This window comes from Pseudomonas sp. p21 (assembly GCF_001642705.1).
Classification (GTDB): Bacteria; Pseudomonadota; Gammaproteobacteria; order Pseudomonadales; family Pseudomonadaceae; genus Aquipseudomonas.
Genome location: NZ_LWBV01000002.1, coordinates 849,749 through 935,000, shown reverse-complemented (window position 1 = coordinate 935,000; position 85,252 = coordinate 849,749). Strand labels below are relative to the sequence as shown.

Here is an 85,252-nt window from a genome sequence, read left to right as displayed (position 1 = left end):
TAACTAATTGATTTACAAGAAGTTTTACGCTTCGACTACGTCAGAAGTGGGGCGCATTATAAGGGGATTCCAAACCGCGTCAACCCTTAATTTCAAGAAACCCTGATATCGCCAAAAAGCAAAGCGGGGAGGCCTGACGGCCTCCCCGCTTTTCACCAAGGCCGGACGCCCTTAAAGCACGCCGGCACTGCGCAGCCGTTGCACCTCACCGGCATCCAGCCCCAATACATCCTCCAGCACCACCTCGGTATGCTCACCCAGCAGCGGCGGCGCCCGACGGTACTCCACCGGCGTCTCCGACAGCCGTATCGGGCTCGCCACCTGCGGCACACTTCCCGCCAACGGATGCGGAATGTTCACCGCCAACCCACGCGCCAGCACCTGCGGGTCCTGGAACATCTGCGCCAGGTCGTTGATAGGCCCGCACGGCACCCCTGCAGCCTCCAGCTGGCTCACCCACTGCGCCGTGGTCTTGAACACCGTGGCCTGGCGGATCAGTGGAATCAGCTCGGCCCGGTTGGCCACCCGCAGCTTGTTGGTAACGAAACGTGGATCGTCCGCCCATTGCGGCTGCCCGGCTACTTCGGCGAACTTGCGGAACTGGCTGTCGTTGCCCACGGTAAGGATGAAGTCGCCATCTGCCGTCGGGAAATCCTGATAAGGCACGATATTGGGGTGCGCATTACCCAGGCGACGAGGCGGGCTGCCCGTGGTCAGGTAGTTCATGGCCTGGTTCGCCAGGCAAGCCACCTGCACATCGAGCAACGCCATGTCGACATGCTGGCCCACCCCGGCCTGCTCCCGATGGGCGAGGGCAGCGAGGATCGCCACCGTGGAATACAGTCCAGTAAGGATATCGGTCAGCGCCACCCCCACCTTGACCGGCCCCGCACCTTCTTCACCCTCCGGACGGCCGGTCAGGCTCATCAGCCCGCCCAGCCCCTGGATCATGAAGTCATAACCCGCGCGCTTGGCATAAGGCCCGGTCTGGCCAAACCCAGTGATGGAACAATAGATAAGCCGCGGGTTGATCGCCTTCAGGCTCTGATAGTCCAGGCCATAAGCAGCTAACCCACCTACCTTGAAGTTCTCGATGACGATATCGGACTTCGCCGCCAACTCACGCACCAGGCGCTGCCCCTCGGCCTGGGTGAAGTCGATGGTCACCGAGCGCTTGTTGCGGTTGGCCGACAGGTAATAGGCCGCCTCACTGGTGTTCTCACCCTCGGCATCCTTGAGGAAGGGCGGCCCCCACGAGCGGGTATCGTCACCACTGCCAGGGCGCTCGACCTTGATCACATCGGCACCAAGGTCAGCGAGAATCTGGCCAGACCATGGGCCGGCCAGCACGCGAGAGAGGTCCAGCACCCGCAGATGTGATAGCGCGCCCATGGGCTGGCTCCTTATCAATAGAAGGCCTGGATACCGGTCTGCGCACGCCCCAGGATCAGTGCATGCACATCGTGAGTACCTTCATAGGTGTTGACCACCTCCAGGTTGACCAGGTGACGGGCCACGCCGAACTCATCGGAAATGCCATTGCCACCCAGCATGTCACGCGCCATGCGAGCAATATCCAGCGCCTTGCCGCAGGAGTTGCGCTTCATGATCGAAGTGATCTCCACTGCAGCCGTGCCTTCGTCCTTCATCCGCCCCAGACGCAGGCAGCCCTGCAGCGCCAAGGTGATTTCGGTCTGCATGTCGGCAAGCTTCTTCTGGATCAACTGGTTGGCAGCCAACGGACGGCCGAACTGCTGACGGTCCAGTGTGTACTGACGCGCGGTGTGCCAGCAGGCTTCGGCGGCACCCAGCGCACCCCAGGAGATGCCATAGCGGGCAGAGTTCAGGCAGGTAAACGGGCCTTTGAGGCCGCGCACATCCGGGAAGATGTTTTCCTCTGGCACGAACACGTTGTCCATGACGATTTCGCCAGTGATCGAGGCGCGCAGGCCAACCTTGCCGTGGATCGCCGGGGCACTGAGGCCCTCCCAACCCTTTTCCAGGACAAAGCCGCGGATATCACCCGCATCATCCTTGGCCCAGACCACGAATACATCGGCGATCGGGCTGTTGGTGATCCACATCTTGCTACCGGTCAGGCGGTAGCCGCCATCAACCTTCCGCGCGCGGGTGATCATCGAGCCCGGGTCGGAGCCGTGGTTAGGCTCGGTCAGGCCAAAGCAACCGATCCACTCGCCGCTGGCCAGCTTGGGCAGGTACTTCTGCTTTTGTGCCTCTGTACCGAACTCGTTGATTGGCACCATCACCAGCGACGACTGCACGCTCATCATCGAGCGGTAACCCGAGTCGATACGCTCTACCTCGCGAGCAATCAGGCCATAGCACACGTAATTCAGGCCACTGCCACCGTATTGCTCGGGAATGGTGGCGCCCAGCAACCCCACCTCACCCATTTCACGGAAGATCGCCGGGTCGGTCTGCTCATGACGGAAGGCCTCGAGCACACGCGGGGCCAGCTTGTCCTGGGCGAACTGATAAGCGCTGTCACGCACCATGCGCTCTTCTTCAGTGAGCTGCTGATCGAGCAGCAGCGGGTCGATCCAGTTGAAGCTTGCTTTACCGGCCATGAGCGAAATCCTCGAAATAGGGGGCAGTTTTCTTGTGCCTTTGAGCCTAGGCCTGATCGGCCGTCGGGACAAACGAGGATTGCGCACCAATTAGTGATAATTTGTCACTTCGTAAATCGGCAAAACGCCATATTGACAGCCTTACGAGTGAGGTTGACGTACATGCGCCGCAAGATCCCCAGTACCGCCGCCCTGGTTTGCTTCGAGGCGGCGGCGCGCAACGAGAGCTTTACCAAGGCCGCCCAGGAACTCGCCCTGACCCAAGGTGCCGTCTGTCGGCAGATAGGTGGCCTGGAAGCCTTCCTTAATGTGGAACTGTTCCGCCGCTCGCGCCGCGGCGTGAAGCTGACCGAAGCCGGCCTTTCCTACAGCCGCCAGGTGGCTGCCCAACTGGACGCGGTAGAGCGCGACACCTTGTCGGTAATGCGCCAGCAGGGCGCCAACGTGATCGAACTGGCCGTGGTGCCCACCTTCGGTACCCAGTGGCTGCTACCGCGGCTCAAGGACTTCCAGCAGCGCCACCCGGAGGTCACGGTCAACCTCACCAACCGCACCCGGCCATTCCTGTTTGCCGACACCACCTTCGATGCTGCCATCTACTTCGGCGATGCCGACTGGTCCGGCACACAGTCGCACCGGCTGATGGGGGAAAACCCGGTTCCGGTGTGCAGCCCGGCGCTGCTGGGCGGGCAGGGTGCGCTCGACGCGCAGCGCATTGCACAATTGCCACTGCTGCAGCAGAGCACGCGCCCCTATGCCTGGCGGCAGTGGTTCGGCAGCGTCGGCATGAATGTGGAGCGCGACATGACAGGCCCGCGCTATGAACTATTCTCGATGCTCGCCCAGGCGGCCATGCATGAGATGGGCATCGCACTGATTCCGCCGTTCCTGATCCAGCGCGAGTTGGAGGAGGGTAGGCTGGTGGTCGCTAACAGGCATGCCCTCAGTAGTGACAAGGCCTACTATCTGATGATTCCGGAGCGCAAGGTGGAGTCGGCTTCGCTGCGCGCCTTCCGCGACTGGCTGCTGAGCCAGGCTCAGACGTACACGGCGAAGACTTAGGGAAGCGCGACAAATTGACCCCGTAGTCAATTATTTTAAACACCTACAGATATATGTATTTGTCGCATCTACATAAACTGTTATGCAGGTGCAAAAATCCTCTTTAACCCTGCTTACGGCGCGGCTTTGCGGGTTATTTTGCGACATTCACCAAGCCGTAAGCGAATTGACCGCAAAATTTTTGATTTTTTCTCCTACTCTGCCAATAGCCTATGTTTGACGCGCTGCAGCCTGACCGTTGCGACATACGGTCACAGGGTGACTTGTAGTTTTGACTTCGTTTCGCTCCAGAATCGGTTGAAGGCCCCCGGCTTCGTCTGCAAAATGCTTCGCCCGCCCGGGATTCGGCGGGTCGGCGCTCCACAGCCGCCCCAGCGCACCATCCGAAGTGCGCTGGCTTTTACAAAGACAAAAGGTCACCGCAGGAGAAATAGTCGTGCACATTGGTGTTCCTCTCGAGACGCAGACCGGTGAGACAAGGGTCGCTGCGACCCCAGAAACCATCAAGAAACTGATTGGCCAGGGCCATCAGGTCACCGTCCAACGGGGGGCAGGGCTCAACGCCAGCATTCCGGACAGTGCCTATGAGGCCGTGGGCGCTTCCCTGGGGAGTACAGCCGATGCCTACGGCGCCCAATTGGTGCTCAAAGTGGTCGCCCCCAACGACCAGGAACTGGCCCTGATCAACAGTGGCAGCCTCCTGGTGGGCATGCTCAACCCCTTCAACAGCGAGCTGATTGGCAAGATGGCCAAGCGCGGCATTACCGCGTTCGCCCTGGAAGCCGCGCCACGCACCTCGCGGGCGCAGAGCCTGGACGTGCTGTCATCGCAGGCCAACATCGCCGGTTACAAGGCGGTGTTGCTGGCTGCCCATCACTACCCACGCTTCATGCCCATGCTGATGACCGCCGCCGGTACCGTAAAGGCCGCGCGCGTGCTGATCCTGGGCGCGGGCGTTGCCGGCCTGCAGGCCATTGCCACGGCCAAGCGCCTGGGTGCGGTGATCGAGGCGTCCGACGTACGCCCGGCCGTGAAGGAGCAGATCGAGTCGCTGGGCGCCAAGTTCATCGACGTGCCCTACGAAACCGATGAGGAGCGCGAGTGCGCCGAAGGTGTTGGCGGTTACGCTCGGCCAATGCCGGCCAGCTGGATGCAACGCCAAGCCCAGGCCGTGCACGAGCGCGCCAAGCAGGCGGATATCGTCATCACCACTGCCCTGATCCCGGGGCGCAAGGCACCGACCCTGCTCAGCGCCGAAACCGTCGCGCAGATGAAGCCCGGCTCGGTGGTCATCGACCTCGCAGCGGCCCAGGGTGGCAACTGCCCGCTGACCGTCGCCGACCAGGTGGTACAGGAGAACGGCGTGATCATCGTCGGCCCGACCAACCTGCCGGCCCAGGTGGGCGCCGATGCCTCGGCGTTGTATGCCCGCAACCTGCTGGACTTCATGAAGCTGCTGTTCGACAAAGACGGCGCGCTGGTCATCAACCTCGAAGACGACATCGTCGCGGCCTGCCTGATGTGCCGTGATGGCCAGGTCGTCCGCAAGAACGGCTAAGGAGCACGACAATGGAAGACATGCTGATTTCCCATGGCATCTACAACCTGATCATCTTCGTGCTGGCCATCTATGTGGGCTACCACGTGGTGTGGAACGTTACCCCGGCGCTGCACACGCCGCTGATGGCCGTGACCAACGCCATTTCGGCGATCGTCATCGTCGGCGCCATGCTGGCCGCAGCCCTGACCGTGACCCCGGCCGGCAAGCTGATGGGCACCCTGGCGGTGGCCCTGGCCGCGGTCAACGTGTTCGGTGGCTTCCTGGTCACCCGTCGCATGCTTGAGATGTTCAAGAAGAAAACCAAGAACGAGGCGCAGAAGTAAGCATGAGCATGAATCTGGTAACGCTCCTCTACCTCGTCGCCTCGGTGTGCTTCATCCAGGCGCTCAAGGGCCTGTCGCACCCGACTACCTCGCGGCGCGGCAACCTGTTCGGCATGATCGGCATGGGCATCGCCATCGTCACCACGGTCGGCCTCATTTATAAGCTCGGGGCTGAGCTTGCGACTGCCGGTATCGGCTACGTCATCGTTGGCTTGCTGGTCGGCGGCACCGCCGGTTCGATCATGGCCAAGCGCGTAGAGATGACCAAGATGCCGGAGCTGGTCGCCTTCATGCACAGCATGATCGGCCTGGCTGCGGTGTTCATCGCCATCGCCGCGGTGCTGGAACCGCAATCGATGGGCATCGTTGCCGCCATGAGCGACCCGATCCCCACCGGCAACCGCCTGGAGTTGTTCCTCGGCGCGGCCATCGGTGCCATTACCTTCTCCGGTTCGGTGATCGCCTTCGGCAAACTGTCGGGCAAGTACAAGTTCCGCCTGTTCCAGGGCGCACCGGTACAGTTCGCCGGCCAGCACAAGTTGAACCTGATCCTCGGCCTGACCACCATCGCCCTGGGCCTGCTGTTCACCTTCACTGGCCACTACAGTGCCTTCACCCTGATGCTGGTCCTGGCCTTCATCATGGGCGTGCTGATCATTATTCCGATCGGGGGCGCCGACATGCCGGTGGTGGTGTCGATGCTCAACAGCTATTCGGGCTGGGCCGCGGCCGGTATCGGCTTCTCGCTGAACAACTCGATGCTGATCATCGCAGGCTCCCTGGTCGGCTCGTCCGGTGCGATCCTCTCGTACATCATGTGCAAGGCGATGAACCGTTCGTTCTTCAACGTCATCCTCGGTGGCTTCGGTGGTGATACCGATGCCGGCGCGGCACAAGGCTCGAAAGAGCAGCGCCCGGTGAAGTCCGGCTCGGCCGACGATGCCACCTTCCTGCTCAGCAACGCCGACAGCGTGATCATCGTCCCGGGCTACGGCCTGGCGGTGGCACGCGCCCAGCACGCGCTGAAGGAACTGACCGAGAAGCTGACCCACAACGGCGTGACCGTGAAGTACGCGATTCACCCGGTGGCGGGCCGTATGCCCGGGCACATGAACGTGCTGCTGGCCGAGGCCGAAGTGCCGTACGACCAGGTGTTCGAGATGGAAGATATCAACGCCGAGTTCGGCCAGGCCGATGTGGTGCTGGTGCTGGGCGCCAACGACGTGGTCAACCCGGCGGCGAAGAACGATCCCAAGTCGCCAATCGCCGGCATGCCGATCCTCGAAGCGTTCAAGGCCAAGACCATCATCGTCAACAAGCGCTCCATGGCCAGCGGCTACGCCGGCCTGGACAACGAACTGTTCTACCTCGACAAGACCATGATGGTGTTCGGCGACGCCAAGAAGGTCATCGAAGACATGGTCAAGGCGGTGGAGTGACACCTGTCGCTGCAAACCAGCTGATATAAAGGAAGCCCCGGTCAGAATCTGCCGGGGCTTTTCTTTTATTGATCCGGATCAACGGCTCTATTCCAAGCCTTCTCATACGACCATGGTCGCGGGACGGCAAGGGGCGAAGTCTCTAGACTGCGCTGCAGTAGTTTCAGTAGCCCGAGATAACAATCCATGTACCGTGATCGTATCCGCTTGTCCTCCCTGCACAGCAAGGTAATGAGTGCGGCTGATGCCGCTGGTCTGATCGAGGACGGCATGACCGTCGGCATGAGCGGCTTCACCCGCGCCGGCGAAGCCAAGGCCGTACCACATGCACTGGCCGAACGTGCCAAGCAGTCGCCACTGAAAATCAGCCTGATGACCGGCGCCAGCCTGGGCAACGACCTGGACAAGCAACTGACCGAGGCCGGCGTGCTGGCTCGCCGCATGCCGTTCCAGGTCGACAGCACCCTGCGCAAGGCCATCAACGACGGCCAGGTGATGTTCATCGACCAGCACCTGTCGGAAACCGTCGAGCAACTGCGCAACCAGCAGCTGAAGCTGCCGGACATCGCGGTCATCGAAGCCGTGGCCATCACCGAACAAGGCCATATCGTACCAACCACCTCGGTGGGCAACTCGGCCAGCTTCGCGATCTTCGCCAAGCAGGTGATTGTCGAGATCAACCTCTCGCACAACACCAACCTCGAAGGCCTGCACGACATCTATATCCCGACCTACCGCCCGACCCGCACGCCAATCCCGCTGGTCAAGGTCGACGACCGTATCGGCAGCACCGCCATCCCGATCGACCCGGCCAAGATCGTCGGCATCGTCATCAGCGACCAGCCGGACTCGCCGTCCACCGTACTGCCGCCGGATGACGAAACCCAGGGCATCGCCGACCACCTGATCAACTTCTTCAAGAAAGAAGTCGAAGCTGGCCGCATGACCAACAAGCTTGGCCCGCTGCAGGCCGGTATCGGCAGTATCGCCAACGCAGTGATGTGCGGCCTGATCGAGTCGCCGTTCGAAGACCTGACCATGTACTCCGAAGTACTGCAGGACTCCACCTTCGACCTGATCGACGCCGGCAAACTGAGCTTCGCTTCGGGCAGCTCGATCACCTTGTCGACCCGCCGCAACGCCGACGTGTTCGGCAATCTGGAGCGTTACAAAGACAAGCTGGTGCTGCGCCCGCAAGAAATCTCCAACCACCCGGAAGTCGTCCGTCGCCTGGGCATCATCGGTATCAACACTGCGCTGGAGTTCGATATCTACGGCAACGTCAACTCCACCCACGTCTGCGGCACCAAGATGATGAACGGCATCGGTGGCTCGGGTGACTTCGCCCGTAACGCCCACCTGGCCGTGTTCGTCACCAAGTCGATTGCCAAGGGTGGCGCGATTTCCAGCGTGGTGCCGATGGTCAGCCATGTCGACCACACCGAGCACGATGTGGACATCCTGGTCACCGAGCAAGGCCTTGCCGACCTGCGAGGCCTGGCGCCACGCGAGCGGGCCCGGGCGATCATCGACAACTGTGTGCACCCAGACTACCGCGCGGCACTGAACGACTACTTCGATCGTGCCTGCCAGCGTGGCGGCCACACCCCGCACATCCTGCGCGAAGCCTTGAGCTGGCACGAGAACCTGGAAGAAACCGGGCGCATGCTGGCTAGCTGATCCAGATGTGGTACGGAACGGCGGCCCTGCTTCCGCTGTTCCGGGCTCTTCGCGGGCTTGCCCGCGAATGGGCCATAACAGTCAAACCCTTTCATCAACACCTCCCGCCGCGATTTGCAACATAATCTGTACTACTGTACTGGTGTTTTCACACCTTACTGGCTGAGAAATTCCCTTCCTCGAATCAAAACGCACCAAATAAGTGCGGACCAGTACAGTTACGCCAGTTTCGGGTGCAACAGTAGGGTTACACAGTTAACTGGACCATCGTCTTTCAACTGAACTGTATCTACTGTTATGGACGACAGAGGAGGATCATTGGCATCAGTTAAATCACTACCTAATCCCGCCATAAGCGGAAGGATGAAACATCATGGAACGTACCCTCAGTTCCGGTCTGGTTTTTGAAAGCAACGCCCAACAATCCAACGCTTCGCTGCCGCTGCGCGCTCTGTCCACCCTGCTGCTGTGGCAGCGCCGCATGGCCAGCCGCCGTCAACTGGCTCGCCTGGACGCCCGCCTGCTGGCCGACGCCGGTATCAGCGAGTCGCAGCGTTACGAAGAGCTGAGCAAGCCTTTCTGGCGCTAAGCTCCGGCTTGCCGGCTTCGGCCGGCACCGCGAATTCCCGAAACCCGTTGCAGGTGACTGCGACGGGTTTTTTGTTTGCAGGCCGCATGACAGAGCCTTTCCGCAAACCGACCTATACAGTTTGTGAAATACAAAAATATACATGTACAGTTCATGAGCGCGCTGTTCATTAACATCCAGAAACACCGGCGCGTGATACGCTTGGTTCAACAGTCTGGTAGAACGCACTGTTGAAAGTACCGCGACGAGCTGTGTGAGCGTCCGATAAACAGAACCACCCAACCCTAGTCCAGGAGTCCACGATCATGTCCCGCAAATACCTGATTGGCGCCGCTCTGATGCTGAGCCTGGCCGGCACCGCAAACGCCACCAGCTTCGTTGTCACCACTGACGCCGTCGTTGGCGCAGTGGCCGCGTCCACCGATGCCACTTCCGATATTTCCTCCTCGTTCCGTGACGACAAGATCGTCCAGGCCGCCCGTGACGACGCCGCCAGCTTCGTTGGCAGCCAGGGCGACATCCGCGGCGCCAAGCTGGAAAGCGCTTTCCTGCACATCCGCTCGCAGATGCCTGCCCTGCAGGCCAGCGACGCGCAACTGGCCCAGGCCATCCTGGCGCTCTGACCCCGGCTGAACCGTTCAGCTGTGCTGGTCACTACCAGCACAGCCGTACCCACCTTTGCCGCCCACGTTTCCAGCTGTCGTAGAGCCCATGCGTTATCTGTTGCCGTTGCTGTTCTCCGTTGTTGGCATGGCCAGCGCCCACGCCATGGATACCACCACGCAAAGCCTGGTCATCACCGGCTATGTCACCAGTCAGGTCACCACCGCACCGTTCGACCGCAAACTGGTCCGCCAGGCCCACGACGATGCCGCTGCCTTCGTCGCCAGCGACGGCCAGATCCGCGGTGCGCGGCTGGAAGCAGCGCTGGAATCATTACGCCACAATTACGCACGGCATACCGTCGGCGATCTGGAACTGGCGCAGGCAATTCTCGTCCAATAACTACATCTGACTCCCTGTATTTTTCGGAGATGCTCCATGCGTAAACCGCTGATTGCCGCTACCCTCGGCATGCTGCTGCTGGCCGACCTGGCCCAGGCACAGACCCTGGTGGCCACCAGCAATATCATCGTGCGAGCCTTTGGCCGCTCGATCGATTTCACCTCTGACACCACCACCTCGATCCGCGACTCCAAAGTGGTGCGCGAAGCCCACGACGACGCCGCCAGCTTCGTCGCCAGCAACGGTGACATCCGCGGCGCCCAGCTCGAGGCGGCCTTCAACACTCTGCGCGAGCGCGTACCGCAAGCGCGCGACGCCAGCGACCAGGTACTGGCCGAAGCCATCCTCGCGCTGTGAACCGCGTGCGCGCCTGGCTGCTCGGCTGCGCCCTGACGCTGCTCGGCACGCCCGCCCTGGCCGACCTGCAGCTCGAGCTGCAGGCGTCCGGCCTTGAGCCGCAGCAGGCCCAAGCCACCCAGGCCCTGCTCGACGAGGCCGTTGGCAAGCTGCCCCCTCACTTCAAGCAACAGCTGAACCGCCGCGTGCGGGTCAGCTGGAGCGACAACATGCCCGCCGATGCCTATGGCCAGGCATCGCTGGTGTCCACCCTCGAGCTCAATCGCCGCCTGCTGCCCCGCCTCACCGATGGCAGTGCCGCCACCGAGCGCACCAACCGCCCGCATGGCACGGTGCGTGAAGAACTGCTGGCCACCGTGCTGCACGAGCTCACCCATATCTACGATCGCGCCCGGCTGTGGCCCAGCGCCGAAAACGCGCTGATCGCACGCTGCAAACGCCAGCAGGGTACGTTGGGCAAGGTCGGCCTGCCCGAGGCATGCCGTGGCCAGGCCGAGCGCCGCTTTACCCTCAGCGACGACCCGCGCCTGCTGGACCTGGCCGGGTGGCAGCAGTACGTGGGCCGACGCGGCGAGCGCGAACAGCACAACGGCCAGTTCGTGCGCAGCCCCGACAGCTATGAGCTGAGCAGCCCCAAGGAGTACATCGCGGTCAACATGGAGTATTTCCTCCTCGACCCGAGCTACGGTTGCCGCCGCCCGGCGCTGAACCAGTACCTGCGCGAGCACTTCGGCTGGGCACCGCAACAGGACAGTTGCGCCAAGGGCCTGCCGTTCATCAATGCCGGCAGCGACTTCGCCCGCCAGCCGCTGGGCGAAATCGACCCCGAGCGGGTCTATGAGGTGGATTACCTGCTGGCCGAAGCCAACCAGAACCTGGTCAGCCGCTGGGGCCACAGCATGCTGCGCCTGGTGATCTGCAAGCCGGGCCGCCCACGCGGGCCGGACTGCCGCCTGGACCTCGACCAGAGCCTGGTACTGTCGTACCGCGCCTTTGTCAACGATGTGCAGCTTTCCAGCTGGGACGGGCTGGTCGGTGCCTACCCCTCGCGGCTGTTCGTGCTGCCGCTGGGCCAGGTGATCGACGAATACACCAAGACCGAACTGCGCAGCCTGGCCTCGGTGCCCTTGCGGCTCAGCCGCGACGAGATCGAGAATCTGGTGCGCCAGGCCGCCGAAATGCACTGGAGCTACGACGGCAACTACTGGTTCCTGTCCAATAACTGTGCGGTGGAGTCGTTGAAGCTGCTGCGCAGCGGCACTGCCAACCCACGCCTGAACGACCTCGACAGCATCATGCCCAATGGCTTGCTGGCCGTGCTCAAGGGCAGGGGGCTGGCCGACACCAGCGTGCTCGACAACCCCCGCGAGGCGCTGCGCCTGGGTTATCGCTTCGACTCCTACCGCGACCGTTACCAGGCCATGTTCGAGGTGTTGAAGAAACAGTTGCCAATCAAGCAGGCCAAGGTCGAGGACTGGCTGGCTCTGGACGCCGAGCAACGTCGGAGCTGGTTCGCCCAGGCCGACCTGCGCACCAGCGCCGCCTTGCTGCTGCTTGAACAGGCCAGCTTGCGCCGGCAACTGCTGCTGGCCCAGGACGAGGTCAAGCAGCGCTACCTGAATGCCGCCGCGCGGAACGATGGCAGCGTCAGCAAGGCCGATGCGACCCTCCGGCAGATGCTGGCCAACAGTGGCTTCCTCAGCCGCCCGGCAGAGTTGCTCGATAGCAAAGGCTACGGGCTGCCGCAGCCGCAGGAGCGCAAGCACCTGGAGCAGGTCAGCAGCGAGCGGCAGGCGCAGTTGCTGCGTTTGAGCACGAGCCTGGACAAAGAGGTGAGGGCGCTGCTGGAACCATCGCGAGCCAGGGAAATTGCGGCGGTGGAGGCCAATGTGAAGCAGGTGGGCGAACATCTGCGGGCACTGCACAAGGCCGCCGGTGGCCTGCAATTGTAACGACCATTGTGCCGGCCTCTTCGCGGGCATGCCCGCTCCCACAGGATCTGTACAGCACCTGAGATCTGCGCCGTACCTGTGGGAGCGGGTTTACCCGCGAAAGGGCCAGCACAGACAGCACAAGGCCTACAGGTTCTCCTCCGCCTCCGAAGGCAAATCCTCATCCAGGTGTAACCAAGGCAACCGGCTACCCACCCAGATATGCCGGTTGGCCCTGACCCGCTCAGGGTGGTCCAGGGTCGCCACCGTTATATCCACCGTGTCCGGGCTATGCGTGGTCACCAGCGCCACATGCGCCCCGCAATGCCCACAGAAGTACCGGCTGCAACTGGCCGGCGCCACATAGCAGTTCGGCTTGCCCGCCAACCACCGGAACCCCGAGCGGGGCAGGGTGAGCCAGGTAACCACCAGCCCGCCGCTGACCCGCCGGCAGATCGAACAATGGCAGTGGGCAATGTCCGTCAGGTCGCCCTCCAACTGATAACGCAAGGCGCCACAATGGCAGCCACCCTCGGTCACCTCCTGCATCACCTACCTCTCGTCGCCTTTGCTTCGGCGAAAGCTGGCTGAAAGCTTGCCCTCATAGGATAGCCCCCACTACCGGCACAAGACCGGTCAGCCAGGGCACCCGGTAACTACCGGGCCCGGCCCAATCAACAACAACAATGGTGATTCTGATGTATTCCTGTGCCCGACTTTCCGTAGCCCCCCTCCGCATGCTCCCCGCACAGCGCCATACGCGCTGATCCGCCCGAATCGACTTTCCTTTCGCCGCGCCACGCCTGGAGTACTGCCATGCTGACCTTCCTCGGCTTTGCCATGGTCATCACCTTCATGTACCTGATCATGACCAAGCGCCTGTCGGCCTTGATCGCGCTGATCCTGGTACCGATCCTGTTCGCCCTGTTCGGCGGCTTTTCCGCCAAGATCGGCCCGATGATGCTCGAGGGCATCAGCAAGCTCGCGCCTACCGGCGTGATGCTGATGTTCGCCATCCTCTACTTCGCCCTGATGATCGACTCCGGCCTGTTCGACCCGGCCGTGCGCAAGATCCTCAAGCTGGTCAAGGGCGACCCGCTGAAAGTCTCCGTCGGCACCGCAGTACTGGCCCTGGTGGTCTCGCTCGACGGTGACGGCGCCACCACCTACATGATCTGCTGCGCCGCCATGCTGCCGATGTACAGCCGCCTGGGCATGAGCCCGCGGATCATGGCCGGCCTGATCATCCTCGCCGGCGGAGTGATGAACATGACCCCCTGGGGCGGTCCGACCGCCCGTGCCGCCAGCGCCCTGCACGTGGACCCGTCGGACATCTTCGTGCCGATGATCCCGGCCATGCTGTTCGGCGTGCTGGCGATCCTGGTCATTGCCTACATGTACGGCAAGCGTGAGCGTGCCCGCCTGGGCGAGTTGCACCTGCCCACCGACGACATCGATCACAGCGAAATCACCGTTTCGCAGTATCCGGACGCACGCCGGCCTAAACTGCTGTACTTCAACGGCGCCCTGACCGCCGCCCTGATGGTCGCGCTGATTGCCGGTGTGCTGCCGCTGCCGGTGCTGTTCATGATCGCCTTCAGCATCGCCATGATCGTCAACTACCCGTGCCTGCAGCAGCAGAAAGACCGCATCGCCGCCCATGCGGGCAGCGTGCTGGCGGTCACCGGGCTGATCTTCGCCGCCGGCATCTTCACCGGGATCCTGTCGGGCACCGGCATGGTCGACGCCATGTCCAAGAGCCTGCTGGCGGTCATCCCCGAGGCGCTGGGCCCGTACCTGGCGGTGATCACCGCGATCGTGAGCATGCCGTTCACCTTCTTCATGTCCAACGACGCGTTCTACTACGGCGTGCTGCCGGTGCTGGCCGAGGCTGCCAGCCACTACGGCATCAGCCCGGTGGAAATGGCCCGTGCGTCGATCGTCGGGCAGCCGGTACACCTGCTCAGCCCCTTGGTACCCTCCACCTACCTGCTGGTAGCCCTGGCCGGCATCGAGTTCGGCGATCATCAGCGCTTCACCTTGAAGTGGGCAGTACTGGTGTGCCTGTGCATAATGCTCGCCGCGCTGCTGATGGGCATTTTCCCGCTGTTCAGTAGTCTCTAATAAACGCGTATTACCCTAACGCGACGCGCCCCTGATTCGGGCGCGTCGCCTTTACCGTTCGAAGGAAAACACATGGAATGGCTGACCAGCCCGGAAATCTGGGTTGCCTTTTTTACCCTTACCGCGCTTGAGATCGTCCTCGGTATCGACAACATCATCATGATCTCGATTCTGGTCAGCCGCATGCCCAAGCACATGCAGCCGCGCACCCGGATCTTCGGCCTGGCCCTGGCCATGGTCACCCGTATCATGCTGTTGCTGTCGATCACCTGGGTCATGCGCCTTACCGCCGACCTCTTCGTGGTGTTCGGCCAGGGCATCTCCGGGCGTGACCTGATCCTGTTCTTTGGTGGCCTGTTCCTGCTGTGGAAAAGCTCGCAAGAGATCTACCACGGCCTGGAAGGCGAGGACGAGAACCCGGAAGAGCCGAAAGGCGCGGGTGGCAAGTTTTTCTATACCATCATCCAGATCGCCATCATCGACATCGTGTTCTCGCTGGACTCGGTGATCACCGCGGTGGGCATGGTGTCCCACGTACCGGTGATGATCGCCGCGATCGTCGTCGCCGTGCTGGTGATGATGCTGTGCGCCGGCACCATCAGCGATTTCATCGACAAGCACCCGTCGCTGAAGATGCTCGCATTGTCGTTCCTGATCGTAGTCGGTACCGTGCTGATCGCCGAAGCTTTCGACGTGCATGTGCCCAAGGGCTACGTCTACTTCGCCATGGCGTTCTCGCTGGCGGTGGAAGCCATCAACATCCGCATGCGCACCGCCCTGGCCCGCAAGAACGGCAAAGAGCATGAGCCTGTGAAACTGCGCAAGGACATTCCGGGTCAATAAGATCAGGAAGTGCAGGACACAAAGGGCCCTTCGGGGCCCTTTTTCATGCCCGGATTACTGAATTCTGCCGTTTGCTGTACTGGCCTCTTCGCGGGCACAGGCAATCATTCATTTCCCATGTGTTTCAAATCACAGACAGCCATGCGAAGCTGGCGACAGCTACGCAAAACAACTAAAGCTTTGAGTGAGCACTGAAAATTATTCAAACGCTCACGCTTCGTCTCTTGGTCCGCTGGGCCAATGCAACAGGGGGCCGTCGCCATGCTGACCCTGCTCAACCTGCTCTCGGCCGTTACGCTTCTGGTCTGGGGCACCCATATCGTGCGTACCGGCATCCTCCGGGTATTCGGCTCGAGCCTGCGGCGCATCATCAACCAGAACATGAACAAACGCCCGCTGGCGTTCGTCGCCGGTATTCTGGTCACGGCCATGGTGCAAAGCAGCAACGCCACCGCCATGCTGGTCACCTCGTTCGTCGGCCAGGGCCTGATGGCCATGACCCCGGCATTGGCAATCATGCTCGGCGCCGATGTGGGTACTGCGCTGATGGCCCGGGTGCTGACCCTGGACCTTTCCTGGCTGTCGCCACTGCTGATCTTCCTGGGTGTGATCTTCTTCCTCTCGCGCAAGCAGACGCGGGCCGGCCAGCTGGGCAGGGTAGGCATCGGGCTTGGCCTGATCATCCTGGCATTGGAGCTGATCGTGCAGGCAGCTACGCCGATAACCCACGCCCAGGGCGTGAAAGTACTGTTCGCCTCGCTGACCGGCGACATCATGCTCGACGCCTTGGTCGGCGCGCTGTTTGCCATGATTTCCTATTCCAGCCTGGCCGCCGTGCTGCTCACCGCGACGCTGGCCGGTGCCGAAGTGATCAGCCTGCCGGTGGCCATCGGCCTGGTGGTCGGCGCCAACATCGGTAGCGGGCTGCTGGCCTTCATCAGCACCAGCATGCAAAACGCCGCCGGGCGCCGGGTGGCCCTGGGCAGCCTGCTGTACAAGCTGATCGGCCTGCTGCTGATCATCCCCGTGCTGCACCCGCTGGTGAGCTGGATGGACTCACTGAGTTTCAGCCCGCAGGAGCTGGTCATCGGCTTCCACCTGCTCTACAACACGCTGCGTTGTCTGATCATGCTGCCCACGGTCAAACCCATGGGCCGGCTGTGCAACGCCCTGCTGCCCGAACGGGAAAACGGCAACGGCCAGATACGCCCGCGCCACCTCGACACCTCGGCGCTGGAAACACCCAGCCTGGCCCTGGCCAACGCATCCCGCGAAACCCTGCGCCTGGGCGATATCGTCGACAGCCTGCTCGAGGCCATGCTCGGAGCCCTGCGTGGTACCCAGACCGCTTTGCCGCAGCAGGTCCGTGCCCTGGGCGAGGACGCCGAAGCCTTGTACAGCGCGATCAAGCTGTACCTGGCGCAGATGTCGCGTGAAGACCTCAGCGAACAGGACAACCGCCGCTGGGCAGAAATCATCGAGCTGGCAATCAACCTCAAGCTGGCCTGCGACCTGATCGAGCGCATGCTACGCAAGGTCCAGCAGCAGAAAACCAGCCAACGCCGGGAATTCTCCCAGGTGGGCCTGGAGGAGCTGACAGGCTTGCAGGAACAGTTGCTGGCCAACCTGCGCCTGGGCTTGTCGGTGTTCCTCAGTGCCGACCCGGAAAGCGCCCGCTTGCTGCTGCGGGAAAAACGCCGTTTTCGCGCCCAGGAACGGCGCCTTGCCCACGCCCATGTCAGCCGCCTGCAGCGCAAGGTAGTGCAAAGTATCGAGACCAGTTCGCTACACTTGGAGCTGATCGCCGACATGAAACGGTTGAACTCTTTGTTCTGTAGCAGTGCCTATGTGGTACTGGGCGGCTCGGACACGGGCGGGCTGATGCTCGACAGCGTGCCGGACGAAGCCCGTCTGCCGTGATTTCGCCTACCTGAGGACCCAAGCTCGCCCATGCGTTGCCTGATGTTCGTTTGCCTGCTGATCTGCAGCCTGCCCTCATTCGCCCTCGACCGCTCGCGGGTTGAAGGTTACCTGTTGCCCAATGGCCTGCAGGTCATCCTGAAAAACGGCTATGAACGGGACCATGTGGCGATTCGCCTGGTGGTCGGCGTCGGCCTGGATGACTTCAATTGCGAGCAGAAAGAGCTGCCGCACCTGCTCGAACACCTGCTGTTCAGCGGCATCGACGAAACCGGCGAGGGTGGCCTGGAAGAGCGCCTGCAATCGCTGGGTGGTGAATGGAACGCCTACACCAGCAGCGCCGACACCACCTTCGTCATCGAAGCCCCGGCGCGCAACCAGCGCAAAATCCTCGACCTGCTGCTGGCGGTGATCCACGACACCCGCATCGATGCCAAGGCCCTGGCCACCGCCAAGCGCATCATCGAGCGCGAGGATGGCGGCCACTATGGCCACCTGCAGCGCTGGCTCGACCGCCAGGACATCGGCCACCCCGCCAGTGACCAACTGGCCACAGAATTGGGCCTGAAGTGCCCGGAGCGCTCCAACCTCGACGACATGACCCTGGAGCAGGTGACCACCTTGCGTGACCGCTGGTATGCGGCCAACAACATGACCCTGATCGTGGTCGGTGGTCTCGACCGCCTGCTGCCGGCCTACCTGGAGCGCACCTTTGGCGAACTGCCCGCCACCGAGCCGGAGGAACGCCGCACCCTGGAAAGCATCGGCCAGCAAGCTGAACAGCGCCGCAACCTGACCCGCGGCTGGCTGGGTGACAGCGTCAAGCTGCACTGGCTGTTCGTCGAGCCGGTGCTGGACAACGACCACCAGGCCACCCTCGACCTGCTGTCGCACTACCTGGACTGGGCGCTGTACGACCAGCTGCGCCTGCGCAACGGGCTGTCCTACGGCCCCTCGGCAAAACGCGAAAGCTTTGGCGACACAGGCCTGCTCAGCCTCAACGCCGACCTGGAGCGCGAGGACATCGACCAGGCGGTCGAGGTGATGCAGAAGTTGTTCGACCACCTGCGCAAGGAAGGCCTCGACCCGGACACCTTCGAGCGTATCAAGTACGCCAGCGTCGCCAAGGAAAGCTGGAGCACCCAGGGCAACAGTGCCTTGGCCGACTACTACTGGGGTGCACTGAACGACTATAGCGACGGGCGTTTTGCCAACCCGGTGCGCAAGCTGCGCCAAGTCAGCCTGGCGCAGGCCAACGCGGCGCTGAAGCAGCTGCTCAAGGAAGATGGCTATGTGCGTATCGAGAAACCGTTGCTTGGCTATGATGAGCTCTACGGGCTGGTTGCGGTGCTGTTGGGGCTGATCCTGGCAGCGGGGCTGTTGCGCTGGCGTCGGCATGGTCCGGAAAAGCCGGGCGGTGCTACACGCGAGTAGTGAAACGACGGTATCCTTTTGCCAGTACCGGCCTCTTCGCGGGCACGCCCGCTCCCACAAAGTTCAGTGACAACCCGGACCCTGTGGGAGCGGGCGCGCCCGCGAAGAGGCCAGCACAGCCACCTCACCCATTCTGTTGTAGCCCCCAATGCCCCAAATCCCCCACATCGTCCAGCGCATCATCGAACTGCTCAAACGCTACCCCGGCATCATCGCGCTCTGCGGTTTCCTCTCCGGCATCGGCAGCTTCATCCTGGTCGACCGCCAGGCTGGCCTGGCCAGCTGGATAGCCGTGCTCATGCTCGTCAGCTGGCTCTGGCTGATGCTGGAAAACACCCTCACCGGCCTGTTCGCACGTACCTTCAACCGCGAAATCCCGCAGCCGCTGCTGCGCTACGCAACGCAGATGATCCACCAGGAATCGCTGTTCTTCGTGCTGCCGTTCTTCTTCATCACCACCACCTGGAACAGCGGCCAGCTGGTGTTTACCGGCCTGCTCGGTGCCGCCGGGCTGATTTCGATCATCGACCCGCTGTACTACAAGTGGCTGGCACCGCGGCGCTGGTTGTTCCTGGCGTTGCATACCCTGACCCTGTTCGCCGCCCTGCTGACCGCGCTGCCGATCATCCTGCACCTGACCACCGCGCAAAGCTTCAAGCTGGCCCTGATCGCGGCCATGGTCCTGTCGTTCCCCAGCCTGGCCAGCAGCTTCCCGATCAACAACTGGCGCCGCGCCGTAGCCCTGGTGCTGGTCACCCTGGCGGTCGGCGGCGGTGGCTGGCTGCTGCGCTCCTGGGTACCACCGGCGACCTTGTGGATGACCGAGGTGGCGGTCAGCACCGAGGTGCTGAACCGCCAGCCGGGCGATTCGCTGGACGAAATTGCCGCCAGCCGCATCCGTAGCAGTGGCCTGTACGCCTACACCGCAATCAACGCGCCACGCGGCCTGAACGAACGGATCTACCACGTGTGGCAAAAGGACGGCCAGGAGGTCGACCGCATTGCCCTGGACATCCACGGCGGGCGCAAGGAAGGCTACCGGGCCTGGACCCACAAGCAGAACTTCCCGCCAAACCCGGTGGGCAAGTGGCAGGTGAGGGTACTGACCGAGGATGGGCAGGTCATCGGCGTGTTGCGCTTCAAGGTGGTCGATGACGCGCAGGCGCAATGATTGAAAGGGGCTGCTTAGCAGCCCCTCTGGCCTCAACAGACAGCACATAATCACCAAACAGCCCATGCCCGCTGCGCTATGATCAGCCCCTAAGCCTTAGCGCCGAGTCAGTAGCATGGAGCCGATGACCACCCCCAGCGCCACCCTGGACACCAGTAGCCAACCAGCCTGCCTGCGCATTACCGGTGACTGGACCCTGGCGCACTACGCCAGCCTCAAGCGTGAGAGCGAGCGCCTGCGCGCGCAGTACGCTGCCGATACCATCGCCGACCTCAGCCAACTGGGCCGCCTGGACACCGCCGGTGCCTCGCTGCTGGCCGAACTGCTCGGCTCCGAGCGCCTGTCGCGCTGCACCCACGACCTGCCTGACGCCAGCCGCGCACTGCTCAAGAACGTCTACTGCTCGGTGCAGGACTACTGCATCCCGGTCAAGGAACCCGAGCGTAACGTGCTGCTGTTGCTGCTGGAGCGCATCGGCTGCGCCGTCGGCACCTTGTGGCAAGACACCTTGCAGGTGCTCGGCTTCGTTGGCCTGATCCTCGAAACCCTTCTGCGTCGCGCCCTGCAACCGCATCGCTGGCGCTTCACCCCGGTCGTGGCGCACATCGAACAGACCGGCCTGGACGCCGCGCCCATCGTCGCCCTGCTGACCTTCTTGGTGGGCGCGGTGGTGGCCTTCCTCGGTGCCACGGTGCTGGCCGATTTCGGCGCGACCATCTTCACCGTCGACCTGGTGGCATTTTCGTTTCTGCGCGAGTTCGCCGTGCTGCTGACCGCCATCCTCATGGCCGGCCGCACCGCCAGCGCCTTCACCGCGCAGATCGGCTCGATGAAGGCCAACGAGGAAATCGACGCCATCCGCACCTTGGGCCTGAACCCCATGGAGCTGCTAGTGGTGCCACGAGTATTGGCGCTGTTGATTTCGCTACCCTTGCTGACCTTCATCGCGATGATCTGCGGCATCGTCGGCGGCGCGGTGGTGTGCGCGCTGACACTGGACATCTCGCCAGCCATGTTCCTGTCGCTGCTGCAAAGCGACATCGGCGTGCAGCACTTCCTGGTCGGCCTGGCCAAGGCACCGTTCTTCGCCTTCCTGATCGCCGCCATCGGCTGCCTGGAAGGCTTCAAGGTCAGCGGCAGCGCCGAATCGGTGGGGGCGCACACCACCTCGGCGGTGGTGCAATCGATATTCGTGGTCATCGTGCTGGATGCGGTGGCCGCCCTGTTCTTCATGGAGATGGGCTGGTGAGTAGCCAGGAACGCGTGATCGAAGCCCGCGGCATCTGCAACCGCTTCGGCCGCCAGAGCGTGCACGAAAACCTCGACCTCGACCTGTACCGCGGCGAGATCCTCGCCGTGGTCGGCGGCTCGGGCAGCGGCAAGTCGGTGCTGTTACGCAGCATCATCGGCCTGCGGCGGCCCAACGAAGGGCGGATCAAGGTGTTCGGCCAGGACCTGTCCGGCCTGCGCGAAGAGCAGCGCTCACTGGTCGAGCGGCGCTTCGGCGTGCTGTTTCAGAAGGGCGCGCTGTTCTCTTCACTGACTGTCACCGAAAACGTGGCATTGCCGCTGATCGAGCACGCCGGGCTGTCCCGCGCCGATGCCGAGCACCTGGCCGGGGTGAAACTGGCCCTGGCCGGGCTGCCGATCTCGGCCGCCGACAAATACCCGGCCTCGCTGTCCGGGGGCATGATCAAGCGCGCCGCGCTGGCCCGGGCACTGGCACTGGACCCTGACATCCTGTTCCTCGACGAACCCACCGCCGGCCTGGACCCGATCGGTGCCGCCGCCTTCGACCAGTTGATCCTGACCCTGCGTGACGCCCTGGGCCTGTCGGTGTTCCTCATCACCCACGACCTCGACACCCTGTACACCATCACCGACCGCATCGCCGTGCTGTCGCAGAAGAAGGTCCTAGTGGCCGGCCCGCTGGCCGAAGTCGAGCAGACCAACGACGCCTGGATTCAAGAATACTCTCATGGCCCACGCGGGCGCGCAGCCGAGCAGGCCGCTACCCGTGCCGGGCAGGAGCGCTGAGCAATGGAAACCCGAGCCCATCACGTTCTTATCGGCCTGGTCACCGTCCTGGTGGTGGCCGGTGCCATGCTGTTCGGCCTGTGGCTGGCCAAGTCCAGTGTCGACGATGCCTTCAAGGACTACGAAGTGGTGTTCAACGAAGCGGTCTCCGGCCTGTCCCGCGGCAGCCCGGTGCAGTACAACGGCATCAAGGTGGGCGACGTGTCCACCCTGCGCCTGGACCCGAAGGACCCGCGCCGGGTACTGGCACGGGTGCGCCTGAGTGCCGACACTCCGGTAAAGGAAGACACCCAGGCCAAGCTGACCCTGGCCGGCGTGACCGGCAACTCGTTCATCCAGCTCAGCGGCGGTACCCCGCAAAGCCCAGAGCTGAAAGGCAAGGACGGCAAACTGCCGGTGATCATCGCATCGCCTTCGCCAATCTCGCGCCTGCTCAATGACAGCAGCGACCTGGTGACCAACATCAACCTGCTGCTGCACAACGCCAACCAGATGTTCTCCGAAGACAACATCGGCCACCTCAGCAACACCCTGGCCAACCTCGACAAGACCACCGGCGCCTTCGCCGGCCAGCACGGCAGCATCGCCCAGGCCATCGAGCAACTGGGGCTGGTGGGCAAGCAGGCCAGCGCCACCCTGGCCGAAACCCAGGCACTGATGCGCAACGCCAACAGCCTGCTGGGCAGCGAAGGCAAGCAGGCGATCGGCAGCGCCGAGCAGGCCATGCAGTCGCTGGCAGAGAGCACCGCCACCATCAACCGCCTGCTCGAGGACAATCGCGAAGCCATCGGCGACGGCGCCCAGGGCCTGAACCAGTTGACCCCAGCAATTCGCGAATTGCGCGAAACCCTCAACGCACTCAAAGGCATTTCCCGGCAACTGGAGGCCGACCCTGGCGGTTACCTGCTCGGCCGCGACAACAACAAGGAGTTCCAGCCATGAAACCGTCGCTACGCCTGCTGGCCCTGGCGGCCGCGCTGAGCCTGGCCAGTGCCTGCTCGATCCTGCCGCAGAGCGAACCCGTCGACCTGTACCGCCTGCCGGTGAGCCAGCCCAGCCGCACGGTGCCGGCGCTGGACTGGTCATTGCGCCTGAACAAGCCGCTGGCCAGCGAAGTGCTGGCCGGACCACGGATTGCCGTGATTCCCCAAGGCGATGTGGTCAGCAGCTACAAGGGCGCGCGCTGGAGCGACGCAGTACCGGTGCTGCTGCGCAACCGCCTGCTCGACGGTTTCCAGCGTGACGGCCAGGTACAACGCCTGAGCGCTGACGACAGCAACCTGCAAGCCGACTACGAGCTGGCTGGCGAGCTGCAGGCGTTCCAGACCGAATACCACGCGGGCGGGGCAGTGGAGGTGGTGATCCGCTATGACGCACGCCTGGTCCAGGGCCGCAACCAGCGTATTCTGGCCAGCAAACGCTTCGAAATCCGCCAGCCGCTGGCCGACAAGCAGGTGTCAGCGGTGGTTGCCGGCTTCGGCAAGGCCTGCGACCAGCTGACCGGGCAGGTGGTGAGTTGGACCATTGCGCAAGCAGCCAGCGTTCCGGCTCACTGACCCCTGCCTGCTTTTTGTGGGAGCGTCAGGCGAAGAACCAGTAGCAGACGAAGATCGCCGCGATCACCCCGGACAATTCCGCCAGCAATGCGCACCCGACCGCGTGACGCACCCGCTGGATACCCACGGCACCAAAGTACACCGCCAGCACGTAGAAGGTGGTTTCGGTACTGCCCTGAATCGTCGCTGCCACCAGCGCCGGGAAGCTGTCCACGCCATGGGTCTGCATGGTCTCGATCAGCATCGCCCGCGCCGCGCTGCCGGAGAACGGCTTGACCAGCGCCGTGGGCAGGCCCTCGACGAAGCGGGTGTCCAGGCCGAGCCAGGTCACCGCATGGCGGATACCGTCCAGGGCCAGTTCCAGGGCGCCTGAAGCCCGCAGCACACCCACCGCCACCAGCATCGCCACCAGGTAAGGCAACAGGCCCTTGGCCACGTCGAAGCCTTCTTTCGCGCCCTCGACAAAGGCTTCATACACCTTCACCCGCTTCAAGGCACCGACCACCAGGAACAGGATGATCACGCCAAACAACGTGAGGTTGCCCAGGATCGACGACAGGCTGGCCAGCGCGGCCGCCGACAGGGTGCCGAGGAAGGCCATGAACCCACCTAGCAACAGGGCCCCCGGGATCAGGTAGGCGAGCACTACCGGGTCCCATAGGCGCAGCCGCTGCATCACCGCCACCGACAGCAGGCCGACCAGGGTCGAAACGCTGGTGGCCAGCAGGATCGGCAGGAACACCATGGTCGGGTCCGCCGCACCTTGCTGGGCCCGGTACATGAAGATGGTCACCGGCAGCAAGGTCAGCGACGAGGCGTTGAGCACCAGGAACAGGATCTGCGCATTGCTCGCCGTGGTGCTGCTGGGGTTCAGCTCCTGCAGCGCGCGCATGGCCTTCAGGCCGATCGGCGTGGCGGCGTTATCCAGGCCCAGGCCGTTGGCGGCGAAGTTCATGGTGATCAGGCCCAGGGCCGGGTGGCCAGGTGGCACCTCCGGCATCAGCCGGGCGAACAGCGGGCCCAGCACCTTGGCCAGCCACTCGACGATGCCAGCTTTCTCGGCGATCTTGAGAAAGCCCAGCCACAGGGTCAGCGTGCCGAACAGCAGCACCATCACCTCGACCGACAGCTTGGCCATGGCGAATATGCTCTCGACCATCGCCGCGAAGATGCCGGCGTTGCCGCCTACCAGCCATTGGGCCAGGGCAGACACTGCTGCCACCAGGAAAAAGCCAAGCCAAAGGCCGTTGAGCATCCGTGTGTTCCCCCTGAAAAATGCCCGAATGATAGCGTATCGGGGCGCATGGCTGGAGACCGCAGACCTGACACAGGACACTGTGGGAGCGGGCGTGCCCGCGAAGTAGGCAACGCGGTGGAGGCACCGGCTTCGCCGGTGTTCGCGGGCAAGCCCGCTCCCACAGGGATCACGCAGGCCTCGAGAAAAGGGTCCGCAAGCGGCCTGGAATCTCACAGGCAACAAAAAGCCCCGACAGGTCGGGGCTCTTGGTCATGCAGCAGTCAGGCTCAGCGCTTGGCAGCTTCGCCAACCATGGCCGCTTCCTGCTTGCCGGCCATCAGCGAGGCGTAGTACTTCTCGCCCTTGGCGGCGTCGTACATACCCTCCCAGCGGGCGATGACCAGGGCTGCCAGGGCGTTGCCCACAACGTTCAAGGCGGTACGGGCCATGTCCATGATGCGGTCGACACCGGCGATGAAGGCCAGGCCTTCCAGCGGGATGCCCACGCTGCCCAGGGTGGCCAGCAGGACCACGAAGGAAACACCCGGTACGCCAGCGATACCTTTGGAAGTGACCATCAGGGTCAGTACCAGCAGCAGCTGCTGGCTCCACGACAGGTCGATACCGTACAGCTGGGCAATGAAGATGGCCGCAATGCTCTGGTACAGGGTCGAGCCGTCGAGGTTGAACGAGTAGCCGGTCGGTACCACGAACGAGCAGATCGACTTCGGTGCACCGTATTTCTCCATCTTCTCGATCACGCGCGGCAGCACGGTCTCCGAGCTGGAGGTGGAGTAGGCAAGGATCAGCTCATCTTTCATGATGCGCATGATCTTGATCACCGAGAAGCCGAACAGGCGGGCAACCAGGCCCAGCACCATGAAGGCGAAGAAGGCAATGGCGAAGTACACCAGCAGCACCAGCTTGGCCAGCGGCAGCAGCGAGCTGAAACCGAAGTTGGCGACGGTCACGGCGATCAGGGCGAACACGCCGATCGGAGCGTAGTTCATGATCATGTGGGTGACCTTGAACATGGTCTCGGAAACCGCCTGGAAGGTACGCACCAGAGGGTCGCGCAGCTCTGCCTGCAGGCTCGACAGGCCCAGGCCGAACATCACCGAGAAGAAGATGATCGGCAGCATTTCACCACGCATCAGCGCTGCGAAGATGTTCGACGGGATCAGGTTCAGCAGGGTTTCGATGAACGCGTGCTCATGCTGCACTTCGGCCGCGGTGGCCTGGTACTTGGAGATGTCCACGGTACCCAGGGTGCTCATGTCGATGCCGGCGCCCGGGTGGAACAGGTTGGCCAACACCAGGCCGACGACGATGGCGATGGTGGTAACCACTTCGAAGTAGATGATGGTCTTCAGGCCGATGCTGCCAAGTTTCTTCGCATCGCCAACCCCAGCGATACCCACGATCAACGACGAAATCACGATCGGGACGACGATCATCTTGATCAGGCGAATGAAGATGTCACCAGCGGGCTGGAGGACGTTGCTGATCCACCATGCCTTTTCTGCACTGAAATGATTCAGTAGAGCGCCGATTGCAACACCCAGGACCAGACCGATGACGATCTGCCAGGCGAGGCTCAGTTTTGCCTTCTTCATGTCTTTACCCTTTGTTCTAGTGGTCATGGGCACCCGACGGAAACGCGCGTAACAGAGCCTTTGGCTAGGTCACGAGCAGCAGATGCTTCCGTCCGGCGACTTCATGTAAGGACACCGCAGGCGAGCGACAGGGCGCTCGGGCCAGCGAAAAAGGCGGCAACTATTGCGATGGCAAAGGGGGAAATCTAATGCCGGAAGCGCATAGCCCATGCCGATTACGCATAACATTTCTGACCAAACCAGAAGGTTCGCAAGTGCTTGATTTACAACGTTCGGAATCCCGAACAAGACCAAACCGCCATATTTAGGCAGATTTGGCAGAGTGAAAAGGGCAAGGAACATGGCCTGTTCGACAATCCGAATGGCTGAAATGCCGCTTGTACAAGCACCGGGTTGGTCGAAAAAAAATGGATGTACGGTCGAGACAAAATGTGTCCCGGAGAGGAAATCGCGCAGGGGAAGAGACGTTTCCTACATGGCTCCTCGGAAGTCAGGTCTGGTCAAGTGCCCCTATGACACCGCCGACCTGAAACTTCCGATTCCGCCTTTCCTGACCCGGCCCATTGCTGGAGGCACTCCCTGTACCCCTAGGCCACTCCGATTCTGCAACAATCAGAACAGCCCGGCCCCTTGGTCATGTGCCGCCCCTCCTCGGGACGGCGCATCATAGAAGCCTGAAATATAGAAAGTTTCAGCTTCTATTACGTGACAGCGCATGACTTTTCATCCGTACCGGGTGCAAACCCTCAGTACCAGTTCGGGTCACGCTTTAGCTGCTCCTGCAACATCGCCTTCATGCCGTCGTCCGGCTCACCCAGCCAGCGGTACTGCGCATGGCGGGTTGGCGACTTGTCGTTCGGCAAACCTTCGGGTACCTCCACGAGCATCCCGTAGGCATCGTCCTTGTCCCAGCTGAACGCCACGATCAGGCGCTTGTAGGTGCAGTTGTCCTGGCCTTCGCACAAGGGGCCGACCAGGTACTTGTCGCCGTCTTCGGTAACGGCGGACATCTGCTGCTGGGCACTGCCGGTCAGATTGACCACCCAATCGGGCAGGCGTTCCTCGCCTTTGATCGTGTCCTGCCAGGTTTCCCGGTACTCCGGGTCCGAACCGAGCAGCTGGTCGACCCGGACCAGGCCGTCATTGGCCGCCATCGCCACCGCGCTGCCACCCAGTAGCAGGGTGGCAGCCAGGGCTGTCCAACGCTTACTGCTCATCTTCAACCTCGTCCACGTCCAAAGAAGAAAGAGGCTACGAACAGTACCAGGAAGACAATGAACAGAATCTTCGCGATACCCGTGGCAGCGCCCGCGATACCACCGAAGCCGAGTACGGCGGCGACAATGGCGATGATGAGGAAAGTGATAGCCCAGCTCAGCATGGTGGTTCTCCTTTCTTTATCGAAATCGGTCCGGCGAGTCAGAACACCCAGCGGTCCTGGGGTACGACATTTTCCAGGGTGCCCGGTGAGGCAGTGGCCTGGCCGGAGGGCAGCGGGTCGGCGGCCCTGACCAGAGTGTTGGCACGGGTTGCCTGAATCTGCGTCAACAGGGCGGTCTGCGCCGCCACTTGCTCGGCCAGGCGCGCGGTCTGCCAGCTGTAATAGAAGAGGCCAGCGGCCAAGGTCAGCAACAGCGCCAGGCCGAGTGACAGCATCTGGCGCAGGGGCAGTGCGGCGTTATGCAAGCGGTTGACGGATTGGCGATTCATGCCGGCTCCTCCTGCTGTAATTCTTGTTCAAACCTGAACAGGTAACTGCAGCCTGCATGCCAGCCTTTTTCTTCCAATAAAATTCTTTTAAATCATATAGTTATGAAAATACCGCGAACCCGGCAAGGACGTATCCTGCACGATGCCGCCCGGGCCGTCGTGCGATTTGCACGATCAGCCCTCGACCTTGGTCGCCACCTTGAGCAGGTCGGCATCCACCCCGCGCACGCCGATGATCTGCCGGGCGATCTCCACGGCTATGGTTTTCTGCTCGCTGCTGACCACCTCGCCCGAAAGCCGCACCAAACCCTCTTCGCTGGCCACTTTCAGGTTCGGGCCATCGAGGTTGCGGCTGAAGCGGTAGCTGTTCTGGATCTTGTCGATAATCCAGCTGTCACTCGGTTGCGGCCCGGTCGGCGCGCCCACCGGGACTTCCCGGGCCTTGGCCATGGCGGCTGTATCGAGGCTGACCAGGTTGTTGACCAGGTGCACACCCTCGGTAGTACGCGCCACCACCCCGGCCAGCTCCTTGGCCTCGGCGCTGTCGACCTTGCCGCGCAGGGTCACCACACCTTCGCTGCTCTGTACATCTATAGGCGCCTTCTCGGTGGTGCGACTCCATAGCAGCCGCGCACGGATCACCGCGGCCAGGGTGGCATCCTCCAGGCGCTGGGCGTAGGCACGCAGCGCCAGCGGGCGTTCCACCAGCTGGGCATCGACCCGCAGCTGGTTGTCCACCTGCTCGATGCCACGGGTCGCCAAGGCCACATGCTCGGCCAACTGGCGTTCGACTTCGTTCTCCACCTCACCGGAAAGCCGCGCCTGCTTGCCGTCCACCTCGACCTCGATACGAAATGGGTCGAGCATGCGGTTCAGCGACAGGGCCGTTTGCAGTGCCCCCTCCAGGCGGGCGTCCTGCACCGGGCCGGCGAATGCCGGGGTGAACACCGGCAGCAAGGTGGCTGCCAACACGGCGGTGCGAATGGAAAAGGACATGGCAGTGCCTCCTTTTGTAGAGCAAAAGCTAAAAATCCTCGCAACCAATGTGCCACCGTGGACCTCTAAGGAAATCATCGGGATATCGCGGCATCCAGGCGTTGATTGGCCATTGGCTAGCATGCAAAGCAAAGACTCATTCACAATTGACCATGCAACTTGCCCGATTTTCCCCACACTAAATGAAGATCTATCCTTAAGGAGCGCAGCACATGGAGTCAGCCCCGGACAACCAAGGCCGCATTCTGCTGGTGGATGACGAGTCCGCGATCCTGCGCACCTTCCGCTACTGCCTGGAGGACGAGGGCTATAGCGTGGCCACGGCCAATAGCGCCGCCCAGGCCGAAACCCTGCTGCAGCGCCAGGTTTTCGACCTGTGCTTCCTGGATTTGCGCCTGGGCGAAGACAACGGCCTCGATGTGCTGGCGCAGATGCGTATCCAGGCCCCCTGGATGCGGGTGGTGATCGTCACCGCGCACTCGGCGATCGACACGGCGGTGGACGCGATCCAGGCCGGTGCCGCCGATTACCTGGTCAAGCCGTGCAGCCCCGACCAGCTGCGCCTGGCTACCGCCAAGCAGTTGGAAGTGCGCCAGCTTTCCGCTCGCCTGGAGGCCCTGGAAGGTGAGGTTCGCAAACCCAAAGACGGCCTCGACTCGCACAGCCCGGCCATGATGGCGGTGCTGGAAACCGCCCGCCAGGTCGCCACCACCGACGCCAACATCCTCATCCTGGGTGAGTCGGGCACAGGTAAAGGTGAGCTGGCCCGGGCCATCCATGGCTGGAGCAAGCGCGCGCGCAAAGCCTGCGTGACCATCAACTGCCCGTCGCTGAACGCCGAGCTGATGGAAAGCGAGTTGTTCGGCCACACCCGCGGCGCCTTCACCGGTGCCAGCGAAAGCACCCTGGGGCGAGTCAGCCAGGCTGATGGGGGCACGCTGTTCCTCGACGAAATCGGCGATTTTCCACTGACCTTGCAGCCCAAACTGTTGCGCTTCATCCAGGACAAGGAATACGAGCGCGTCGGCGACCCGGTCACCCGCCGCGCCGATGTGCGTATCCTCGCCGCCACCAACCTCAACCTCGAAGAGATGGTGCGCGAAAGCCGCTTCCGCGAAGACCTGCTGTATCGCCTGAACGTCATCACCTTGCACCTGCCGCCCCTGCGCGAGCGCAGTGAAGACATCCTGACCCTGGCCGACCGCTTTCTCGCCCGCTTCGTCAAGGAATACGCCCGGCCTGCCCGTGGCTTCAGTGACGAAGCCCGCACGGCCCTGCTCAACTACCGCTGGCCCGGCAACATTCGAGAATTGCGCAACGTGGTGGAGCGGGCCAGCATCATCTGCCCGCAGGAACGTGTGGAAATCAGCCACCTGGGCATGGGCGAACAGCCTGCGAGCAACGCCCCGCGCGTCGGCGCCGCGCTGAGCCTGGATGAGCTGGAGCGCGCCCACATCGGCGCGGTGCTGGCCGCCAGCGACACCCTGGACCAGGCCGCCAAGACCCTAGGGATCGATGCCTCCACCCTGTACCGCAAACGCAAGCAGTACAACCTATGAGGTGGCCGCCCATGAAGCTGCGCACGCGGCTTTTCCTCAGCATTTCGGCGCTGATCACCGTGGCCCTGCTCGGGCTGCTGCTGGGCCTGGTCAGTGTGCTGCAGATGGCCACAGTGCAACAGCGACTGGTGCGCGATACCACCCACGCCCTGGAAGTAGGGCTGAAGTTGCGCCAGAACCTTGGCGAACAGTTGACCCTGATCCTCGATGACCAGACCGCCCCGGAGAACCTGCGGTTGCTGCAGGACAACTTCCAGGTCCTGCTCAACCAAGGGCTGGAACAAGGCGGCGAACGCACCGGCTTCAGCAAGGCCAGCAGCAATTACCAGGCCTTCCTCCAGGCCTACCGCGACAGCCCGGCGCCGGCCCGTAGCATGGGCGTGGAGCAGCCACTGGGCGCCGCGTTCAACCAGGTGCGCACCGACCTGATCGATTCCCACAAGCAGGCCCTGGAACACATCACCCGCAGCGAGGAACACACCCGCGACCACGCCCTGCTGGTCAGCGGCGTACTTGGCCTGATGGGTCTGGTGGTGCTGGTACTGGGCTTCATCACCGCGCACAACATCGCCCGGCGCTTCGGCCAGCCGATCGAAGCCTTGGCCAAGGCAGCCGACCAACTCGGCAAGGGCAATTTCGACATCACCCTGCCGGTCACCCAGGCCACCGAACTGAACCAGCTGACCCGCCGCTTCGGCCTGATGGCCGATGCCTTGCGCAAGCACCAGGCCACCAACGTCGATGAACTGCTGGCCGGCCAGCAACGCTTGCAGGCCGTACTGGACAGCATTGACGATGGCCTGCTGATCATCGACCGCCAGGGCCGCCTGGAGCACCTCAACCCGGTGGCGCAACGCCAGCTGGGCTGGACCGACAGCCGTGTGGGCAGCAGCCTGCCCGAAGCCCTGCAACGCCCGGAGCTGGAACAGCAGCTACGCCAGGTACTGCGCGGCGGCAACCTCGACCGCCAGCCTGACGACCTGAGCATGGAGGTCGATGACGAAACGCGCCTGCTCGCCTACAGCCTGACCCCGGTCAGCCACCCGCAAGGGCCAATCCTTGGAGCGGTAATGGTGCTGCACGATGTCACCGAGCAGCGAGCCTTCGAACGCGTGCGCAGCGAGTTCGTGCTGCGTGCTTCCCACGAGCTGCGTACCCCGGTGACCGGCATGCACATGGCCTTCGGCCTGTTGCGCGAGCGGCTCAAGTTCCCGCCCGAAGCGCGCGAGCATGACCTGGTGGAGACCATCGGCGAGGAAATGCAGCGCCTGACCCAGTTGATCAACGACCTGCTCAACTTCAGCCGCTACCAGAGCGGGATGCAGAAGCTCGACCTGGCCCCCAGCGCCATCGACGAGCTGTTGGATCGCGCACAACGGCGCTTTGCCGACCCGGCGGCGCACAAGCAGATCGAGTTGATCACGGAACTGGAGCCGCCGCTACCGCGTATCCAGGCCGACGTCGCCCAGCTCGATCGGGTGCTGGACAACCTGTTGCATAACGCCATCCGCCATACCGCCAGCGGCGGACGTATCCGCCTGCATGCACGACGGCATGCGGAACGGGTGATCATCAGTGTCGAGGACAACGGCGAAGGCATTGCCTATGGGCAGCAGGGGCGCATCTTCGAGCCCTTCGTGCAGGTAGGGCGCAAGAAAGGCGGTGCGGGGCTGGGCCTGGCGTTGTGCAAAGAGATCGTGCAGCTGCATGGCGGGCGCATGGGCGTATTTTCCCGGCCGGGGCAGGGGACCCAGTTCTACATGGCGTTGCCGGTCTGAATGTTGCCTGTCCCCGCCTCATCGCCGGTGCAGGATCACTCAATGCTCAACCCGCCGCGGCAGCCGTCCGCGGGTCACCAGTTCGGCAAACTGCCGGGCATTCAATGGCCTGGCAAACAGCCAGCCCTGGCCATAATTGACCCCTTCGCTGTTCAGCAGCACCGCCTGGTCTTCACACTCGATGCCTTCGGCAATTACCCGCAGGTGCAAGTCATGAGCCATGCGGATGATATGCGGGGCAACTCCGCTGCTGGCGGCGTCATGCCCCAAGGCATCAATAAAGGCCTTGTCGATCTTCAGGCAGTCCACCGGCAGGGTCTGCAAGTAGGCCAGGCTGCAATAACCCGTACCAAAATCGTCGATCAGCACCTGATGCCCCACCGCGCGCAGCGCCTGCAGGTTGTCGCGGGCCACCACCACGTCGATCAAGCCACGTTCGGTCACTTCGAAGGCAATCTGGCTGGCCGCCACCCGATGCAAAGCCAGCAAGCGCGCCGCCACCCGGCCAATGCGCGGCACCATCACATCGCAGGCCGCCAGGTTCACCGAAATGTACAGGTTGGGGTGCGAGCGCAGCAGTTGCCCTAGCTGTTCCAGCACACGCTGCAGGACAAAGTCAGTGATCTGGCGAATCTGCCCGGTGTTTTCCGCCAACGGGATGAACAGGTCCGGGCTGGTCAGGGTGCCATCCGGGCGGCGCCAGCGCACCAGGGCCTCGGCACCCACACAGCGCCGGCTGTCGAGTTCGAATATCGGCTGGTAGAGCACCTGCAGCTCGCCACGGCGCAAGGCATTCTGCAATTCGGAGCTCATCGACCGCCGCTGCAGGATCAGTTGCAGCACCAGCCAGCCGATGCAGCAGGCCGCCAGTACACTGCCGGGGAACAGAAGCCAGAGCATGCCGTTCATCCTCAACGGCAGGCTCGCCCGGGGGGCAATCAGCACCAGCTGGTAGTCCGGTGACTTGGTCGGCATACGGTAGATCAGGCGGTCGCTGAGTTCGAGCAGTGACTTGTGGCTGGTCGACCAGGCCGAGGGCGGCGGCCATACCTGCGGCGGGCCCAGTACGGGGATAGCCCTGGTGCCGTTGTCCAGCACCACCACCAGGCTGCCGCCCGGGGGCAGGTCGACCACATCGGTCAGGTGCCCACGGGAGGTGGAGACCACGAACTTGCCCCGCCCCAGCATCAGCGCGGCCAGGTTCTCGTTCGGTTCGGTCGTGGTGTTCAGCCAGTAACTGTAGGTCGGCCCCTGGATGTCGGGGACCCGCAAGGGTTCGAACGCCCGCTCATCACCGCGGTTGGAGCAGACAACATCACCATCCACGTAGGCGGCTTCATAAATGAAGCGTGAACTCAGGCCTACCTGCTGCAATGCCGTCAGCATCGCCGGGCTGCAGCCGCGCAAGGGCTGCGCCTGCAGCAGGTCGACCCCTTCGCGCAACTGGCCGAACACCTGTTCGAGCCGCTCGAGAAAGCGCTCGCCCTGGGCGTTCATCTGTGCACTCTCGCTTTGCTTCATCTGTTGCAGGGCAATGCCGATGCTGGCGGAGAGCAACAGTGCCGCGCTGGCCAGTGCTGCCAATGTGGCCAGCATCCAGGGACGGTAAAAAATTTGGCGCAGCAAGGCGATGAAGGCTGACATCGAAGGCATCCAGTTGATAACTAAGGTATAGCAACTGAATCGGGAATCACCTTCGCCGTTTGGCGCTTCGTTTGCTTGTTGGGAGATGGCCATCTGCCAAGACTGCGCTGTCGCGCAGAGAACTCGATTTGCAAGCGCAACGCGGACCCTGCGGGAGCGGGCGTGCCCGCGAAGAAGTAAACGCGGTGGCTGGCACCGGCTGCGCCGGTGTGCGCGGGCGCGCCCGCTCCCACAGGGTCCGCGTAGCCTCGCTGACGGCTCAACGCATCCGGTTGAGCACCTGCAGCATCGCCGCCGTCTGCGCATCCGGCATGCCATCGAAGCGCTGCGGGCGGAAACGCATCTGGAACGCGGCGATCACATGGCGGGTGGCAACATCCAGTACCCCGGTCTGCTCGATCGCATAGCCAAACCGCGCCAGCTCCTGCTGATACCAGCCAACGCTCGGCGGGTTGGCGCTGAAATAGGCCTGCTGCCGTGCTACGGCATTGGCATCCGGCCAGACACCCAGCCCGGCGTCGGCCAGGCGCTTCCACGGGAACAGCGGCCCCGGGTCCAGCTTGCGCAGCGGCGCAATGTCGCTATGGCCAATGATGTGCCGTGGCTCGATGTTGTTACGTTTGACGATGTCCTTGAGCAGCGCGATCAGCGACTGGACCTGCGCTTCGCTGTAAGGGTGCCAGACCCGGCCATTCGGCGTGTCGGTGAAGCCCGGGTTGACGATTTCTATACCGATGGACGAGGAGTTCAGCCAGGTTCGCCCCTGCCACTGGCTATCACCGGCATGCCAGGCGCGGCGGCTTTCATCCACCAGCTGGTACACCGTCGCCGGGCCATCACCAATCAGGTAATGGCTGCTGACTTCGCCATGGGTCAGCAACGCCAGGGAACGCTCCAGCGAAGCATTGGTGTAGTGCAGGACAACGAACTGGATGCGGTTGTCCTGGTTGACCGAAGGGTGGCTGTGATCGATGCGCAGGCCCGTCGAGCAACCAGCGACAGACAAAAGCAGGAAGGAAATCAGGGTTTTTTTAAGCGTGGAAAACACGTCAATGGCCTCAGCGAATGAGCGCTACAGTATAACGTGCTCCCTGAGGACCGTGCTTGCCGCGAGTCAGCGGCTGCCGGCTATGCCTGCTCGACGCGATTGCGCCCCAACTCCTTGGCCCGGTACAACGCCGCATCGGCGCGCTTGAGCACCTGGTCGCCGCGCTCACCGGAACGGAATGCACCCAGGCCGATGGAGGTGGTGATCACTACCCGTTCGCCCTTGAAGTGGAAAGGGCATGCCTCGACCGTGGCCCGCAGCACCTCGGCTATCTGGGCGGCGTCGGCCGGCGAGGTCTGCGGCAACAGCAGGACAAACTCCTCGCCGCCAAAGCGGGCGATGAAATCACCGCCGCGCAGGCGCTTGCGCAACTGGTCGGCGACGATCTTCAGTACCTTGTCCCCGGCCAGGTGCCCATAGCTGTCATTGATACGCTTGAAATGGTCCAGGTCGAGGATCGCCATCGCCAGATGACCGCCGTGCGCCTGCCATTCGAGTATTTCGCGCTCGACCCGTTCGCTCCAGGCCGCACGGTTGGGCAGGCCGGTAAGGGGGTCGAGCAGGGCTTTCTGACGCTGCTCTTCCAGGTGCTCGCGGTAGCCGAGCGCCTCCTGCTCCATGTTCGCCACCCGCTCCGACAGCCCTTGCAGGCGCCCGGCCAGCTCCTGCTCGCGGCGATCGCGCTCGTGCTTGTGCTCGTCCATGGTCACCAGCAGGCCTTCCAGACGGTTTTCCAGAATGTGCTTGAGGCTGTCCACATCGGCGGCACCTTGCACACTGCTCTGCAGCCCATCGACGTGCTCACGCAGCTGGGTATCCAACTCGCGGGCGGCCGAGCTGTTGTCGGCATGGCCGGCGCTGGCCTCGTGCAGGTGGCTCTGGAAACCTTCCAGGCGTTCGTTGAGCTGCTGCAGGTAGGTTTCGAATTCGTGCTGGCCGCTGTCGGTAATCGCCAGCATGAGCACAGCCAGGTCATCCAGTACCGGGATCAGCTCATACCAGTTCAGGCCGCGGGCGACCCGCTCGCGCATGTTCAGTGCCTGGGCCTTGTGCCGCTCCGGCAGGCTGAGGTCATCGAGCAGGCCGATCAGGGTTTGCTCGATGTGCGCAGCAACCTGGCTATAGGGCGGCTCTACCGCGTAAGGCAGGGCATAGGGGCCGTCTTCGCCGAAGGTTTCTTCTAGTGTTTGTGCCGGTTCTGCTTTAGCCGGTGCCTCGCTTGCGGCAACTTCCGGTGCTGGCACGTCGTCCGGTAGCGGCTGCGGCAGCGGGGCTGGCGACAGTTCGGCCGTTTCGATCAACGCGGGGCCAGCAGCCTCCAGCTCGGGCCCGGGCGCTACGGGCGCCTCGACAACAGCAGCTGAAAAGGCTGGTAGCCGCTGTAGCGCATCCACATCGTTGGCATCGACACTGCCCGGTGCTGCCAAGGGCTGCGCCTCGGCAACAGGCGACGTCAGCGGCACAAACGCTGGCTCGCCTTGCGCGTCATCCTCGCGGCTGCCGAACAAGCGCTGCAAGAACCCGGGCCGGGCGTCTTCCCCCGATTTGCCCAGGGCTGACAGGGCACGGCCCTGCAAGCCGCTCAACTCACCGAGCAACGGTGGCAGGTCGCGTGACTGAGCCACGCCGCCATCGAGCTTCTTCGCCAGTTTTTTCAACGGCCGCGAGACATCGCTTGGCAGCGGCAGGCCTTGCAGTTGACCGACCAGCGCGATAAGCGCATCGCTGACCTGGTTCATGCGGGTTTCCCGGCGCTGTTCGGAGTCCAGCACCGCCTTCTCAAGACGCGGAATCAGCCCGGCAAGGCCGGCGTCCATGTTGTCGCTGCGGATGACCTCGCGCATTTCCTTCATGCACTGGTCCACCACCTTGTCACTGCCTTCGGCAGCCAGGGTGCTGCGTACCAGGCCGCGGCGCAACAGGTCGAGACGGGCGTCCCAACGGCGCTCGAGCTTTTCCTGCTGCTCGATGCTTTTAAGGTATTTCTCTTTCCAGCGCTCAGCGTCTTCAGTCATGCCCGGGTCCGCAAACGGTGATGGCAATTAGCTCAGGACCGGCAGCGTATCCACAGTCAATGCATCAGGCAATCGAATCTCGACAGCAACGGGAAGGTGGTCGGAAATTGGCTGCGCCAGCACCTCGACACGCTCCAGCGTGAGGCTTGGGCTGAGCAGGATGTGGTCCAGGCAACGCTGTGGGCGCCAGCTGGGGAAGGTGGCCTCGACTTGCGGGGCAATCAGGCCCAGATCGCGCAGCGGCGAGTGCTCCAGCAGGTCGGTGGCATGGGTATTCATGTCGCCCATCAGCACCTGGTGGCGGTAGCCGCCAATCAGCTCGCGGATGTAGCCCAGCTGCAGGGCGCGGGTCTTGGCGCCGAGGGCCAGGTGCATCATCACCACGATCAGCGCATCTTCGCCCTCGCCGAAACGCACCAGGATCGCACCACGCCCAGCCGGGCCGGGCAGCGGGTGGTCTTCGAGCAGCTGCGGCTTCAGGCGGCTGAGCACGCCATTGCTGTGCTGGGCAAAACGCCCAAGGTTGCGGTTGAGTTGCTGGTACCAGTAGGGGAAGGCGCCCAGGTGGGCCAAGTGCTCGACCTGGTTGACGTAGCCCGAGCGCAGACTGCCGCCATCGGCCTCCTGCAAGGCCACCAGGTCGAAGTCGCCCAGCAGTTGGCCAATCTTCTGCAAGTTGCCGGCACGACCGTTGTGCGGCAGCAGGTGCTGCCAGCTGCGGGTCAGGTAATGCCGGTAGCGCTCGGTGCTGATGCCCACCTGGATGTTGAAACTGAGCAGCCGCAGGCGACCATCCTCCGGCAGGCCCGGGGCCTGCAGGTGATGTTCGTTGACCTGCGGCTGGTGCAGGCCAATGCCACGCGCGGTTCTGAAGCGGCGCATGGGTTACGCCGCTTACTTAGCGGCGCGCTCCTTGGCGATCAACTGGTCGGCAACGTTCAGTACGCCTTCCGGCCCGCCGGCGGTACCCAGGTCGAAGCGGTATTTGCCGTTGACCACCATGCTCGGTACGCCGGTGATCTCGTACTTCTTCGCCAGTTCCTTGGCCTGGTTGACCTGGCCCTTGATGGCGAACGAGTTGAAGGTGGCGAGGAACTTGTCCTTGTCCACGCCCTGGGTGGCGAGGAAGTCGGCCATGTCCTGCGGGTCGGTCAGGCGCTTGCGCTGGTTCTGGATGGCATCGAACACCGCGGCGTGCACCTTGTGCTCGACGCCCATGGCTTCCAGGGTCAGGAACATCTGGCCGTGGGCGTCCCACGCGCCACCGAACATGGCCGGTACGCGCTTGAAGTTGACGTCCTTGGGCAGCTTTTCAACCCATGGGTTGATGGTTGGCTCGAAGTGGTAGCAGTGTGGGCAGCCGTACCAGAACAGCTCGACCACTTCGATCTTGCCAGGCACGGAAACTTGAACAGGGTTGCTCAGCTCGAGGTATTCCTTGCCGGCAACAGGCTCGGCGGCCTGGACGGCGGTCATACCGAATACGCTGGCAGCGACCAGCGCGGCGCTGAGAATCAGTTTACGCATGCTTTACTCCTGGGCAGTCATTGTCGCCACGACGCGACCTGTACTGAGACAGGCCGGGAAGGGCCAGGGTTCTGTAGTGTAACGGCTGCGAACGGAAAAAAGGGCGGTCCGGCCGCCCTTTCATCATTGGCCTACAACATTAACTGAAAGTTAATGCGCCGCCTGTAATGGCCCTGTCGCCGGCAAGCCGGCTCCCACCTCAGCGCATCGACCTCAAGCCATTGCAGCACCTGTGGGAGCTGGCTTGCCGGCGACAGGGCCATTACAGGCGGCCGATGGGCCTCAGTGCAGGCCCTGGATGTAGCTGGCCAACGCTTCGATGTCGTGGTTGCTCAGTTTGCCGGCGATGGTGCGCATGGTCATGGCATCGCCATCGTTGGTGCGGTTGCCTTCGCGGAAGTCGGTGAGCTGCTTGGTCACGTACTGCGCGTGCTGCCCGCCCAGGTGCGGGAAGCCGGCCAGGGCGATGCCCGCACCGTTCGGCGAATGGCAGCCGGTGCAGGCAGGCATGCCTTTTTCCAGATCGCCGCCGTTGAACAGCGCCCGGCCACGTTCGACCAGCTTGGGATCGGCGGCGCCCACGCTGCCTTTCTGGCTGGAGAAGTAGGCAGCGATGTCGGCCAGGTCCTGGTCGCTGAACGCGGCGAGCATGCCGGTCATCTCCAGCACGGTACGCTTGCCCGACTTGATATCGTGCAGTTGTTTTTCGAGGTAGCGCTGGCCTTGGCCGGCCAGTTTCGGGAAGTTCGGTGCCAGGCTGTTGCCGTCAGGGTTGTGGCAGGCGCCACAGACGGCCGTCTTGGCCTGACCGGCGGCGGCATCGCCTTTGACGGGTTGCGCAGCAGTGGCCGCACCTGCGACACCCAGGGTCAACAGCAGACTCACGACTAGTTTGTTCATCAGCTAATCCAACACGGCTAAGGGTGAAATGTTATGTATCGGGACTGCCACTCATCCAAAGGATGACCAAACGGTAGTCCTCGGCACTGCAGTCCATGCACAATCCACGCGGCGGCATAGCCTTGAAACCCTGGGTCACGTGCTTCACCAGTACATCCATGCCTTGCGCCAGCCGTGGCTCCCATGCTGCCCGGTCACCCTGCCTGGGTGCCTGTGGCAACTGCCCGGTGTGACAGGCCGCACACGTGCGGTTGTACAACACCTCGGGATCCTGTGTAGCCTGTGCGCTGTAAAACGGCAGGAACATACCGACAGCAAGCAGCCATTTCGCCATGCGGAACGACCTTCAGGGTTGGGGGCCGCGCTGCGTTCTGTTGCGCGAGCTATTGTTCGACACCCCATGCCCGTTCTCCTTCGCTGGGAGAATGAGCACACAAAAACTGGGGCATTATATACTTCCGCCATCCAAACGGAAACGACACCGCTTGCCAGGCTCGGGCCCAAAGAGTCAGGCAACACCCACATCGGATATCCCATGCAAGTCAAGAACCCCATCCTCGGCCTCTGCCAGAAAGCCAAATTCGCCCTCAGCGCTGCCAAGGTCGAACAATGCCCGGACGACCAGGGTTACGAGGTGGCTTTCGCCGGCCGCTCCAACGCCGGCAAATCCAGCGCCCTCAATACCCTGACTCATGCCAGCCTGGCGCGCACCTCGAAAACCCCCGGGCGCACCCAGCTGTTGAATTTCTTCAGTCTGGACGATGAACGGCGTTTGGTCGACCTGCCGGGCTACGGTTATGCAAAAGTACCGATTCCGCTCAAGCAGCACTGGCAGAAACACCTGGAAGCCTACCTGGGCAGCCGGGAGTGCCTGCGCGGCGTGATCCTGATGATGGATGTGCGCCACCCGATGACCGACTTCGACAAGATGATGCTCGATTGGGCCAAGGCCAGCAGCATGCCGATGCACATCCTGTTGACCAAGGCCGACAAACTGACCCACGGCGCAGGCAAGAACACCCTGCTCAAGGTGCAGTCGGAAATCCGCAAGGGCTGGGGCGATGGCGTGACCATCCAGCTGTTCTCGGCGCCCAAGCGCCTGGGTGTGGAAGACGCCTACCGGGTGCTGGCGGACTGGATGGAGCTGGAAGACAAGCCAGTCATTTGAAGGTTTGCTCAACCTGTGGGAGCGGGCATGCCCGCGAAGAATCCAGCGCGGAGCATGGCCTGGGCTTCGCCCAGGTTCGCGGGCGCGCCCGCTCCCACAGTGTTCCTTCACCAGACTCAAGGCAAATTCCGGGCAAAAAAAACCCCGGACTTCGTATGGGGAGGGAGAAGTTCGGGGTCCAAGTCCGGACCGCTAGGGCGGGGTCCAGATATCTGCCAACACTTAACACAACATAGGAGCATCGAAAGGCTTCACCAGCCATTCAGTAACTCTGAGTTCCGCTTCACCGGTTTAGTTCCAAAGCCCTGAAAACTATTTGCGATAGTTTCATGAAGCCTCAGCACCACTGGCACTGAGCAGTGCCTGGACCCGCGCGTCCATGTCACGGATCCTGTGCAGCTTTCCCCGCTCGATCAGTGAGCTTCGTCCCAATTCGCACCAATTCCTGCCTCGACCAGCAGCGGCACGTCCAGCTGCGCAGCCCGGCTCATGTGCTGGCGAATTTCATCTTTCACCTGCTCCACCAGGTCCTCGCGCACTTCCAGCACCAGTTCATCGTGTACCTGCAGGATCACCCGGGCATCCAGCCCGCTCTCGGTCAGCCAGTTATCCACATTGACCATGGCCCGCTTGATGATGTCAGCCGCCGTGCCCTGCATCGGCGCGTTGATCGCCGTGCGCTCGGCACCTTTGCGCAGGGCCGGGTTCTTGGCATTGATATCCGGCAGGTACAGGCGGCGGCCGAACAGGGTTTCGACAAAGCCTTGCTCCGCCGCCTGGGCGCGAGTGCGCTCCATGTAGGCCAGCACGCCCGGGTAGCGGGCGAAGTAGCGGTCGATGTAGTCCTGCGACTGCTTGCGGTCGACGCCGATCTGCTTGGCCAGGCCAAAGGCGCTCATGCCGTAGATCAGGCCGAAGTTGATGGCCTTGGCGCTACGGCGCTGGTCAGTGGTGACGTCGGCCAATGCCACGCCGAACACTTCCGCCGCCGTGGCACGGTGTACGTCCAGGTCATTTCGGAACGCATGCAGCAAGCCTTCGTCCTTGGCCAGGTGGGCCATGATACGCAATTCGATCTGCGAGTAATCCGCCGCCAGCAGCTTGTAGCCCGGGCTGGCAATGAAGGCCTGGCGGATGCGCCGGCCTTCGGCAGTACGGATCGGGATGTTCTGCAGGTTCGGATCGCTCGACGACAGCCGGCCGGTGGCCGCCACCGCCTGCTGGTAAGAGGTGTGGATACGCCCGGTGCGCGGGTTGATCTGCCCCGGCAGCTTGTCGGTGTAGGTGCTCTTGAGCTTGCTCAGGCTGCGGTACTGCATCAGTACCTCCGGCAACGGGTAGCCTTGCTCGGCCAGTTCGTCGAGCACCGCTTCTGCCGTGGATGGCTGGCCCTTGGTGGTCTTGCTCAGCACCGGCATGCCCAGTTTGTCGTAGAGGATCGCGCCCAGCTGCTTGGGCGAGCCAAGGTTGAATTCCTCTCCGGCCAGCTCATAGGCACGCTGCTCCAGCTCGGCCATCTTCACCCCCAGCTCACCGCTTTGCACCTGCAGCAGCGCGGCATCGACCAGCGCCCCTTGGCGCTCGATCTTGGCCAGCACCGGCACCAGCGGCATCTCGATGTCCATCAGCACCGGCTGCACGCTCGGCGTCTGCGCCAGGCGCGCCTGTAGCGCGTGGTGCAGGCGCAGGGTGATGTCGGCGTCTTCGGCGGCGTAGGGGCCGGCCTTGTCCAGGTGGATCTGGTTGAACGTCAGCTGCTTGGCGCCTTTGCCGGCGATGTCCTCGAAGGCGATGGTGGTGTGGTCGAGGTACTTCTGCGCCAGGCTGTCCATGTCGTGACGGGTGGCGGTGGAGTTCAGCACGTACGACTCGAGCATGGTGTCGTAGGCCACGCCGCGCATTTCGATGGCGGGGGAGCCGTTGGCGAGGATGTTGATGTCGTACTTGGCGTTCTGCCCGACCTTGGCCTTGGCCGGGTCTTCCAGCAGCGGCTTCAGCGCCAGCAGCACGGCGGCGCGGTCCAGCTGGACCGGCGCCCCTTCATAGTCGTGGGCCAGCGGCACATAAGCCGCTTCATACGGTTCGACAGCGAATGACAGGCCGACCAGCTGCGCCTGTTGGGCGTCCAGGCCAGTGGTCTCGGTGTCGAAGGCGAACAGAGGCGCCTGGCGCAGCTTCTCCAGCCAGAAGTCGAGACGGGCCTGGTCGAGGATGGTTTCGTACCTGGGCTCGACCTTGGCCGCCGGCTCCGCGACCGGCGCGATGTCGTCACCGGCCCTGGCCGCGTCGCGCTGTACCTCGGCGACCCAGCTCTTGAACTCCATCTCGGTGTACAGCGCCAGCAACGCTTCACGGTCCGGCTCGCCGCACACCAGGGCATCTACTTCGATGTCCAAGGGCACATCGACCTTGATGGTAGCCAGCTCATAGGACAGGAACGCCGCGTCGCGGTGCTCCTCCAGCTTGGCCGGCAGGGTCTTGGCGCCGCGAATGGCCAGCGTCGGGACCTTGTCCAGGTTGGCGTACAGGTCACTGAGGCCGCCGCCGATGCCGGTCAGCAGGCCCACTGCGGTTTTTTCGCCCACGCCCGGCACACCGGGGATGTTGTCGACTTTGTCGCCCATCAGGGCCAGGAAGTCGATGATGTGTTCCGGGCCGACGCCAAATTTCTCGTGCACGCCAGCCACATCCAGCACGCTTCCGGTCATGGTGTTGACCAAGGTAATGTGCCCGTCCACCAGCTGCGCCATGTCCTTGTCACCGGTCGAGATGATGACCGGCCGGCCCAGGGCTGCACTGCTGCGCGCCAGGGTGCCGATCACGTCGTCGGCCTCGACCCCTTCGACGCACAGCAGCGGGTAGCCCAGCGCCTTGACGCTGGCGTGCAGCGGCTCGATCTGCACCCGCAGGTCGTCCGGCATGCTCGGGCGGTTGGCCTTGTACTCGGCGAACATGGCATCGCGGAAGGTGCCGCCCTTGGCGTCGAACACCACCGCGAACAGGCTGTCGGGGTATTGCTTGCGCAGGCTCTTGAGCATGTTCAGCACCCCCTTCACCGCACCGGTCGGCATGCCCTTGGAGGTGGTCAGCGGCGGCAGCGCGTGGAAGGCGCGGTACAGGTAGGAGGAACCGTCCACCAGGACGAGGGGCGCTTGGCTCATGAGCAGAATCAACCTTTTCGACGGGTCCGGCGCTAGAATAGCCAGAATCATTGACGACAAAGGGACAAGGTTATCATGCGTACACTCAATCGCCTGTTACTGCTCGGTCTGTTGGCAACCATGCCAGTCGTCACCCTGGCGGCGGACGACGCCCCCTCGGCCGATCCCGAGGTGACCATTCGCACGGAAGGCGACAAAACCATCCAGGAGTACCGGCAGAACGGATTCCTGTATGCGATCAAGATCACGCCGAAAAACGGCAAGCCTTATTTCCTGGTACGCGCCGATGGCTCTGATGGCAATTTCATTCGATCCGACCAGCCGGACATGCTGATTCCGTCCTGGAAGATTTTCGAGTGGTAATCTGACGCGCACCGTTCACATCAACCCGGCACTTCCCGGCGGAAGTGCCCGTATGGGCAAATTTTCATCATGTCAGTTTTCACCCCCGTGACCCGGCCTGAGCTGGAAACCTTTCTGGCGCCGTACGCGCTGGGTCGTCTGCTCGATTTCCAGGGCATCGCCGCCGGCACCGAGAACAGCAATTTCTTCGTCAGCCTCGAACAGGGGGAGTTCGTCCTGACGCTGATCGAGCGCGGGCCCAGCGAGGACATGCCGTTCTTCATCGAGCTGCTCGACACCCTGCACGCTGCCGACATGCCGGTGCCCTATGCGATACGTGACCGCGACGGCAATGGCCTGCGCGAGCTGTGCGGCAAGCCGGCGCTGCTGCAACCAAGGCTGTCGGGCAAGCACATCAAGGCACCGAACGCCCAGCACTGCGCCCAGGTCGGCGAGCTGCTGGCGCACATTCACCTGGCCACCCGCGAGCACATCATCGAGCGCCGCACCGACCGTGGTCTGGACTGGATGCTGGCCTCGGGTGCCGAGCTGCTGCCGCGCCTTACCGCCGAGCAAGCCACGCTGCTGCAGCCGGCGCTGGATGAAATCAGCGCGCACAAGGCACAGATCCTGGCCCTGCCACGGGCCAACCTGCATGCCGACCTGTTCCGCGACAACGTGATGTTCGAAGGCACCCACCTGACCGGTGTGATCGACTTCTACAACGCCTGTTCCGGGCCGATGCTGTATGACATCGCCATCACCGTGAACGACTGGTGCCTGGATGAACACGGCGCGATCGATGTGCCACGCGCCCAGGCACTGCTGGCGGCCTATGCGGCGCTGCGGCCGTTCACCGCCGCCGAGGCCGAGCTGTGGCCGGAGATGCTGCGCGTGGGTTGCGTGCGCTTCTGGCTGTCGCGCCTGATTGCGGCGGAATCGTTTGCCGGGATGGATGTGATGATCCATGACCCGAGCGAGTTCGAAGTGCGCCTGGCGCAGCGCCAGCAGGTGGCCTTGCACCTGCCGTTTGCCCTCTAGACCGCGTCTGCTTCATTCGCGGGCACGCCCGCTCCCACAGGTACAACGACAACCTTGAGGATTGTGTTATCCCTGTGGGAGCGGGCGGGCACGCGAAGAGGCCGGAACAGGCTTACAGCCCCGGCAACTTATGCTGCGGCGCTGAAATCCCGGGGCTGCTGCGTAGCCCGTTCGCGACACAAGGCCGCCCCTACAACGGACGTGCGCTGCTTCAGGCTTTTCTGATTTTGTCTCGAATGGTTGTCCGGTTTCAGGATTGGGAAATATCCTACGAGCCGCGTCCCCTGCCATCACCTTCTCAGTGGGAACCAGTGCCTCTAGGCTTCATCCATCGCCGAATAACTTGGCGATCGGGTGTGGTAGCCCGGATGCATTTTTTCCATGGCAGTCTATGGCGGCTGTGCGTGGGAGGCTTTCGAGCCTGCCTGGATTGGAAAATGCCCGGGTCTACCACCTCGCGTACAGTCGCCACCCATTCACGTGGTAGTGATGGTTGGCGACATTGAGGAGCATTTTCCAATGGCTAAAAAAATTGTCCCCGATCCACCCTTACCCTGCACCTCCACCCGCTCCTTTGGCCGCTGCGATGCTGGCCACGAACCACTGTTCACCGTAAACCCGAACATTTCTGCCGAGGATGCCTTGGTTCACGTAGCCCTGTACCTGCGTGGCGCCTATGAAACGGGCTCCAAAGCCTTGGAATACTTGCGCGAAGAAGGCCGTGGCATGTATTGGTCGAGCCTGCATTCCATTGAATTGGCGGAGGGGTTGGTGGAGGCGATACTCGATGGGATCGAGTCGTCGCCTGAACCGCAGAAGAAGGTATGAGGCTGGTGGCGTTTGGCGGGGGATTGGGGGAGGGCTGACAGGTGCCCGGCTTGAGGTTTACAGCGCCTGTGAGATCGAGCGCCGCCCTGATGCAATCCCCTGCAAGACCCGCCTTACAACTGCTCCAGACACCCAACCAGGTCGCCACCCAGCTTCTCCAGCAAGCGCTCATAGCCCTTGCCATCCACCGGGTCGGTACCGCCCAGGGCATCCAGCTCGGCCAGGCGCACCGGCAGCCCTGCTGTCAGGGTCTCGGCCAGCCGCGGCCGCAGCGGCGGTTCGCTGAATACACAGGTCTTGCCTACTTCCTGCAGGCGCTTGCGCATGGCTGCCACATGTTGCGCCCCAGGCTGCACCTCGGACGCCACGCTGAACACCCCGGTGTGCTTCAGGCCATACTCGGCCTCGAAATAGTCGAACGCTTCGTGGAACACGAAGTACGGCTTGCCGGCAATCCCGGCCATCCGCGCCTTGATCCGCCCATCCAGTGCGTCCAGGCGTTCGTCGAAGGCCTTCAGGTTGCTCTGGTAGCGCGCCGCATTGGCCGGGTCGACCTGCGCCAGGTCTGCCGCCATTTTCGCCGCGATTACCCGCGCGTTGACCGAGGATAGCCACAGGTGCGCGTCCAGGCTGCCCGGGCGGTGGTCGTGGTCATGGTCGTCGTGGTCTTCTTCCTCATGGGAATGGCTGTCCTCGCCAAAGTGGCGCAGCTTCATGCCCGGCAGCGACTGCACGGCTACCGTGGTCTTGCTGCGGCTACCCAGCACCCGCGGCAGGAAGCCCTCCATGTCCGGGCCGATCCAGTACAGCAGGTCGGCATCGCCCACCCGCCGTACGTCAGACGGGCGCAGCGCGTAGTGGTGAGGCGAGGCGCCCGGCGGCAGCAATACCTCAGGGCTGCCAACACCGTCCTGCACGGCGGCGGCAATCTGCTGCAGGGGTTTGATGCTGGTCAGCACGCGCACGTCGGCCTGGGCGGAAAATGCGATGAAAGCGACAAAAAGGACAAGGAATCGGGACACGGTGAATACTCGAGTCGTCAGAAACAGGTAACATAATAACGTCTCCATCCAGAACCGTCGCTGCCCATGTCCATCACGCCGCTGGCCAACCGTCCTCACGATCACTCCCATTGCGTACACAGCGCATTGGCTGAAGCCGACGCCTTGTGCACCCGCCAGGGCCTGCGCCTGACCGCGCTGCGCCGTCGAGTGCTGGAACTGGTGTGGCAAAGCCACAAGCCGCTGGGCGCCTACGACATCCTCGCCGTGCTCAGTGAGCAGGACGGCCGCCGCGCCGCGCCACCCACGGTATACCGCGCCCTGGACTTCCTGCTGGAAAACGGCCTGGTGCACCGCATCGCCTCGCTCAACGCCTTCATCGGCTGCAGCCACCCGGAACACCTGCACCAGGGCCAGTTCCTGATCTGCCGGGCCTGCCATGTGGCCATCGAGCTGGAACAGCAGAGCATCAGCGAAGCCATCATCAGCAGCGCCAAGGGCGTGGGCTTCACGGTCGAGACCCAGACGGTGGAAGTGGTCGGCCTGTGCAGCAATTGCCGGAGCGCGGCATGAGCGATGCACTGATCCGCCTGGAGCAGGTCGGCGTCACCTTCGGCGGCGAGGCGGTGCTCGACAGCATCGACCTGTCGGTCGCACCCGGCCAGATCGTCACCCTGATCGGCCCGAACGGGGCGGGCAAGACCACCCTGGTGCGCGCCGTGCTCGGTCTGCTCAAGCCGCACCGCGGCAAGGTATGGCGCAAGCCGAAACTGCGCATTGGCTACATGCCGCAAAAGATCCAGGTCGATGCCACGCTGCCGCTGTCGGTGCTGCGCTTCTTGCGCCTGGTGCCCGGTGTAGACCGTGCCGCAGCCTTGTCGGCGTTGCAGGAAGTAGGCGCCGAGCAGGTCATCGACAGCCCGATCCAGACCATTTCCGGCGGTGAGATGCAGCGTGTGCTGCTGGCCCGCGCCCTGCTGCGTGAACCCCAGTTGCTGGTGCTCGACGAGCCGGTGCAGGGCGTTGACGTGGTCGGCCAGACCGAGTTGTACAACCTCATTACCCGCCTGCGCGACCGCCACGGCTGCGGCGTGCTGATGGTTTCCCACGACCTGCACCTGGTGATGAGCGCCACCGACCAGGTGGTGTGCCTGAACCGCCACGTGTGCTGCTCGGGCCACCCCGAGCAGGTCAGCGGCGACCCGGCATTCGTCGAACTGTTCGGCCAGACTGCCGCACCCAGCCTGGCCATCTACCATCACCATCACGACCACAGCCACGACCTGCACGGCTCGGTGGTCGCCCCTGGCACCCATGTTCACGGAGCGCACTGCAAGCATGGCTGATTTTCTTCTCTACGCCCTGCTTGCCGGTTTGTCCCTGGCGCTGGTGGCCGGCCCACTGGGCTCCTTCGTGGTGTGGCGGCGCATGGCCTACTTTGGCGACACCCTGTCCCACGCCGCGCTGCTCGGCGTGGCCCTGGGCTTTGCCCTGGACGTCAGCCCGGCGCTGGCGGTAACCGTGGGCTGCCTGTTGCTGGCGATCTTGCTGGTGACCTTGCAACAACGCCAGCCGCTGGCCTCCGACACCCTGCTCGGCATCCTCGCCCCCAGCACCTTGTCGCTGGGCCTGGTGGTGCTGAGCTTCATGCACGACGTGCGCATCGACCTGATGGCCTACCTGTTCGGCGACCTGCTGGCCATCAGCACCACCGACCTGGCCTGGATCCTCGGCGGCAGCGCGCTGGTGTTGCTGCTGCTCGCTGCGCTGTGGCGGCCTTTGCTGGCAGTCACCGTGCACGAGGAGCTGGCCATGGTCGAAGGCCTGCCGGTGGCCGGCCTGCGGATGGCGCTGATGCTGCTGATCGCGGTGGTGATTGCCGTGGCCATGAAGATCGTCGGCGTGTTGCTGATCACCTCGCTGCTGATCATCCCCGCTGCTGCGGCGCAGCGTCACGCCCGCTCTCCCGAGCAGATGGCCCTGGGCGCCAGCCTGCTGGGCGTGACCGCGGTATGCGGCGGCCTGGCCATGTCCTGGTTCAAGGACACCCCTGCCGGCCCGTCGATCGTGGTCTGCGCGGCAGTGCTATTCTTGCTGAGCCTGGCCCTGCCCAAACGCTGAAAAACAGGGCGCGTGAAGGCGCGCCCTGCAACCTTTTCGCACGTAAAGGGTCTGTAAGACTTGTTTTCGAGCGTGCGCACCTGGGTGTAGACTTGCTCGCTTTTTGCGCAAATAGAGAGTCGCAGGAATGAAGCCGTTCGCCTCCCGTTATCTGCTTGTTGCCGCGTTTTCCCTGTTCCTGGCCGCGTGTTCCAGCGCGCCGGTCGAACAGGCCACCGCACCTGCCCAAGCCGATGCCTGGCAGCAGTTGCAACAGAACATCGCCAGCAACGAGCTGGCCACCGCCGAAGACCAGCTGGCAGCCCTGCAAGCCCAGGCGCCCGATGATGCGCGCCTGGAACACTACCAGCGCCAGCTCGCCGAAGCCTACCTGCAACGCAGCCAGATCTTCCTGCAAAAGGGTGATGTGAACGCTGCAGCCACGGCCCTGGCCCGTGCCCGCGCGCTGATGCCGCAGGCCCCGGCGGTAACCGGTGGCGATGCCGTGACCCAGGCGCGCAAGGCCGAGCTGGAGAAGGCAGAAGCGGCGTTGAAAGCGGCCGAGGCCAAGCCCAAGGCACGCATCATCGACCCGGCAGCACCGAGCACCGTGGTGGCCTTGAAGACCACCGACAGCCGCGCCATGCGCCGCCAGCTGGATGACATTGCCGCCGATGTGGTGAGCTATCAGTGCGACGTGGTGTTCCAGGTGCCGCGCACCGAGGATGCGCCTTGGCTGAAGACCTTGCTGGAGAAGCGCGTGCGCAAGATCGACAGCAAGTTCGAGCTGAAGCAGAAGCATGAGATTCAGCGGTCGCTGCCGGCGCAGGTAGTTCTGGTTCCGCATCAGCGTTAAGCATCTGAGGGCGCTGCGCGCCCCTTTCGCGACACAAGGCCGCTCCTACAAGGGAATGCGATCTACTGTAGGAGCGGCTTTGTGTCGCGATGGGCTGCAAAGCAGCCCCTTAGGCCGGCACAGCCTCCGCAGCCGCCTCCCGCTCCCATACCCGATGCCCTTCTACCGCTTTGACGAAGGCATCCACGGTCTTCTGCTCATCTCCCAGCAGCAACCCTTTGTCTTCTTTCAGCCCCAAGCTGCCCAAAAGCTCTTTGGTCAACACCATCGCCTTCAGGTGCTTGTAGCCCTCCAACAGGAAGTGCTTGGCCAACCCGCTGGCCGCCAGCGCATCGGTCGAAGCCTTGCCCCCAGGCACGACCATCCCATCGAACATGATCGATGGCATCCCCTCCATGGACGCATCCACCGGCAGTTGTTTGCCATCCACCGTCACTACCGGTGCCGAAGTCGGCCCCAGCAGCATCGGCCGTGCACTCTCGGCCTCAAGCGCCTTCACCAGCCTGTCGACGCTCGCAGCATCGACACCGTCGGCTACCAACAGCGCAATCTTGCGCCCCTTGACCCCCACGTTCCCGGGGTGGCTCATCTGGCTCAACGCCTTTGACTGCGCAGGTTTGCTGCCTTTTACCTGAACCGCTCCCTGCTTCGGTGCCGGCAGCCCAAGATTCGCGGCCACCGCTGCGGCCAGCTTCAGGTCGATGTTTGCCAGGATCTCGTTCACCTCCCGCTCGCGGATGGCTTCCCGCTCCACCTTTCCCAGCTCGAAGCTGTAGGCCTTGATGATATGCTGCTGCTCGGTCGGGCTCATGCTCTGGAAGAACAACCGCGCCTGCGAGAAGTGATCGCCGAACGACTCGCTGCGCTGGCGGATCTTGTACGCATCGATGCGCTCCTGATAGCTCTCGAAGCCGCCATCCTGTGCAGCAGGTGGCGTTTCCTTCGGCCATCCGCCATCGATGGAATTGGGCTCGTACGAAGCCCGCCCCTTGTCGATGGTCATGCGGTGCATGGCATCGCGCTGGCTGCTGTGGTTCGGCGCCACCGGCCGGTTGATCGGGAGTTCATGGAAGTTCGGCCCGCCCAGCCGGCTGATCTGCGTGTCGGTGTAGGAGAACAGCCGGCCCTGCAGCAGCGGGTCGTTGGTGAAATCGATGCCCGGCACGATATGTCCCGGGCAGAAGGCCACCTGCTCGGTTTCGGCAAAGAAGTTGTCCGGGTTGCGGTTGAGCACCATCTTGCCCAGCGGCGTCACCGGCACCAGCTCTTCGGGGATGATCTTGGTCGGGTCGAGCAGGTCGAAGTCGTACTTGTGCTCGTCAGCCTCGGGCACGACCTGCACGCCCAGCTCCCATTCCGGGTAGTCGCCGGTCTCGATGGCTTCCCACAGGTCGCGGCGGTGGTAGTCGGTGTCCTTGCCCGCCAGTTTCTGCGCTTCATCCCACAGCAACGAATGCACACCCTGGCGCGGCTTCCAGTGGAACTTGACGAAACTGGCCACGCCCTCAGCGTTGATCAGGCGGAAGGTGTGCACGCCAAAGCCCTCCATCATCCGCAGGCTGCGCGGGATGGCGCGGTCGGACATGGCCCACATCACCATGTGTGCCGATTCCGGCACCAGCGAAACGAAGTCCCAGAAGGTGTCGTGAGCCGAGCCGCCGGTGGGTATCTCGTTGTGCGGCTCGGGTTTGACCGCGTGCACAAAGTCCGGGAACTTGATAGCGTCCTGGATGAAGAACACCGGCATGTTGTTGCCAACCAGGTCAAAATTGCCCTCATCGGTATAGAATTTGACGGCGAAGCCGCGCACGTCGCGTACTGTGTCGCCCGAGCCCCGCGGCCCCTGTACCGTGGAAAAACGCACGAACACCGGGGTCATCTTCTCAGGGTCCTGCAGGAAACCGGCCTTGGTCAGCTCGGCATGGCAGCCGTAGCTCTGGAAGTAGCCATGCGCCCCGGTCCCGCGGGCATGGACGATACGCTCCGGGATGCGCTCATGGTCAAAGTGGGTGATTTTCTCGCGCATGATGAAATCTTCGAGCAGCGACGGCCCGCGGGCACCGGCCTTGAGGCTGTTCTGGTTATCGGCGATTTTCACTCCCTGGTTGGTGCGCAAGGCCTGGCCGGTGGCATCGCTGCGAAAGGTTTCCAGGCTCTGAAGCTTGGCATTGGTGTTGGCCCGATCAGGGGTCTGGGTGCCGGCGGCTTCACTGTGCTTCGGCGCGTCCGTGTTCTTGCTGGGCATGGTCGGCTTTCCTCGTCAGTCTTCAGGCGTACCCGTTTCGGGCTCGTGCAAGTAGTGACTGGGAGGCTTTGCCAAGCGTTCAATCAGAATTACCGGTTGTCGCGATATGCCCGAAGGATTGGTGCATTACGAAATAAATGCTAAGAACAGCTATGGGAAAAGGCTAAAATACGCGACCCCAGCTAACCGCTGACCCAAATTCCATGCGCCCCACAAGGTTCGCTACGTGATCGAGTTCCAACAGGTACACAAGACCTACCGCGTCGCCGGTAGGGAAATCCCCGCACTGAATCCGACCAGCCTGACCATCGAAGATGGCCAGGTGTTCGGCCTTATCGGCCATTCCGGCGCCGGCAAGAGCACCATGCTGCGCCTGATCAACCGCCTGGAAGAGCCCTCCGGCGGCAAGATCATCGTCGATGGCGAAGACGTTACCGCGTTCAACGCCAGCCAGCTGCGCGGCTTCCGCCAGCAGGTCGGGATGATTTTCCAGCACTTCAACCTGCTGGCCTCCAAGACCGTCGCCGACAACGTCGCCCTGCCACTGACCCTGGCCGGCGAGCTGTCGCGCAGCGAAATCGACAAGCGCGTGACCGAGTTGCTGGCCCGTGTCGGCCTTTCCGACCATGCCAAAAAATACCCGGCGCAACTGTCCGGCGGCCAGAAGCAGCGCGTAGGCATCGCCCGCGCCCTGTCCACCAACCCTAAGATCCTGCTGTGCGACGAGGCCACCAGCGCCCTCGACCCGCAAACCACGGCCTCGGTCCTGCAATTGCTGGCCGAGATCAACCGTGAGCTGAAACTGACCATCGTGCTGATCACCCACGAAATGGACGTGATCCGCCGGGTCTGCGACCGCGTGGCAGTGATGGACGCGGGCCAGATCGTCGAGCAAGGCTCGGTGGCCGAGGTGTTCCTGCACCCGCAGCACCCCACCACCAAGCGCTTCGTCCAGGAAGACGAGCAGGTCGACGAAGGCGAGCAGCGTGACGACTTCGCCCACGTACCAGGCCGTATCGTGCGCCTGACCTTCCAGGGCGACGCCACCTACGCGCCGCTGCTGGGCACCGTGGCCCGCGAAACCGGTGTGGACTACAGCATCCTCGCCGGGCGTATCGACCGCATCAAGGATGTCCCCTATGGCCAGCTCACTCTCGCCCTGATCGGCGGTGACATGGAAGCGGCGTTCGCCCGCTTCAAGGCAGCTGACGTACATATGGAGGTACTGCGTTGATGGACGCCCTGAATTTCTTCGCCAACGTCGACTGGGCCGAAATCTGGCTGGCCAGCGTCGATACCATGATCATGCTGTTCGGCTCGCTGTTCTTCACCGTGCTGCTGGGCCTGCCCCTGGGCGTGCTGCTGTTCCTCTGCGGGCCGCGGCAGATGTTCGAGCAAAAGGGCGTCTACGCGCTGCTGTCGCTGATCGTCAACGTCCTGCGCTCGCTGCCGTTCATCATCCTGCTGATCGTGATGATCCCGATCACCGTGCTGATCACCGGCACTTCGCTGGGCGTCGCCGGCGCCATTCCGCCACTGGTGGTGGGCGCCACGCCGTTCTTCGCGCGCCTGGTGGAAACCGCCCTGCGTGAAGTGGACCGAGGCATCATCGAAGCCACCCAGTCGATGGGCGCCACCACCCGCCAGATCATCACCAACGCGCTGCTGCCAGAAGCCCGCCCGGGCATCTTCGCGGCCATTACCGTGACCGCCATCACCCTGGTGTCGTACACCGCCATGGCCGGTGTGGTCGGTGCCGGCGGCCTGGGCGACCTGGCCATCCGCTTCGGCTACCAGCGTTTCCAGACCGACGTGATGGTCGTCACCGTGGTGCTGTTGCTGGTACTGGTTCAAGTCCTGCAGAGCGTGGGCGACAAACTGGTCGTGCATTTTTCCCGTAAGTAACCCCAATGGGGTCGGCCCGGCCGACCCGTTCGGGGGCCGTCGCGGCCCTCACAAGGAGTGATCAATGAAGAAGCTGCTTGCTGTTGTCGCCGCTGTCGCGGCCTTCTCGGCCCACGCCGAATCGCTGACTGTCGCCGCCACCCCGGTGCCGCACGCCGAAATCCTCAACTTCGTCAAACCTGCACTGGCGAAAGAGGGCGTGGAGCTGAAGGTCAAGGAATTCACCGACTACATCCAGCCGAACGTGCAGGTTGCCGAAAAGCGCCTGGACGCCAACTTCTTCCAGCACCAGCCGTACCTGGATGAGTTCAACAAGGCCAAGGGCACCAACCTGGTGAGCGTGGCCGGCGTGCACATCGAGCCGCTGGGCGTGTACTCGACCAAGATCAAGAAGCTGGACGAGCTGTCCTCCGGCGCCACCGTGGTCATCCCCAACGACGCCACCAACGGCGGCCGCGCGCTGCTGCTGCTGGACAAGGCCGGCGTGATCAAGCTCAAGGACAACAAGAACATCCTGGCCACCGTGAAGGATGTTGCCGAGAACCCGAAAAGCCTGAAGTTCCGTGAGCTGGAAGCAGCCACCATTCCACGCGTGCTGACCCAGGTCGATGCAGCCCTGATCAACACCAACTACGCGCTGGAAGCCAAGCTGAACCCGGAGAAAGACGCCCTGGTCATCGAAGGCAGCGACTCGCCTTACGTGAACATTCTGGTTGCCCGCCCGGACAACAAGGACTCGGACGCGATGAAGAAGCTGGCCGCTGCACTGCACTCGCCTGAGGTGAAGCAGTTCATCGTCGAGAAGTACAAAGGCGCTGTGGTGCCGGCGTTCTAAGCCGTCACATCGCGCTGGACTCTTCGCGGGTAAACCCGCTCCCACAGGGATAGCGCAAGGCTCACGGCCTACGCTGTACCTGTGGGAGCGGGTTTACCCGCGAAGCTTTTGGGGTTAACTCAATCCCGCTTCACAAGCCCGGGCAACTGCGCCACCAGCTTCTGGTTGTTGAACGGCGCCCGAATGAACCCGCGCTGACGCCCATCCGGCCCCACAACCGCCAGGTTGCCGCTGTGATCCACGGTATACCCCGGCTTGCTGGTATCGGCCGGAATGAACGGAATGCTCAAGGCATTGGCCAGCTTCTGGGTATCCTCGACCGATCCCGCCACCCCGACGAAATCCTTGTCGAAATAACCCAGGTACTGCTTCAGCTGGTTCGGCGTGTCGCGGTTCGGGTCTACGCTCACCAGCACCACCTGCAGCCGGTCGACGGCCTCCTTGGGCAGCTCGCTCTTCACCTGGCGCAGCTGGGCCAGGGTGGTCGGGCAGATGTCCGGGCAGAAGGTGTAGCCGAAGAACAGCAGCGACCATTTGCCCTTCAGGTCATCCAGCTGCACCGGCTGGCCGTCCTGGTTGGTCATGGTCACGTCAGCCACGGTACGGCTCTGCGGCAGCAGGATGATGCCGGCATCGATCAGCTCGGTGGGGTTGGGCTGGTCGCGGCCATTGAGCACCTTGTTGACGGTCAGGCCCAGGATCAACGCGACCAGGGCAACGAGGATGAAGACGGTTTTCTGGGTTCGGGTCATAGGTTCAGCAACAGGTAGTGGTCGAGGAGCAATGCGATGAACAGCGCGAACAGATACCCGATAGAGTACTTGAAGGTACCGATCGCCGCGTGCGGCCGGCTGCCACGGTACAACACCCAGGCCCATTGCAGGAAGCGCAGGCCCAGCACCAGGGCGCAGGCCAGGTACAGCGGGCCGCTCATGTGGATGGCGTAGGGCAGCAGGCTCACCGCCAGCAATACCAGGGTGTACAGCAGGATATGCAGCTTGGTGTAGCGCTCGCCGTGGGTCACCGGCAGCATGGGGATATCGGCCTTGGCGTATTCCTCCTTGCGGTGAATGGCCAAGGCCCAGAAGTGTGGCGGGGTCCAGGCGAAGATGATCAGCACCAGCAGCAGGGGCTCGGCGCTGACATGGCCACTGACCGCCACCCAGCCCAGCAACGGCGGGGCGGCGCCGGCCAGGCCACCGATGACGATGTTCTGCGGCGTGGCACGCTTGAGAAAGCCAGTATAGAGCACCGCATAGCCGAGCAGGGAAGCCAGCGTCAGCCAGGCGGTGAGGGCGTTGGTGAACACCAGCAGCAGAGCCATGCCCAGCAACGCCAGCGCCAAGGCGAACAGCAGCGCCGGCAGCGGCTCGACCCGGCCTTGGGCCAGGGGCCGCTTGTGGGTACGCGCCATCAGTGCATCGATGCGTCGGTCCACCACATGGTTGACCACCGCCGCGCCGCCCGCACATAAGCCAATGCCCAGGTTGCCGAACAGCAGCACGCTCCAGCTGACACCTGCACGGGTGGCCAGGAACATGCCCGCCAGCGAGGTGATCAGCATCAGCACCACCACCTTGGGCTTGGTCAGTTCCAGGTAGTCGCGCCAACTGGCCCGTCGTGCGCTCAGAAGCGTCGCCACGAATCATTCCTCATATGGTGGGAGATACCCACGCCAGCCACAGGCCGCAGGCGCCAGCCATGGCCGATACCCACGCGAACCTTGTCGACCACGCGGATGCGGTAGTTCACCAGCACCATGCTCAGCAACAACAGCGCCCCGCCCGCGTTGTGCGCCACGGCCACGGCCAGCGGCAGGTGCAGCAGCACATTGCTGATGCCCAGGCCGACTTGCACCAGCAGCGCCAGCAGCACCAGCCGCGCCAGGCCAGGGAGGCCACAGCGGTGCAGCTTCCAGCTGAGCATCAGCAGCACGCAAGTCACCAGCAATGCGCCCAGGCGGTGGCTGATGTGGATGGCCGTGCGCGCATCACTGTCCAGCTGCCCGCCCAGGTAGTTGGGCCCGACGTGCTGGGTCAGGTGGAAACCGTTGCTGAAGTCCGCCGCCGGCCACCACTGGCCGTGGCAGGTGGGCAGGTCAATGCAGGCGACGGCCGCGTAGTTGGCACTGACCCAGCCGCCCAGGACGATCTGGCCGATCACCACCAGCAAGGCCAGCGCGGCGATCCGGCGCAGGCTCAATGGCAGCTTGGGCAAGGGCGCAAAGGCCCTGGACAGACGCAGGGACAACAGGAACAACAGGCTCAGGGTAGTGAAGCCACCGAGTAGATGCGCGGTGACCACCTGCGGCCACAGCTTGAGGGTGACCGTCCACATGCCAAAGGCTGCCTGGGCCAGCACCACGCCCAGCAACAGCATGGGCAGGCGATAAGGCTGGCCATCGCGGGCATGCCGGCGCAGCGCCTGCACGGCGAGCAGGGCAATTACCATCGCCAGGGTGCCGGCGAAGTAGCGGTGGACCATCTCGGCCCAGCCCTTGGCGGCTTCCACCGGGTGCTCGGGGAAATGCAGCTCGGCATGGGCCAGCTGCGCTTCGCTCTTGGGCACGCTGATGAAGCCGTAGCAACCCGGCCAGTCGGGGCAGCCGAGGCCGGCGTGGGTCAGGCGGGTGTAGGCACCAAGCAGGACGACCAGCAGTGCCAGCAGGGTGGCGAACACAGCAAGGCGGAATCCGGGTCTGGCCATGGCAGGCTCCTAGCCAATATTGGACAGCTTGAGCAGGTGGCGCAGGTCGTCCAGCACATGCTTGCCGTTGACCTTGGCGTCGTAACGCAGCACCAGGTTGCCGTGCGGGTCGACGATCCACAGCTGCGGGCCGGCCTCACCGACCTGCTGCAGGTAGCGTTGCGCATCCAGCGGGTAGCGTTGCAGCTGCGGGTACTCGCGGCCAATCAGCGCCTGGTAGTCGGCGCTCAGCGGCTGGGCGGTCGCCAGCGCATGGCTGGCACGGCTGGCATCGCGGCCCAGACCAACCTGGATCTGCCGGGCCAGGTACACCAGGCGCTGGCAGTCCTCGGCACACACCTCGGGCGCGCTCACCAGCAGCTGCCAGTGCTCGTCCTGGCCTGCCACGCCGAGATCGGCGCGGCTTTCACCGTTGCCGATCATGGCGCCGTGGTAGCTGCGGCCTTCCGGCACCCAGAACTTGAGCTTGTACATGCTGGTGGCCAGGACCATCGGCCCGAGCACCACCAGCAGGATCAGGACAAGCTGCAAACGCCCGCGGGCTCTGGGTTTGCTACGTTCAGGCACTTCCAGTGGAGTGGCGGTGGCCATGGCGTTTCTCCTTGTCGTGGTGCCAGCCGAAGTAGAGGTAGAGCAGTACCAAAGTGGTTGCCAGGGCGAACCATTGCACGGCGTAGCCCAGGTGTTTTTCCGGGCCCATGGCAACGACCGGCCAGTCCAGGCGATAGGTCGCCGGGCCGGGCTCCAGGCGCAGCTCATGGGCGAAGCCTTCGCGATCGAGCTGTTGCCATAGCTGGGCGGCATCCACGGCGGTCAGCAGGTGCGGCCACTGGCCGCCTGCAGGGTCGGGATGCAACTGGAATGTGCTGCCAGGCGCGACATATACCGAGGCATCCAGCGCCAACGCCTGGGCAGGGGTATCGAAATGCACAGGCACGCGGCGATCCGGCCAGGGTAGCCAGCCGCGGTTGACCAACAGCCACAGGCCGCTAGCCTGGTCGTGGAAGGGTTGCAGCAGCTCGACACCGGCCTGGCCATCGCGCATGCGGTTGTCCAGCAACAGGCTGTGCCCGGCGTCGAAGCGGCCATGGAGATGCACGCGGCGGAAGGCATTGTCCTGGTTCGCGGTCAGCTGGGCCGTGGCCAAGGGCGCTTCGATCCGCCGCTCGGCATAGGCGGCCAGCAGCACGCGCTTTTCCTCGGCACGGCCGAGTTGCCAGCAGCCAAGCGCGATCAACCCCGGCAGCAGCGCAAGCACCACCAGGGTTGGTACCCAGCCCGGACGAAACGGCCTCATCGGAGCCTCGCCGGGCCGATCGCTATACTTATCCACATCACCGCATCCCCCCGGAGTATCGCCATGCTCAAGGCCGCGATTGTCCTGATGCTGTTGGCCACGATTGCCAGCCTGTTCAGTGGCCTGGTGTTTCTGGTCAAGGACGATGAAAACTCGACCCGTTTGCTGAAAGCGCTGACCGTGCGGGTGACCCTGGCGGCCCTGACCATCGGCCTGGTGGCCTGGGGCTTCATCAGCGGTCAGCTCGTCTCGCACGCCCCCTTCTGAAGTTCTCACCTACCCCTGTGGGAGCGGGTTCTTTATTCACAACACATAGACAAAGATGAACAATCCCACCCACACCACATCGACGAAATGCCAGTACCAACTGGCTGCCTCGAAACCAAAGTGTTTCTCCGGGTTGAAGTGCCCGCGCAAAATGCGCACGAACATCACGATCAGGATGATCGTGCCCAAGGTAACGTGGGCGCCGTGGAAGCCGGTTAGCATGAAGAACGTCGCGCCATAGATCCCCGATCCCAGGGTCAACCCCAGCTTGGTATAGGCCTCGTGGTACTCGTAGGCCTGCAACGCGATGAAGCTGGCGCCCAGGATGATGGTCAGCGCCATCCAGAACTTCAGCGGGCCACGGTGGTCACGGCGCAGGGCATGGTGGGCGATGGTGATAGTCACGCTGGAACTCACCAGCAAGATGGTGTTGATCAGCGGCAGGTGCCACGGGTCGATCACTTCCTTGGGCGGCGGGAACAGTTTCGGGTCGGGCGTGTGCAGCAGCGGCCAGGTGAATTCGAAGGTCGGCCACAACATGTGCGCAACACCCTTGGCCCCTTCACCGCCCAGCCATGGCCCGGCCAGCACGCGCACGTAGAACAACGCACCGAAGAAGGCCAGGAAGAACATCACCTCGGAGAAGATGAACCAGCTCATGCCCCAGCGGAACGAGCGGTCCAGCTGCGGGCTGTACAGCCCCGCGCGGCTCTCCCGTACCACCGAACCGAACCAGCCGAACAGCATGTAGGCCAGGAACAACGCGCCGATGAAGAAGATCAGCGGCCCGTGCGACCCGGGGTGGCCGGCCTTCATGTCGTTGAACCAGGTGCCCAGGCCGAACATCGTGATGAACATGCCGATGGTGGCGATGATCGGCCACTTGCTCTGCGCCGGGACGTAGTAGTGCTCATGACTTGCCATTGCTGTTCTCCTTCCCTTAACGGGCGCCCTGGACGTCCTGGGCCGCGACATGCGCGACCGGCGGGTGGCGAGCGGTGATGTCGAACAAGGTGTAGGCCAGTGTCAGGTGCTTCACGCTGGCCGGCAGGTCGCGGTCGACGATGAAGCGCACCGGCATCTCGATGCGTTCGCCGGGCTGCAGCACCTGCTGGGTAAAGCAGAAGCACTCGGTCTTGTGGAAGTACGCCGCGGCCTCGGCCGGGGTGATGCTGGGGATGGCTTGCGCACTCATCGGCCGGTCGGTCGGGTTGTGAGCGATGAAGATCATCTGGTTCACCGCCCCCGGGTTGACCTCCAACTGATCGGCGGTGGAGTAGAAGTCCCAGACCATGTCGCTGGCATTGGTCGACATGAACTGCACCCGCACCGACCGCGTGGGGTCGCTGATCTGGCTGCCTTCATACTGCCCACCGGTCTTGCCGTTGATGCCGAAGGCCTTGCACATCACGTCATAGATAGGCACCAGCGCAAAGCCGAAGGCGAACATCACCACCGTCAGCATCAGCAGGCGCAACACCAGGCGCTTCAGCGAAAGGCCGTTCATGGCACGGTTCCTATTTCACTTCCGGTGGCGTCTGGAAGGTGTGATACGGCGCAGGCGAAGGGATCGACCACTCCAGGCCCTCGGCGCCATCCCAGGGCTTGGCCGGTGCCGGCGCGCCGCCACGAATACACTTGATGACGATGAACAGGAAGAAGATCTGCGTGGCGCCGAACATGAACGCGCCGATCGACGACATCATGTTGAAGTCGGCGAACTGCAGGTTGTAGTCGGGAATCCGCCGTGGCATGCCGGCCAACCCCACGAAGTGCATGGGGAAGAAGGCCATGTTCATGCCGACGAACGATAGCCAGAAGTGCAGCTTGCCGAGGGTTTCGTCGTACATGTGGCCGGTCCATTTCGGCAGCCAGTAGTAGGCCGAGGCGAAGATGCCGAAGATCGCCCCAGGCACCAGCACATAGTGGAAGTGCGCCACCACGAAGTAGGTGTCGTGGTACTGGAAGTCCGCCGGGGCGATCGCCAGCATCAGCCCGCTGAAACCGCCGATGGTGAACAGGATGACGAAGGCGATGGCGAACAGCATCGGCGTCTCGAAGGTCAGCGAGCCTTCCCACATGGTGCTGACCCAGTTGAACACCTTCACCCCGGTAGGCACGGCGATCAGCATGGTGGCGTACATGAAGAACAGCTCGCCGACCACCGGGATACCGACCACGAACATGTGGTGGGCCCAGACGATGAACGACAGGAAGGCGATGGCGCCGGTGGCGTACACCATCGAGGTATAGCCGAACAGTGGTTTGCGCGAGAACGCCGGGATGATCGAGCTGACCGCGCCGAAGGCCGGCAGGATCATGATGTACACCTCGGGGTGGCCGAAGAACCAGAACACATGCTGGAACAGCACCGGGTCACCGCCGCCGGCGGCACTGAAGAAGCTGGTGCCGAAGTGGATGTCCATCAGCATCATGGTCACCACGCCGGCCAGCACCGGCATCACCGCAATCAGCAGGAACGCGGTAATCAGCCAGGTCCAGACGAACAGCGGCATCTTCATCAGGGTCATGCCCGGGGCGCGCAGGTTGAGGATGGTGGCGATCACGTTGATCGCGCCCATGATCGAGCTGATGCCCATCAGGTGAATGGCAAAGATGAAGAAGGTGACGCTGGCCGGCGCGTAGGTGGTGGACAGCGGGGCATAGAAGGTCCAGCCGAAGTTGGGCCCGCCGCCCGGGCTGAACAGGGTCGAGACCAGCAGCAGGAAAGCCGCCGGCAGCAGCCAGAAGCTGAAGTTGTTCATCCGCGGCAGGGCCATGTCGGGCGCGCCGATCATCAGCGGGATCATCCAGTTGGCCAGGCCGACGAAGGCCGGCATCACCGCGCCGAACACCATGATCAGGCCGTGCATGGTGGTCATCTGGTTGAAGAACTCTGGCTGGACGATCTGCAGGCCGGGCTGGAACAGCTCGGCGCGGATCACCATGGCGAACGAGCCGCCGAGCAGGAACATCATGAAGCTGAACCACAGGTACATCGTGCCGATGTCCTTGTGGTTGGTGGTCAGCACCCAGCGCATCAGTCCCTTGGCCGGGCCGTGTGCATGCTCATGGCCGTGGGCGTGGTCGTCGATCACTGCACTCATGTCCTGTCTCCTGCAATCCATTGATTGCCGCGAGTAACCCGGTTCATTGCGCTTCTGCCTGTTTCAGCGCCAGCACGTCCTTCGGCGTGACCATGTCACCCTTGTTGTTGCCCCAGGCGTTGCGCTCGTAGGTAACCACGGCGGCGATATCGACTTCCGAGAGCTGCTTGCCGAACGCGGCCATGGCGGTGCCGGGCTTGCCGTGGAAGACGATACCCAGGTGGGCTTCCTTCGGCCCGGTGGCGATCTTCGAGCCCTTGAGCGCCGGGAACATCGGCGGCAGGCCCTGGCCTTCGGCCTGGTGACAGGCTACGCAGGTGGTGTGGTAGACCTTGTCACCACGTTCCACCAGTTCTTCCAGGGTCCATTCCTTGCTGGTCAGCTCCTTGAGCTTGGCAGCTTCAGCCTTGCGCTCGCCCAGCCAGGTGTCGTAGTCGGCCTTGGACTTGACCTCGACCACCACCGGCATGAAGCCGTGGTCCTTGCCGCACAGCTCGGTGCACTGGCCGCGGTAGATGCCGGGCTTCTCGATACGGGTCCAGGCTTCGTTGACGAAGCCGGGGATGGCATCACGCTTGACCGCGAAGGCCGGCACCCACCAGGAGTGGATGACGTCGGCAGCGGTCACCAGGAAGCGCACCTTGGCGCCTACCGGCAGCACCAGCGGCTGGTCGACTTCGAGCAGGTAGTGCTCGTCCTTGGGTGCCTTGTTATGGATCTGTTCGGTGGGGGTGGCCAGGTTGCTGAAGAACTCTACGTCCTGGCCCAGGTATTTGTAGTGCCACTTCCACTGGTAGCCGGTAACCTGGATATCGATGTCCGACTCGCTGGCATCGTAGATGTCGATCAGGGTCTTGGTAGCCGGGATGGCCATGGCCACCAGGATCAGGAAAGGGACCACGGTCCAGAGGATTTCCACCCAGGTGTGCTCGTGAAAATGCGCAGCCTGCTGGCCGGTGGAGCGGCGGTGGATGACCATCGACCAGAACATCGCACCGAACACCACGATACCGATGATCACGCAGATCCAGAAAATGGTCATGTGCAGGTCGAAGACGGCGTTGGAGACTTCCGTCGCCCCCGGGTGCATGTTCACGGTCCAGGCGGCGTTGGCCTGACCAAAAACCGACCACAACAGGAGGCCCATCCAGACATGTGGATGTCGCATCATTGCGGGTTCCCCTTCTCGTTCTTGTAGTCCCGGAGGCGTGGCCTGCGGCAAGAGGGAACGGAGGTCAAGACTGCCTGGCTTCGACGACCGAGCCCCTGCTAAAAGCAGTCGGGCCTCATCAACGAATCACGTTCACCGGGAGTATAGACAGCGACCAACGGCACGCAACGAAGCCCGTGAAATGAACTCGATGAAATGGCTGAAGGGCCTGAAAACCGCGCGCTTGACACGGCATGGCACAATAATGGCGTTTCGATATACCTGAGCATGCACACGTTTGCGCGGCTTATAACAAATGCGTCTTAGGTATTCTGTATACCGAGCTAATTTAGTGTCTTCCGTTTGAAACGTAATGTCCCTGGAGTTGTCATGAACATCGCTGCTGTACGCGAGCAGGTAAGCCAAGCCCATCAACACGAAGGCCAGACCGGCCAACTGAAAAAGCGTCTCGAGCTGCAACTGCCCCACCTGCACCCCTCGATCCAACTGCCTGAGCAGGACGCCCAGGGTACTTTGGCGCGCTTCGTCAGCGCCTATATCGACCAGGTTCCGGAACTGCTGGAGGCTGCCCACGAGGTTGCCCGCGAGGCCGGGATCGAATCGCAGATCAAACCTGTACTGAAAATTGCCGAAGCCTACTTCCTGCAGCCACCCAGTGTGATGCAAGGGCATGTGGGCCTGGACTGCCTGCTGGATGAGGCCTACCTGGCGCACCGTCTGGTGGAAGAGGTGAACGACCTGTACATCCGTCACTTCCAGCAGCCGCTGATCCCGGTCGACACCACCGTCGCCAACCTGATTGCCCACCAGTTGATTGGCGAGACCTTTGCCAACCAGCTGGATGAAGTGGTGCACCATTCGGTGGACGAAATGTTGAATGACGAAAGCTTCGCGGTGGAGTCGGTGGAGGCCTACCGCGAGAAACTGAGCAGCCCGGAAACCGGTGCGGCGTGGAAGCGCTGGCCGTGCCTGTCGCGGCAGTTGGGTGTGGAGCTGGGCCAGCCGGCCTGATACTCCTGTCCCGGCCTCTTCGCGGGCACGCCCGCTCCCACAGGGAAATCACAAGCCTTGCTGACTGTGGATTACCTGTGGGAGCGGGCGTGCCCGCGAAAGGGCCGGCTCATGCAGCAAAGATTCCGGCTCTAGGCCCCAACCCCTGCCGTAGTCCGCATCCGCCCCTCGATCCGCCGCTTCAGGCGCCGCTGCTCGATCAGCAACCGCGACCCATTGGCCGAATTGCTGCGGCCCCAGTCCTCCAGCAGCTCAAGGCACGAGTGGTCGATATAGCTCAGGTTACCCAGCGGCACATGCAGCGTGGTCCCCGCCGGCACGCTATCCAGCACCTGGGTCAGCGCCGGCACCTTGAGGAAGGTGGCAGCACCACTAAGCCGTAATTCCATGTGCCCGGCCTTCTCCAGGCTGACCAGGTTGATCTTCAGCCGCGCCGCCTTGAGCGCCAGTTTCAGCAAGGTCAGGGCAAAGCCCAGCAGCACGCCGGTCAGCAGGTCGGTAAAGATGATCGCCAGCGCCGTCGCCGCGTAGGTGAACATCGGCATGCGGCCATAGCGGCCCAGCCCGCGAAACGCCTTGAAATCCACCAGCTTGACCCCGGTAAACACCAGCACACCCGCCAGGCTCGCCACCGGGATCTGCTGCAGCACGCTGCTCAGCGCCACCACGAATGCCAGCAACCAAAGGCCATGGAAGATTGCCGAAGCCCGGGTCTGTGCACCCGCCTGCACGTTGGCCGAGCTACGCACGATCACCCCGGTCATCGGCAACGCGCCCAACACCCCGCACAGCATGTTGCCGATGCCCTGGGCCGACAGCTCACGGTCGAAGTCCGAACGCTGGCCACTGTGCATGCGGTCAACCGCTGCAGCCGACAACAAGGTTTCGGCACTGGCGATGAAGGCCAGGGCAAACGCGGCAACCAGCAGGGTAGGGTCGGCCAGTTGCATCAGGTCACCAGGGCGGATCCAGTCGATGGCCTCGGACAGGTCGGCCGGCACCTGTACGCGGTTCACCGGCAAGGCCAGCCACATACTGATCGCCGTCATGGCCGACACGCCCAGCAGGGCACCCGGGACGAAGCGCAGCCGCTGCGGCCGCAGGCGCTCCCAGCCCCACATGATGGCGATGGTGCCCAGGCCCAGCGCACCGGCCACCCAGCCGGAGCCGGCGTTTTCCTGTGGCAGGGCTGCGGCCACCGTCGCCGGGAACTCCAGCAGGTTCTGCATGCCGGAAGGCTGCGGCGCGGTGTCGAACATCACATGCACCTGCGACAGCACGATCAGCACGCCAATCCCGGCCAGCATGCCGTACACAACCGCCGGCGCGGTAACCCGGAACCAGCAGCCCAGGCGCAAGCGCCCAGCCAGCAATTGCAGCAAGCCGGCCAGCAGCAGGATCGGCCCGAGCATGGCCATGCCATGCTGGCGCACCAGCTCGAACACCAGTACCGCCAGGCCCGCTGCAGGGCCGCTGACCTGCAGCGGCGAACCGGCGAGGAAGCCCACGACAATGCCGCCGATAATGCCGGTAATCAGGCCCTTGGCTGGCGGCATGCCCGAGGCGATCGCAATGCCCATGCACAACGGCAGGGCAACCAGGAAGACCACCACCGACGCCAGCAACTCACGCGGCAGGGCCGTTTTCAACTGTGTAATGTTCACCGTGTTTCTCCTTTCTCTGTCACACAGCCATTCCCCTGGCCGTGGGCACGTTGGCCCCTGACGAGCGCGCAGGCGCGGGCCGCCAGCGGGCGTGCCGGCAGGCAGTCAGGGAATTCAAGGCAGCCGAAGGCCGCGCCACACCCTACGGGGTGCAGCCGGCTATCAAGGTTTCAGCGGGCGGATGGGTCGCTTAGTAGCGGCCTCTCGGAGTAGCGCAGGGGACCGGCTCGCCGGCGGCCAGGGGCAGGAAGCTATCGCTGGCGGCGTCGTAGGCTTCGATCTTGCTGGTCTCGATGTCGTAGACCCAGCCATGGATGAACAGCTCACCGGCGGCCAGGCGCGAAGCCACCGAAGGGTGGGTGCGCAGGTGATGCAGCTGGGCGATGACGTTTTCCTTGGTCAGCACTTGCATCGTTTCGTGTTCGCTGCCGCACGAGCAGTTGTTCTCGACCACGGTACGGGCCACTTCGGCGTGGCGCAACCAGGCGGATACGGTCGGCATCTTGGTCAGCGATTGCGGGTTGAGTACCGCGCGCATGGCGCCGCAGTCGGAGTGGCCGCAGACGATGATGTGATGCACTTTCAACGCCAGTACCGCGTACTCGATGGCGCTGGAAACGCCGCCGTTCATCTGGCCATAAGGCGGTACAACGTTACCGACGTTACGGGTCACGAACAGGTCGCCAGGCGAACTCTGGGTGATCAGCTCGGGAACGATGCGCGAGTCGGCGCAGGTGATGAACATGGCACGCGGTGTTTGCGCGGTGGCGAGCTTCTTGAACAGCTCTTGCTGCTCGGGGAAAACGTCATGGTGAAAACGCAGGAAGCCGTCGACGATGTGCTTAAGGGCGGCATCGGCGCTCTCCGCGGGGACCTGCGGTACGACCTTGGATGGGTCCTTGATGGGCATGATTCATCCTCTTGACGGTGTATAGGTAAATCCATTTTACCGGTGAAAGATTCTGGCTATGCAGGGATTTAGATGACACGCACGGGCCATAGATCACAGTCGGTGTGGACTGATTTCCTACGCTAGCGAGGAAAACTTAACTGAAGCTTAATTCGAAGGCTCTAGAACGGGTGTTCCAGATGAAAGAGGCGGGAACTGGATAATAGCAAAAAACCATCAGCTGCCAAGTACCATTAGTGTAATTATTCATTCCAATGAGTAGTACTGGGGTTAGCACACCCCGGCATTTACCGGGGCTGGCGATCCCACACCAGCCAGGGCCTGATCACCTCATCCAGCTGAACCCGAGGCACTGCGCCAAAGTAGCGACCATCGAACGACAACCGGCTGTAATCGGAAAGCATCAATACCTCGCCATCAGCCAGGCGGAAATGCGTCAATGCCGGGTGCGGCATGCTGCGGCCGCTGGGATCCTTGGACAAAGGCTGGCTGCGCGGCTGCAGCTCGCCGTTGACAGTAACGCCCTCGGCGGCGATCCGCACCTCGTCCCCCGCAACTGCTACCAGGCGTTTGATCATGCGCATGTATCCCCCTGGGCATGGCCCGCTGCTCAGGTAACCTCGCGCGTTGGCCAGGTCGAACACCGGCTGCGGGGGCGGGCAGAACATGACCAGGTCGCCTTTCTCCGGCGCCTTGTCGATTACCCAGTAAATGCCCGGCGGGAAGCTGCTGGTGACGTTGATCCGGGCGCCACCGTGCAACACCAGCGGCAACAGCAGCAAGACCAGGATGCCCAGCAGCGCGGCCACGCTCAGCGGACGTCTCATGCCGGCGTCGCCGAGCCACGTATGTCGATGGTTCGGTCGCTTTCACGCGGCGCAGGCACCTTTGCGCGGGCAAGGAAGATCGGGTCCTGGAAGTACAGCGGCTGCTTGCCGTAGAACGCCGGGTAGCCAGCACAATACACCACCATATCGCCGGCTTCCTGGATGTTGCCCTGGCTGTCCTTGCGCGGGCCGGGCATGCGCAGGGCCTCATCGGTGGTCAGCAGCGGTCGCTGCACTTCCTGGATGGTGCGCGACACTTGGCCGAGCAGCGCACTGGAGCGACGCCCGCTGGTAGTGATCTGCTCCTTGATGATGGTGGTCTGCCCGGTGAGCTTGGACAGGTGCTCTGCGGTTTCCACGCGGTTCGGCGGGTAGGCGTTCTGAATATGGCAGTTGGAGGTGATGCTCTCGTTCTGCCCGTAGAACTCCTGCAGCTGCGACAAGTCCTGGATGATCAGGTAGCACTTGATACCGTAGCCGGCCACAAAGGCCAGCGACTCCTGCATGATGTCGAGCTTGCCCAGGCTCGGGAACTCATCGAGCATCATCAGCAGGCGGTGCTTGTAATGGGCCTTGGGCCGGCCGTCCTCGAAGTCCATCTTGTCGGCCAGCAGGCGGACGATCATGTTCACCAGGATGCGCACCAACGGGCGCAGGCGCGCCTTGTCGTTAGGCTGGGTGATGATGAACAGGCTGACCGGGTCGTCGTGGTTCATCAGGTCGCGGATCTTGAACTCCGAGCGGGCGACATTGCGCGCCACGATCGGGTCGCGGAACAGCGACAGGTACGATTTGGCTGTGGACAGCACCGAGCCGGCCTCTTCCGCGGGGCGATCAAGCATGTCACGCGCGGCGGAGCCCACCAGCGGGTGGTTTTCACCGCCAAGGTGCCCGTAGTGGGTCATTTCCTCCCACAGCTCGTTGATCGGACGCGATGGGTCGGCGAGCATGGCGTCCAAGGCTGGCAGACTGGCCACGCCTCCCTCATCCAGCGAGCGGTAGCACAGGTGCAGGATGCAGCCCACCAGCATTGCCTGCGACGTTTTTTGCCAGTGGTCGTTGAGGCCCTTGCCATCCGGGTCGACAATCAGCGTCGCCAGGTTCTGCACATCACCCACCTCGAATTCGGTGCCAAGGCGGATTTCCTCCAGCGGGTTCCAGCCCACGCAGCCATTTGCCGTGGCCGGCTCGAAGCGCAGCACCTTGTTGCCGGCATGCTTCTGCCGCCAGCCGGCGGTCAGCGCCCATAGCTCGCCTTTGAGGTCGGTAATCACTGCGCTGTGCTTCCACGACAACAAGGTCGGAATCACCAGGCCGACGCCCTTGCCGCTGCGGGTCGGGGCGAACGTAAGAATGTGCTCTGGGCCATTGTGGCGCAGGTAATGCAGCTTGTTACGCTTGTCCAGCCAGGCGCCCACATACACACCCTCGTCGGCCAGCAAGCCGGCACTCTCGATGTCCTTGCGCTCGCCCCAACGCGCCGAACCGTGCAGGAAGGCATTGGCCTTGGCGCTGTTGCTGTTGATCAGGCGGATGATCATCACCGCCATCATGCCCACACCACTGACCAGCATGCCAAGGGAGCCGGCGCGCATCAGCGGGTCCTGATACTGGCCCGACCAGTTGGCGGCCCATACCAGGATCATCCACGGTGCATAAACGCCGTTGAGATTGGCGCCCAGCGCCGCGTGGTACTGGAACAGATAGGCGAAGTACTGGGTGGCAGTGGCCAAGCCGGCGAGCAAGAAGAAGATCGCCAGCAAAGACTGCCAGGTACTGCCGCTGCTACGCTGGCCACCGCGGATCTGCGGGCCGACGGCGTTATTGTGTTTCATGGGTTCGCTCCGTGAACGAAGGAGTTGAAAAGGGAATACTGATTCAGGGCGACGAGGTGCGTGAACGTCCAAGATCCTGGGCCTGGTTGCGCCGCTGCGCTTCGGTCAGGGAGCGCTCGGCCTGGCGCTGCAGGCTCCACTGCTCGGCCAGCTCGGGCTGCTCGGCACGCAGGCGGCGCACCGCCAGCTCCTCGATGCGCGGACTGTAAAGGCCCATGCCGTGATGCAGCTCCTGCACCCGCTCGAGACGGCCCTGCAGTTGTAGCAGGCGCGCCTGGCAGCGCTGGTTGCACTGTTCCCAGGTGGCACGGGTGGAGGGTAGGGCGAGCCAGCCCGGGCGGCCGGCCAGGTTCTGCTGCAGCTGCGCCTGCTGACGCTGCACCAGGCTCTCAAGGCGCTGCTCCAGCGCTTGGGCCTGTTCCGCCTTCTGTTCAACGTACTCACCCAGGGCCTGGGTGTAGCGCATCTGCACCGGGCTGCCTTCGAGCAGGGCGGTCTGCTCGGTCGCCAGCGCCTGGGCCTGGGCTTCAACGGCCTGCCCGGCTTCTCCGAGCCGGGCCTTGGCCTTGTTTGGATCGTCCATGGGGACCTGCTTCATATCAGGAATAAGTAACCGGCCTTGGCCATCGGGATGCGGATCAACCAGAGCACCAGCAAATGCAGGGGGTAATAGCCGTAGAACAGCCAGCGCCAGCGTGGCAGCTTCGGCTGCAACCAACCGGCCACCAGCAGCAAGGGCAGGGCGGCGAACGCCCAGGCGTTGCCATTGATCGGTGACAGCGCCGCCAGCGAAACCACGACGCCCACGCCCGCCATGGCGTTCGGACGCCGCACATACCAGCCCACGCTCAGCCCCAACAGCACGGCCGGCCACCAGAATTCCACCAGCACTCCGCCGACCACGAACACGCACAGCGCGACAGCCCAGTAATGTGCTTGCCCGGCCGCCGCACGCTCACAAGCAGCGGTGACCAAGGTGATTACCAGCAGGGTAAAGAGAATGTTCAGCGGATAGGCGCCATACAGCAGCCCACCCAGCGCAATGAACGGTGGTGTCGCCAACACACCGAACAGACACAGGCGCATCGCAGTGCGGCGGTAGGCGCCCGTTACCCCGACACCCGGGCGCGCCAGATTGCAGGCCAATACCATCACGAACAATGGCATCGCCAACCGCCCGGCCTCGAACAGGTATGGCAAGGTCTCGTTGAACAGGTACTTGTTGACGTGGTCGCCGGTCATCAACAGCAACGCCAGCCATTTCAATGCCTCCAGGGCACCGTCAGCCAATTGCAGGCGAGGCAGGGCGAAGGTCTTCTGCCTTTGCTGCACTGCAATCACACCAACCAGACGACGCTCACTCACCGGCGCATCGCCTGGGACAGGCTTACGTCCAGCTCCAGTTTCGACGCGACGTTTTGGGCCACTTCGCCGATACCTTTGTCATGCACGATCGCGGTGCTCTTGCCCACCTGGAAGTTGCGGCTCGGGTCAACATCGCGGCGGTCATGGATAACGAACTGGTCGGTCTGGCCGATCTTCTGCAGGATGTGATGCTCGTCCATGTCGACAACCAGTCCGCTGGTGGCCTTGCGCCCGGTTTGCGAAGCTTCGCCAACGCTGGCAGAAGGGTTGAGGCTACGGGCCTTCTCTTCCATGGCCTTGAACGACTCGCTGCGTTGCTGGGCCTGGGGGTCTTGCTGCTGACCCTGTTTGAGATCCTTGGGGACTGGCACGGGTTGCAGGTTCAGGCTGCTGATAAAGCTTTGATCAGGTCGCGAACCTGTCATCGTGTTGGCCATGTCCTGGCTTTGCTGGGTGGCAGCCTGCCGGTATTTGGCCAGTTCCTGTTCGAATGAATCTGCCCGTGCCTCCTGACGCTCGGAACGACTGCGCAAGCCGAGGTACTCGGATGCACGATCCTTGAGCTGGGAGCCTTTTTCAGTGAACCAGCTTCCAACCGACTCGGCGCCCCGCTGAATACCACTCTTGCTCAAGGAGTTGTCATTCTCGAAAATGATTCCCCGACCATTCGTCTGGTGGTCGAAAGGATGGGCCTGGCGATCAAAGATATTGATCGTGCCACGCTCCATCGGAAAGGGCGTGTTATCGACGGTCTGAAAGGCGCCGTCAGCGCCACGGGTGAACGCGTCCTTACCATGGATCAACCGCGAATCGATCAGCGCCTCCTGGACTTTCTCCGAGCTCTTGATCACTTCGTTGTACTGACCGATGCGCTGCAAGTCTTCCTGTTGCATCGGCTTCATCTCGATGCCGGCCGATTGCAGGCGGTCATACATCACCGCCAGAGGGCCAGCGGCCAGTACGTCGTCCTTGTAGCCACCGCCAACCTGCGAGTGCGCACCCGGAAACTTCAACTCCTCGATACGGGAATTGTCGTCATTGCGCAGGGCGCTGGTCAGGCGAAAGGTGTCACGGTACTCGTTCGCCGCCACCAGGTGCGTGGTCGAGTCGACGTTCTTGCCGATCTCCAGGTTCTTGCCCAGGTGGGTATCCGACATCGCGTTGCCGTAGGAAGCCACGGTATCGAAGATGCCCAGCTTGTTCACATGGGCCTGGCCGGGAGGAATCAGGAAGTCGCCGGTCGCCTTGCCCTGCTCATCCAGCTTGGGTACGCCGCGCTCGATGAATTCGTTGGCCAGTGCTCGGGACTGTGCGGCCCCACGGCTGAAGCCGACGATATTCACGTCGATCTTCTGGTCTGGGTACTTGTTGTGGAACGCAACGATGGCGTCGTACGCCTGGTCGATACGCTCCTGGCCACCCAACCCGGTGCCGCCCTCCAGGGCTGAGCGCGCCGAGGTCTTGCCTTGACTGCCAACCCCGTCGAAGTAGACCTTTTCCGATTGGCCGGAGCGGTCCTGGGCATCGTATTGCTGCGGGACATGCCCCGAATTCCGCGCCAGATTGGTGCCTTTGGCCGTATCCAGGTCGAATAGCCGGGCTACGTTGGTTTGCGTGCCCTCAGGTGTATTCAGATCTTTGTTGTTGCCGGTGCCGTCGAAATACACCGTGAAGCGCAATGCATCGCCCATGTCATATCCCTATGAAGTGCCACGTGGCTTAAACGTAAATCCACCGGCGCGTCGCCGCGCCGACGTTTCCTCAGGAACTCTTTTTATTCAGGGTCACGATAAGGTCATGCACGCCATCACCGGCCGCACCAATGTATGCCTTGTAGAACTCCTTGCCCTTGAGCAACAACGGCGAGCCACTCAGCGAATCGGCTGCCGCGTCGACGGCTGCACCGCCAAAATCTTCACCCATTCGCTCGACACTACGGGCACGTGCGGACGGGTCGTCATAAGGCTTCTGATACCAGCTGGCTACCTGGTACTCGACGCCTTCCTTCTCGAACTGCGTGTTCAGGTGAGACGCCAGAGCAATCAACGACTCCCGCATCAGGGTCGGATCGATATCCTGCTCCTTCATGAGTGCCTCCACACGCACCTGGGCTGCCGCGATAAGGTCTGCATGGGTGTAGCCTGGCATGGGCGGAAACACACCATCAGGCAACTTCATGCCCGGGGTGTAGGGTTGATACTGGCCTTGATTGTCTTGCATGGAAATCTCCTTGGCTTGAAGTGCAGATGAAGTGGCAGGCAGGAGCACACAGGCCCCCAGCGCTAGAGAGATGAGCGAACCCAGACGCAGCCGCGACCGGATACTCTTGGTGCAGCAACAGACGTTACCCGAACTGGGCGCTTTCGCATCGATGGTTTTACCGTTCAATCTCTGGTTCCTGTGTTGTTCAAGTTAGCGATCAGGTCGTGTACACCATCGCCTGCCGCACCGATCAGGTCCGTACAAAATTCGCGACCTTTATAGAGCAGTGGCGAACCTTCCAGGGAGTCCGCCGCGCCATCAACGGCAACTCCACCGAAGTGCTCAGCCAACCGCTCGACACTGCGTTTACGCGCCGCCGGGTCGTCGTACGGTTTTTGATACCAGCTGGAGATCTGATAGTCGGCGCCTTCTTTCTCAAGCCTGGTATTCAGATGGGTAGCCAGAGCAATCAACGACTCGCGGATCAGCGTTGGGTCAACCTTCTGGTCTTTCATGAACGCTTCTACACGCGCCTGGGCTGCGGCGACCAGGTCGCCATGGGTATAACCCTGCATCGGAGGGGAAACACCATCAGGCAGTTTCATGCCAGGTTTATAAGGCTGGTACTGGCCTTGATTGTCTTGCATGGAAAACTCCTTGGTTTGAACTGCAGACGAAGTAGCAGGCAGCAGCACACCGGCGCCCAGCACCACAGGGATGAGCGAGCCCAGACGAAGCCGCGACCACATACGCTTGGTGCAGCAGCAGGCGTTGCCCGAACTGGATGCTTTGGCATCGATGGTTGCACTTTTCACTATTGATCTCCCTGAACATGACTATCGGCGGCTCGTTATCATTAGCTACCCAGACACCTTTCGTTGGCAGAAGAATACCGAGGTAACAATCAAACGGCACCGCTGGTGGACTGGAACAGCATTTCTGCTTACCCAGGTCACGACCAGGCCTACGGACATCGCCTTCAGCACTATTGGCTCTTGCACCTATCAGCGCCGCATGACATTGGCCAATGCTGGATCCGGCTCCATTTTTGCCACGAAGGTGCCCGCCAGATCGCCGATGCCTTTGCTATGCACGATCGCGGTACTTCTGCCCATCTGGAAAGTGCGGTTCGGGTCGATATCGCGGCGGTCATGTATGACGAACAGGTCGGTCTTGCCGACCTTCTGCAGGATGTGATGTTCGTCCATGTCGACGACCACTCCGCTGATGGCCTTGTGGCCACTCTCCGAAGCTTCGTCTATCTTGGCCACCGGATTGAGACCGCGAGCCTTTTGTTCCATGGCCTTGAACGAGTCGCTGCGTTTTTGGGTTTGCGAGTCGTTCTGTTGCCCTTGAATGACTTGCCCAGGAATTGGCACTGTTTGGAGGTTCAAGCTTTCAATATATTGTGCGCTAGGACGAGAGGACTTGAGCTCGGCGGACAATGTGGCACTTTGCTCTAGTGTAACGGCTTTACTATCAGCGAGCTTCCGCTCGGAACGATACAGCATCTCGTCCAATGCCAGTTTCGGCTCGTCCTTCCCGACGAATCGGGTAACGCTGGATAACACCTGTCGTCCAAGATCGTTCAACCAACTCCCAAAGTACTCAGCAGTCCTTGCGATCTGGAGGCGACTAAGGCTGTCATCATTTTCAAAAAGAACTCCCCGACCCGAAGTTTGGTGGTCGAACGGCTGGCGCTGTCGTTCCCGGGCATTGAAATAGCCACGCTCCATAGGGAAAGGCGTATTGTCGACCTTCTGAAAAGTGCCGTCAGCGTTTTGGCTGAAAGCCTTGTCGCCGTATCGCAAACGTGAATCGATTAACGCCTGCTGCACCTTTTCGGGGCTATTAATGATGTTGTTGTACTTCTGGATGTTCTGTATGTCGGCTTGCTGCATCGGCCCCATTTGGACGCCGGCCATCTGCAGACGGTTGTACATTACCGCATAAGGACCAGCCGCCAGTACGTCATCCGGATAGCCGCCGCCCACCTGAGAATGCGCCCCAGCAAATTTTAGCTCTTCGATTCGTGAGTTATCGTCCTTACGCAATGCACTCGTGAGGCGGAACGTTTCACGATATTCATTCATTGCCACCATGTGGGTGGTGGAGCCCACGTTCTTGCCTATCGCCAGTTTTTTTCCCAGATGGGTATCGGATATGGCGTAACCATACGAAGCTACCGTGTCAAAAATGGCAAGTTTATTGATGTGAGCGTCACCCGGCGGAATCAGGAAGCCGCCTGTGGGCTTTCCAAACTCGTCAGTTCTAGGGACGCCGCGCTCGATAAGTTGATTGGCCAGGGCACGACTCTGGGCAGCACCACGACTGAATCCAACAATATTCACGTCTACTTTCTGATCGGGGTATTTATTATGGAACGCGACAATGGCGTCGTACGCCTGATCGATACGCGCCTGGCTACCCAAGCCAGTCCCACCTTCAGTAAGGGAGCGCAGGGTAACATTGGGCTGACTGCCAACACCATCGAAATAGATCTTTTCAGATTGACCAGAGCGATCATGAGCGTCGTATTGCTGGGGTTCGTGACCCGAATTGTGTGCAAGGTTGGTGCCCTTGGCCTGATCCGCTTCATAGAGCCGGGCAACGTTGCTATGCGCACTCTTGGGCGTATCCACATCCTTGTTATTTCCAGTGCCATCGAAATACACTGTGAAATGTAACTTGTCGCTCATGTCATATCCCTATGATCAGTCTTTAGCGAGTAGTAGCGCTTTGGCGTGCCCGTTTGAAGTACTCAGTTGGCAGGGGTGTTCAAGGTTTCTATCAGGCTCTGGATACTATTGCCCGCGCTTTCCAGGTAACTTCGTTTAAAATCCCTGCTCAAATTGTTCAGAGGCGATTTGATCAACGCGTCACCAGCCGCACGTATGGTAAACGCGTTGAATTCCTTGGCCATCGCCTTGACGCTCTCAGCTCGGGCCGATGGATCATCATATGGTTTTTGGTACCACGTCGAAATCTGGTAATCCACAGCTTCGGATTGATAGGCAGCGGTCAGATGATTAAAAAGGTCGAAAAGAGATTCCCGCGCAAGTGTCGGGTCTAAATTGTTTTCCTTGAACACACGCTCGACACTCTGGCACGCTGCGGTCGCGAGTTCCGCGTTGGTGTAGCCCTGCATGGGCGGAAACACGCCTTCAGGCAGTTTCATGTCAGGGGTATAGGGTTGGTACTGGCCATGATTTTCTGGCATGGAAATCTCCTTGGCTTGAAGTGCAGATGAAGTTGTAGATAGAAGCACACAGCCCCCCAGAACCAGAGGTATGAGCGATCCCAGGCGAAACCGCGACCAAATATCGTTGATGCGGAAATCGGCGTTACCTAATTTGAGTGCCTTCGCGTTGAAAGTTGCATCGTTCAATCTTGGACTCCCTGCATAGGCCTCTTGGCAGGTACCTGTTTGATGCTGAGTCGCAGCTCAAGCCGCCTTGCGTGGGCGAAGAATACCGAGAAAACGGCGGCCAGGGACCACCCGTCAATTTGGGCCACATTAACGGCCGCTTCGTGACCGCGCCATGCAGGATTACGCAATGTGTGACCCGCTATCACCTAATCCCTCCCCCGTGCTCCGTCACCAGCCCACGGGGCACATAAGCAGACGTTGGGGCGGGTTGCGGTGTGACCGGCTGCCGCATGGCAGCCGCCTCCAACGGTGCCGTTTCGACAGCCGCAACCGGAGCCTTGCTCGGCACACCGGAGAACACCGCGCCCTGTGCCACCTGCTGCGTGGCGAAGCGTGCATCGAGCCAGTCGGCCCACCAAGCCGCGCGACGCATCACCTGCTGGCGGTAGCGCGCATTGATCGCTGGCGTGCGTGAATGATAGTTGGCTACCCGCGTCCACAGGTCGCCGCGGTCGTTACGCACATGGCCACGCAGGCGCCAGGCCGCCAGGTCGTAGGAATAGCAGCCACCCTGTTCGACATCCTCGGGGGTGATGCCATAGCGCGAGAGTTCGCGCAGGTACGAGGTATTGAACTGCATGGGCCCCACGTCGTAGGTGCCGTTGCGGTTGCGCACCCACTGGCCCGGCTTGCCGCCCTCCTGGGCGGCCACGGCGAGGACGATATTCACCGGCAACTCGTACTTCACGGCGGCCATGATCGAACAGGCGATCGGCTCGCTGAGGGCCGGTGGCGGTGCGTCGGCAACGAATGGCATCCCGGGCGCGCCTCAGATGACCTTGCCGAACTTGTTGTTGATCGACCTGGTCGCGCTCGGGTCGGCCTTCGGACAGCTGTCGAGGAAGGACTTGCGGGCGTCAGCGGTCTGGCTCAGCTTGATCTTGCCTTTCTTCCGCTTGACGATGCTGAAGTAGTCGGCGACTGGGCCATCGCAGTTTGCCACCACGCCGGCGCCCTTGAGCTTGCCCCACATGCACAGCACAGTGGCACAAGGATCGCGGGCTTCGGCGGGGAGGGCGATGGCGAAGGTGGCGGTCAGTAAAGTTGCCGATAGTAGTTTTGCAATGGCCATGCGAACTCCTTGTCTAGGCTTTTTCCTGTTTGCTGTCGCGATAGGCTGCCACCTCGGCAGCCGGGTCAAAACTTCGGCTGGATGAAGCAGTGTCCAGCTTGGTCGCGTTGCTGGACCCGGGTTTGGAAATCTCTGCAGCCAGTTTCCCAGCGAAGCTCTTGTCGATACGCGACTGGGCCATCCGTCCCATGCCGGAGAGCAGACTGGCGCCCATATCGAGAGCGACACGACCAGCAGTACCTGCCTTGCTGGATAGGCCACCGTCGCTCCTTCCAGCGGTCCCCTTGGTTTGAGTCGCACCGCTGGATGACCCAACTGTCTCGACGCGACCGCTCCCGCCAGCCGCTTGAGCCAAAGCCTCGGAACTGCCGGCGGATGCGCTTTCCGTGGATCCTCCTGGACTATCCTGCATCGACCCACCCGCACTGGCCTCGGAGCCAGCGCCAGCAGAACCCTCCGAACCGGCGCCAGAGTTTTGCTCACCAGCAGCGGACGCTTCACCTGCCATCGCTGACATCGAAGAGAGCGCAGAGTCCGCCCGCCCCCCAAGGCTCCCAGAAGCTACCGATGCCAACCCCATGACGCCACTCAATGGGGTGGCTCCGCCAGCACTATTATTGGTACCTGCACTATTGCTACCCGCGCTGCTGTTACCGCCAGCACTGCCACCACCGCCCAGCATTCCGGAGATACGCGAAGCGATATCTGTGCCTGCTGCCACACTGGATTGCGAACCTTTGAATGCCGAATACATGGATTGCGCCGCACCGGCCATATTACTCGCCATGGACATGGCCGTTGAAGCAGCGCCAGCGGCAGCGCCGGCAACGGCGCCTGTGCTGAACGAGCCAACAGAACCTGCTGCGCCGCCACCGCCAGGGATCAAGCCGGCAACCATATTGGGCAAACTGTGAATCAGCATGGCGAGCACAAGGGCCACAACGCAAATGACCAGAAGCTGGCTGATCGACGCACCGTTGGCTATGTCTGCTAAGTGGCCATTAACTACAGACGTAGCAATCCCGATCATCAGGGTCATGGTCAGTAGCTTCATTCCAAGCCCGGCCACGGTACGGAAATAGCCCATGGCGATCTCGGACGTCCAGCGCGAGCCACCGAAGCCAAGCACAAACATGCCGGCGTAGGCCATAATCCACGCGGTTACTAGGACAAGAAGAACATTGGCAGCCACTGTGGCCAAGCACACCAAAATGATCAGGGAAACCAGAATGATCCCAATGCTATCGATAGGGTGGCGCATGCTCAAGCTCTTGAATGACCGCTCCAGAATATCGAATGCAATATCTACGGGCGTAGAGGGATTTAGCTCCGCCACCCCACCAGCCTTGGCCCCGATGGTCATCATCGAGCGGATAATACTCATGGCATATTCTGGTCCGTTGCGCAGTAACCACAGGTAAAAACCTGTAAAAATGCAGAACCGAAGAAATTCAGCAAAGAACTCACCGATATCTGCTTTACGTAGCGCCATGAAGCCGAAGGTCCAAACAAGGGAAATGGTGGCCAAGGTCCAGAACAACCAGGTTGCATAACCCTGGATGACGCTGGCCCAACCATTGGTAGCTTGCTTGAACTTGTCGACCACATCGTTCAGGACCCCTGAGTCGGCTGCCGCTGCCGTTTGCGAAAGCAATAGCAAAGACAGCAAAGCCACCCACCAGAGGACGCGCTGTCTCATGGTGTGTAACCCTTGCTCTTGCTGCGGTCAGTAGGACCGCCCATGTCCCAGAAATCTTTGGACTGCTGTTCTTGCTCCTTGGCCTTCTTTTCAACTTCAGAATCCCAGCAGCCGCTCAGCATTACAGCGGACAAGACAACGAGAACGGCGATATTGATAGCGTGTTTCATGGTGTATACCCCTTGCTTTTGCTGCGGTTGGTTGCGCCTCCCATGTCCCAGAACTGCTCGCTAGCAGCCTGATGCTGGGCATCCTTGTCGGCTTCAGCTTGCATCTTGGTGGCGAGTGCGTTCTGTTGAGCCATCAGCAGAGCACGTATTTGCAATAACTGGTTGGCTTGTTGGCTTGCCAACTGGTTGGCATAGCCGATGGCTTGCATCTGCCCCTTCGCATCTTGCGCATCTCGTTGTAGGTCCTGAAGCCTGTCAGAATCGCGCCGGATATTGGCCTGCTGTTGCTCGAGGCCTTGGAACATAGCGTCATTGGCCTTTTTCTGACTACGGCTAGCCTGTTCCTGGCTCTTTTCCAGATTAGCCCGCTCGGCATCAGAGCAGCCCGATGCAGTGAAGCATGGGCTATTTCTGTAATAGTCGAGGTCTTGGAATTTGCTCAGGTACTGCTCCAGGCTACCCGCCTGTTGCTTGTAGTACTCCAAAGTGTCGGTAGCGGCTGTTAGCTTTTTTATGGTGTCCTGCGCTTGCCCCCAGATGTTCGTCACAGGTGCCGCAGTGTTCTGCAACATGTTGGCGTACTGTTCCTTTTGCGTTGTGAACTGCTGTACCTGAGTCAGAAATTGATCTGACTGCATTTTGTACTCTTCGATCTGCTTAATTGTCTGCGCGATGCTTTCGGCCATTGTGACCTGATTCAGGGCAACGTTCGCCCCATCGATAACAGGAATACCGGCTTGAGCCTGCAAGGTGAATCCCAGACCGGCCAACAGCGCAATCGCAGGTTTCACTAACGTCGTAGACTTCATGTTCCTCTCCTTGGCGTGTGTCATCAGTAATCGAAGGACTGGTAAGGCTTCGAGAACGTCAGGTCCTTGGTTACCATCACGTTGAAGCGATACCCCGGACGAATCTCCAGCGTGGGCGCAATGTTCAGGTTCTTCGCAATCATCTGTGCGGTAACCTGGCCGAGTTGCTGGCCGAGCGCTTCACTCATGGCGCTGCTGGCCGTCTCGCGGTCGGAGCTGTCGCTACTGGCGCGGTCCTGGCTCAGGCTGATACCGGCGACGATGCCGGACATCAACAGGGCCGAACCAAAGATCCGTACGTAGTGGTTGTTCACCTGGTCTTCGAAACCTGAGTACCCCCCCATGTCCGCGCCTGGCATCGAGCCGATGTCCATCGCCTTGCCATCAGGGAAGATGATGCGCTGCCAAGCTACCAGCACGCGCTTCTGACCGTAGGCAACATCGCTGGAGTAGCTGCCGACCAAGCGCGAGCCTTGCGGAAGCAGCAGGTGCTTGCCGGTGGCGGTGTCGTACACAGCCTGTGATATCTGGGCCATGATCTGCCCCGGCAAATCGGAATTGATACCGGACACCAGCATGGCTGGGATAACAAAGCCTGCACGCAGTTCATAGGGGCTGCGTGGCGCCTCAGGGCTGGCATCCAGTCGCCAGCGATCTTCGCCGGGGGTGCTGCCGAACTGCTTGTAGTCCTTGCCGCCGCTGGCCGAAGCCTGCATCAGGAATGGCGAGTCGCTTTCTGCTCCGCCACCGCCGCCCGCGCCCGCGCCAATGCCGGCAGAGCGCAACTCGGCCAGTCGGGCCTTGAAGGCTGCATTCGGATCGCTGCGCGATTGTTCATCCAGGCGTTGACGCGCGGCAGCGATACGGGCCAGGGCGTCCTGCTGGCTGAGCGGACCACCAGCACCACCAGCAGCACTCGAGCCCGCGCTGCGCGGCGCCGTTACCTGCACGGTGCTGCGTGCCTGAACGGCTTCCTGGAGCTGCTGCATCTTCATGCGCCGAATGCGCTCGAGCTCTTCGGCATTGACATCTGACAGCATTTCACGCGGTGGCATGGGCGGTGCGTCGAGGTTGGACGGTCGCACAACTTGCAGGGCGGCCGGCTGGGCTTGCGTGTTGTCCAGCACCGGAACAGCCGGCGGCTCGGCCTTGCTCGGGATGATGCCATCCGAATCGATGCCGTTGATCTGCTGGGCAAACAGGCTGCTGTTGCCGGCTTTTTCAGCTTCCTTTTCCACCGGCTTGTTCTGCTTCTCCGCACGATCGGCTGCGACCAGCAGCATGATCAGCAAGAAGGTCATGGCAGCACCGCCAATGATGTACATCGGCCAGTTGTTGACCCGGCGCACACCGGCGTTGCGGTTCAGCTTGCCGGGGGACGCATCCGGAGACATGGCGTCGTTCATGTTACTCATCGCTCGTCACTCCTTGCGCACCCAGGCACCTGCGGCCAACAGGCGGCCGTTCTGTACCGCGTAGACGCGGCTCAGGGATTCACGCCCGACCAGCAGGGTGACGCGGAACAGCTCGCTGTCCTTAGGCGCATCGACGATATAGTTGACTGGCAGCGGCGCAACCGTACCGGCCGGCGTTGGCGCAGGCTGGGCCTTGGGGTCGAATTCCTGCACCGAGAAGCCGGCAGCGCGCAGCGTGCTCACCAGCGAGGCGCCATAGCCATCGGGGGTTTCCTGGTTGATCCGCAGGCGCGTGCTGGCCGGTGGGTGAACCACGGCCAGCTGGCGCACAGTGGCACCGGCCAGCTGCTGGTTGATTGCCGGCGTGGTGCGCTCGGCGAAGTTGCCATATGGGCCGCTTGCGCAGGCGGCGAGCCAGAGGGGGGCGAACAGTGCAATCCATGCGCGCATATCATTTACCCCGCTGGATGGTGATACGGTCCTGGGACTTGCCGACACCGGCAATCAGGATGGCCTTGTCGAAGACGGTGTCGACGATGTAGCGGTCGCCCTGGATGCGATAGTTGACCATCACGGTCTCGTCATCGCGGAACCAGCCACCGTCCTTGCGCACCACCAACAGCGACGGTGCTTCGGTCTGGGCCATGCTGCGCGGCATCTGGATGATGGTCTTGCTGCCATCGTTGTAGACACGCACCGGCTTCCACGAGGTATCGCCACTGACGGTGTATTCGAAATTCAGGTTGCCCAGGTACTCACCGGTTTCCGGGATGGTCGCCTTCTTGCGCTCGGTCGCTTCGCGGGTCTTGATCAGGTTCCATTTCGCCAGTGCCTCTTCCGGATAGGTGAAGGCGACCTGAGGCATGTACTGGGTACGGTGCGAGCGCAGCTTGAAGTGGTAGGTGCGACGGTTGGTGGTGACCACCAGGGAGGTTTCCAGACCCACATCCATCGGCTTGATGATCAGGTGCTGGACCTCGCTCTCGCCCATGCCGGTGATGGCCGGCTCGACCGTCCAGCGTGCAGTGTCGCCAAGGTTGATCGAGTTGACCTGCTCACCGGCTTGCAGGGCGATGTCGCAGACCTGCAGCACGGCACAGACGATACTCGGCTGTTGGGCGCCGTAGATGAAGCGGGCGGTACCGTCGCCGCCGTCCACTGGCTTGATGCCGGTGGCGCTGGCCTGCTGCCAACGCTGGGAAATGGCCAACGCGGCCTTCTCTTGCGGCGTGAGGGTCGGATTGGCATCGGAGAAGTACAGATCGGCCTGGCTTGTTCCTGGCGCGGCCTGCGCGAACGCGGGCAGGAGTGCCGCGAGGATGGCGCAAAGGTAACGGTTCATGGTCGGTCCTTCAGAGTTGCTTGGACCAGGAGAAGTCGCGCACGTAAGTCCCGATCGGGTTCATCCGTATTTGCTCTTCGCTGGTCTGGGTAGTGGGTTCGGCGGTATAGGTGGTCACCAGGGCACGCCAGTTGGCCTTGCTCTTGATCAGGCCCTGGCGGTCACGGGTGACTTCTTCCCAATCGACCTGCCAGGTTTCCGGGGTCTGCTGCATGACCGAGCGGATATCGACGCTGACGGTTTCCTCGGCTGCACGCAGGAACGGGCTCGATTCCTTGGTGCCATTGAGCCACTCGTTCATCTTCTGCGTTGCCGCGTCGTTCGGCGCCAGCAAGGCGTACAGGCGGAAGATCGATTTGCGCAGAAGCGCGACATCCGGTGTAACGGTGCGGGCATCCGCGATAAACAAGGCCACCTGTGACTTCACCACCCGCAGGTCGACGGGCTGGGCCACCTGCGCCGGCGCGACTGCCATCGGTTGGCCGAGCTTGTCGACTTCCACGACGTAAGGCACGAACTTGGACTGGCTACCGATATGGATGATGCCGCCGACACCGGCGAGGGCGACCATCATCGAAAGGATGCCTACCACCTGCCAGGACTGACGCGAAGTCACCACGCTACCAACATGGTCGTTCCACGTACGACGGGCGGTCAGGTACGGGTTATCGAGCACGGCGCCCTTGGGTCCGGCCGTGTTGCTTTCACCGTTCGTGGCGGAAGCCTTGGCGGGGCGTTTCATGACCATCCCCTTGATGCTTTCAGCGAGGCTCATGCGGCCACTCCATAGTCGTTCAATCTGAGGCCCCTGGCCGCCAGCCACTCGGCCACCCAGCCATCACCGAACTTGGCTTCCAGGCGCTTGATGGCGGCCACCGACTCTTTGTCGGAGGAGCCGACGAAGGCCAGCGCCAGCGGGCCCAGGGCCAGGTCGTAGAGGCGTCGGCCGTTCTCCGACACGTAGTAGTACTGGCGCTTGGGAATAGCGGTGGCGAGGATTTCGATCTGCCGGGCGTTCAGCCCCATGCGCCGGTAGAGGGCAGCGGTGTCCTCGTCGCGGGCATAGACGTTGGGCAGGAAGATCTTGGTGGCAGTGGACTCGACGATGACATCGAGGATCCCCGAGTTGGCCGCGTCCGACAGGCTCTGGGTGGCCATCAGCACCAGGCAGTTGGCTTTACGCAATACCTTGAGCCACTCGCGGATTTTCTCGCGGAAGGCAGGGTGACCGAGCATCAGCCAGGCTTCGTCGAGAATGATCACCGCGGGCTGCCCCTTGAGTGCGCATTCAATGCGGCGGAACAGGTACAGAAGCACCGGCAAGGCGTACTTGTCGCCCAGGTTCATCAGTTCCTCGATCTCGAACACGGTGAAGTCGGACAGCGCCAGGCCGTCTTCCTCGGCATCGAGCAAGTGGCCCATCGTGCCGTCGACCGTGTACTGGCGCAGGGTTTCACGCACGGCCTCGTCCTGCACGATGATGCAGAATTCGGACAGGGTGCGGGAGCCGTCGCGGTACATGGTCATTACCGCATGGCCGATCTCGTTGCGCTGCGCCGCAGTGGTTTCCAGGCCATTGAGCGCCAGCACGGTGTCCAGCCATTCCATCGCCCAGGCGCGGTCGCCCTTGGTTTCCAGGAATTGCAACGGGCAGAAGGCCAGGCGCTCGTCGTCTGCCGCCACGGTGAAGTGACGACCGGACAGACCTCCGCTTTCAGCACGAATACCGGCCGCCAGCGGGTACATGGACATACCCTTGTCGAAGGCGAAAATCGACATGCCCTGATAGCGACGCAGCTGGGCCGCAATCAGTGCCAGGTG

82 protein-coding genes and 1 pseudogene (1 of these 83 only partly in view) are annotated in these 85,252 nt (G+C 62.4%); 34 read left to right on the top strand and 49 right to left on the bottom strand.

Annotation, left to right across the window (positions count from 1 at the left end; all coding sequences use genetic code 11):
- Window positions 1-171: 171 nt before the first annotated feature.
- Together A4C63_RS09225 and A4C63_RS09220 are read right to left on the bottom strand one after the other, a co-directional pair.
- A complete protein-coding gene (locus tag A4C63_RS09225) occupies window positions 172-1,392 on the bottom strand; it encodes a CaiB/BaiF CoA-transferase family protein (protein WP_063912398.1) in 1,221 nt (406 codons plus the stop codon).
- 14 nt (window positions 1,393-1,406) lie between these two features.
- Window positions 1,407-2,588 (bottom strand): acyl-CoA dehydrogenase, encoded by a 1,182-nt coding sequence (locus tag A4C63_RS09220; RefSeq protein ID WP_016712875.1) that lies wholly within the window; start codon window positions 2,586-2,588, stop codon window positions 1,407-1,409.
- A 162-nt stretch (window positions 2,589-2,750) separates the two neighbouring features.
- On the opposite strand from A4C63_RS09220, the gene A4C63_RS09215 reads away from it, so the two are divergent.
- From A4C63_RS09215 to A4C63_RS09170, 10 genes are all read left to right on the top strand, one after another.
- Entirely contained in the window at window positions 2,751-3,650 is a 900-nt protein-coding gene (locus A4C63_RS09215; RefSeq protein WP_063912397.1) for a LysR family transcriptional regulator, read from the top strand.
- A 436-nt stretch (window positions 3,651-4,086) separates the two neighbouring features.
- On the top strand, window positions 4,087-5,208 hold the full coding sequence (locus A4C63_RS09210; RefSeq protein WP_063912396.1) for a Re/Si-specific NAD(P)(+) transhydrogenase subunit alpha: 1,122 nt from the start codon (window positions 4,087-4,089) through the stop codon (window positions 5,206-5,208).
- 11 nt (window positions 5,209-5,219) lie between these two features.
- Window positions 5,220-5,534 carry an NAD(P) transhydrogenase subunit alpha gene (locus tag A4C63_RS09205; RefSeq protein WP_003256966.1) on the top strand — a complete coding sequence of 105 codons (315 nt, stop codon included), beginning with the start codon at window positions 5,220-5,222 and terminating at the stop codon, window positions 5,532-5,534.
- 2 nt (window positions 5,535-5,536) lie between these two features.
- Window positions 5,537-6,973: an NAD(P)(+) transhydrogenase (Re/Si-specific) subunit beta gene (locus tag A4C63_RS09200; protein ID WP_063912395.1), complete on the top strand. Its 1,437-nt coding sequence runs from the start codon at window positions 5,537-5,539 to the stop codon at window positions 6,971-6,973.
- A gap of 186 nt (window positions 6,974-7,159) precedes the next feature.
- Complete coding sequence (locus tag A4C63_RS09195; protein ID WP_024087961.1) at window positions 7,160-8,653, top strand: acetyl-CoA hydrolase/transferase family protein; 1,494 nt, start codon at window positions 7,160-7,162, stop codon at window positions 8,651-8,653.
- A gap of 373 nt (window positions 8,654-9,026) precedes the next feature.
- The gene (locus A4C63_RS09190) at window positions 9,027-9,242 is read left to right on the top strand and encodes a DUF1127 domain-containing protein (protein WP_003256968.1); all 216 of its coding nucleotides are present in this window, start codon (window positions 9,027-9,029) and stop codon (window positions 9,240-9,242) included.
- Window positions 9,243-9,547: 305 nt separating this feature from the next.
- Window positions 9,548-9,865, top strand: coding sequence for a DUF2388 domain-containing protein (locus tag A4C63_RS09185; protein WP_025337247.1), 318 nt, complete (start codon window positions 9,548-9,550; stop codon window positions 9,863-9,865).
- A gap of 88 nt (window positions 9,866-9,953) precedes the next feature.
- Window positions 9,954-10,247 (top strand): DUF2388 domain-containing protein, encoded by a 294-nt coding sequence (locus tag A4C63_RS09180; RefSeq protein ID WP_063912394.1) that lies wholly within the window; start codon window positions 9,954-9,956, stop codon window positions 10,245-10,247.
- A 36-nt stretch (window positions 10,248-10,283) separates the two neighbouring features.
- Window positions 10,284-10,604 carry a DUF2388 domain-containing protein gene (locus A4C63_RS09175; protein WP_003256970.1) on the top strand — a complete coding sequence of 107 codons (321 nt, stop codon included), beginning with the start codon at window positions 10,284-10,286 and terminating at the stop codon, window positions 10,602-10,604.
- A complete protein-coding gene (locus tag A4C63_RS09170; RefSeq protein WP_063912393.1) occupies window positions 10,601-12,556 on the top strand; it encodes a DUF4105 domain-containing protein in 1,956 nt (651 codons plus the stop codon). The genes A4C63_RS09175 and A4C63_RS09170 overlap by 4 nt, the downstream gene beginning before the upstream one ends.
- A 126-nt stretch (window positions 12,557-12,682) precedes the next feature.
- On the opposite strand, the gene A4C63_RS09165 is transcribed toward A4C63_RS09170, so the two are convergent.
- The gene (locus tag A4C63_RS09165; protein WP_063912392.1) at window positions 12,683-13,084 is read right to left on the bottom strand and encodes a GFA family protein; all 402 of its coding nucleotides are present in this window, start codon (window positions 13,082-13,084) and stop codon (window positions 12,683-12,685) included.
- 267 nt (window positions 13,085-13,351) lie between these two features.
- Between A4C63_RS09165 and A4C63_RS09160 the strand changes: the two genes are divergently transcribed.
- The 9 genes from A4C63_RS09160 to A4C63_RS09120 all read left to right on the top strand — a co-directional run bounded on the left by A4C63_RS09160 (window position 13,352) and on the right by A4C63_RS09120 (window position 23,620).
- Window positions 13,352-14,659, top strand: a complete 1,308-nt coding sequence (locus tag A4C63_RS09160; RefSeq protein ID WP_063912391.1) for a CitMHS family transporter — start codon at window positions 13,352-13,354, stop codon at window positions 14,657-14,659.
- A 72-nt stretch (window positions 14,660-14,731) separates the two neighbouring features.
- Window positions 14,732-15,502, top strand: coding sequence for a TerC family protein (locus A4C63_RS09155; RefSeq protein WP_063912390.1), 771 nt, complete (start codon window positions 14,732-14,734; stop codon window positions 15,500-15,502).
- Window positions 15,503-15,763: 261 nt separating this feature from the next.
- Window positions 15,764-17,422 (top strand): Na/Pi cotransporter family protein, encoded by a 1,659-nt coding sequence (locus A4C63_RS09150; RefSeq protein WP_063912389.1) that lies wholly within the window; start codon window positions 15,764-15,766, stop codon window positions 17,420-17,422.
- A gap of 30 nt (window positions 17,423-17,452) precedes the next feature.
- A complete protein-coding gene (locus A4C63_RS09145; RefSeq protein WP_063912388.1) occupies window positions 17,453-18,856 on the top strand; it encodes a pitrilysin family protein in 1,404 nt (467 codons plus the stop codon).
- Between the two features lie 148 nt (window positions 18,857-19,004).
- Entirely contained in the window at window positions 19,005-20,027 is a 1,023-nt protein-coding gene (locus tag A4C63_RS09140; protein ID WP_063912387.1) for a DUF5924 family protein, read from the top strand.
- Between the two features lie 115 nt (window positions 20,028-20,142).
- On the top strand, window positions 20,143-21,276 hold the full coding sequence (locus A4C63_RS09135) for an ABC transporter permease (RefSeq protein WP_063912386.1): 1,134 nt from the start codon (window positions 20,143-20,145) through the stop codon (window positions 21,274-21,276).
- Window positions 21,273-22,064, top strand: coding sequence for an ABC transporter ATP-binding protein (locus A4C63_RS09130; RefSeq protein WP_063912385.1), 792 nt, complete (start codon window positions 21,273-21,275; stop codon window positions 22,062-22,064). The genes A4C63_RS09135 and A4C63_RS09130 overlap by 4 nt, the downstream gene beginning before the upstream one ends.
- 3 nt (window positions 22,065-22,067) lie before the next feature.
- Window positions 22,068-23,006 (top strand): MlaD family protein, encoded by a 939-nt coding sequence (locus tag A4C63_RS09125; protein WP_063912384.1) that lies wholly within the window; start codon window positions 22,068-22,070, stop codon window positions 23,004-23,006.
- Complete coding sequence (locus A4C63_RS09120; protein ID WP_063912383.1) at window positions 23,003-23,620, top strand: ABC-type transport auxiliary lipoprotein family protein; 618 nt, start codon at window positions 23,003-23,005, stop codon at window positions 23,618-23,620. Before A4C63_RS09125 ends, A4C63_RS09120 begins: the two co-directional genes overlap by 4 nt.
- Before the next feature lie 25 nt (window positions 23,621-23,645).
- Here A4C63_RS09120 and A4C63_RS09115 read toward each other — a convergent pair whose 3' ends face one another.
- The 6 genes from A4C63_RS09115 to A4C63_RS09095 all read right to left on the bottom strand — a co-directional run bounded on the left by A4C63_RS09115 (window position 23,646) and on the right by A4C63_RS09095 (window position 29,179).
- Complete coding sequence (locus A4C63_RS09115) at window positions 23,646-24,875, bottom strand: nucleoside recognition domain-containing protein (RefSeq protein ID WP_063912382.1); 1,230 nt, start codon at window positions 24,873-24,875, stop codon at window positions 23,646-23,648.
- Window positions 24,876-25,144: 269 nt separating this feature from the next.
- Window positions 25,145-26,473, bottom strand: a complete 1,329-nt coding sequence (gene gltP / locus A4C63_RS09110; RefSeq protein WP_025337235.1) for a glutamate/aspartate:proton symporter GltP — start codon at window positions 26,471-26,473, stop codon at window positions 25,145-25,147.
- Between the two features lie 746 nt (window positions 26,474-27,219).
- Entirely contained in the window at window positions 27,220-27,690 is a 471-nt protein-coding gene (locus A4C63_RS09105) for an inhibitor of vertebrate lysozyme family protein (protein WP_063912381.1), read from the bottom strand.
- Window positions 27,691-27,692: 2 nt separating this feature from the next.
- Window positions 27,693-27,854, bottom strand: coding sequence for a DUF1328 domain-containing protein (locus A4C63_RS25095; RefSeq protein ID WP_003252966.1), 162 nt, complete (start codon window positions 27,852-27,854; stop codon window positions 27,693-27,695).
- Window positions 27,855-27,892: 38 nt separating this feature from the next.
- The gene (locus tag A4C63_RS09100; protein ID WP_063912380.1) at window positions 27,893-28,183 is read right to left on the bottom strand and encodes a hypothetical protein; all 291 of its coding nucleotides are present in this window, start codon (window positions 28,181-28,183) and stop codon (window positions 27,893-27,895) included.
- 174 nt (window positions 28,184-28,357) lie between these two features.
- Window positions 28,358-29,179: a BON domain-containing protein gene (locus A4C63_RS09095; RefSeq protein ID WP_063912379.1), complete on the bottom strand. Its 822-nt coding sequence runs from the start codon at window positions 29,177-29,179 to the stop codon at window positions 28,358-28,360.
- 212 nt (window positions 29,180-29,391) lie between these two features.
- On the opposite strand from A4C63_RS09095, the gene algB reads away from it, so the two are divergent.
- Complete coding sequence (gene algB, locus A4C63_RS09090; protein WP_063912378.1) at window positions 29,392-30,738, top strand: sigma-54-dependent response regulator transcription factor AlgB; 1,347 nt, start codon at window positions 29,392-29,394, stop codon at window positions 30,736-30,738.
- A complete protein-coding gene (locus A4C63_RS09085) occupies window positions 30,735-32,516 on the top strand; it encodes a KinB sensor domain-containing domain (RefSeq protein ID WP_063912377.1) in 1,782 nt (593 codons plus the stop codon). Before algB ends, A4C63_RS09085 begins: the two co-directional genes overlap by 4 nt.
- 39 nt (window positions 32,517-32,555) lie before the next feature.
- Here the strand turns inward: A4C63_RS09085 and A4C63_RS09080 are convergent, their stop codons facing one another.
- From A4C63_RS09080 to A4C63_RS09050, 7 genes and pseudogenes are all read right to left on the bottom strand, one after another.
- Window positions 32,556-34,160 (bottom strand): EAL domain-containing protein, encoded by a 1,605-nt coding sequence (locus A4C63_RS09080; protein WP_063912376.1) that lies wholly within the window; start codon window positions 34,158-34,160, stop codon window positions 32,556-32,558.
- A 259-nt stretch (window positions 34,161-34,419) separates the two neighbouring features.
- Window positions 34,420-35,208, bottom strand: a complete 789-nt coding sequence (locus A4C63_RS09075) for an N-acetylmuramoyl-L-alanine amidase (RefSeq protein WP_063912375.1) — start codon at window positions 35,206-35,208, stop codon at window positions 34,420-34,422.
- Window positions 35,209-35,288: 80 nt separating this feature from the next.
- Window positions 35,289-37,223, bottom strand: a complete 1,935-nt coding sequence (locus A4C63_RS09070) for a GGDEF domain-containing protein (RefSeq protein ID WP_063912374.1) — start codon at window positions 37,221-37,223, stop codon at window positions 35,289-35,291.
- Window positions 37,224-37,250: 27 nt separating this feature from the next.
- Window positions 37,251-38,083: pseudogene (locus tag A4C63_RS09065) on the bottom strand (endonuclease/exonuclease/phosphatase family protein).
- Between the two features lie 34 nt (window positions 38,084-38,117).
- Window positions 38,118-38,750 carry a thiol:disulfide interchange protein DsbA gene (gene dsbA, locus A4C63_RS09060; protein WP_063912372.1) on the bottom strand — a complete coding sequence of 211 codons (633 nt, stop codon included), beginning with the start codon at window positions 38,748-38,750 and terminating at the stop codon, window positions 38,118-38,120.
- A 282-nt stretch (window positions 38,751-39,032) separates the two neighbouring features.
- Window positions 39,033-39,650, bottom strand: coding sequence for a cytochrome c (locus A4C63_RS09055; protein WP_003256951.1), 618 nt, complete (start codon window positions 39,648-39,650; stop codon window positions 39,033-39,035).
- A gap of 31 nt (window positions 39,651-39,681) precedes the next feature.
- Window positions 39,682-39,984 carry a cytochrome c5 family protein gene (locus A4C63_RS09050; RefSeq protein WP_063912371.1) on the bottom strand — a complete coding sequence of 101 codons (303 nt, stop codon included), beginning with the start codon at window positions 39,982-39,984 and terminating at the stop codon, window positions 39,682-39,684.
- Between the two features lie 201 nt (window positions 39,985-40,185).
- Between A4C63_RS09050 and yihA the strand changes: the two genes are divergently transcribed.
- Window positions 40,186-40,818, top strand: a complete 633-nt coding sequence (gene yihA, locus A4C63_RS09045; RefSeq protein WP_003252993.1) for a ribosome biogenesis GTP-binding protein YihA/YsxC — start codon at window positions 40,186-40,188, stop codon at window positions 40,816-40,818.
- A 413-nt stretch (window positions 40,819-41,231) separates the two neighbouring features.
- On the opposite strand, the gene polA is transcribed toward yihA, so the two are convergent.
- Entirely contained in the window at window positions 41,232-43,979 is a 2,748-nt protein-coding gene (gene polA / locus A4C63_RS09040; protein WP_063912370.1) for a DNA polymerase I, read from the bottom strand.
- 75 nt (window positions 43,980-44,054) lie between these two features.
- Between polA and A4C63_RS09035 the strand changes: the two genes are divergently transcribed.
- The 3 genes from A4C63_RS09035 to A4C63_RS09025 all read left to right on the top strand — a co-directional run bounded on the left by A4C63_RS09035 (window position 44,055) and on the right by A4C63_RS09025 (window position 46,190).
- Window positions 44,055-44,342, top strand: coding sequence for a DUF2782 domain-containing protein (locus A4C63_RS09035; protein WP_013970316.1), 288 nt, complete (start codon window positions 44,055-44,057; stop codon window positions 44,340-44,342).
- Window positions 44,343-44,411: 69 nt separating this feature from the next.
- Window positions 44,412-45,362, top strand: coding sequence for a homoserine kinase (locus tag A4C63_RS09030; RefSeq protein ID WP_063912369.1), 951 nt, complete (start codon window positions 44,412-44,414; stop codon window positions 45,360-45,362).
- Window positions 45,363-45,881: 519 nt separating this feature from the next.
- The gene (locus A4C63_RS09025; protein WP_063912368.1) at window positions 45,882-46,190 is read left to right on the top strand and encodes a hypothetical protein; all 309 of its coding nucleotides are present in this window, start codon (window positions 45,882-45,884) and stop codon (window positions 46,188-46,190) included.
- 113 nt (window positions 46,191-46,303) lie between these two features.
- On the opposite strand, the gene A4C63_RS09020 is transcribed toward A4C63_RS09025, so the two are convergent.
- Complete coding sequence (locus A4C63_RS09020; RefSeq protein WP_063912367.1) at window positions 46,304-47,260, bottom strand: zinc ABC transporter substrate-binding protein; 957 nt, start codon at window positions 47,258-47,260, stop codon at window positions 46,304-46,306.
- 18 nt (window positions 47,261-47,278) lie between these two features.
- Between A4C63_RS09020 and zur the strand changes: the two genes are divergently transcribed.
- The 4 genes from zur to A4C63_RS09000 all read left to right on the top strand — a co-directional run bounded on the left by zur (window position 47,279) and on the right by A4C63_RS09000 (window position 50,147).
- On the top strand, window positions 47,279-47,764 hold the full coding sequence (gene zur, locus A4C63_RS09015; RefSeq protein WP_063912366.1) for a zinc uptake transcriptional repressor Zur: 486 nt from the start codon (window positions 47,279-47,281) through the stop codon (window positions 47,762-47,764).
- Window positions 47,761-48,537, top strand: coding sequence for a zinc ABC transporter ATP-binding protein ZnuC (znuC, locus tag A4C63_RS09010; RefSeq protein WP_025337219.1), 777 nt, complete (start codon window positions 47,761-47,763; stop codon window positions 48,535-48,537). The genes zur and znuC overlap by 4 nt, the downstream gene beginning before the upstream one ends.
- The gene (gene znuB / locus A4C63_RS09005) at window positions 48,530-49,312 is read left to right on the top strand and encodes a zinc ABC transporter permease subunit ZnuB (protein ID WP_003253007.1); all 783 of its coding nucleotides are present in this window, start codon (window positions 48,530-48,532) and stop codon (window positions 49,310-49,312) included. The genes znuC and znuB overlap by 8 nt, the downstream gene beginning before the upstream one ends.
- Before the next feature lie 127 nt (window positions 49,313-49,439).
- Entirely contained in the window at window positions 49,440-50,147 is a 708-nt protein-coding gene (locus A4C63_RS09000) for a PA5502 family lipoprotein (RefSeq protein ID WP_063912365.1), read from the top strand.
- Between the two features lie 109 nt (window positions 50,148-50,256).
- Here the strand turns inward: A4C63_RS09000 and katE are convergent, their stop codons facing one another.
- Window positions 50,257-52,392 (bottom strand): catalase HPII, encoded by a 2,136-nt coding sequence (gene katE, locus A4C63_RS08995; RefSeq protein ID WP_063912364.1) that lies wholly within the window; start codon window positions 52,390-52,392, stop codon window positions 50,257-50,259.
- A gap of 226 nt (window positions 52,393-52,618) precedes the next feature.
- On the opposite strand from katE, the gene A4C63_RS08990 reads away from it, so the two are divergent.
- The 3 genes from A4C63_RS08990 to A4C63_RS08980 all read left to right on the top strand — a co-directional run bounded on the left by A4C63_RS08990 (window position 52,619) and on the right by A4C63_RS08980 (window position 55,132).
- Window positions 52,619-53,626 (top strand): methionine ABC transporter ATP-binding protein, encoded by a 1,008-nt coding sequence (locus A4C63_RS08990; RefSeq protein ID WP_061305075.1) that lies wholly within the window; start codon window positions 52,619-52,621, stop codon window positions 53,624-53,626.
- Entirely contained in the window at window positions 53,626-54,297 is a 672-nt protein-coding gene (locus tag A4C63_RS08985; protein WP_063912363.1) for a methionine ABC transporter permease, read from the top strand. Before A4C63_RS08990 ends, A4C63_RS08985 begins: the two co-directional genes overlap by 1 nt.
- A 64-nt stretch (window positions 54,298-54,361) precedes the next feature.
- Window positions 54,362-55,132, top strand: a complete 771-nt coding sequence (locus A4C63_RS08980; RefSeq protein ID WP_063912362.1) for a MetQ/NlpA family ABC transporter substrate-binding protein — start codon at window positions 54,362-54,364, stop codon at window positions 55,130-55,132.
- 119 nt (window positions 55,133-55,251) lie between these two features.
- Here the strand turns inward: A4C63_RS08980 and A4C63_RS08975 are convergent, their stop codons facing one another.
- The 5 genes from A4C63_RS08975 to A4C63_RS08955 are packed head-to-tail and all read right to left on the bottom strand — an operon-like array spanning window position 55,252 to window position 59,135.
- Window positions 55,252-55,884 carry an SCO family protein gene (locus A4C63_RS08975; RefSeq protein WP_063912361.1) on the bottom strand — a complete coding sequence of 211 codons (633 nt, stop codon included), beginning with the start codon at window positions 55,882-55,884 and terminating at the stop codon, window positions 55,252-55,254.
- Complete coding sequence (cyoE, locus tag A4C63_RS08970) at window positions 55,881-56,774, bottom strand: heme o synthase (protein ID WP_063912360.1); 894 nt, start codon at window positions 56,772-56,774, stop codon at window positions 55,881-55,883. The genes A4C63_RS08975 and cyoE overlap by 4 nt, the downstream gene beginning before the upstream one ends.
- Window positions 56,759-57,838 carry a heme A synthase gene (locus tag A4C63_RS08965; protein ID WP_063912359.1) on the bottom strand — a complete coding sequence of 360 codons (1,080 nt, stop codon included), beginning with the start codon at window positions 57,836-57,838 and terminating at the stop codon, window positions 56,759-56,761. Before A4C63_RS08965 ends, cyoE begins: the two co-directional genes overlap by 16 nt.
- Before the next feature lie 9 nt (window positions 57,839-57,847).
- The gene (locus A4C63_RS08960; protein WP_063912358.1) at window positions 57,848-58,429 is read right to left on the bottom strand and encodes a hypothetical protein; all 582 of its coding nucleotides are present in this window, start codon (window positions 58,427-58,429) and stop codon (window positions 57,848-57,850) included.
- Window positions 58,398-59,135: an SURF1 family protein gene (locus tag A4C63_RS08955; protein ID WP_063912357.1), complete on the bottom strand. Its 738-nt coding sequence runs from the start codon at window positions 59,133-59,135 to the stop codon at window positions 58,398-58,400. The genes A4C63_RS08960 and A4C63_RS08955 overlap by 32 nt, the downstream gene beginning before the upstream one ends.
- A gap of 63 nt (window positions 59,136-59,198) precedes the next feature.
- Between A4C63_RS08955 and A4C63_RS08950 the strand changes: the two genes are divergently transcribed.
- Complete coding sequence (locus tag A4C63_RS08950; protein WP_003258925.1) at window positions 59,199-59,402, top strand: twin transmembrane helix small protein; 204 nt, start codon at window positions 59,199-59,201, stop codon at window positions 59,400-59,402.
- Window positions 59,403-59,438: 36 nt separating this feature from the next.
- On the opposite strand, the gene A4C63_RS08945 is transcribed toward A4C63_RS08950, so the two are convergent.
- From A4C63_RS08945 to coxB, 4 genes are read right to left on the bottom strand one after another with little or no spacing between them, the layout of a single operon-like run.
- On the bottom strand, window positions 59,439-60,326 hold the full coding sequence (locus A4C63_RS08945; RefSeq protein ID WP_063912356.1) for a cytochrome c oxidase subunit 3: 888 nt from the start codon (window positions 60,324-60,326) through the stop codon (window positions 59,439-59,441).
- A 16-nt stretch (window positions 60,327-60,342) separates the two neighbouring features.
- Window positions 60,343-60,909 carry a cytochrome c oxidase assembly protein gene (locus A4C63_RS08940; protein WP_063912355.1) on the bottom strand — a complete coding sequence of 189 codons (567 nt, stop codon included), beginning with the start codon at window positions 60,907-60,909 and terminating at the stop codon, window positions 60,343-60,345.
- 10 nt (window positions 60,910-60,919) lie between these two features.
- A complete protein-coding gene (ctaD, locus tag A4C63_RS08935; protein WP_063912354.1) occupies window positions 60,920-62,509 on the bottom strand; it encodes a cytochrome c oxidase subunit I in 1,590 nt (529 codons plus the stop codon).
- Window positions 62,510-62,552: 43 nt separating this feature from the next.
- The gene (gene coxB / locus A4C63_RS08930; protein WP_015268462.1) at window positions 62,553-63,680 is read right to left on the bottom strand and encodes a cytochrome c oxidase subunit II; all 1,128 of its coding nucleotides are present in this window, start codon (window positions 63,678-63,680) and stop codon (window positions 62,553-62,555) included.
- 369 nt (window positions 63,681-64,049) lie between these two features.
- Here coxB and A4C63_RS08925 point away from each other — a divergent pair, with 369 nt between their 5' ends.
- On the top strand, window positions 64,050-64,691 hold the full coding sequence (locus tag A4C63_RS08925; RefSeq protein ID WP_043935172.1) for a hypothetical protein: 642 nt from the start codon (window positions 64,050-64,052) through the stop codon (window positions 64,689-64,691).
- Window positions 64,692-64,822: 131 nt separating this feature from the next.
- Here A4C63_RS08925 and A4C63_RS08920 read toward each other — a convergent pair whose 3' ends face one another.
- From A4C63_RS08920 to A4C63_RS08820, 21 genes are all read right to left on the bottom strand, one after another.
- On the bottom strand, window positions 64,823-66,355 hold the full coding sequence (locus tag A4C63_RS08920; protein WP_063912353.1) for a SulP family inorganic anion transporter: 1,533 nt from the start codon (window positions 66,353-66,355) through the stop codon (window positions 64,823-64,825).
- Window positions 66,356-66,545: 190 nt separating this feature from the next.
- Window positions 66,546-67,265, bottom strand: coding sequence for a carbonic anhydrase (locus tag A4C63_RS08915; protein WP_063912352.1), 720 nt, complete (start codon window positions 67,263-67,265; stop codon window positions 66,546-66,548).
- A 287-nt stretch (window positions 67,266-67,552) separates the two neighbouring features.
- Entirely contained in the window at window positions 67,553-68,092 is a 540-nt protein-coding gene (gene traF / locus A4C63_RS08910) for a conjugative transfer signal peptidase TraF (protein ID WP_063912351.1), read from the bottom strand.
- Window positions 68,089-69,927, bottom strand: a complete 1,839-nt coding sequence (locus A4C63_RS08905; protein ID WP_063912350.1) for a type IV secretory system conjugative DNA transfer family protein — start codon at window positions 69,925-69,927, stop codon at window positions 68,089-68,091. Before A4C63_RS08905 ends, traF begins: the two co-directional genes overlap by 4 nt.
- A 43-nt stretch (window positions 69,928-69,970) precedes the next feature.
- On the bottom strand, window positions 69,971-70,510 hold the full coding sequence (locus A4C63_RS08900; protein WP_063912349.1) for an IncP plasmid survival protein KfrC family protein: 540 nt from the start codon (window positions 70,508-70,510) through the stop codon (window positions 69,971-69,973).
- Window positions 70,511-70,521: 11 nt separating this feature from the next.
- Window positions 70,522-71,292, bottom strand: coding sequence for a TraX family protein (locus A4C63_RS08895; protein WP_256202910.1), 771 nt, complete (start codon window positions 71,290-71,292; stop codon window positions 70,522-70,524).
- Entirely contained in the window at window positions 71,289-72,983 is a 1,695-nt protein-coding gene (locus tag A4C63_RS08890) for a DUF2235 domain-containing protein (RefSeq protein ID WP_063912348.1), read from the bottom strand. The genes A4C63_RS08895 and A4C63_RS08890 overlap by 4 nt, the downstream gene beginning before the upstream one ends.
- Window positions 72,984-73,053: 70 nt before the next feature.
- A complete protein-coding gene (locus A4C63_RS08885; RefSeq protein ID WP_063912347.1) occupies window positions 73,054-73,512 on the bottom strand; it encodes a hypothetical protein in 459 nt (152 codons plus the stop codon).
- Window positions 73,513-73,676: 164 nt separating this feature from the next.
- Window positions 73,677-74,309 (bottom strand): hypothetical protein, encoded by a 633-nt coding sequence (locus A4C63_RS08880; RefSeq protein ID WP_256202909.1) that lies wholly within the window; start codon window positions 74,307-74,309, stop codon window positions 73,677-73,679.
- Window positions 74,310-74,498: 189 nt separating this feature from the next.
- Entirely contained in the window at window positions 74,499-76,193 is a 1,695-nt protein-coding gene (locus tag A4C63_RS25460) for a phospholipase effector Tle1 domain-containing protein (RefSeq protein WP_082888284.1), read from the bottom strand.
- A 62-nt stretch (window positions 76,194-76,255) separates the two neighbouring features.
- On the bottom strand, window positions 76,256-76,882 hold the full coding sequence (locus A4C63_RS08865) for a hypothetical protein (RefSeq protein ID WP_156510857.1): 627 nt from the start codon (window positions 76,880-76,882) through the stop codon (window positions 76,256-76,258).
- A 184-nt stretch (window positions 76,883-77,066) separates the two neighbouring features.
- Entirely contained in the window at window positions 77,067-77,681 is a 615-nt protein-coding gene (locus tag A4C63_RS08860; protein ID WP_063912342.1) for a transglycosylase SLT domain-containing protein, read from the bottom strand.
- Between the two features lie 12 nt (window positions 77,682-77,693).
- Window positions 77,694-77,996: a TrbM/KikA/MpfK family conjugal transfer protein gene (locus tag A4C63_RS08855; RefSeq protein WP_063912341.1), complete on the bottom strand. Its 303-nt coding sequence runs from the start codon at window positions 77,994-77,996 to the stop codon at window positions 77,694-77,696.
- Between the two features lie 13 nt (window positions 77,997-78,009).
- Window positions 78,010-79,695, bottom strand: a complete 1,686-nt coding sequence (gene trbL / locus A4C63_RS08850; protein ID WP_063912340.1) for a P-type conjugative transfer protein TrbL — start codon at window positions 79,693-79,695, stop codon at window positions 78,010-78,012.
- The gene (locus A4C63_RS26260; protein ID WP_156510856.1) at window positions 79,692-79,865 is read right to left on the bottom strand and encodes a hypothetical protein; all 174 of its coding nucleotides are present in this window, start codon (window positions 79,863-79,865) and stop codon (window positions 79,692-79,694) included. Before A4C63_RS26260 ends, trbL begins: the two co-directional genes overlap by 4 nt.
- Complete coding sequence (trbJ, locus tag A4C63_RS08845; RefSeq protein WP_063912339.1) at window positions 79,862-80,674, bottom strand: P-type conjugative transfer protein TrbJ; 813 nt, start codon at window positions 80,672-80,674, stop codon at window positions 79,862-79,864. Before trbJ ends, A4C63_RS26260 begins: the two co-directional genes overlap by 4 nt.
- A gap of 23 nt (window positions 80,675-80,697) precedes the next feature.
- Window positions 80,698-82,089, bottom strand: coding sequence for a TrbI/VirB10 family protein (locus tag A4C63_RS08840; RefSeq protein WP_063912338.1), 1,392 nt, complete (start codon window positions 82,087-82,089; stop codon window positions 80,698-80,700).
- A gap of 6 nt (window positions 82,090-82,095) precedes the next feature.
- Complete coding sequence (locus tag A4C63_RS08835; protein WP_063912337.1) at window positions 82,096-82,539, bottom strand: hypothetical protein; 444 nt, start codon at window positions 82,537-82,539, stop codon at window positions 82,096-82,098.
- 1 nt (window position 82,540) lies between these two features.
- Window positions 82,541-83,431, bottom strand: coding sequence for a P-type conjugative transfer protein TrbG (gene trbG / locus A4C63_RS08830; RefSeq protein WP_063912336.1), 891 nt, complete (start codon window positions 83,429-83,431; stop codon window positions 82,541-82,543).
- A 10-nt stretch (window positions 83,432-83,441) separates the two neighbouring features.
- A complete protein-coding gene (locus A4C63_RS08825) occupies window positions 83,442-84,206 on the bottom strand; it encodes a conjugal transfer protein TrbF (RefSeq protein WP_063912335.1) in 765 nt (254 codons plus the stop codon).
- Window positions 84,203-85,252 carry the final stretch of a VirB4 family type IV secretion/conjugal transfer ATPase gene (locus tag A4C63_RS08820; protein WP_063912334.1) on the bottom strand. The gene runs 1,509 nt beyond the window's last position, so the window shows 1,050 of its 2,559 coding nt (coding positions 1,510-2,559); its start codon lies off the right edge, out of view; its stop codon occupies window positions 84,203-84,205. The genes A4C63_RS08825 and A4C63_RS08820 overlap by 4 nt, the downstream gene beginning before the upstream one ends.

Excerpts from the sequence above, each read along its gene's own strand:
- A4C63_RS09225 (WP_063912398.1), bottom strand. The coding sequence starts at position 1,392 with ATGGGCGCGCTATCACATCTGCGGGTGCTGGACCTCTCTCGCGTGCTG.
- A4C63_RS09220 (WP_016712875.1), bottom strand. The coding sequence starts at position 2,588 with ATGGCCGGTAAAGCAAGCTTCAACTGGATCGACCCGCTGCTGCTCGAT.
- A4C63_RS09215 (WP_063912397.1), top strand. The coding sequence starts at position 2,751 with ATGCGCCGCAAGATCCCCAGTACCGCCGCCCTGGTTTGCTTCGAGGCG.
- A4C63_RS09205 (WP_003256966.1), top strand. The coding sequence starts at position 5,220 with ATGGAAGACATGCTGATTTCCCATGGCATCTACAACCTGATCATCTTC.
- A4C63_RS09200 (WP_063912395.1), top strand. The coding sequence starts at position 5,537 with ATGAGCATGAATCTGGTAACGCTCCTCTACCTCGTCGCCTCGGTGTGC.
- A4C63_RS09195 (WP_024087961.1), top strand. The coding sequence starts at position 7,160 with ATGTACCGTGATCGTATCCGCTTGTCCTCCCTGCACAGCAAGGTAATG.
- A4C63_RS09190 (WP_003256968.1), top strand. The coding sequence starts at position 9,027 with ATGGAACGTACCCTCAGTTCCGGTCTGGTTTTTGAAAGCAACGCCCAA.
- A4C63_RS09185 (WP_025337247.1), top strand. The coding sequence starts at position 9,548 with ATGTCCCGCAAATACCTGATTGGCGCCGCTCTGATGCTGAGCCTGGCC.
- A4C63_RS09180 (WP_063912394.1), top strand. The coding sequence starts at position 9,954 with ATGCGTTATCTGTTGCCGTTGCTGTTCTCCGTTGTTGGCATGGCCAGC.
- A4C63_RS09175 (WP_003256970.1), top strand. The coding sequence starts at position 10,284 with ATGCGTAAACCGCTGATTGCCGCTACCCTCGGCATGCTGCTGCTGGCC.
- A4C63_RS09165 (WP_063912392.1), bottom strand. The coding sequence starts at position 13,084 with ATGCAGGAGGTGACCGAGGGTGGCTGCCATTGTGGCGCCTTGCGTTAT.
- A4C63_RS09160 (WP_063912391.1), top strand. The coding sequence starts at position 13,352 with ATGCTGACCTTCCTCGGCTTTGCCATGGTCATCACCTTCATGTACCTG.
- A4C63_RS09155 (WP_063912390.1), top strand. The coding sequence starts at position 14,732 with ATGGAATGGCTGACCAGCCCGGAAATCTGGGTTGCCTTTTTTACCCTT.
- A4C63_RS09150 (WP_063912389.1), top strand. The coding sequence starts at position 15,764 with ATGCTGACCCTGCTCAACCTGCTCTCGGCCGTTACGCTTCTGGTCTGG.
- A4C63_RS09145 (WP_063912388.1), top strand. The coding sequence starts at position 17,453 with ATGCGTTGCCTGATGTTCGTTTGCCTGCTGATCTGCAGCCTGCCCTCA.
- A4C63_RS09140 (WP_063912387.1), top strand. The coding sequence starts at position 19,005 with ATGCCCCAAATCCCCCACATCGTCCAGCGCATCATCGAACTGCTCAAA.
- A4C63_RS09135 (WP_063912386.1), top strand. The coding sequence starts at position 20,143 with ATGGAGCCGATGACCACCCCCAGCGCCACCCTGGACACCAGTAGCCAA.
- A4C63_RS09125 (WP_063912384.1), top strand. The coding sequence starts at position 22,068 with ATGGAAACCCGAGCCCATCACGTTCTTATCGGCCTGGTCACCGTCCTG.
- A4C63_RS09120 (WP_063912383.1), top strand. The coding sequence starts at position 23,003 with ATGAAACCGTCGCTACGCCTGCTGGCCCTGGCGGCCGCGCTGAGCCTG.
- A4C63_RS09115 (WP_063912382.1), bottom strand. The coding sequence starts at position 24,875 with ATGCTCAACGGCCTTTGGCTTGGCTTTTTCCTGGTGGCAGCAGTGTCT.
- gltP (WP_025337235.1), bottom strand. The coding sequence starts at position 26,473 with ATGAAGAAGGCAAAACTGAGCCTCGCCTGGCAGATCGTCATCGGTCTG.
- A4C63_RS09105 (WP_063912381.1), bottom strand. The coding sequence starts at position 27,690 with ATGAGCAGTAAGCGTTGGACAGCCCTGGCTGCCACCCTGCTACTGGGT.
- A4C63_RS25095 (WP_003252966.1), bottom strand. The coding sequence starts at position 27,854 with ATGCTGAGCTGGGCTATCACTTTCCTCATCATCGCCATTGTCGCCGCC.
- A4C63_RS09100 (WP_063912380.1), bottom strand. The coding sequence starts at position 28,183 with ATGAATCGCCAATCCGTCAACCGCTTGCATAACGCCGCACTGCCCCTG.
- A4C63_RS09095 (WP_063912379.1), bottom strand. The coding sequence starts at position 29,179 with ATGTCCTTTTCCATTCGCACCGCCGTGTTGGCAGCCACCTTGCTGCCG.
- algB (WP_063912378.1), top strand. The coding sequence starts at position 29,392 with ATGGAGTCAGCCCCGGACAACCAAGGCCGCATTCTGCTGGTGGATGAC.
- A4C63_RS09085 (WP_063912377.1), top strand. The coding sequence starts at position 30,735 with ATGAGGTGGCCGCCCATGAAGCTGCGCACGCGGCTTTTCCTCAGCATT.
- A4C63_RS09080 (WP_063912376.1), bottom strand. The coding sequence starts at position 34,160 with ATGTCAGCCTTCATCGCCTTGCTGCGCCAAATTTTTTACCGTCCCTGG.
- A4C63_RS09070 (WP_063912374.1), bottom strand. The coding sequence starts at position 37,223 with ATGACTGAAGACGCTGAGCGCTGGAAAGAGAAATACCTTAAAAGCATC.
- dsbA (WP_063912372.1), bottom strand. The coding sequence starts at position 38,750 with ATGCGTAAACTGATTCTCAGCGCCGCGCTGGTCGCTGCCAGCGTATTC.
- A4C63_RS09055 (WP_003256951.1), bottom strand. The coding sequence starts at position 39,650 with ATGAACAAACTAGTCGTGAGTCTGCTGTTGACCCTGGGTGTCGCAGGT.
- A4C63_RS09050 (WP_063912371.1), bottom strand. The coding sequence starts at position 39,984 with ATGGCGAAATGGCTGCTTGCTGTCGGTATGTTCCTGCCGTTTTACAGC.
- yihA (WP_003252993.1), top strand. The coding sequence starts at position 40,186 with ATGCAAGTCAAGAACCCCATCCTCGGCCTCTGCCAGAAAGCCAAATTC.
- polA (WP_063912370.1), bottom strand. The coding sequence starts at position 43,979 with ATGAGCCAAGCGCCCCTCGTCCTGGTGGACGGTTCCTCCTACCTGTAC.
- A4C63_RS09035 (WP_013970316.1), top strand. The coding sequence starts at position 44,055 with ATGCGTACACTCAATCGCCTGTTACTGCTCGGTCTGTTGGCAACCATG.
- A4C63_RS09030 (WP_063912369.1), top strand. The coding sequence starts at position 44,412 with ATGTCAGTTTTCACCCCCGTGACCCGGCCTGAGCTGGAAACCTTTCTG.
- A4C63_RS09025 (WP_063912368.1), top strand. The coding sequence starts at position 45,882 with ATGGCTAAAAAAATTGTCCCCGATCCACCCTTACCCTGCACCTCCACC.
- A4C63_RS09020 (WP_063912367.1), bottom strand. The coding sequence starts at position 47,260 with ATGGAGACGTTATTATGTTACCTGTTTCTGACGACTCGAGTATTCACC.
- zur (WP_063912366.1), top strand. The coding sequence starts at position 47,279 with ATGTCCATCACGCCGCTGGCCAACCGTCCTCACGATCACTCCCATTGC.
- znuC (WP_025337219.1), top strand. The coding sequence starts at position 47,761 with ATGAGCGATGCACTGATCCGCCTGGAGCAGGTCGGCGTCACCTTCGGC.
- znuB (WP_003253007.1), top strand. The coding sequence starts at position 48,530 with ATGGCTGATTTTCTTCTCTACGCCCTGCTTGCCGGTTTGTCCCTGGCG.
- A4C63_RS09000 (WP_063912365.1), top strand. The coding sequence starts at position 49,440 with ATGAAGCCGTTCGCCTCCCGTTATCTGCTTGTTGCCGCGTTTTCCCTG.
- katE (WP_063912364.1), bottom strand. The coding sequence starts at position 52,392 with ATGCCCAGCAAGAACACGGACGCGCCGAAGCACAGTGAAGCCGCCGGC.
- A4C63_RS08985 (WP_063912363.1), top strand. The coding sequence starts at position 53,626 with ATGGACGCCCTGAATTTCTTCGCCAACGTCGACTGGGCCGAAATCTGG.
- A4C63_RS08980 (WP_063912362.1), top strand. The coding sequence starts at position 54,362 with ATGAAGAAGCTGCTTGCTGTTGTCGCCGCTGTCGCGGCCTTCTCGGCC.
- A4C63_RS08975 (WP_063912361.1), bottom strand. The coding sequence starts at position 55,884 with ATGACCCGAACCCAGAAAACCGTCTTCATCCTCGTTGCCCTGGTCGCG.
- A4C63_RS08965 (WP_063912359.1), bottom strand. The coding sequence starts at position 57,838 with ATGGCCAGACCCGGATTCCGCCTTGCTGTGTTCGCCACCCTGCTGGCA.
- A4C63_RS08960 (WP_063912358.1), bottom strand. The coding sequence starts at position 58,429 with ATGGCCACCGCCACTCCACTGGAAGTGCCTGAACGTAGCAAACCCAGA.
- A4C63_RS08955 (WP_063912357.1), bottom strand. The coding sequence starts at position 59,135 with ATGAGGCCGTTTCGTCCGGGCTGGGTACCAACCCTGGTGGTGCTTGCG.
- A4C63_RS08950 (WP_003258925.1), top strand. The coding sequence starts at position 59,199 with ATGCTCAAGGCCGCGATTGTCCTGATGCTGTTGGCCACGATTGCCAGC.
- A4C63_RS08945 (WP_063912356.1), bottom strand. The coding sequence starts at position 60,326 with ATGGCAAGTCATGAGCACTACTACGTCCCGGCGCAGAGCAAGTGGCCG.
- A4C63_RS08940 (WP_063912355.1), bottom strand. The coding sequence starts at position 60,909 with ATGAACGGCCTTTCGCTGAAGCGCCTGGTGTTGCGCCTGCTGATGCTG.
- ctaD (WP_063912354.1), bottom strand. The coding sequence starts at position 62,509 with ATGAGTGCAGTGATCGACGACCACGCCCACGGCCATGAGCATGCACAC.
- coxB (WP_015268462.1), bottom strand. The coding sequence starts at position 63,680 with ATGATGCGACATCCACATGTCTGGATGGGCCTCCTGTTGTGGTCGGTT.
- A4C63_RS08925 (WP_043935172.1), top strand. The coding sequence starts at position 64,050 with ATGAACATCGCTGCTGTACGCGAGCAGGTAAGCCAAGCCCATCAACAC.
- A4C63_RS08915 (WP_063912352.1), bottom strand. The coding sequence starts at position 67,265 with ATGCCCATCAAGGACCCATCCAAGGTCGTACCGCAGGTCCCCGCGGAG.
- traF (WP_063912351.1), bottom strand. The coding sequence starts at position 68,092 with ATGAGACGTCCGCTGAGCGTGGCCGCGCTGCTGGGCATCCTGGTCTTG.
- A4C63_RS08905 (WP_063912350.1), bottom strand. The coding sequence starts at position 69,927 with ATGAAACACAATAACGCCGTCGGCCCGCAGATCCGCGGTGGCCAGCGT.
- A4C63_RS08900 (WP_063912349.1), bottom strand. The coding sequence starts at position 70,510 with ATGGACGATCCAAACAAGGCCAAGGCCCGGCTCGGAGAAGCCGGGCAG.
- A4C63_RS08890 (WP_063912348.1), bottom strand. The coding sequence starts at position 72,983 with ATGGGCGATGCATTGCGCTTCACGGTGTATTTCGACGGCACCGGCAAC.
- A4C63_RS08885 (WP_063912347.1), bottom strand. The coding sequence starts at position 73,512 with ATGCAAGACAATCAAGGCCAGTATCAACCCTACACCCCGGGCATGAAG.
- A4C63_RS25460 (WP_082888284.1), bottom strand. The coding sequence starts at position 76,193 with ATGAGCGACAAGTTACATTTCACAGTGTATTTCGATGGCACTGGAAAT.
- A4C63_RS08860 (WP_063912342.1), bottom strand. The coding sequence starts at position 77,681 with ATGCCATTCGTTGCCGACGCACCGCCACCGGCCCTCAGCGAGCCGATC.
- A4C63_RS08855 (WP_063912341.1), bottom strand. The coding sequence starts at position 77,996 with ATGGCCATTGCAAAACTACTATCGGCAACTTTACTGACCGCCACCTTC.
- trbL (WP_063912340.1), bottom strand. The coding sequence starts at position 79,695 with ATGAGACAGCGCGTCCTCTGGTGGGTGGCTTTGCTGTCTTTGCTATTG.
- A4C63_RS26260 (WP_156510856.1), bottom strand. The coding sequence starts at position 79,865 with ATGAAACACGCTATCAATATCGCCGTTCTCGTTGTCTTGTCCGCTGTA.
- trbJ (WP_063912339.1), bottom strand. The coding sequence starts at position 80,674 with ATGAAGTCTACGACGTTAGTGAAACCTGCGATTGCGCTGTTGGCCGGT.
- A4C63_RS08840 (WP_063912338.1), bottom strand. The coding sequence starts at position 82,089 with ATGAGTAACATGAACGACGCCATGTCTCCGGATGCGTCCCCCGGCAAG.
- A4C63_RS08835 (WP_063912337.1), bottom strand. The coding sequence starts at position 82,539 with ATGCGCGCATGGATTGCACTGTTCGCCCCCCTCTGGCTCGCCGCCTGC.
- trbG (WP_063912336.1), bottom strand. The coding sequence starts at position 83,431 with ATGAACCGTTACCTTTGCGCCATCCTCGCGGCACTCCTGCCCGCGTTC.
- A4C63_RS08825 (WP_063912335.1), bottom strand. The coding sequence starts at position 84,206 with ATGAGCCTCGCTGAAAGCATCAAGGGGATGGTCATGAAACGCCCCGCC.